The sequence below is a fragment of the Solidesulfovibrio fructosivorans JJ] genome (assembly GCF_000179555.1).
Lineage (GTDB): Bacteria > Desulfobacterota > Desulfovibrionia > Desulfovibrionales > Desulfovibrionaceae > Solidesulfovibrio > Solidesulfovibrio fructosivorans.
In genome coordinates, this window is record NZ_AECZ01000003.1 from 1 (window position 1) to 115,343 (window position 115,343).

General features: G+C 64.2%; 94 protein-coding genes, 1 pseudogene and 1 riboswitch. Of the genes and pseudogenes, 52 read left to right on the forward strand and 43 right to left on the reverse strand.

Annotation, left to right across the window (positions count from 1 at the left end):
- The first annotated feature begins 128 nt into the window (after positions 1-128).
- From hisS to DESFRDRAFT_RS02910, 6 genes are all read left to right on the forward strand, one after another.
- Positions 129-1,394 carry a histidine--tRNA ligase gene (gene hisS, locus DESFRDRAFT_RS02885; protein ID WP_005990940.1) on the forward strand — a complete coding sequence of 422 codons (1,266 nt, stop codon included), beginning with the start codon at positions 129-131 and terminating at the stop codon, positions 1,392-1,394.
- 141 nt (positions 1,395-1,535) lie between these two features.
- Positions 1,536-3,341, forward strand: coding sequence for an aspartate--tRNA ligase (gene aspS, locus DESFRDRAFT_RS02890; protein ID WP_005990941.1), 1,806 nt, complete (start codon positions 1,536-1,538; stop codon positions 3,339-3,341).
- 4 nt (positions 3,342-3,345) lie between these two features.
- Complete coding sequence (def, locus tag DESFRDRAFT_RS02895) at positions 3,346-3,879, forward strand: peptide deformylase (protein ID WP_005990942.1); 534 nt, start codon at positions 3,346-3,348, stop codon at positions 3,877-3,879.
- A gap of 8 nt (positions 3,880-3,887) precedes the next feature.
- On the forward strand, positions 3,888-4,853 hold the full coding sequence (gene fmt / locus DESFRDRAFT_RS02900) for a methionyl-tRNA formyltransferase (protein WP_005990943.1): 966 nt from the start codon (positions 3,888-3,890) through the stop codon (positions 4,851-4,853).
- A gap of 19 nt (positions 4,854-4,872) precedes the next feature.
- On the forward strand, positions 4,873-5,718 hold the full coding sequence (locus DESFRDRAFT_RS02905) for a DUF116 domain-containing protein (RefSeq protein ID WP_005990944.1): 846 nt from the start codon (positions 4,873-4,875) through the stop codon (positions 5,716-5,718).
- Positions 5,715-7,070, forward strand: coding sequence for an RsmB/NOP family class I SAM-dependent RNA methyltransferase (locus DESFRDRAFT_RS02910; RefSeq protein WP_005990945.1), 1,356 nt, complete (start codon positions 5,715-5,717; stop codon positions 7,068-7,070). The genes DESFRDRAFT_RS02905 and DESFRDRAFT_RS02910 overlap by 4 nt, the downstream gene beginning before the upstream one ends.
- A gap of 183 nt (positions 7,071-7,253) precedes the next feature.
- Here the strand turns inward: DESFRDRAFT_RS02910 and DESFRDRAFT_RS02915 are convergent, their stop codons facing one another.
- The 5 genes from DESFRDRAFT_RS02915 to holA all read right to left on the reverse strand — a co-directional run bounded on the left by DESFRDRAFT_RS02915 (position 7,254) and on the right by holA (position 14,316).
- Positions 7,254-9,293, reverse strand: coding sequence for a methyl-accepting chemotaxis protein (locus DESFRDRAFT_RS02915; RefSeq protein ID WP_005990946.1), 2,040 nt, complete (start codon positions 9,291-9,293; stop codon positions 7,254-7,256).
- A gap of 245 nt (positions 9,294-9,538) precedes the next feature.
- Positions 9,539-11,998, reverse strand: coding sequence for an endopeptidase La (gene lon / locus DESFRDRAFT_RS02920; protein ID WP_005990947.1), 2,460 nt, complete (start codon positions 11,996-11,998; stop codon positions 9,539-9,541).
- 138 nt (positions 11,999-12,136) lie between these two features.
- A complete protein-coding gene (locus DESFRDRAFT_RS02925) occupies positions 12,137-12,412 on the reverse strand; it encodes an acylphosphatase (RefSeq protein WP_005990948.1) in 276 nt (91 codons plus the stop codon).
- Between the two features lie 17 nt (positions 12,413-12,429).
- A complete protein-coding gene (gene radC, locus DESFRDRAFT_RS02930; RefSeq protein WP_005990950.1) occupies positions 12,430-13,116 on the reverse strand; it encodes a RadC family protein in 687 nt (228 codons plus the stop codon).
- Positions 13,117-13,203: 87 nt separating this feature from the next.
- Positions 13,204-14,316: a DNA polymerase III subunit delta gene (holA, locus tag DESFRDRAFT_RS02935; RefSeq protein WP_233489545.1), complete on the reverse strand. Its 1,113-nt coding sequence runs from the start codon at positions 14,314-14,316 to the stop codon at positions 13,204-13,206.
- Positions 14,306-14,441: riboswitch (cyclic di-AMP (ydaO/yuaA leader) on the forward strand. (Overlaps the previous gene by 11 nt.)
- A 230-nt stretch (positions 14,442-14,671) precedes the next feature.
- Between holA and DESFRDRAFT_RS02940 the strand changes: the two genes are divergently transcribed.
- The 5 genes from DESFRDRAFT_RS02940 to DESFRDRAFT_RS02960 all read left to right on the forward strand — a co-directional run bounded on the left by DESFRDRAFT_RS02940 (position 14,672) and on the right by DESFRDRAFT_RS02960 (position 22,774).
- Positions 14,672-16,705: an APC family permease gene (locus DESFRDRAFT_RS02940; protein ID WP_005990953.1), complete on the forward strand. Its 2,034-nt coding sequence runs from the start codon at positions 14,672-14,674 to the stop codon at positions 16,703-16,705.
- 201 nt (positions 16,706-16,906) lie between these two features.
- Positions 16,907-17,677 carry a radical SAM protein gene (locus DESFRDRAFT_RS02945; protein WP_233489546.1) on the forward strand — a complete coding sequence of 257 codons (771 nt, stop codon included), beginning with the start codon at positions 16,907-16,909 and terminating at the stop codon, positions 17,675-17,677.
- Positions 17,601-19,592 (forward strand): ribonucleoside triphosphate reductase, encoded by a 1,992-nt coding sequence (locus DESFRDRAFT_RS02950; RefSeq protein ID WP_233489551.1) that lies wholly within the window; start codon positions 17,601-17,603, stop codon positions 19,590-19,592. Before DESFRDRAFT_RS02945 ends, DESFRDRAFT_RS02950 begins: the two co-directional genes overlap by 77 nt.
- A 180-nt stretch (positions 19,593-19,772) precedes the next feature.
- Positions 19,773-20,486 (forward strand): glycosyltransferase, encoded by a 714-nt coding sequence (locus DESFRDRAFT_RS02955; protein WP_005990957.1) that lies wholly within the window; start codon positions 19,773-19,775, stop codon positions 20,484-20,486.
- A gap of 56 nt (positions 20,487-20,542) precedes the next feature.
- Positions 20,543-22,774, forward strand: coding sequence for a vitamin B12-dependent ribonucleotide reductase (locus DESFRDRAFT_RS02960; RefSeq protein WP_005990958.1), 2,232 nt, complete (start codon positions 20,543-20,545; stop codon positions 22,772-22,774).
- Positions 22,775-22,962: 188 nt separating this feature from the next.
- Here the strand turns inward: DESFRDRAFT_RS02960 and DESFRDRAFT_RS02965 are convergent, their stop codons facing one another.
- Positions 22,963-24,075 carry a DUF342 domain-containing protein gene (locus DESFRDRAFT_RS02965; RefSeq protein ID WP_005990959.1) on the reverse strand — a complete coding sequence of 371 codons (1,113 nt, stop codon included), beginning with the start codon at positions 24,073-24,075 and terminating at the stop codon, positions 22,963-22,965.
- A gap of 239 nt (positions 24,076-24,314) precedes the next feature.
- On the opposite strand from DESFRDRAFT_RS02965, the gene DESFRDRAFT_RS02970 reads away from it, so the two are divergent.
- The 4 genes from DESFRDRAFT_RS02970 to DESFRDRAFT_RS02990 all read left to right on the forward strand — a co-directional run bounded on the left by DESFRDRAFT_RS02970 (position 24,315) and on the right by DESFRDRAFT_RS02990 (position 30,789).
- Positions 24,315-26,363 (forward strand): acyl-CoA dehydrogenase family protein, encoded by a 2,049-nt coding sequence (locus DESFRDRAFT_RS02970; protein WP_005990960.1) that lies wholly within the window; start codon positions 24,315-24,317, stop codon positions 26,361-26,363.
- A gap of 377 nt (positions 26,364-26,740) precedes the next feature.
- Complete coding sequence (locus tag DESFRDRAFT_RS02975; RefSeq protein WP_005990961.1) at positions 26,741-28,588, forward strand: hypothetical protein; 1,848 nt, start codon at positions 26,741-26,743, stop codon at positions 28,586-28,588.
- Positions 28,589-28,944: 356 nt separating this feature from the next.
- Positions 28,945-29,745 carry an electron transfer flavoprotein subunit beta gene (locus DESFRDRAFT_RS02985; protein ID WP_005990963.1) on the forward strand — a complete coding sequence of 267 codons (801 nt, stop codon included), beginning with the start codon at positions 28,945-28,947 and terminating at the stop codon, positions 29,743-29,745.
- 18 nt (positions 29,746-29,763) lie between these two features.
- On the forward strand, positions 29,764-30,789 hold the full coding sequence (locus tag DESFRDRAFT_RS02990) for an electron transfer flavoprotein subunit alpha/FixB family protein (RefSeq protein WP_005990964.1): 1,026 nt from the start codon (positions 29,764-29,766) through the stop codon (positions 30,787-30,789).
- A gap of 124 nt (positions 30,790-30,913) precedes the next feature.
- Here DESFRDRAFT_RS02990 and DESFRDRAFT_RS02995 read toward each other — a convergent pair whose 3' ends face one another.
- Positions 30,914-31,222 (reverse strand): hypothetical protein, encoded by a 309-nt coding sequence (locus DESFRDRAFT_RS02995; protein ID WP_005990965.1) that lies wholly within the window; start codon positions 31,220-31,222, stop codon positions 30,914-30,916.
- Between the two features lie 175 nt (positions 31,223-31,397).
- Between DESFRDRAFT_RS02995 and DESFRDRAFT_RS03000 the strand changes: the two genes are divergently transcribed.
- The 3 genes from DESFRDRAFT_RS03000 to DESFRDRAFT_RS03010 all read left to right on the forward strand — a co-directional run bounded on the left by DESFRDRAFT_RS03000 (position 31,398) and on the right by DESFRDRAFT_RS03010 (position 32,881).
- A complete protein-coding gene (locus tag DESFRDRAFT_RS03000; protein ID WP_005990968.1) occupies positions 31,398-32,297 on the forward strand; it encodes a LysR family transcriptional regulator in 900 nt (299 codons plus the stop codon).
- Between the two features lie 31 nt (positions 32,298-32,328).
- Complete coding sequence (locus tag DESFRDRAFT_RS03005; protein WP_144004889.1) at positions 32,329-32,556, forward strand: hypothetical protein; 228 nt, start codon at positions 32,329-32,331, stop codon at positions 32,554-32,556.
- Positions 32,557-32,629: 73 nt separating this feature from the next.
- Positions 32,630-32,881, forward strand: coding sequence for a helix-turn-helix domain-containing protein (locus tag DESFRDRAFT_RS03010; protein WP_005990972.1), 252 nt, complete (start codon positions 32,630-32,632; stop codon positions 32,879-32,881).
- Positions 32,882-33,057: 176 nt separating this feature from the next.
- Here the strand turns inward: DESFRDRAFT_RS03010 and DESFRDRAFT_RS03015 are convergent, their stop codons facing one another.
- From DESFRDRAFT_RS03015 to DESFRDRAFT_RS03030, 5 genes are all read right to left on the reverse strand, one after another.
- Positions 33,058-34,680 (reverse strand): alkaline phosphatase family protein, encoded by a 1,623-nt coding sequence (locus tag DESFRDRAFT_RS03015; protein ID WP_005990974.1) that lies wholly within the window; start codon positions 34,678-34,680, stop codon positions 33,058-33,060.
- Entirely contained in the window at positions 34,677-36,137 is a 1,461-nt protein-coding gene (locus DESFRDRAFT_RS03020; protein ID WP_005990976.1) for a flippase, read from the reverse strand. The genes DESFRDRAFT_RS03015 and DESFRDRAFT_RS03020 overlap by 4 nt, the downstream gene beginning before the upstream one ends.
- Positions 36,138-36,230: 93 nt before the next feature.
- Positions 36,231-36,413, reverse strand: a complete 183-nt coding sequence (locus tag DESFRDRAFT_RS21750; RefSeq protein ID WP_144004890.1) for a hypothetical protein — start codon at positions 36,411-36,413, stop codon at positions 36,231-36,233.
- Positions 36,414-36,556: 143 nt separating this feature from the next.
- Positions 36,557-38,497 (reverse strand): hypothetical protein, encoded by a 1,941-nt coding sequence (locus DESFRDRAFT_RS03025; RefSeq protein ID WP_005990978.1) that lies wholly within the window; start codon positions 38,495-38,497, stop codon positions 36,557-36,559.
- An 8-nt stretch (positions 38,498-38,505) separates the two neighbouring features.
- A complete protein-coding gene (locus DESFRDRAFT_RS03030) occupies positions 38,506-39,525 on the reverse strand; it encodes an efflux RND transporter periplasmic adaptor subunit (protein WP_005990980.1) in 1,020 nt (339 codons plus the stop codon).
- 156 nt (positions 39,526-39,681) lie between these two features.
- Here DESFRDRAFT_RS03030 and DESFRDRAFT_RS03035 point away from each other — a divergent pair, with 156 nt between their 5' ends.
- Together DESFRDRAFT_RS03035 and DESFRDRAFT_RS03040 are read left to right on the forward strand one after the other, a co-directional pair.
- Entirely contained in the window at positions 39,682-40,548 is an 867-nt protein-coding gene (locus DESFRDRAFT_RS03035; protein WP_005990983.1) for a polysaccharide biosynthesis/export family protein, read from the forward strand.
- Positions 40,549-42,744, forward strand: a complete 2,196-nt coding sequence (locus DESFRDRAFT_RS03040; RefSeq protein ID WP_005990986.1) for a GumC family protein — start codon at positions 40,549-40,551, stop codon at positions 42,742-42,744.
- Between the two features lie 12 nt (positions 42,745-42,756).
- On the opposite strand, the gene DESFRDRAFT_RS03045 is transcribed toward DESFRDRAFT_RS03040, so the two are convergent.
- From DESFRDRAFT_RS03045 to DESFRDRAFT_RS03055, 3 genes are all read right to left on the reverse strand, one after another.
- On the reverse strand, positions 42,757-43,044 hold the full coding sequence (locus tag DESFRDRAFT_RS03045) for a hypothetical protein (RefSeq protein ID WP_005990988.1): 288 nt from the start codon (positions 43,042-43,044) through the stop codon (positions 42,757-42,759).
- A 160-nt stretch (positions 43,045-43,204) separates the two neighbouring features.
- The gene (locus DESFRDRAFT_RS03050) at positions 43,205-43,675 is read right to left on the reverse strand and encodes a hypothetical protein (RefSeq protein ID WP_005990990.1); all 471 of its coding nucleotides are present in this window, start codon (positions 43,673-43,675) and stop codon (positions 43,205-43,207) included.
- Between the two features lie 57 nt (positions 43,676-43,732).
- A complete protein-coding gene (locus DESFRDRAFT_RS03055; protein WP_005990992.1) occupies positions 43,733-44,674 on the reverse strand; it encodes an NAD-dependent epimerase/dehydratase family protein in 942 nt (313 codons plus the stop codon).
- Positions 44,675-44,794: 120 nt separating this feature from the next.
- On the opposite strand from DESFRDRAFT_RS03055, the gene DESFRDRAFT_RS03060 reads away from it, so the two are divergent.
- The 16 genes from DESFRDRAFT_RS03060 (at position 44,795) to asnB (DESFRDRAFT_RS03135) (ending at position 64,424) form a co-directional block, all read left to right on the forward strand.
- Positions 44,795-45,739, forward strand: coding sequence for a lysophospholipid acyltransferase family protein (locus DESFRDRAFT_RS03060; protein WP_005990994.1), 945 nt, complete (start codon positions 44,795-44,797; stop codon positions 45,737-45,739).
- Positions 45,740-45,829: 90 nt separating this feature from the next.
- On the forward strand, positions 45,830-47,491 hold the full coding sequence (locus DESFRDRAFT_RS03065) for an ArnT family glycosyltransferase (protein WP_005990995.1): 1,662 nt from the start codon (positions 45,830-45,832) through the stop codon (positions 47,489-47,491).
- A complete protein-coding gene (locus DESFRDRAFT_RS03070; protein WP_005990997.1) occupies positions 47,488-47,931 on the forward strand; it encodes a hypothetical protein in 444 nt (147 codons plus the stop codon). Before DESFRDRAFT_RS03065 ends, DESFRDRAFT_RS03070 begins: the two co-directional genes overlap by 4 nt.
- Positions 47,928-48,455, forward strand: a complete 528-nt coding sequence (locus DESFRDRAFT_RS03075) for a hypothetical protein (RefSeq protein WP_005991000.1) — start codon at positions 47,928-47,930, stop codon at positions 48,453-48,455. The genes DESFRDRAFT_RS03070 and DESFRDRAFT_RS03075 overlap by 4 nt, the downstream gene beginning before the upstream one ends.
- Before the next feature lie 125 nt (positions 48,456-48,580).
- Positions 48,581-49,867, forward strand: a complete 1,287-nt coding sequence (locus DESFRDRAFT_RS03080; protein WP_005991002.1) for an aminotransferase class I/II-fold pyridoxal phosphate-dependent enzyme — start codon at positions 48,581-48,583, stop codon at positions 49,865-49,867.
- Between the two features lie 136 nt (positions 49,868-50,003).
- Positions 50,004-51,185 (forward strand): ABC transporter permease, encoded by a 1,182-nt coding sequence (locus DESFRDRAFT_RS03085; RefSeq protein WP_005991004.1) that lies wholly within the window; start codon positions 50,004-50,006, stop codon positions 51,183-51,185.
- Positions 51,178-51,882 carry an ABC transporter ATP-binding protein gene (locus tag DESFRDRAFT_RS03090; protein WP_043793666.1) on the forward strand — a complete coding sequence of 235 codons (705 nt, stop codon included), beginning with the start codon at positions 51,178-51,180 and terminating at the stop codon, positions 51,880-51,882. The genes DESFRDRAFT_RS03085 and DESFRDRAFT_RS03090 overlap by 8 nt, the downstream gene beginning before the upstream one ends.
- Before the next feature lie 21 nt (positions 51,883-51,903).
- Positions 51,904-53,574, forward strand: coding sequence for a TolC family protein (locus tag DESFRDRAFT_RS03095; protein WP_005991008.1), 1,671 nt, complete (start codon positions 51,904-51,906; stop codon positions 53,572-53,574).
- Positions 53,575-54,525: an HlyD family secretion protein gene (locus DESFRDRAFT_RS03100; protein WP_005991010.1), complete on the forward strand. Its 951-nt coding sequence runs from the start codon at positions 53,575-53,577 to the stop codon at positions 54,523-54,525.
- Positions 54,526-54,536: 11 nt separating this feature from the next.
- Positions 54,537-55,679: a hypothetical protein gene (locus tag DESFRDRAFT_RS03105; RefSeq protein ID WP_005991012.1), complete on the forward strand. Its 1,143-nt coding sequence runs from the start codon at positions 54,537-54,539 to the stop codon at positions 55,677-55,679.
- Positions 55,663-57,354, forward strand: coding sequence for a hypothetical protein (locus DESFRDRAFT_RS03110; protein WP_005991014.1), 1,692 nt, complete (start codon positions 55,663-55,665; stop codon positions 57,352-57,354). The genes DESFRDRAFT_RS03105 and DESFRDRAFT_RS03110 overlap by 17 nt, the downstream gene beginning before the upstream one ends.
- 18 nt (positions 57,355-57,372) lie before the next feature.
- Positions 57,373-58,338: a glycosyltransferase family 2 protein gene (locus tag DESFRDRAFT_RS03115; RefSeq protein ID WP_005991016.1), complete on the forward strand. Its 966-nt coding sequence runs from the start codon at positions 57,373-57,375 to the stop codon at positions 58,336-58,338.
- A gap of 140 nt (positions 58,339-58,478) precedes the next feature.
- Entirely contained in the window at positions 58,479-60,356 is a 1,878-nt protein-coding gene (gene asnB / locus DESFRDRAFT_RS03120; RefSeq protein WP_005991018.1) for an asparagine synthase (glutamine-hydrolyzing), read from the forward strand.
- Complete coding sequence (locus tag DESFRDRAFT_RS03125) at positions 60,343-61,161, forward strand: class I SAM-dependent methyltransferase (RefSeq protein WP_005991021.1); 819 nt, start codon at positions 60,343-60,345, stop codon at positions 61,159-61,161. Before asnB (DESFRDRAFT_RS03120) ends, DESFRDRAFT_RS03125 begins: the two co-directional genes overlap by 14 nt.
- A gap of 272 nt (positions 61,162-61,433) precedes the next feature.
- A complete protein-coding gene (locus tag DESFRDRAFT_RS03130) occupies positions 61,434-62,507 on the forward strand; it encodes a glycosyltransferase family 4 protein (RefSeq protein WP_233489547.1) in 1,074 nt (357 codons plus the stop codon).
- 9 nt (positions 62,508-62,516) lie between these two features.
- Entirely contained in the window at positions 62,517-64,424 is a 1,908-nt protein-coding gene (gene asnB, locus DESFRDRAFT_RS03135; protein ID WP_005991025.1) for an asparagine synthase (glutamine-hydrolyzing), read from the forward strand.
- 527 nt (positions 64,425-64,951) lie between these two features.
- On the opposite strand, the gene DESFRDRAFT_RS03140 is transcribed toward asnB (DESFRDRAFT_RS03135), so the two are convergent.
- On the reverse strand, positions 64,952-65,710 hold the full coding sequence (locus tag DESFRDRAFT_RS03140) for a hypothetical protein (protein WP_005991027.1): 759 nt from the start codon (positions 65,708-65,710) through the stop codon (positions 64,952-64,954).
- Positions 65,711-65,831: 121 nt separating this feature from the next.
- On the opposite strand from DESFRDRAFT_RS03140, the gene DESFRDRAFT_RS03145 reads away from it, so the two are divergent.
- Positions 65,832-66,905: a sensor domain-containing diguanylate cyclase gene (locus DESFRDRAFT_RS03145; protein ID WP_005991029.1), complete on the forward strand. Its 1,074-nt coding sequence runs from the start codon at positions 65,832-65,834 to the stop codon at positions 66,903-66,905.
- On the opposite strand, the gene DESFRDRAFT_RS03150 is transcribed toward DESFRDRAFT_RS03145, so the two are convergent.
- Together DESFRDRAFT_RS03150 and DESFRDRAFT_RS03155 are read right to left on the reverse strand one after the other, a co-directional pair.
- On the reverse strand, positions 66,855-68,291 hold the full coding sequence (locus tag DESFRDRAFT_RS03150) for an SLC13 family permease (RefSeq protein WP_005991031.1): 1,437 nt from the start codon (positions 68,289-68,291) through the stop codon (positions 66,855-66,857). The genes DESFRDRAFT_RS03145 and DESFRDRAFT_RS03150 overlap by 51 nt on opposite strands.
- Positions 68,276-68,656, reverse strand: coding sequence for a helix-turn-helix transcriptional regulator (locus DESFRDRAFT_RS03155; RefSeq protein ID WP_005991033.1), 381 nt, complete (start codon positions 68,654-68,656; stop codon positions 68,276-68,278). The genes DESFRDRAFT_RS03150 and DESFRDRAFT_RS03155 overlap by 16 nt, the downstream gene beginning before the upstream one ends.
- Positions 68,657-68,867: 211 nt before the next feature.
- Between DESFRDRAFT_RS03155 and DESFRDRAFT_RS03160 the strand changes: the two genes are divergently transcribed.
- Positions 68,868-71,576, forward strand: a complete 2,709-nt coding sequence (locus tag DESFRDRAFT_RS03160; RefSeq protein WP_144004892.1) for a PEP/pyruvate-binding domain-containing protein — start codon at positions 68,868-68,870, stop codon at positions 71,574-71,576.
- Here DESFRDRAFT_RS03160 and DESFRDRAFT_RS03165 read toward each other — a convergent pair.
- Positions 71,521-72,717, reverse strand: a complete 1,197-nt coding sequence (locus DESFRDRAFT_RS03165; protein WP_005991037.1) for an NAD(P)/FAD-dependent oxidoreductase — start codon at positions 72,715-72,717, stop codon at positions 71,521-71,523. The genes DESFRDRAFT_RS03160 and DESFRDRAFT_RS03165 overlap by 56 nt on opposite strands.
- Before the next feature lie 236 nt (positions 72,718-72,953).
- On the opposite strand from DESFRDRAFT_RS03165, the gene DESFRDRAFT_RS21760 reads away from it, so the two are divergent.
- The 9 genes from DESFRDRAFT_RS21760 (at position 72,954) to DESFRDRAFT_RS03205 (ending at position 83,220) form a co-directional block, all read left to right on the forward strand.
- On the forward strand, positions 72,954-73,136 hold the full coding sequence (locus tag DESFRDRAFT_RS21760; protein WP_144004893.1) for a hypothetical protein: 183 nt from the start codon (positions 72,954-72,956) through the stop codon (positions 73,134-73,136).
- Positions 73,137-73,253: 117 nt separating this feature from the next.
- Positions 73,254-74,261, forward strand: coding sequence for an AraC family transcriptional regulator (locus DESFRDRAFT_RS20585; protein WP_005991038.1), 1,008 nt, complete (start codon positions 73,254-73,256; stop codon positions 74,259-74,261).
- Between the two features lie 225 nt (positions 74,262-74,486).
- Positions 74,487-75,278: a porin family protein gene (locus tag DESFRDRAFT_RS03175; RefSeq protein WP_005991039.1), complete on the forward strand. Its 792-nt coding sequence runs from the start codon at positions 74,487-74,489 to the stop codon at positions 75,276-75,278.
- Positions 75,279-75,415: 137 nt separating this feature from the next.
- Positions 75,416-76,183 carry a DUF2092 domain-containing protein gene (locus tag DESFRDRAFT_RS03180; RefSeq protein ID WP_005991041.1) on the forward strand — a complete coding sequence of 256 codons (768 nt, stop codon included), beginning with the start codon at positions 75,416-75,418 and terminating at the stop codon, positions 76,181-76,183.
- A gap of 12 nt (positions 76,184-76,195) precedes the next feature.
- Positions 76,196-76,921, forward strand: a complete 726-nt coding sequence (locus tag DESFRDRAFT_RS03185) for a hypothetical protein (RefSeq protein WP_005991043.1) — start codon at positions 76,196-76,198, stop codon at positions 76,919-76,921.
- Positions 76,922-77,033: 112 nt separating this feature from the next.
- Positions 77,034-79,529, forward strand: a complete 2,496-nt coding sequence (locus DESFRDRAFT_RS03190; RefSeq protein ID WP_005991045.1) for an arylsulfatase — start codon at positions 77,034-77,036, stop codon at positions 79,527-79,529.
- A gap of 190 nt (positions 79,530-79,719) precedes the next feature.
- Entirely contained in the window at positions 79,720-80,493 is a 774-nt protein-coding gene (locus DESFRDRAFT_RS03195) for a hypothetical protein (protein ID WP_144004894.1), read from the forward strand.
- A gap of 122 nt (positions 80,494-80,615) precedes the next feature.
- Positions 80,616-82,151, forward strand: a complete 1,536-nt coding sequence (locus tag DESFRDRAFT_RS03200) for a DUF1254 domain-containing protein (protein WP_005991049.1) — start codon at positions 80,616-80,618, stop codon at positions 82,149-82,151.
- Positions 82,152-82,158: 7 nt separating this feature from the next.
- Positions 82,159-83,220 carry an MlaD family protein gene (locus tag DESFRDRAFT_RS03205; RefSeq protein WP_005991051.1) on the forward strand — a complete coding sequence of 354 codons (1,062 nt, stop codon included), beginning with the start codon at positions 82,159-82,161 and terminating at the stop codon, positions 83,218-83,220.
- 191 nt (positions 83,221-83,411) lie between these two features.
- Here the strand turns inward: DESFRDRAFT_RS03205 and DESFRDRAFT_RS03210 are convergent, their stop codons facing one another.
- The 7 genes and pseudogenes from DESFRDRAFT_RS03210 to DESFRDRAFT_RS03235 form a co-directional block, all read right to left on the reverse strand.
- Positions 83,412-85,685: a tetratricopeptide repeat protein gene (locus tag DESFRDRAFT_RS03210; protein ID WP_005991053.1), complete on the reverse strand. Its 2,274-nt coding sequence runs from the start codon at positions 85,683-85,685 to the stop codon at positions 83,412-83,414.
- Between the two features lie 30 nt (positions 85,686-85,715).
- A complete protein-coding gene (locus DESFRDRAFT_RS03215; protein WP_005991055.1) occupies positions 85,716-86,243 on the reverse strand; it encodes a QcrA and Rieske domain-containing protein in 528 nt (175 codons plus the stop codon).
- The gene (locus DESFRDRAFT_RS03220) at positions 86,240-87,532 is read right to left on the reverse strand and encodes a cytochrome b N-terminal domain-containing protein (RefSeq protein ID WP_005991058.1); all 1,293 of its coding nucleotides are present in this window, start codon (positions 87,530-87,532) and stop codon (positions 86,240-86,242) included. Before DESFRDRAFT_RS03220 ends, DESFRDRAFT_RS03215 begins: the two co-directional genes overlap by 4 nt.
- Before the next feature lie 117 nt (positions 87,533-87,649).
- Complete coding sequence (locus tag DESFRDRAFT_RS03225; protein WP_005991062.1) at positions 87,650-88,645, reverse strand: HAD family hydrolase; 996 nt, start codon at positions 88,643-88,645, stop codon at positions 87,650-87,652.
- Positions 88,646-88,792: 147 nt separating this feature from the next.
- Entirely contained in the window at positions 88,793-90,403 is a 1,611-nt protein-coding gene (locus DESFRDRAFT_RS03230) for an arylsulfatase (protein ID WP_233489548.1), read from the reverse strand.
- 222 nt (positions 90,404-90,625) lie between these two features.
- Positions 90,626-90,772 carry a hypothetical protein gene (locus DESFRDRAFT_RS22480; protein ID WP_158306959.1) on the reverse strand — a complete coding sequence of 49 codons (147 nt, stop codon included), beginning with the start codon at positions 90,770-90,772 and terminating at the stop codon, positions 90,626-90,628.
- Between the two features lie 179 nt (positions 90,773-90,951).
- Positions 90,952-91,247, reverse strand: a pseudogene (locus DESFRDRAFT_RS03235) (transposase); the annotation flags it as partial.
- Positions 91,248-91,515: 268 nt separating this feature from the next.
- On the opposite strand from DESFRDRAFT_RS03235, the gene DESFRDRAFT_RS03240 reads away from it, so the two are divergent.
- Positions 91,516-91,800 (forward strand): RNA recognition motif domain-containing protein, encoded by a 285-nt coding sequence (locus DESFRDRAFT_RS03240; protein WP_005991065.1) that lies wholly within the window; start codon positions 91,516-91,518, stop codon positions 91,798-91,800.
- Positions 91,801-91,986: 186 nt separating this feature from the next.
- On the opposite strand, the gene DESFRDRAFT_RS03245 is transcribed toward DESFRDRAFT_RS03240, so the two are convergent.
- Positions 91,987-92,310: a nucleotidyltransferase domain-containing protein gene (locus DESFRDRAFT_RS03245; protein WP_005991066.1), complete on the reverse strand. Its 324-nt coding sequence runs from the start codon at positions 92,308-92,310 to the stop codon at positions 91,987-91,989.
- Entirely contained in the window at positions 92,310-92,735 is a 426-nt protein-coding gene (locus DESFRDRAFT_RS03250; RefSeq protein ID WP_005991067.1) for a nucleotidyltransferase substrate binding protein, read from the reverse strand. The genes DESFRDRAFT_RS03245 and DESFRDRAFT_RS03250 overlap by 1 nt, the downstream gene beginning before the upstream one ends.
- A gap of 300 nt (positions 92,736-93,035) precedes the next feature.
- Here DESFRDRAFT_RS03250 and DESFRDRAFT_RS03255 point away from each other — a divergent pair, with 300 nt between their 5' ends.
- Entirely contained in the window at positions 93,036-96,137 is a 3,102-nt protein-coding gene (locus DESFRDRAFT_RS03255; RefSeq protein ID WP_043793668.1) for a DEAD/DEAH box helicase, read from the forward strand.
- 1 nt (position 96,138) lies between these two features.
- Entirely contained in the window at positions 96,139-97,011 is an 873-nt protein-coding gene (locus DESFRDRAFT_RS03260; protein WP_005991070.1) for an SWIM zinc finger family protein, read from the forward strand.
- A gap of 226 nt (positions 97,012-97,237) precedes the next feature.
- On the opposite strand, the gene DESFRDRAFT_RS21765 is transcribed toward DESFRDRAFT_RS03260, so the two are convergent.
- The 15 genes from DESFRDRAFT_RS21765 to DESFRDRAFT_RS21770 form a co-directional block, all read right to left on the reverse strand.
- Positions 97,238-97,519 carry a hypothetical protein gene (locus DESFRDRAFT_RS21765; RefSeq protein WP_144004895.1) on the reverse strand — a complete coding sequence of 94 codons (282 nt, stop codon included), beginning with the start codon at positions 97,517-97,519 and terminating at the stop codon, positions 97,238-97,240.
- A 9-nt stretch (positions 97,520-97,528) separates the two neighbouring features.
- On the reverse strand, positions 97,529-98,359 hold the full coding sequence (locus DESFRDRAFT_RS03265; protein WP_005991071.1) for a phosphodiesterase: 831 nt from the start codon (positions 98,357-98,359) through the stop codon (positions 97,529-97,531).
- Positions 98,353-100,281, reverse strand: coding sequence for an ATP-binding cassette domain-containing protein (locus DESFRDRAFT_RS22635; protein ID WP_005991072.1), 1,929 nt, complete (start codon positions 100,279-100,281; stop codon positions 98,353-98,355). The genes DESFRDRAFT_RS03265 and DESFRDRAFT_RS22635 overlap by 7 nt, the downstream gene beginning before the upstream one ends.
- Positions 100,278-101,099, reverse strand: coding sequence for an ABC transporter permease (locus tag DESFRDRAFT_RS03275; RefSeq protein WP_005991073.1), 822 nt, complete (start codon positions 101,097-101,099; stop codon positions 100,278-100,280). Before DESFRDRAFT_RS03275 ends, DESFRDRAFT_RS22635 begins: the two co-directional genes overlap by 4 nt.
- A 61-nt stretch (positions 101,100-101,160) precedes the next feature.
- The gene (locus DESFRDRAFT_RS03280; protein WP_005991074.1) at positions 101,161-102,168 is read right to left on the reverse strand and encodes an ABC transporter substrate-binding protein; all 1,008 of its coding nucleotides are present in this window, start codon (positions 102,166-102,168) and stop codon (positions 101,161-101,163) included.
- A gap of 25 nt (positions 102,169-102,193) precedes the next feature.
- Positions 102,194-103,240, reverse strand: a complete 1,047-nt coding sequence (locus DESFRDRAFT_RS03285; RefSeq protein ID WP_005991075.1) for a LacI family DNA-binding transcriptional regulator — start codon at positions 103,238-103,240, stop codon at positions 102,194-102,196.
- A 969-nt stretch (positions 103,241-104,209) separates the two neighbouring features.
- Complete coding sequence (locus DESFRDRAFT_RS03290; protein WP_005991076.1) at positions 104,210-105,904, reverse strand: FAD-dependent oxidoreductase; 1,695 nt, start codon at positions 105,902-105,904, stop codon at positions 104,210-104,212.
- Positions 105,905-106,433: 529 nt separating this feature from the next.
- A complete protein-coding gene (locus DESFRDRAFT_RS21005) occupies positions 106,434-106,784 on the reverse strand; it encodes a DsrE family protein (protein ID WP_081458397.1) in 351 nt (116 codons plus the stop codon).
- A 305-nt stretch (positions 106,785-107,089) separates the two neighbouring features.
- Positions 107,090-107,842, reverse strand: coding sequence for an N-acyl homoserine lactonase family protein (locus DESFRDRAFT_RS03295; protein WP_005991077.1), 753 nt, complete (start codon positions 107,840-107,842; stop codon positions 107,090-107,092).
- Positions 107,843-108,007: 165 nt separating this feature from the next.
- Positions 108,008-108,376, reverse strand: coding sequence for a CGGC domain-containing protein (locus DESFRDRAFT_RS21010; protein ID WP_005991078.1), 369 nt, complete (start codon positions 108,374-108,376; stop codon positions 108,008-108,010).
- A gap of 48 nt (positions 108,377-108,424) precedes the next feature.
- Positions 108,425-109,156 carry a DUF364 domain-containing protein gene (locus DESFRDRAFT_RS03300; protein WP_005991080.1) on the reverse strand — a complete coding sequence of 244 codons (732 nt, stop codon included), beginning with the start codon at positions 109,154-109,156 and terminating at the stop codon, positions 108,425-108,427.
- Positions 109,157-109,202: 46 nt separating this feature from the next.
- Positions 109,203-109,931, reverse strand: a complete 729-nt coding sequence (locus DESFRDRAFT_RS03305) for a Rossmann-like domain-containing protein (RefSeq protein WP_005991082.1) — start codon at positions 109,929-109,931, stop codon at positions 109,203-109,205.
- 60 nt (positions 109,932-109,991) lie between these two features.
- On the reverse strand, positions 109,992-110,435 hold the full coding sequence (locus DESFRDRAFT_RS03310; protein WP_005991084.1) for a CGGC domain-containing protein: 444 nt from the start codon (positions 110,433-110,435) through the stop codon (positions 109,992-109,994).
- 73 nt (positions 110,436-110,508) lie between these two features.
- Entirely contained in the window at positions 110,509-111,042 is a 534-nt protein-coding gene (locus DESFRDRAFT_RS21605) for a DUF5320 domain-containing protein (protein ID WP_336884663.1), read from the reverse strand.
- Positions 111,043-111,281: 239 nt separating this feature from the next.
- Complete coding sequence (locus DESFRDRAFT_RS21770; RefSeq protein ID WP_005991088.1) at positions 111,282-111,989, reverse strand: DUF134 domain-containing protein; 708 nt, start codon at positions 111,987-111,989, stop codon at positions 111,282-111,284.
- Between the two features lie 606 nt (positions 111,990-112,595).
- Here DESFRDRAFT_RS21770 and DESFRDRAFT_RS03320 point away from each other — a divergent pair.
- A complete protein-coding gene (locus DESFRDRAFT_RS03320; protein WP_005991090.1) occupies positions 112,596-114,062 on the forward strand; it encodes an aldehyde dehydrogenase family protein in 1,467 nt (488 codons plus the stop codon).
- A complete protein-coding gene (locus DESFRDRAFT_RS03325) occupies positions 114,059-115,222 on the forward strand; it encodes a radical SAM protein (protein ID WP_043793672.1) in 1,164 nt (387 codons plus the stop codon). The genes DESFRDRAFT_RS03320 and DESFRDRAFT_RS03325 overlap by 4 nt, the downstream gene beginning before the upstream one ends.
- Positions 115,223-115,343 lie beyond the last annotated feature (121 nt).

Consider the following 115,343-nt stretch of genomic DNA (forward strand, 5'->3'; position numbering starts at 1 on the left):
TCCCCCTCTCGAATCATCCTCACATCTCCTGCCCTCCCTCCACGCTTTTGACATCCCGGCACGACTCGTCTAATTTCACTCCTCTTTTTTAACGACGCGGCCTCGCGCTTATCCCGGACCAGCTTCCCATGGAAAAGATACAGAAAATAAAAGGGTTCGCGGACCTTTTTCCGCCAGACTCCACGGTCTTCGCCTTTATCGAAAAGACGGCGCGGGCCGTTTTTTCCCGTTACGGCTACAAGGAACTGCGCGTGCCGGTCCTGGAGCGCACCGAACTTTTTGCCCGGGGCATCGGCGAGGAAACCGACGTCGTGCAAAAAGAGATGTATACCTTTCCGGACCGCAAGGGCCGCTCGCTCACGCTGCGCCCCGAGGCCACGGCCGGGGTCATGCGGGCGCTGGTCGAGGACGGCCGCGCCAATGAGGGGCTGGTCAAATATTTCGCCTACGGGCCGATGTTTCGCTACGAGCGGCCGCAGAAGGGCCGCATGCGCCAGTTCCACCAGATCGACGTGGAGGCCGTCGGGTCCCCGGAGCCGCTCCTCGACGCCGAGGTCCTGCTCATGCTCGACCAGTACCTGCGCGCCCTGGGCCTTGCCGACCTGACCGTGGAGCTCAATTCCCTGGGCTGCCGCCAGTGCCGGCCGGCCTATCTCGACGTGCTGCGCGAGTTCCTTAAGGGCATGCACAAGGAGCAGCTCTGCGAGGACTGCATGCGCAGAAAGCTCACCAATCCCCTTCGCGTCCTTGACTGCAAGGTGCCCCAGTGCAAGGAATTCACCGCCGACGCGCCCAAGATCACCGACCACCTGTGCCCGGAGTGCGCCGCGCATTTCGCCACGGTCACGGGCATGCTCGACGCCGCCGGCCTGCGCTACACGCTCAATCCCCGGCTGGTGCGCGGCCTCGACTATTACGTGCGCACCACCTTCGAGATCGTCTCCGGCGACATCGGCTCCCAGTCGTCGGTTGCCGGCGGCGGCCGTTATGACGGGCTGGTTTCCGCCATCGGCGGGCCGGATGTGCCCGGTGTGGGATTCGCCTGCGGCATGGAGCGGCTGGCGCTTTTGATCGACAAGGTGAACGAGCCGGCTCCGGATTTTTATCTGGCCGTGCTCGACGCCTCGGGGCTCGACCGGGGGCTGCTCCTGGCCCAGGACCTGCGCCGGGCCGGATTTTCCGGCGAAGCGCCCTACGCCGCGCGCAGCGTCAAAAGCCAGATGCGGGCCGCGGACAAATCCGGGGCGCGGTTTTGCCTGGTGCTCGGCACGGACGAACTGGCCGCCGGCACTGTGGTGGTGAAGAACATGACCGCCGGGGGACAGGAGACCATCAACCGGGACATGCTCGTCGCCCACCTGCGCGCCCGTCTCGAAGAGGCCAAGGACGAGTAGGCAGGGCCCGGATTTTTTTCCGGAGCGGGAACGTATTTTTCGCGATTTGACGGATTATCGATATAAAATTTTTGAAAAGGGGCGTGGGGAAAGACTTTTCCGAAAAGTTTTTCCCTACATCCTTGAAAAAAGGATGACTCCATGAGCGAGACGCTTGTCCTCGACAGGCTGGACGACTGGCGGCGCAGCCACGATTGCGGGGCGCTGCGGGCGTCCGACGTCGGCAGCGAAGTGTGCCTGATGGGCTGGGCCCAGTTCCGCCGCGACCACGGCGGCCTGATTTTCATCGACCTGCGCGACCGGGGCGGGCTGACCCAGGTCGTTTTCTGCCCCGAGGGCAGCGCCGAGGCCCTGGAGCGCGCCCACGTGCTGCGCACCGAATACGTGCTGGCCGTCAAGGGCCGGGTGCGCCCGCGTCCCGAGGGCATGGCCAACCCCGGCATGCCCACCGGCGAGATCGAGGTGGAGATCACCGAGTTCAAGCTCCTAAACACCGCCGCCACCCCGCCGTTTCCCATCGAGGACCGCATCGACGCCTCGGAGCTGTTGCGCCTCAAATACCGCTACCTGGACCTGCGCCGGCCCAAGCTGGCCGGCAATCTGATCCTGCGCCACCATGCCGTGCAAAGCATCCGCCGCTACCTGGACGGCCTGGGCTTCCTGGAGGTCGAAACGCCCGTTTTGACCCGGTCCACGCCCGAGGGCGCGCGCGACTTCCTGGTGCCGAGCCGCATCAACAACGGCTCGTTTTACGCCCTGCCCCAGTCGCCCCAGCTTTTCAAGCAGCTGCTCATGATGTCCGGCTTCGACCGCTATTACCAGGTGGTCAAATGCTTCCGCGACGAGGACTTGCGCGCCGACCGCCAGCCCGAGTTCACCCAGGTGGACATCGAGATGAGCTTCGTCGACGAGGAGCAGATCATGGGCATGGCCGAGAACATGGTGCGCACCATGTTCAAGGAAGCCATGGACATCGCCCTGCCCGACGTTTTTCCCCGCATGACCTACGCCGACGCCATCCGCGACTACGGCCTGGACAAGCCCGACGTGCGCTTCGGCCTCAAGCTCGTGGACGTGACCGAGGTGGTGCGCGGCAGCCAGTTCCAGGTGTTCGCCAAGGCCGAGCTGGTCAAGGGCATCCGCGTGGCCGGCGGCGCGGCGCTCTCCCGCAAGGAGATCGACGACCTGACCGAGTTCGTGAAGATTTACGGGGCCAAGGGCCTGGCCTGGATCAAGATCAAGGAAGGGGAATGGCAGTCGCCGTTCGCCAAGTTCCTCTCCGACGAGGAGCGCGCCGGGCTGGCCGAGGCCTTCGGCCTCGAAGTCGGCGATATCGTGTTCTTCCAGGCCGGCGCGGCGGAAATGGTCAACACGGCCCTGGGCTATCTGCGCATCCAGCTGGGTGAACGCTTTTCGCTCATTCCGGAAGGCTCCTTCGCCCCGGTCTGGGTGACGGATTTTCCGCTTTTGGAATACGATCCCGAGGCCAAACGCTTCGCCGCCAAGCACCATCCCTTCACCGCGCCCCAGTCCGGGCATCTGGAAAAGCTGGCCGAGGCCCCGGGCCAGGCCCTGTCCCGGGCTTATGACCTCGTGCTCAACGGCAACGAGATCGGCGGCGGCTCCATCCGCATCCACGACCGGGCCACCCAGAAGGCCATGTTCGCGGCGCTCGGCATCGAGGACCAGGAGGCCGAGGACAAATTCGGCTTTTTGCTCAAGGCCCTGGAGTTCGGCGCGCCGCCCCACGGCGGCATTGCCTTTGGCCTCGACCGTCTTATCATGATCCTTGCCGGCGCCAAATCCATCCGTGACGTCATCGCCTTCCCCAAGACCCAGAAGGCCATGTGCCTGCTGACCGACGCGCCGGCCGGAGTGTCGGCGGGGCAACTGCGTGAACTCGGCATCAAGCTGCGGTCGCGGGACAAGGACAAAGACAAAGCTTAGGACCATGCTCTTGGAAATACTCAAATACCCGCATCCGATCCTGGCCGCCAAGTCGGAGCCGGTGCCCGGGGTCACGCCCGAAATTCGCCAACTGGCGGACGACATGGCCGAGACCATGTACGCCAACCAGGGCGTCGGACTGGCTGCGCCCCAGGTCGGACGCTCCATCCGGCTGGTGGTCATCGACCTGTCCGGGCCGGACAAGCGCGAAGAGCGCATCAACCTGGTCAACCCGGTCATCACCAAGGCGGAAGGCGAACAGGAGGACGACGAGGGCTGCCTGTCGGTGCGGGACTACCGCGCCAACGTCAAGCGGGCGGCCACGGTGACCGTTTGCGCCACCGATCTCGACGGAAACCCTTTTTGCCTTGAGGCCGACGGCCTTTTGGCCGTATGTCTCCAACACGAGATCGATCATCTCGACGGCGTGCTTTTTATCGACCACATCAGTCGGCTCAAGCGCGCCATGTACGACAAGCGGGTGAAACGATGGGCCAAGCAGAAGCTCCAGCAGCAGACGGACCGGAAAGACTCGTAGCCGTTTTCATGGGCACGCCGCAGTTTGCGGCCACGGTCCTGGAGCATCTGCTGGAAAGCGACGACGTGCGCGTGGCCGCCGTCTACACCCAGCCCGACCGTCCCTGCGGCCGGGGCAAGAAGTGCCATGTCGGCCCGGTCAAGGAGCTGGCCCTGGAAAAGGGGCTGCCCATCCACCAGCCCGAGTCCTTCAGGGACCCGGCGGCGGTGGACATCCTGGCCGCCTACAAGCCGGACATCCTGGTCGTCGCCGCCTACGGCATGATCCTGCCTCAGGCCGTGCTCGACATCCCCCGGCTCATGCCCATAAACGTCCATGCCTCGCTGCTGCCGGCCTGGCGCGGCGCGGCCCCCATCGAGCGGGCCATCGCCGCCGGCGATCAGCTCACGGGCGTGACCATCATGCGCATGGTGGCGGCGCTCGACGCCGGCCCCATGATCATGCAGCGGGCCCTGGCCATCGGCGCGGGCGATACCGCCGGGGAACTTCGGGCCGAACTGGCCGACCTCGGCGGCCGGGTGCTTGCGCACTGCCTCAAACGGCTGCGCGTCGGCGGGGTGCCCATGGTCGAGCAGGACCCGGACAAGGTCACCTACGCCAAGAAGATCGACAAGGCCGAGGCGTTTATCGACTGGTCGCGCCCGGCCCGGGAAGTCCATAACCTGATCCGGGCCATGACGCCCCATCCCGGCGCTTTTTTCTTCTGGCGTCCCGCCCCGGACAAACCGGCCCTGCGCATCATCGCCCATCCGGGCAAGGTGGGCTGCCCGCTGCCGCCCGGGGCCAAGCCCGGCGACATCCTGGGCGTCATGGACTGCCATCTGGGCGTGGCCTGCGCCGATGCCGTCTATCTCATCCCCACAGTGGTCCCGGCCGGAAAACGGCCCATGGATGCCCAGGCTTTTTCCTGCGGCTACCTCGGCAAGTGCGAGGACGACGCCATGGCCGTATGCGGCCCGCCTGAGGCGTCCTGACGGGGAAAACGGAGCGTTGGTGGAACGAAACGAACCCTCGAGAAAGCGCCTTTTCATCGGGCTTCTGTGCGGCACGGGGTTGGCCGTGTGCGTGCTTTTGGCCCTTGTCTGGGCCGTGCCCTACGTGGGCCTGGCCAATATCCATCCCCTGGCCCCCTTGTTGATGGGCGTGGTTTTCGCCGCCGCCATCGTGGTCGTGTTGTGGGCCACGGTGGGGCTCGCCCTAAGCGTCGCCCTGGGCCGGTCGTTTCTCGGCTCGGACCATCTGCGCGGTGTCATGGCCAAGGTGTTTTTGCCGCTGATGACCATTTTCGCCCGGCTGTTGCACATTTCCAAAAGCCGGGTGCGCAGCTCGTTCATCAAGGTCAACAACGAGCTCGTGGCCGCCGAGCACAAACGCTACGACCCCTCGGAAGTCCTCGTGCTCCTGCCCCACTGCCTCCAGTCCAGCCGCTGCCTGCGCCGGCTGACCTACGACATCAACAACTGCAAGCGTTGCGGCCAGTGCCCGGTGGACGGGCTGCTCACCCTGTCCGAGGCCTACGGCGTGCATATCGCCATCGCCACCGGCGGCACCATCGCCCGGCGCATCGTGGTCCAGAAGCGGCCGCGCCTGATTCTGGCCGTGGCCTGCGAGCGGGATCTCAGTAGCGGCATCCAGGACACCTATCCCATCCCGGTCTACGGCGTGCTCAACGAGCGCCCCAACGGCCCCTGTCTGGATACCCAGGTGCCCCTGCCGCATCTGGAATCGGCCTTGCGCTTTTTCCTGGTCAACGGCGAGGCGAAAAGCCCCGTTTTCGACCGGTTTACCGGACGGGCGCCCCTTGGCGCGCCCATTTCCGCCATGGGCGGGTCGCATTGAGCCCTACCGGAAACTCCGCGCCGCCGCCGGCCCGCAAGCTGGCCCTGGCCGTTTTGGCCAAGGTGCTGCCCCAGCCGTCCCGGCGCAAGGGGCCGGGAACCGGGCAGGACGTCCAAGCGGCCCTGGACGCCGCCCTGCTCGCCGCGCCGGGGCTCGATCCCCGCGATCGGGGGCTGGCCACCGAACTCGTCTACGGCTATCTGCGCCTGCGCGGGCGGATGGCTTTTCTTTGCGCGCGGTTCCTCAAACGGCCGGACGCCGTGCCCGCGCCTGTGCGCCGCATCCTCGAACTGGCTGCCTACGAGATCCTTTTTTGCTCCAAGGTCCCGGCCTACGCCTCGGTGGACTGGGCGGTTTCGGCCGTGCGGGCCAAGGCGGGCAAGGGGCTTTCGGGCATGGCCAACGCGGTGCTGCGGCGCATTGCCGCCGACCCCGCCGCCTTCGAGGACCCGGACTTTTATTGCCGGGACCGTTGCAACGAAGCGGAATACCTGAGCCGCTTCTATTCCTGCCCGGAATGGATCGTGGCCATGTGGCTGCGCGATTTCGGCCCCGAGGAAACACGGGCCTACCTGACCGCCCAGCTCGAACCCGCGCCGCTCGGACTTCGGGTCAACCGGTCGCGCGACGGGGCGCGGGCTCTTTTCGACGCCCTGGCCGCCGCGCCCGGGGTGCTGGCCGCCGATTTCCCCACCCTGGCCTTTCCGGCCGGGACCGACCTGCCCGGTGCGGCCGGCCTGGATTTGATGGCCGCCCTGGCCGACGGGCGGCTGTCGCGGCAATCCGCCGCTGCCCAGCGCATTCTCTACGATTTGCGCCTCGACGACTGGCCCGAACCGATCTTCGACGCCTGCGCCGGCCGAGGCGGCAAGACGCTTCTTTTGGCCGAGGCGGGCAAAAAGGTCATCGCCGGGGACATGCACGCCGGACGCCTCTCGGGACTCGGCCGCGAGGCGGCGCGCCTGGGCGTCTCGCCGCTGGGCGTGCTGCGGGGCTCGGCCACGCGGCTGCCCCTCGCCCCGGGCCGCATCGGCACCATCCTCCTCGACGCGCCCTGCTCGGGCCTCGGCGTGCTGGCCAGACGCCCGGACTCCAAATGGCGTCGCCGGCCCGAGGACGTGGCCGGGCTCACCCGGCTGCAACGGGCCATGCTGGAAGCGGCCTACGCCGCCCTGGCCCCGGGAGGACGCATCGTCTACGTCACCTGCACCGCCCACCCGGCCGAAAACGAAGGCAATATCGACCGCCTCGGCGCGCGCCACCACGACCTGACCCTCGAAACCGAAATCCCCGCCACCCCCTCGCCCACCCTCGGTGAAACCTTTTACGGTGCCGTGTTAAGGAAGGGGTGAGGAGATAAGAAAGTGCGAGAGGGGGACCCTTTTTGAAAAAAGGGTCCCCCTCTCGCGCTCTCCCCTCCCCAAAACTTTTTACGGTTACAGGAGTGGCAACGTCAACATGCTGTAATCGTTAAAAGTCTTTTGAAAGGGGGTCCGGGGGGAAACTTTTCTTCAGAAAAGTTTCCCCCCGGCCTCTTAGTCGCCGGCGGCTTCGCGCTGCATGGATTCGATCAACTCCACCAGGGCGGTCGCCTGTTCGGCCAGTTCGCTGACGGCCTTTTCCGCCTCGGTCATGGACTGGCTCGTTTCGGACGAGATGGCGTTGACCTCGACGATGGAGCGGTTGATTTCCTCGGTGGCCGAGGACTGTTCCTCGGTGGCCGTGGCGATGGCCCGTACTTGGTCCGCGACGGACTCCACCAGGGAGACGATGGCGGTGAGCGCCTCGCCCGATTCCTGGGCCTTGGTCGTGGCCTCGGCGGTTTCCGCCACGGCGCGCTCCATGTTGTCCACATTGGTGCGCGTGCCTTGCTGGATGCCGTGGATGGCCTCGCTGACTTCCCTGGTGGCGCTCATCGTCTTTTCCGCGAGCTTTCGCACTTCGTCGGCCACCACGGCGAAGCCGCGCCCGGCCTCGCCGGCTCGGGCCGCTTCGATGGCGGCGTTTAAGGCCAGCAGGTTGGTCTGGTCGGCGATGTCGTTGATCACCCCGACAATGGCCCCGATGCTCTGGGCCTGTGCGCCGAGTTGCCCCATATCGCGTTTGAGGGTCAGCGTCTGGTCCCGTACCGCCGCGATGCGGTCCACGGCCTCGGAAACGATTGCCGCGCCGCCCTCGGCTTTTCCCTTGGTCTGGTCGGCCGTCGACGCGGCCTGGGCGGCGTTTTGGGCCACTTCGATGACCGTGGCGTTCATCTCCTCCATGGCCGTGGCCGTCTCCCCCACGCGTTGGGACTGGACGTCCGAGCCTTGGCGGGACTGTTCGATGCGGCCGCGCAGGGCGTCCGTGGCGCGTTCCACAATCGTCACGACCTCGCCCAGGCGCGCCGCCGCATGGAGAATGCCCTCGCGCCGGGCCGTTTCGCCCTTGTGCCGCGCTTTTTCGGCGGCGGCCTGGGCGGACCGGGCCTTGTCCGATTCCTCCCTGGCCGTTTGCGTGGCGGCTTCGGCCTCGCCGATCTTGGCCCGAAGCGTGACCACCATGCTGTGGAGCGCCTTGGACAGATCGCCCACCTCGTCGTTTTGGGCGACGGTCAGTTCCGCGTCGAGCTTTCCGCCCGCCACCGCCCCGGAAAAAGCGGCCAGGGCAAGGATGGGCCGGGTGAAGCGCCGGGAAAAGAAAAATCCCAACCCGGCCAGCACGAGCACCACGACGCCGGCCGAAAGACCGGCGGACCGGTTGACCGCGCCCAGGGCGGCCGCCAATTCGTCCATCTCCTTGCCCACGAACCCTATGCCCGCGGGTTTGCCGTCCGCGTCCTTAAGGGGCCAGTAGACGGAGACGAAGGGTTTGCCGAATAGCGTCAGTTCGCGGAAGACCGGTTTGCCCTCCCCGAGGATCTCCCGGTTGACCTGGGCGTCGGAGATGGTGGTGCCGATGACCCGGTGGCCGCCGTCCATGATGGTCGAGGAGATGCGGGTCGTCCCGGAGAAGATGGTGGCTTCGACGCCGAGCGTCTTTCGCATGTGGTCGACCCAGGTATTGTCCGCCGCCGGTTCCGCCACCACGCCGACGTTGCCGACGAGGGCGCCGTCCTTGCGGACCGGGGCCGTGGCCACAAGGGGCAGGCGCTTTTCGCCCACAGGCGCGAATCCGATCGTTTCCTCACCGCTCCGCAGCGTTGCGCCGCGCTTGGCCAGGGCTTCGGGCAGGCCCTCGGCGGCCCCGGCGGCGGCCAGCACAGTGCCGGCGGCATTGGTAAAAAGGACGGCCTTGACCTGTCCGGCAGCGACGAGGTCCCGGGCCAGCCGGGAAAGCAGGGAAACGTCGCCGCCGCTTATGCCGGCGATGACGTTCGGCCGCACGGCCTGGGTCTTGGCCAGGGTCCGCAATTGGGTGCGCAGGGTCTGGATGCTGTCCGCGCCGACGTTTTTGAATGCTTCGATGGTCTGGTCGTATTCCTTGGTGAAGCCGCGTTCGAAGGCGATGCGCCCGGAGACGAACACGGCGATGCTGGCGATGATGACGGAGGAAACGACGAGGACGACGATTTTCGGGGTGATGCCGATGCGCATGGCCTACCTCCCCTGGCAGGGTTGAAGACGCGCGGCGAAACGTCGCGTTTTTTCCGAAAGGGCATACCTTGCGCCCTTCCACGAACCGATGAGGAATCAAGAAAATAAATATTGTAAAAGTTTAGTTGGGTCAATAGGTTATGCCAAATAAATACTTTCACTGGCGTACGGAAGGCCAGGCGGGCGGGACAAAAAAAGCCGGAGCCCGAAGGCTCCGGCCGTATTCGGTCGTTTGGCGGCAAGCGTTACTTGGCCGCGTCCGTTTTCTTTTGCTCCGGTACGGTGCAGGCCAGCGGCCAGACCTCGTCGATGCGCTCCACCGGGAGGACCTTGATCTTGCTGCGCAGGTCGCGCGGGATGTCGCGCAGGTCCTTCATGTTCTGGGCCGGCAGGATGACCCGCTTCATGCCGGCGGCGACCGCCGCCAGGACCTTCTCCTTGATGCCGCCGACGGGCAGCACCCGGCCGCGCAGCGTGATCTCGCCGGTCATGGCCACGTCGTTGCACACCGGCGTGTTGGTCAAGACCGAGATCAGCGCCGTCACCAGCGTGACGCCGGCCGACGGGCCGTCCTTGGGCGTGGCCCCGGCCGGGACGTGGATGTGGATGTCGTTTTTCTCGAACACCTCGGGGTCGATGCCCAGGTCCTTGGCCCTGGATTTGGCGTAGGTCAGGGCCGCCTGGGCCGATTCCTTCATCACGTCGCCGAGCTTGCCCGTGAGCTGCAATGCGCCCTTGCCCGGCAGCGTTGCCGCCTCGATGTGCAGGATCGCCCCGCCGACCGGCGTCCAGGCAAGGCCCACGGCCACGCCCGGCGGCAGCTCCATCTCGCGTTCGTCGTCCATGAACCGCGCCGGGCCGAGCAGCTTGTCCAGCGAGGCGACGGTCACCCGGAAGGGCGGGTTTTCGCCCTCGGCCTTCTTGCGGGCGAGCTTTCTGGCCACGGACCCGATTTCGCGTTCGAGGTTGCGAAGCCCGGCCTCGCGGGTGTAGTCGCGGATGACCCGGGCCACCACCTTGTCCGAGATGGTCATGTCGCCCGGCTCCAGGCCGTTTTCCTTGATCTGGCGCGGCAGGATGTAGCGCCTGGCGATCTTGACCTTCTCCTGCTCGGTGTAGCCCGGCAGCTGGATCAGCTCCATGCGGTCGAGCAGCGGTCCCGGAATGGTGTCCAGGATGTTGGCCGTGCAGATGAACATCACCTTGGACAGGTCGAAGGGGACGTTTAAGTAATGGTCCTGGAAGGTGTTGTTCTGTTCCGGGTCCAGCACCTCGAGCAGCGCCGAGGAGGGATCGCCCCTGAAATCGGAACCCACCTTGTCGATTTCGTCGAGCATGATGACCGGGTTTCGCGTGCCGGCCTGCTTGATGCTCTGGATCACGCGGCCGGGCATGGAGCCGATGTACGTGCGCCTGTGGCCGCGAATCTCGGCCTCGTCGCGCATGCCGCCCAGGGACATGCGCACGAACTTGCGTCCGAGCGCCCGGGCGATGGACCGGCCAAGGGAGGTCTTGCCGACGCCGGGGGGGCCGACGAAGCACAGGATGGGCCCCTTCATGGCCGGATTGAGCTTGCGCACGGACAGGTACTCCAGGATGCGCTCCTTGACCTTTTCCAGGTCGAAGTGGTCCTCGTCCAGGATGTGCTTGGCTTCCTTGATGTCGAGGCGGTCCTTGGACATCTTTTTCCAGGGCAGGTCCACCAGCCAGTCGAGGTAGGTGCGGATGACCCCGGATTCCGAGGAATCGGGGTGCATGGAGGCGAGCCGCTTGAACTGCTTGTCCGCCTCCTTTTTCACCTCCTTGGGCATGCCGGCCTTGTCCAGGGCGCCTTTGAGCTCCTCGAGCTCGTCGGACTCCTCGCCGCCCTCGCCGAGTTCGCGGCGGATGGCCTTCATCTGCTCGCGCAGGAAGAAGTCCTTCTGGGCCTTGTCCATGCCTTCCTTGGCCATGTTCTGGATCTTGGCCTGCATGGCCGCCACCTCGGCCTCCTTGACGAGCTGCTCGTTGACCAGCCGCAGGCGTTCGATGGGGTCTTCGCATTCGAGCAGGCGCTGGGCCTCCTCCACCCGCATGCGCAGGTTGGAGGCCACGAGGTCGGCCAGGCGGCCGGGCTCGTTGACGCTGTTGAGCACCGCCATGATGTCGGCCGCGGGCATGCCCCTAAGCGACAGGATCTTTTCGCTTTGTTCCCTGGCGGCCCGCATCATGGCCTCCTGCTCCAGGGTCACTTCCTTGGTGTCGCGCTCGCCGAGCACCTCCACCTTGGCCAGGTGGTAGGGATCGGAGGAGACGAATTCCGTCACCTTGGCCCGGGTGAGCCCCTGGACCAGCACCTTGAGCCGGCCGTCGGGCATCTTGAGCATGCGCATGATCATGCCCACCGTACCCACGCGGTAGAGGTCGTCCTCGCCCGGCTCGTCCACCTTCTCGTCCTTCTGGGTCAGGATGAGGATATAGCGGGAGCCGTTTATGGCCGCGTCCACGGCCTGGATGGACTTCTCCCGGCCGACGAACAGCGGCAGGATCATGTAGTTGAAGACCACGATGTCGCGCACGGGCAGAACCGGCAGCTCGGCCGGAATGTCGGGCAGGTTCTTCTCTTCGGACTCGCTGGCGACCGGGGCCTCGTTGCCGTCGGCCGCGTCGCCTTCAGGCTGGGACGGGGTCACGGTGGTCTTGGTCGGATCGAATTCGTTGTCCATGATGTGCCTTGCTCCTATGTGATCTTCCGGCGCGGAGGCCGCCGGAAGGGGTGACGCTTGGGGGAAAAGCCGGCCGGCGCGGGGGCGTTCGGTCGCCGCGCCAACCATGCGTTTCGGGAAAAAACGTGTCGCGCCGGCCTAGCCTCGGATCTCGAAGCCGTCGTAGGCCTTGTCGTAGTCGATCATCTCGGCCGCGACCGACTCCACCCGGGACAGGGGCGAGCCGCCGGGCAGGCGTTCCTTGAAGGCGGCAAGCGCGGGCGCTTCGCCCTGGGCCAAAAGCTCCACCTGGCCGTCGCGCAGGTTGCGCACCCAGCCGGAGAGCCCGAGGCTCTTGGCCTGGTCGAACACCCAGGCCCGAAAATACACGCCCTGAACCTTGCCGGACACGGTGGCATGCAGACTTGGCGTCATGATTTCCTCCTTGGCCGTCAGATCATGCCTTCGGCCTGGAAACTGAAAAACCGGTTCTCCGTCACCACCAGATGGTCGAGCAGCCGCAGGTCGATTTCCCGTGCCGCGCTTTTTATGCGCCGGGTAAACTCCACATCCTCGGTCGAAGGCCTGGGATCGCCGCTTGGATGGTTGTGCACGAGGATCATGCCGCTGGCCTTGTGGCGCAGGGCCACGCCGAGGACTTCGCGGGGGTAGACCGCCGCCTGGTCCACAGTGCCCTTGCTCACCTGCTCCCAGCCGATCAGCCGGTTTTTGGTGTCCACAAGCGCCATCCAGAACTCCTCGCGTTCTTTGGCTCCGATCCGGGCCCGGGCCATGTCGGCCACGATATCGGGCGCGTTGAGCACTATTCTGTCGCGCGCCGGCTGTTCGTGAAACCGGGCCCAGGCCTCGCGCCACAAGGTGACGAATTCTTCGGCCCCGGGCCCGAACCCCGGCACGTCGCGCAATTCCTCCATCCGGGCCAAAAGCGTGCCGCGCAGGCTGCCGAAGCGGGAAAGCAGTTCCTTGGCCAGCGGTTTGTTGTCGCGGCGCACGTTGACGTAGCCAAGGACGAGCTCCAGCACCTCATAGTCCGCCAGGGCCCGCGGATCGCTCATGAGGCGGTCCTTGAGGCGCCGACGGTGACCCAGATAGTGCGGCGTTTCCTTCTTAGTAAGCATAGTGTGCGGCCTGGGCAAGGCGTTTTGACGATTTGGGGGGACGTTTCACGGCACGGACGGCGGGAAAGGCGGGGCGAAGACGGCCGGTCATGACGAAAGCGGACGTGTTTGCCTGGCATTGCCGCCAAAAAGGCGGAAAAGTTCGGCCGTGAGGTATTCCATGGCCTGGTCCGGCCGTCTGGCCCCGGATTTGATGCCGGATTCGGCGGCAAAGGCCGCCTCGAAAATGCGGGTCAGGCCGGCCGCGCCCAGCCGCCGGGCCATGGCCTGCTTTTTTTGCATGACAAAGGACGGCAGGCGCACGTCGCCGGCCTCGCCCGCCGCGATGCGCCACATGATCCTGGCCTCGTAGAGGAGCAGGCCCAGGAAGGGAAAGACCATGTCCTCGCCGGCAAGCTGCTTTTCCCCGATCTCGCGCCACACGGCGGCCGGGTCGCGGCCGCTTGCCAGGGCGTCGAGGAAGGCGAAGCCGTCCATGCCCTCGTGGCCGCCGACAAGGGCCGCGTCGTCCATGGTCAGGACCGAGCGGTCGCCGAGGGTGAGTTCCAGCTTGGCCAGCTCGTTGTCGGCCCGGGCGAGGTCCAGCGGCAGCGCGGCGGCGAGCGCCTCGGCCACCCCCGGCTCGAAGGCCAGTTTCCGGCCCCCGGCCCAGTCGGCGAGCAGCGGCCCCATGTCCCGGCGGGTGAGTCCCGGCGAGACGAAAAGCCAGCCCCGCTTTTCCGCCACCTTGAAATACGGCTGGGTCGCAAGCCCCTTGGGATACTTCGGCCCTTTGCGGTCAAACGCCCCCTCCAGGCAGAAAAACGGCCAGACCGCGTCGTTGAAGCCGCGCAGCGCCGCGGCCAGCTTGGGCCAGAACTCCGCCGGACAGGCCTCGGCCCGGCGCAGGACCAAGGCCCGGCGGCCGGAAAAAAGGCTGGCCACGGTGAGCGCGCTCCAGAACGGATCGCCAAGCTCCTCGTCGCCCCAGAAGACGGCTTTGTCGAAGCCGGAGCCTTGTTCGGCCAGCAGGCGGTCGACGCGGTCGCGGATGATCTCCGGATCGGGACAGGCCAGGAAGGAAAAGCCGGGACGGTTCATGGGCGAAGAGTAGCCGAGGCCCGGCCGGGGGGCAACGGGCTTGGCCCCGGGAGGGGCCCGGGAAAAGGAACTTTCCGCCCCGTTGACGCGGACGGGCCGTGGCGTTACCAAGCCAGCCACGTCGAGTCCCGCCCCAAGGCGGGAGCGGGGGACCCATATTCCCGGGGCGCATCGCCGCAAGGCGTAGGGCAACCTCTTCGGCCCGAGCCCGTCAGCTAACCTCGTAGACGTCGAAGGGGGACCCCCGCCACCACATTGCGCGCGTCGGGTTCCCGCAACCGGTCGTCCGGAGGGATGCCCATGCCGCCGCGCCAGTCCGCCCGCCAGGTCCGTTGGGCCTTGCCGCGCTCCCTTGCGCGTTCCGCTTTGCGCTTCCTTCCGGCCGTGGCGTCGGCGCTGGGAGCCTAGGTCCCCGATCCAGGGACCGTCCGCAGCGGTTTCCTTCCCTTTCCCTGCCATCGCGCAAGGATTTCCCATGTCCATGCAAAAACAGGCCTCGCTGGCCAGTCGCGTCCGTCGCGCCGTCATCGGCGATTCCATCAACCTGGCCGACCAGTCGATTTTCCACAAACTGTCGCTGATCGCCTTTTTCGCCTGGGTGGGGCTCGGCGCGGACGGATTGTCCTCGTCGTGCTACGGCCCGGCCGAGGCCTATCTGGCCCTTGGCAAGCACACCTTCCTGGCCGTGTTCGTGGCCCTTGGCACGGCGCTGACCATCGGCGTCATAAGCGCCGCCTACTCCCAGATCATCGAGCTTTTTCCCACCGGGGGCGGCGGCTACATCGTGGCGAGCCGGCTCCTTTCCCCGTCGGTCGGCATGGTTTCGGGCTGCGCCCTTCTGATCGACTATGTGCTGACCATCACCTTGTCCGTCGCCAGCGGCGCGGACGCGGTCTTCAGCTTCCTGCCCGCCGCCTGGCTGCCCTACCGCCTGGAGGCGGCGGTCGTCGGCGTCGTCTTGCTGATTGTCTTGAACCTGCGCGGGGTCAAGGAATCGGTCATGGCCCTGGTGCCCATCTTCATGCTCTTCGTGGTCACCCACGCCGTGGCCCTCGGCTACGGCATCTTTTCCCACGCCGGGGCCATGCCGGCCGTGGCCGCGCGCGTCGCCCGGGACGTGGCCGTGGCCGACAGGGAACTGGGGCTTATGGGCATGTTTCTCCTGGTGCTCCACGCCTACAGCATGGGCGCGGGCACCTATACCGGCATCGAGGCCGTGTCCAACGGCCTGCCCATCCTGCGTGAGCCCCGGGAGCGGACCGGCAAGCGGACCATGCTCTACATGGCCCTGTCCCTGGCCCTGACCGTGGTCGGCATCATCGTGTGCTATCTGCTCTTCGAGGTGCGGCCGGAAGAAGGCAAGACGCTCAACGCCGTGCTGTTCGGGGCCGTGACCGCCGGCTGGGGCCCGACGCTCGGCGGCGGCTTCGTGCTCGTGACCCTCGTCTCCGAGGCGCTGCTCCTGTTCGTCGCCGCCCAGGCCGGTTTTGTCGACGGACCGCGGGTGCTGTCCAACATGGCCATCGACCGCTGGCTGCCGGCCCGGTTCGCGCTGCTTTCCGACCGGCTCGTCACCCAGAACGGCATTTTGCTCATGGGCGCGGGCGCGCTTGTCCTCATGCTCGTCTCCCACGGCTCGGTGGACCTGCTCATCGTGCTCTACAGCATCAACGTCTTCATCACCTTCGTCCTGTCCCAGCTCGGCATGGTGCGCCACTGGTGGCGGGCGCGCGGCCAGCGCGCCCCCTGGAAAAAGGGGCTTTGCCTAAACGGCCTGGGGCTTTTGCTCACGGCCTTCATCCTGGTCATGGTCACCTGGGTGAAGTTTTTCGAGGGCGGCTGGGTGACGCTTCTCATCACGGGCCTGCTGGCCGCCGCCGCCTGGGGCATCCGCCGCCACTACAACCGGGTGGGGGCCAAAATCCGCAAGCTCGACGTGCTGCGCGCCGTGGTGGACCCGGAAAACCCCTACACCCCGCCCATCCCGGACAATCCCGCCCCCGTGGCCGCGCCGGACCCGCGCGCCCCGACGGCCGTCATCTTCGTCAACGGCTTCAACGGGCTCGGCATCCACACCCTGCTCTCCGTGGTCCGGCTTTTCGGCAAGGACATCGCCAACTTCGTCTTCGTGCAGATCGGCGTGGTGGACGCGGCGGTGTTCAGGGGCGCGGAGGAGCTGGCGCGGCTCAAGGCCGGCATGGAGCGCGACCTGCAAACCTATGTCGGGCTCATGCGGGATCGGGGCTACCACGCCGAGGCCCATTGGGCCGTGGGCACGGACATCGTGCAGGAGATTCTCGATCTGGCCCCGCCGCTTCGCGAACGCTATCCCAAGGCCATCTTCTTCGGCGGCCAGATCGTCTTCGAAAAGGAGACCTTTCTCACCCGGCTGCTCCACAACTACGTGGTCTTCACGCTCCAGCGCCAACTCTACCGGCTGGGGCTGCCGTTTATGATCATGCCCGTCATGCTCGACCGGCCCGACGGCGGACCGGTCATGGCCGCCTGAAAAAAAACGCCGGGGATCGTCCGGCATGGCGGGGCGTTGGCGTTTCCCCCAGGGGGCTGGGGAAAACTTGCGCTTGCAATCGGGCCTGTGCGGAGTATGACGGATAACGATTTTCGGGGGTGTCAGGGGAGCCTTTGGCTCGGGTTGTTGGGGAGCGCCCGGGCTGTCGTTTCATCTCTACCTTACTGGTATTGCTATAAAATGAAGGTTTCTCAAGCCTGGGGGCTCGTGCGCGGCATTGAGCCCATGTCCCTGTGTGATTGGCCGGGGCGCCTTAGCGCCGTGTTTTTTTTCGGCGGCTGCAACCTGCGCTGTCCGTACTGCCACAACGCCGGCCTCGCCTGGGGCGGCGCGGGCAAGACGCCGCTTGCCGCCGCCTCGGTGCGCCGCTTCGCCGCTTCCCACGCCAAATGGCTCGACGGCTTCGTCGTCACCGGCGGCGAACCGACCCTGGCGCCCGGTCTGGCCGATTTCGCCGCCGAGCTGGCCGCCTGCGGCCCGGCCGTCAAGATCGATTCCAACGGCATGCGGCCGGACGTTCTGGCCGAGGTGCTCGGCCGGCTGCCCGAGGCGCGCTTTTCCGTGGACGTCAAGGCGCCTTACGCCAAGTACGGGCTGGTCACGGGAGGGGCCGTGACCCCGGAAGAGGCGGCCGACCGCCTCGGCGAGGTCTTTTCCCTGGCGTTGCGGCATCCGGACCGCTTCGCCTTTCGCACCACCCGCGTTCCGGAACTGACAGAGGACGACGTCAGGGAAATTAGGGAGGCCCTGCCGTCGGGTTTCACACTCACCGTGCAAGCTTTTCGCAAGCCGAGCTTCAAAAGGGAGGAGGAGGGGCATGCCCAAGCAGATTCGAAAGCGCGACGGATGTCTGGAAACGTGGTCGACCCAACGCATCGCCCAGGCGATTTTAAAGGCCCTCAAGGCCAGCGGCATCCAGGACCCGCTGCTGTCCACGCGGCTTGCCCATAAGGTCGAGGCCAAGCTCGAGGGCGTCGACGTTCCCGAACAGGAGGCCGTGCAGGACGCGGTGGAACAGGTGCTCATGGAGTCGCGGCTTTTCGCCGTGGCCCGCCGCTACATCGTGTACCGCGAAAAGCGGCGCGAACTGCGCGAGCAAAAGGCCGCCTACCTTGACATCTCCGACGTCATCGACAACTACATTTCCAAGACCGACTGGCGGGTGGCGGAAAACGCCAACATGACGCACTCCTTTCAAGGGCTCATGCTGCACCTCTCGGGCACGGTCCAGGCCCGCTACGCCCTCGGCAAGTATCCCCAGGAAGCGCGCGAGGCCCACGACCACGGCTATTTCCACATCCACGACCTGTCGTTCGGCCTGGCCGGCTACTGCGCCGGCTGGAGCCTTCGCGACCTGCTCCTCGAGGGCTTCAACCTGCCCGGGCGCTCCTGCGCCGGTCCGGCCAGGCATTTCGACGCGGCCCTCGGCCAGATGGTCAATTTTCTGGGCACGCTGCAAAACGAGTGGGCCGGGGCCCAGGCCTTCAACAACGTAGACACCTACCTCGCCCCCTTTATCCGCGAGGACGGCCTTTCTTACCGCGAAGTGCGGCAAGCCATGCAGAAGTTCGTCTTCAACCTCAACACCACCTCGCGTTGGGGCGGGCAGAGCCCTTTTACCAACCTGACCTTCGATCTGGCCCCGCCCAAGCATCTGGCCAAGGAGGCGGTCATCGTCGGCGGCGAGATGCGCGACGCCACCTACGGCGATTTCCGGCCGGAGATGGAGATGATCAACCGGGCCTTCCTGGAGGTCATGGCCGAGGGCGACTACCACGGCCGGATTTTTTCGTTTCCCATCCCTACCTATAACATCACGGCCGATTTCCCCTGGGATTCCGACATCGGCACCCTGCTTTTGGAGCTGACCGCCAAGTACGGCGCGCCCTATTTCCAGAATTTCATCAACTCCGACCTCTCGCCCGAGGACGTGCGCTCCATGTGCTGCCGGTTGCAGATGGACCTGCGGGAGCTGCGCAACAAGGTGGGCGGGCTTTTCGGCGCCGGCGACCTGACCGGGTCCGTCGGCGTGGTGACGCTGAACCTGCCCAAGCTGGCGTTTCTGGCCCAGGGCGAGGAGGATTTCCTGGACCTTGTCGCCGAGTATGCCGAGCTGGCCAGGGACGCGCTGGAATTCAAGCGCAAGATGATCAGCGACAACCTGGAGCGGGGGCTTTTCCCCTGGACGCGGCGCTACCTCAAAAACGGCTTCAAGGGCCATTTCTCCACCATCGGACTGGTCGGCGGCCACGAGGCCTGCATGAACCTCCTCGGCAAGGGTATCGAGACGGACGCCGGGTTGCGGCTCATGACCCGGGTGCTGGGGCACCTGCGCCAGCTGACGTCGCGGTTCCAGGAGGAGACCGGGAACCTCTACAACCTGGAGGCCACCCCGGCCGAGGGCACGAGCTATCGCCTGGCCAAGATCGACAAGGCGCTTTATTGCGACATCAAGGCCTCGGGCAACGGCACGCCGTATTACACCAACTCCACCACGCTGCCCGTCGGGCTCTCGCGCGACGTCTTCTACGCCCTGGAGCACCAGAACAAGCTCCAGCCGCTCTATACCGGCGGCACGGTGTTCCACACCTACCTCGGCGAGGCCGTGGCCGACACCGAGGCGCTCAAGTCCTTTATCGTCAAGGCCTTCACCATGACGAAGATTCCGTACCTGTCGATCACGCCGACGTTCTCGGTGTGCAAGACCCACGGCTACATCAAGGGCGAGCATTTCGAGTGCCCGGAGTGCGGCGCGCCGTCGGAAGTGTTCACGCGCATCGTGGGCTACTACCGGCCGGTGTCCATGTGGAACAAGGGCAAGCAGGCGGAGTACGCCGAGCGGCTGACCTACGGGGAAGTCTGCTAGTCGTTTTTCTTGTGACGTGGTCTTGGGCAGGGCTTGGCCCTGCCCGAGACCCGTCATGATCGGATGATCTTGATTGGTGTGCGCATCTGCTTCGCCGGGGCTTTTGGAATTTGGCGGCCTTTATAGAAATCGTGCTGGAGCAAATGGTATAAAATTAGTTGGTGGACATCATTATACGCCATGATTTTCAAGCATTGCATAGTCACGCGTTTCAATGCCCACATCGATACAAGATGTTATGACTTTCGCCTGAGCGACACATGGCTTGCTGAACGCTTTGAGCTCTTCAACACCTTCTGCCTTCCTTCTGTCGTGGGCCAGCAATGCCAGGATTTTGTCTGGCTTGTCTTGTTCGATGCAGAAACCCCTGAAAAATTTCGTCGTATCATCGCGTTTCTTCAAAAATATAAGAAATTCATACCTCTTTATTGCAAGGAATTTCCGACGATCCTGCCGCAAGTCAAAGAGCGCATCGTAACAATGTTTCCCGAGGCGGATTATTATCTGACGACAAGATTGGATAATGATGACGCCTTGTCCCGGAAATTCGTCGCCATAATCCATGACGTGGTCGAAAAAGTTCTCTCCTCAGGCAAACAAGTTCCTCCGGAACTTTTCATCAATTTCCCCAACGGGCTACAGTACTGCAACGGTTCCTGCTATGATTTCTACGATCCGACCAATGCCTTCGTCAGTCTGCTCGAACGCAACAAACCGCCTCATACCGTTTTCTGGGTCGAGCACCCGTCCATTTACGACAAGGCCCCGGTCGCGCAGATCGAAACGAAGCCTATTTTCTTGCAAAATATCCACGACATGAACCTGTACAACTACATTCGCGGCGATGTGATGGAAGACAAGGACATCCTCGCCGATTTCGACCTGCAATTGTAAAAAACGTCCCGCGCGACCGCGCTTTTTTTGACCTTGAACCCGAGGATTCGCCGCCTATGACAACCCTGCCCATGCCCGCCGATCTGCCCGAACCCGCCATCAATCCCAACGCCCAGGTGGTCCTGGCCAAGCGCTACCTGCAAAAAGGCCCGGACGGCGAGCCGACCGAGGACGCCAGGAGCCTTTTCTGGCGCGTGGCCACGGCCATAGCCGCCATGGAGGCGCACTACGACAAGTCGCCCTTCACCCCCGAGGCCCTGGCCCGGGCCTTCTACGACCTCATGACGGGCATGCGCTTTCTGCCCAATTCCCCGACGCTCATGAATGCCGGCGCGCCCCTCGGGCAGCTCGCCGCCTGCTTTGTGCTGCCGGTCGGCGACTCCATGGAGGAAATCTTCGACGCCGTGAAATTCGCGGCGCTCATCCACAAGTCCGGCGGCGGCACCGGCTTTTCCTTTTCCCGGCTGCGCCCGAAAAAAAGCCGCGTCGGCTCGACCGGCGGCGTGGCCTCCGGCCCGGTCTCGTTCATGCGCATCTTCAATACCGCGACCGAGCAGGTCAAACAGGGCGGCACGAGGCGCGGGGCCAACATGGGCATACTGCGCATCGACCACCCCGACATCCTGGAATTCATCACCTGCAAGGAGCGCGAAAACGAGCTCCAGAATTTCAACATCTCCGTGGCCCTGACCGAACGCTTCATGCAGGCCGTGGAAAAAGGCGAGGACTACGACCTGGTCGATCCCCGCGACAAGCGCGTGGTCGGCAGCCAGAACGCGGCCGAGGTCTTTTCGCTTCTCGTGCGCAAGGCCTGGGAATCCGGCGACCCCGGCATCGTCTTTATCGACCGCATCAACCGCGACAATCCCACCCCGGCCCTTGGCGAAATCGAGTCGACCAACCCCTGCGGCGAACAGCCGCTGCTGCCCTACGAGGCCTGCAACCTCGGCTCCATCAACCTCTCCGTCTTTTTCGACCCCGAGGCCGAGGACGGCATCGACTGGAAGGGGCTGACCGAGACCGTGCATCTGGCCGTGCGCTTCCTCGACAACGTCATCGACGCCTCGCGCTATCCCCTGGACCAGATCACCGAGATGGTCCGCGCCAACCGCAAGATCGGGCTCGGCATCATGGGATTCGCCGACCTGCTCTACCTCCTGCGCATCCCCTACGACAGCACCGAGGCCCTGTCCCTGGCCGAAAAGGTCATGGAGACCATCCAGGGCGAGGCGCGCTCCGCCTCCAAGACCCTGGCCGCCGAACGCGGCCCCTTCCCGGCCTACGCCGAGTCCGTCTTCGGCAAGCGCAACCTCGGCCCCTACCGCAACGCCACCACCACGACCATCGCCCCGACCGGCACCCTGTCCATCATCGCCGGCTGCTCGTCGGGCATCGAGCCGCTTTTCGCCCTGGCCTTTTCCCGCCACGTCATGGACGGCGAAAAGCTCGTGGAGGCCAACCCCCATTTCGTGGCCGCCATGCAGGAGGCCGGGGCCTATTCCGAAAGCCTCATGGAGGAGGTCACCCGCAAGGGCTCCATCGCCCATATCGGCATGCTGCCCGAAGAGCTGCGCGACGTCTTCGTCACGGCCATGGACATCGAGCCGGTCTGGCACCTCAAGATGCAGGCCGCCTTCCAGAAATACACGGACAACGCCGTGTCCAAGACCGTCAACCTGCCGAACAAGGCGACCAAGGAAGACATCCGGGAAATCTACTGGCTGGCCTACGAGCTGGGCTGCAAGGGCGTGACCGTCTACCGCGACGGCTGCAAGGCGGGTCAGGTGCTGTGCACGGGCGAGGGCGGCCAGGCCGAGACGGGCAAGCCACAGAGCAAGGTGCGCGTGCGCCCGGACATCGTCTTCGGCTTCACCCAGAAGGTCAAAACCGGGCTCGGCGAACTCTACCTCACCGTCAACGAGGTCGAAGGCAAGCCCTTCGAGGTCTTCGCCACCATCGGCAAGTCCGGCCGCTCGGTCACGGCCAAGGCCGAGGCCATCGGCCGGCTGGTGTCCCTGGCCCTGCGCTCGGGCGTGGACGTGGCCGACATCGTGGGCCAGCTCAAGGGCATCGGCGGCGAAAATCCGGTCTTCCAGAAAAAGGGCCTGCTGCTCTCCATCCCGGACGCCGTGTCCTGGGTGCTGGAAAACCGCTACCTGCAAGGCGCGCCTATCCACGACGACACCGGCAACCTGACCCACCCCACCTGCCCGGACTGCGGCGGCGAGCTGACCTTCGAGGAAGGCTGCCACGTCTGCAAAGCCTGCGGCTATACCAAGTGCGGATGAGTTAAGTTATTTGGGATAAAGCGATGCGAGAGGGGGACCCTTTTTGAAAAAAGGGTCCCCCTCTCGCGTTCTCCCCTCCAAAAAACTTCTAACGATGATAAGTTGTTACCGTTAAAAGTCTTTGGGAGGGGGGCCCGGGGGGAACCCTTTCTGTAGAAAGGGTTCCCCCCGGCTCTTTTCTTCCCGTCTTACTTGCGCAACGCCGGGTGCTCCATGACGATTTCGCCGTCCTGGTAGCGGAACACCACGTCGTGGGTGTCTTCGGGCACGGTCAGAAACGCCTCGCCGATGTTGATTTCGACATTGGCTCCGACACGTCCCGGCACGATCACCCGGCAGTCGGCGAACCGGCGCAGGGCGTCGGGACCCGACCACAACTGCCAGAGCTGGGCCTTGCAGACGCTCAGGAGTCTTTCGTAGCGGGTGAGTTCCGACGCGTAGGCTTCGACCCGTTCGCTGCCCCGCTGCATCTCGAAGCGGCAGGCCTCGATTTCCATGTGCGCCTCGGCCATGCGGGCCTTGAGGCGCTGGTCCTTGTGGATGCGTTCGGGATCGTAGCCCACGAGCAGCCGCGTCTGGCTTTGGCCGGTGCCGCCGAGTTGTTCGCCCACGTAGACCGCGTCGCCGCAATAGGCCTCGCCGCCGATCAACCGGGCCTTTACGGCCAGCTTTTCCCCGGCGAAAAGCCGGCAATGCATGCTCGATCCGTCGATGAGGATGTTGCCCGCGGCATGGAGCGCCGCGTTTTCGCAGAATTTGGCCCGCAGGCTCTTGCCGGCCCGCAGCGACGCCTTGCTGCCGCCCATGATGCCGGACTGGCAGGAGATGTTGCCCATGGCCTGGATCCGGGCCGCCTCCACCGCGCCGCGCACGGTGATGTTGCGTCCCATGACCAGAAAGCCGGAGCGCACCGAGCCGCCGACGAGCACGTCGCCGATGGCCACGATGTTGCCGGTGTGGAAATCGATGTCGTGCCCGATCGAAAGCGTGTCGTGGACGGTGATCTTGCCGTCGGCGCAGGCCACGTGCCCGTTGACCGAGGCGATGAGCCTTCTCGGGTTTTCCGGGTCCACCCGGCAGCCCTCGCCGTGGGAAAAAGCGGGCTGGTCCGCCACCACCTCCCCGGGGAGGGGGGTGTGGTCCGGACTGATATCCTCCCACTCGGCCAGGGCCTGCGCCACCACCACGTTTTGCACGTAGCCCAGGTCGTACTGATCCACGGATCCGTCGTCGCGCCATTTGGGCCGCAGCCGACGATGTTCGTAGTCGGGATCGAAATAGTATTTCAGGCGATACGGCATGGGGGGAGTCCGCCGGTTTGCAAGGTGCCCTTATTGAGATACGTACCTAAGGGGCTGGGGTAATACAAGCCCTGTCGCGGAGTTGGGGAGGGTAAAATCCTCGCCGGATGAAAACGGGGCTGTCACCTGGCACGCCGTCGTCCATTTATTGACGCTTTGGGCCGAATATTTTAATGTCTCATACTTTTGCAAAATCCATGCGCCCTGGCGCGTCCAAACCTCGAACTAAGGCGAATCCTATGGAAACTCTTCGCACGCTTCCGGGCGACGACGTCCGGCAAATCATGTGGCGCTTCGCCGACCGCTTCGACCTCCAGATGGCCGTCCAATCCGCCCGCTCCGTGGCCAGGGGAGTGGTCGCCCGGCTCGTGGCCGAAGGCGCGCGCCATTCCCACGAATGGACCGAACAGAAAGCCCAGCTCCTTGCCGCCTTTGACGAAGCCGGCATCACCGCCGTGTTCATGGACCCCCATCAGGGCGGTTTCATCGAAGGCCCCAAGAACATGGCCCTGGCCCTGGTCGCCTTCGAGCTGGCCTGGGTCGACGCCGGCGCGGCCACCTGCTCCCTGGCCGGCAACCTGGCCCTGTCGCCCATCCACGAGCGCGGCACCGACGAACAGCGCGACCACTACATGAGCCTGGCCGCCCCCACGCCCGGCCAGACCACCTGGCGCGGCGCCTTCGCCCTGACCGAGCCCCTGCCCTACGTCGGCGTGGACACGGGCGTGCTCGTTGGCAAGGTCCGCGTGGACTCCTGGGAAGAGGGGGGGGAACCCATGCTCCTGGTGGACAAGCGCGGCCGCTTCATCACCGGCATGGACTTCGCCAATTTCGCCACCGTGGCCGTGGATACCGCCGACCCGCGCATCAAGACCTCCTGCATGGTCATCCTCGAGGAGACCGACCCGGGGCTCTTTGACCGCGGCGCGCCCACCCTCAAGATGGTCCACCAGCTGTCCTCCACCCGCGATCCGGTCTTCAGCATGAAGGTGCCGGCCAGCCGCATCATCGGCGGCTACACGGTCAAGGACGGTTGCATCGTCCCCAACTATTCCCACTCCGAGATCATTGCCGCCGTGTTCCACCGCACCCGCGTGCCCGTGGCGCTCATGACCACGGCCAAGCTGCTCTCCGCCGTGGAGCCGGTCATCCGCTACCAGCGCGGCCGCTTCCGTGGCGGCGACGCCTGCGCCGAGGGCACGCCCAAGTACGAGCTGGGCATCCAGCAGAAGCAGGACGCCCCCATCCGTCTGGCCGAGGTCTGGGCGGCCGGCGAAGCCGGCGCGTCCCTCGGGTTCGGCACGGCCCGGCTCTTCGACAATCTCGACCCGACCGAAAAGGCCAAGGACAAGGCCCTGGCCGACGCGGGCGTCACCGGCATGCGCGCCCAGTTGACAGCGCTCAAAAAGGTCCTGCCCCAGTCCGTCGAATACGTGAATCTGCTTTTCACCCCCGAGGACTCCCGCGACGCCGACCGGTTCGCCGCCCTCGACGCCGACCCGGTGGTCAAATACCAGGCCCTCGAAGCCGAGGCCGGCGTCCTGTGCCCGGCCTGCAAGCTCTGGAACACCGGCGGCGGGGCCACCGTCATGCGCGAGGCCGTGGCCATGATGGGCGGCTACGGCATTACCGAGGACTGCCCGGGCTTCCTGTTCCACAAATGGAGCGACGGCCAGCTCGAGGCCACCTACGAAGGCCCCGAATGCGTGCAGCGCCGCCAGCTCTCCATCACCATGGCCAGCGACATCTTCGCCGTCTACCTCGACAACTACATCGCCGAGATGGACCGCGTGGCCGCGACCAATCCCGAGACCGGCGCGGCGACCGTGGCCGCCGGCTTCAAGCTCTGGAAGCACTCCCTGCAAGTCCTGGCCAAGGGCAAGGACGCCGACGGCAAGAAGCTCTACCACAGCAACCGCCAGGCCGTGACCTTCCCCCTGGCCGACGCGCTGTGCCCGCTTCTGGCCAGCCGCCTGTTCATTCTCGATATCCTGGAACTGGCCGCCAAGGGCCCGGAAAATCCGGTCGTGGCCGAGGGCCTCGACGGCTACGTCTCCTTTTTCAGCGACCTGTCCAAATTGCAGGCCGCCAAGGCCGCCGGCGAGGCCGCCCGCGTGTGCGCGAACCTCGTGTGCGGCTACGCCCCCGAGGGCGCGGACCTGGCCGCGTTCGCCGCCCTGCGCGCCGCCGTGGACATCTCCATGGCCGGAGCCGGAGCCGCCCGCGAACGCGCCGGCCAGGCCATCACCCAGGTGATGATCCCGGAAGCGCTCGATTATCCGCTGTAACTGGGGGGTGGGGCTCCGCCCCAGACCCCGCCAGGGCGCTGCCCTGGACCCGCCGGGGGGCTTGATGCCCCCCGGGCCCCCCTTTACCGGGTCGGGATGATGGATGACAGTGCGGTTGGGACAGGCGGACGGCGGGGACGCCGAACGTTTGTCGCCGCAATCGGCCCGGCGGCACGCGGCGCTGCGCGCCCCGACGCCGGACGCGATTGCGGCGACAAGGTGCGCCAGCGGCGAAGCGCCGCATTGGAAGCCAATTTGGTTAGGCTACAACCCCTGTAAAGTTTTTTGGGGAGGGTGGGGGTCCGGGGGAGGGAACCCCTTTTTTTCAAAAAAGGGGTTCCCTCCCCCGGCTCCTCGCTCAACGGAGGACATGACGTATGGAACGGCAGGTCATGGAGACGGACATCGTCTGTGTTGGGTTTGGCCCGGCCATGGGTGGATTTCTGACCACGCTGGCCCGGGGCATCGTCAACGAGGACGGCTCGCCGGTCATGGAGAGCGAGCTTATGCCCGGCATGCCGCCCCAGGTCATCTGTTACGAGCGGGCCGACGACGTGGGTGTGGGCGTTTCCGGCGTGGTGTCCAAGGCGCGCGGCATCCGGGCCAGCTTCCCGGACATGAAGCCCTCCGATGTGCCCATGTGCGCGCCGATCACCGACGAGAAGGTCGTCTATTTGCTCGATCCCGTGGGCGCCAGCCGCCGGCCGCTTCTTATGCGGATGAAGGACAAGGTGATAAAGGCCCTGGGCAAGCGGCTGCCGGGCTATGCCGACATGGCCGTGGAGCTGCCCTATATCCCGGAGTTTTTACAAAAGCACGGCGGCATGACCTTTTCCATCGGCCAGTTCAACCAGTGGGTGGGCGGCAACGTCATGGCCACCGGCGCGGCCCAGATCTGGCCGTCCTCGCCCGTGGCCGAGCCCCTGGTCGAAAACCGGCAGGTGGTCGGCGTGCGCCTGGCCGACCAGGGCGTGGACAAGGCCGGCAAGCCCGAGGCCGCCTACATGCCGGGCATGGACGTGCGGGCCAAGCTCACCGTCGTCGGCGACGGCCCCGTCGGGCCGGTCGGACGCGCCCTCGACAACCTCCACGGCCTCCCCGCCGGCCATCACCACCGCGACTACGCCGTGGGCATGAAGATGGTTATCGACCTGCCCGGCCATTGTCCCTGGAAGGAAGGCACGGTCATCCACACCATCGGCTTCCCCGAGCCCGAGATTTTCGGCTTCCTCTACGTGCTGCCCGGCCGCGTCGCGGCCATGGGCATCTTCGTGCCCTCCTGGTTCGACAATCCGGTGCGCACGGCCTACCGCTACCTCCAGCACTGGATGCAGCACCCCTACATCTGGAAGAACATCAAAGGCGGCGAGCTGCGTTCCTGGGGGGCCAAGACCCTGCAGGAGGCCGGCAAATCCGGCGAACCCTACCTCGTCGGCAACGGCTACGCCCGCATCGGCGAGGGCTCCGGCACCACCAACGTCCTGACCGGCTCCGGCGTGGACGAGGCCTGGACCTCGGGCGTGCTTCTGGGCGAGGCCGTGGTGCACCTGCTGGAACAGGGACTGCCCTTTACCGCCGAGAACCTGGAAAAGACCTACGTGGCCAGGCGCCGGGCCTCCTGGCTCGAAGAGGAAGCCAGGATCGCCGCGCGCTCCCGCGAGGGCTTCGCCGCTGGATTCCTGCCCGGGCTCATCGGCATGGGCCTGTGCGGCCTGACCAAGGGCGCGCTGTGCTGGCCGGCCGCATCCAAGCCCACCTGGAAACGCATTCCGAGCATCGAGGAATACTACCGGGGCCGCATCTCCTGCGAGGATATCGCCACCATTCGCCGCGAAGCCACGGCCAAGGGCCGGCCCCTGCACGATGCGCTCATGGACCGCGTGGGCTGGCCGGCCATCGTTTGCGACGGCAAACTGCTCGTCTCGCACCAGGATGCGCTGCTTTTAGGCGGCAAGGTCCAGGCCGCGCCCGGCTACGCCGACCACGTGACCTTCGAAAACCCGGATGTCTGCCGCGCCTGCTGCGAGAAGACCTGCATCGAGGCCTGCTCCGGACAGGCCATCACCACCAATCCCGACGACGGCGTGCCGCTGTTCGATAGGGAAAAATGCGTGCACTGCGGGGCCTGCCTGTGGAACTGCTCCAAGCCGTCCCTGGCCGATCCCGAACGCACCAACGTGGTCTTCAAGGCCGCCGCCGGCGGTTTGCACTCGGCCGAGAACTGAGTCGGCAGGAGAGGCTCCGCCTCTCCTGCACCTCACCGCCGGGGGGCTTGATGCCCCCCGGTCCCCCCTTTACACTTTGCCGGGCGGGACCATGGCAGGGGTGCGGGAGCCCGGATATTTGTCACCGCAATCGGCCCGGCGGCACGAGGGGCAAAGCCCCTCGACGCCGGACGCGATTGCGGCGACAACCGCGCCAGCGGCGAAGCGCCGCATGAAATGGCAAAAGATAGAGCGTTGGGTCATATTTTTTAAGAGTTTTTTTGGAGGGTGGGGGTCCGGGGGCGGGGACCTTTTTTTGCAAAAAAAGGTCCCCGCCCCCGGTTCCATCCCTTCCTCCCCCCTCAAAAGGAGTGCCTATGTTCCATATCGTGGTATGCGGCGGGATTGTGCCTGATCCGCTGCAGACGCTGGAGCCGGTCAAGGGTCCGACCGGCTGGGGTTTGAAAAACGAATTGATGTTGCCTTCGATCCTGGATCCCTGGGCGGCTTGTTCCTTGTATGAGGCGGCCCAGCTGGCCAAGACGCAGGCTGGCAGCAAGGTCTGGCTGGTCTCTCTTGGTCAAAAGGCCAAGTTGCAGCAGGTGATGATGACCGTGGCCCAGAAAGCGCCATTCGAGCTGGTGGTGGCCGATGGCCCGGCCGGCGGCTTCATGGATTCTTCCGAGGTGGCGAATGCCCTGGCCGTGGCCATCGAGGGCATTGCCGGGCTGGACAAGTCCAAGCTGCTCGTTTTCGGCGGCTGGATGTCGGCTTCGCGCGGCTCCGGTTCGACGCTCCAGATCCTGGGCGAGAAGCTCGGCATCGTGGACCAGTTCCAGGGCGTGGACAAGCTGACGGTCGGCGCGGACGGCTCGCTCGAGATCATGGAGCGCGTCGAGGGCGGGGCCTATCAGGTTTCGACCTGCGCCGGCGCTCCGGCGGTTCTCGGTTGGGCCACGGGCGAGCTGCCCGAGCCGCCCAACAATCCGCAGGTGGGCATGGCCAACATGCGCCTTGTCATGCCGGCCCTGCAAAAGGCCAAGCCGGCCGCTCTGGACGCCGCCGCCATCGACTACCAGTCGGTCGCCGTCCCGGCCCAGAAGCGCGACACCCGCGTGGTCAAGGACACGCCTGTCGAGGACATCGCCAAGGAAATCATCGCCTGGATCGAGAGCTAAGGGCTGGAGGCACGATTTATGGATACCGTTCTTTTTTGCGCGCATACCGAGGCTGACGGCAGCCTGTCCGTCGCCTCCCTGGAAGCCCTGACCGCAGCCAAGACCCTGGCCGAGGGGCTGGGCGCGCCCTATGCGGTCGGGCTTTTCGGCGCGGATGTGGCCGCCGCCGCGAGCGTCGTGGCCGGCTGCGGCGCGACCGCCATCCACGGCGTGTCCGGCGAGGCCTTCGGCGTTTCCCGCTACGCCACCGACGCCGCCGCCATGGAGGCCCTGGCCAAGGCGGCTTCCGCCACCATCATCGTGGCCACGGACGATTCCCGCGCCTCCCGGGCCATGCCCGGCGTGGCCGCGCGCCTTGGCGGGCGCATCGACGCCCACGTGACTGGCCTGGCCGTCAAGGACGGCAAGCCGGTGGCCACGCGCGGCTATTACCGCCAGCGCATGCAGGCGGAGCTGACCCGCGCCGCCCGGCCCTGGTGCCTGACCGTTTCCGCCGGCTGTTTCGCCGCCTACGACGGCGCGCCGGGCGAGGCGTCCGTCACGGCGGTCGAGGTCCCGGTCACCGAGGCCATGACCCGCACGACGCTCAAGGCCGTCATCGCCCCCTCGGCCGACGAGCAGACCATCCGCCCCGACGCCAAGCTCCTTTTCGTGGCCGGCGCGGGCTGGACCAAGAAGCAGGCCGACGGCGCGTCCCATGTGGCCGATGCCGGCGAACTGATCCTCGGGTTCCTCGGCCGGTCCAAGGCGTCGCTCGGCAGCAGCAAGTCCCTGGTGGATATGGGCGGCGACGGCGAGGCCGTGCTGCCGTTTCTCACCCACCTGCATCAGGTCGGGCAGACCGGAGCTACGCCGCGCCATCCCAAGGGGCTGGCCACCTGCTGCCACGGCGAGGAGCCGCATGTGGTCGGCTGGCGGTTTGTCGGCGAACGCCGGGCCGTCAACCTCGACCCCTCCTGCGGCTGGGCGCAGGGCAAGGCCGACGTGCTCTACGTGGCCGACGCCTTCGCCGTCATGAAGAAGATCAATGAGTTGTTAGGGTAAGAGAGGGGAAAAACCGGGGGAGGGGACCCTTTTTTGAAAAAAAGGGTCCCCTCCCCCGGACCCCCACCCTCCCCAAAAACTTTCGATAGGGGGATATCCTTCCGCAAGGGAGGGTATCCTTTTTTTATTGGGGAGATTGGGCGGTACGCAGGCCGCAGGCGCGCTCGCAGCGGTTGCGCATGGTGTCGGCGGGAAGGTTCAGGTGCGCGGCCACACAGGCCTGGCATAGGGTGGCCGGTTGGGGCAGGCCCGCTTTTTTGGCGTTTTCCACCACCATGGCGAAGACCGCTTCGGCCAGATCGGCCCGGGCCGGAGCGAAGTCGGAGGTCCGCGTGTACAGGGCCGGGCTGCCCTGGCTGCGGTCCTGGATGACGACGAAAAGAAGCAGCCCCAGAAGGGCCGAGGCGAGCACGATGGTCTTGACAAGGCGCATGATGTTTCCCCCACATTTTGGCCTCGGCCCGTCCTTTACGGCGGGCCGGGCGTGTGCCATAGGCCAGAAAAGCTACGGACTGGTTGTAGCCCGCCTGCGGGGACGCGATCCAATCGCAATGTCGGAAGAAGTCCTTCCGAATCCCTGAAGGGAAAACGACGCCGGGAGGGGCGTTGTGGAATACTACCATCTACGGACCTTCGTGGCCGTGGCCGAGGAAGAGCACCTGACCCGGGCGGCCGAGCGCTTAAACGCCAGCCTGCCCGCGGTGAGCGCCCATGTGCGCGGCCTTGAGGAGGAACTCGGGGTGCCGCTTTTCACGCGTACGCCAAAGGGCATGCGCCTGACGGGCGAGGGACAGGCGCTTTTGACCGAGGCCAAACAGGCCCTCGCTGGTCTGGACGCCGTTCGGGCCAGGGCCGGCAGCCTGCGCCGGGACGTCACGGGCGTGGTCCGCATCGGCCTCAACAACGAGGCCGGGCGCATGCGCGTGCCCGAAATGCTGGCTGTTCTTTCCCGCCGCCATCCCGGGGTGGAAGTGCATCTGACCGATTCGAGTTCGGCGAACATTCTCGATAACGTGCGTCAGGGAAAGCTCGATCTGGGCTTTATCTATGACAATATCATCGAGCAGGGGCGCGATGTCGTGACCGTGCCCTTGGAGAACGTGGACATGGCCGTGGTCGGTCCCACCTCCTGGGCGGACCGGGTTTGTCTGGCGGACTGGGAAACGTTGGCCGGGTTGCCCTGGGTCTGGTTTTCCCAGCGCTGTCCGTTTCAATATTTGCTGGAGGCTTGCTTCTCCTGCCGTGATCTGCCGCTCAACAAGGTCATGGTGGGGGACAGCGACGCCACGTTGCGGACTATGGTCGCGGCCGGCATCGGGCTGACGCTGCTGCGCCGCGACGATGCCCTGGAGGCCGAAGCGGCCGGGGAAGTGTGCCTGTGGCAGCGGGAAGGGCTTACCCTGGGTTTGTCCCTGATTTATCGGCGGGAGAAGGCCGAGGATCGGGTGGTCGCGGCGGTGGTCGCGGCGGTGTCGGAAGTCTGGGGTTTGCCCGGGCATCGGCGGTAACGCGAAGTTTGTTTTTTTGCGGGAGATGGAAGTGATGCGTGAGGCGGCGGTGACGCCTGATCGGGATTATTTTTTCTGGCGGGTCGCGGGCGGCATGGTTGTGCTGGTGCTGGCCCTGTCGATTCTGGTCCTGGCCCAGTCGGGCTACCAGGACGAGGGCACATTGCCCAACGAGTCTCTTACGGGAAGCTCGCTTGTCCGTGCCGACGGCAACCCACAAACATTGGCGGCTCCGGAGCGGGAAAAGGCCCGGCCTTGATCCGGCGGCCGCGTGCCGTATGCGCCCGCGTCTCGCGGGCGGTATCCGTTCTGGGCGAGGCCGGGGAGTAACGATGCGCGATCAGGAAACGGATGGAGATTTGCCGCGCGAGGTGGCCTGGCTTTGCCGCGAAGGCGAGTCGCCCATCCGGGCGTGGCGGGAACATCTGGGCGTCACGCCGGAAGAGTTGGCCCGGCGTCTGGACATCTCGCCGGCCGCCGTGGCCCAGTTCGAAGCCCGCTCGGCCCGGCCCCGGGCGGCGACGCTCAAAAAAATCGGCGCGGTCCTCGGCATCTCCTGGGAGCTCTTGCGCCGGGATCGTTAAGAGACCGGGGGGAACCCTTTCTGTAGAAAGGGTTCCCCCCGGACCCCCCTCCCAAAGACTTTTAACGGTGACAGTCTGATATCGTTAAAAGTTTTTTGGAGGGGAGAGCGCGAGAGGGGGACCTTTTTTTCAAAAAAGGTCCCCCTCTCGCACATCCTTTTTCCTTCTCTTCCTACCTACATATACCCCAAATCCGAGAGCTCGTCCGCGATCTGGTCCGCCTGCGCGCCGTCGGTGCCGGCCGCGCCTGTCGTGCTGGCGGTGGCCGTGGTGGTTTGCGGCGGCCGGGCGGCCAGGGTTTCGGCCGTGAAGGCTCCGGCCAGCACGTGGCCGTCCATGTTTTCCGGCACGGCCTCGTCCAGGGCGTAGAGCAGCGTCGGCGTCACGTCGGCCATGGCCGCGTCGGCAAGCTCCACCCCGGCGGCCACGCCCGGGCCGCGCAGGGCGAACACCCCGTACTGTTCGTGGCGGCCGCTCCATTTGTGCGTCGCGAAAAGCCCGGTCGGCGCGCCCTGCTCGTAGAGCGCGATCTCGTGGGGCACCAGCACCTGGTAGCCGGGCGCGCACAGGGTGATGACGTCCGGCGCGTCGGTGACGGCCGGGCCGTTGTAGAGTTCTTCCCGGGCGTAGACGGCGGCGAAGGGATGGGCCCCGGTTTGCGGGTCCACGATGGCGAGCAGGCCTTCCTTGAGCCGCCGCGTCAACTCCGCCCGGTCGGCTTCGCCCACCAGCTTGGGGTTGAAGAAGATCCCCCCGGCGATGCCTTCCGACACGCAGGTCGTCTTGTCCCAGTCCACGATGGCGGAAAAGAGGTTGTTGATGCGGGCGAAGGCCTTGGACTTGGCCTTGCGCCGGGCTTCCAGCACGGATTCGGGCAGGATCGCCTTGGCCAGGGCCACGAGCGTCTTTTTGAGCCCCGACGGCGCGTGCCGGCCGCCCGCCAGGGCGGACAGCTCGCCGGAGAGCGTCAGGAAGCCGTTGTCCATGAGCCAGCGGTTGAGAAAGATGGCGCGCCTAAGCGGCCCGGCGCCGTGGTCGGAGACCAGGGCCACGGCCGTATCCGGCGGGCAGGCGTCGAGGATGCGCCCGAGCGCCGCGTCCAGGCGTTCGTACACGGCCTCGATGGCCTGGCCCAGGGCGGCGTGGTCGGGATGGGACGGGTCGCGGTAGCCCCAGAAGAAGTGCTGCACCCGGTCGGATTCCATAAAGATCGAGCAGAAGTAGTCGAGGGGCTTTTGGGCCATGAGCCACAGGGTCAGCTCGCAGCGGGCGTCCACGCCCGCAAGCAGGTTTTGCAGGTAGCGCTCCGGGTCCGGGTCCATGTTGGGCGAGTCCCGGCAGGGGCCGAAGCGGGCTTCGATTTCCTGGCGCAACTCGGGGGGATGCACGTAATCCTCGGCGTAGGACGGGGTGAACATGCCCGAGATCACGAGGCCGCTTATGGGGTCGGGCGGCCAGGTCACGGGCACGTTGACGGCCCCGGCCGGCCGGCCCCTGTCCGAGAGCACGGCCCAGATGGGCGCGGCCCGGCGCATGGCCGCCGAGACGAAGCGCACCTCGTGGCTGGCCGGGTCCAGGGTCAGGGCGTCGAAAATGCCGTGGCGGCCGGGCGTGCATCCGGTGGCGAAGCTCGTCCAGGCCACGGGGGTGACCGGCGGCACGGTGGAACAAAGGGGCGCGTGCACGCCGGCTTCGAGGAATTTTTCCAGCACCGGCATGCGGCCGGCCGCGATCATGGGTTTGACAATGTCGAAGGTGGCGCCGTCCCAGCCGACGACCACCACGCGGGATGCTTTCATACGTTTTCTCCGGGGGTCTCCGCGCCTTGCGGGCGCGGGCGCATGACGGAGCGCAGTTCCAGAAGGTCGCGGCGGCCGAAGGCCTTGAGCCCGGCCAAGACGGCCACGTACACCAGCGCGCCGACCGGCGCGCCGACAAAGGGCATGTTGCGCAGGAGCGCGCAGGCCCCGAGGCAGGCCCCGCCGGCGCACAGCACCCGCAAAAGCGGACCCGTGGCGTGGGACCGGAAGCCGTGGCGGGCGGCGAAGCGCGTGGAAAAGGCCAGAAGCCAGAGGTACGAGCCGAGGGCCACCACCGCCGAGCCGAGCGCGCCGTAGCGGGGCACGGCGTAGATGTTGCCGGCGACATTGAGAGCCAAAGCCGCCGCCGCGTAATAGAGGGCATAGCGCTGGCGGCCGATGGCCACGAGCACGTTGTTGACCAGCATGTCCAGGGCCAGGGGGGCCATGGCCAGGGAAAGGATGCGCAGGATTATGACCGATCCGACGTACTTGGGGCCGAAGATCAGGATGCAGGCTGGCTCGGCGTAAAAGGCCAGCAGAATCGAGGGCAGGACCATGGCGTGCAGGGTGTGGCGGAAGATGAGCCGAAACAGGCGTCTGGCGGCCAAAGGATCGACCGGGGCCAGCCGGGCCAGGGCCGGAAACACGGCCAGCATCAGCGCCTGGGGCAGGATCTCGAGCTTGAGGATGAATTCGTGCGGGGCCTGGAAATCGGCCACGGCCGCGAGGTCGGCCAGCCAGGTCAGGGCCAGGGTGTTGGCCCGAAACAGGTTCTGGTGGAAAAAGACGCCGAGCCCCACCACCGACGAGGCTCCGAGCATGCGCCACAGCGCGGCCCGGTCGAAAGAAAACGAGGGGCGGCAGAGATACCTGCCCGAGACGTACCAGACGAGCAGCATGTGCAGGGCGGCGGCGGCGAAAAGCCCGGCCAGAACGCCCGTGTAGCCGAGCCCCAGCCACAGGGCCAGCCCGACCAGGGTCAGGGAGGCCAGCCCGGAAACGATGGACAGCGGCGGCTCGTAGCCCATGCGCTCGTAGGCCTGGAACACGGCGCAGCCGAGAAGGCTCAAGGAGCGGCAGGCCTCGACGCCGAAGGCCAGGGCCAGGCCGATGGCGGCCGGTCCTTTATAGCCGGAAAAATAGCCGATGGCCGCCAGGACCATCCCGGCCACGACGAGCAGGCCCAGGCGCAGGGTCAGCGCCTGTCCCACGGCCGCCGGGGCGCAGCCCCGGTCCATGGCCATGTCGCGGATCATGATCTGCTGGATGCCGAAATAGGTGACCGCGACCACGGCCCCGGCCAGGGCCATGATCGAGGCGTATCGGCCGAAATCGTCGAGGGACAGGACCCGGGCCACGGCCAGCAGCACGAAAAAGCCGCTGGCGATCTGGACCAGCCGGGAAACGGCCAGGGAAAGGAAGTTGCGGGCCAGCGACCGTGGCGGCGGCGTCACGCTGTGGCGCTCCTTGGCTGACGGTTGGCGGGCTGCTGCCAAATCCCCCCTGGCTGGGGTGGCGTAAAAAGTCCAAAGCCTCGCGCAGGTCGGCTACGCTGCGGCCCTGAACTTTTTTTGCGCCTTGCCGGCGGGAATTCGCATCAGCCCGCGGAAAAGGTCTTTTGCAACAGGCTGCCTGCGGCACGATGTCGCCTCGTCGGTCGCGATCCGGGACGACGGATCGGTGGAAAAGCCGCGGCCAAGGCGCGGGCGAACATTTTCAATGCCTGCCATGAAATAGCACGGCCCACGGGGGGCGTAAACAGTCGGGACAGATACGCCCGGTGGGGGTTAGGCGCGGGACGCGTCAAAAGAAAGGCCGTCTTCCGTCCGGTGGAGACGGCTCGGCGCGGGCAACGAGGCGCGCGCCGGCGCAATCAGTACGGCTCCCGGGCGCAGGGCAGCGTGGCGGCCAGGGCGGCCAGCCGGGCGCGGGGCAAATGGTACAGGGCGAAACTGGCGTTTTTGGCCGCGAGATACGGGGCCAGATCGGCCGGGACGCCGGATTTGGGCAGGTCCAGGGCCACGAACACCTTGCCGCCCTGCGGTCCCTCGAGCATCTGGCCGGGCAGGCGCACCCGCCAGCGTTCACCCAGCGTCAGGCCCAGAAACGACCATTTCCAGGGGTCGGCCGAGCATATGCCGACATCCTTGGCCCCGGCCGCGACCAGGGCGGTCCGGATGGCGTCGATGTCGCAGTCGATGGCCCGGTAGCGGCCGTGGTTGCGCACGTAGTCGGGGTAATCCATGTCCATGGCGGCATAGACCGGGCGCAGGCAGGCAAAGGACAGCTGGAGCACGAGAAAGGCCATGGCCAGGGCCTTTGCGGCCGGCAGCGGGCGTTTCATCCAGCCTGATCGGGCAAGACGCGGCAGGGCGCTTTCGGACAGGGCGGCATAGAGCGGCAGGGACAGGGTGAAGGGGTAGAAATAGGACAGCCCCTTGCCCGCCACCCAGGGGGTGTCCCGCAGCGTGAAAAGGGCGAAAGCGGCGAGCGATGCGGCGGCAAAGGCCACGGCCGCCAGCGGCGCGTCATGGTCGCGGTCGGCAAGGGCCCGCGCGATGCCGGCAAGGAACAGCGCGGCCAGAAGCAGGGCGAACAGTGTGACCACGATGGGATGGATGTGGAGAAACGACAGGCCGGGCAGTTTGGAAAAGCCGTCCCCGGCGAGGGTGACGCCGAAAATGCCGGCGGGGATGTTCTTGAACAGCCAGGTGAAGTAGGCCTCGCTCCACAGTTCCGGCGCGATGGTGGTGAAATGGATCTGGGCCAGCATGTGGGCGTAGAGAAAGCGCAGGGGCCAGGTGGCGGCCAGGCCCACGGCGAATCCGGCCGCCTGGACGAGTCCCTGGCGGCGGGTGAGGCGTCCGGACAGGCCCAAAAGGCCGAGGAACGCCGCGACCGCGCCGACGACCATGGGGAAGATTTCGGTATAGTTGACGAAGCAGGCCAGATACGAAAGCCCGAGCAGGCCGGCGCGGCGGGCGATGTCCGGGGCGCGTTCCGGCGGCGGCAGGGAAATGGCCCAGGCGAGCAGCACGGTCAGCGGCAGGGCGTTGATCTGGGAGAAGGCCCGGATGTCGAGCACGAACTGGCCGTAGAACCCCGTGGTCATGACCAGGGCGGTCAGGGCCGCCAGAAAGGGCGAAAAGCCCATGGCCGCGAGAAAGGCCAGCAACGCGGCGTAGAGCAGGACGAAACTCGTCATGGTAAACGGGTATTGAAAATCCACGATGCCCATGCCGGCCAGCTTGGCGCCGTAGGCCAGCATGGCCCCGCACGTCCAGCGGATGCTCAACATGGAGCGCGGCGGGCCGAGCATGGGGTCGTCGGCCTCCACCTCCTCGGGGGAATGGGTGAAGGCCCAGGCCCGGGGGTGGGCGTCGAAATACTTGGCCAGGAACATGTAGATAAACGAGTCGCTGGCGTTGCCGCGAAAGACGGCATAGCCCTTGTTGCCGGCGGCAAGCGGCGCGGTGAGCAACCCCAGGCACAGGACCGCGCCGGTGAGCCCGGCGACAAGCCTTTTGCCGCGCACGGCGGCCAGACGCGCGAGCACGTTCCGGCGCGCGAGGACCAGACAGGCCAGCGAGACGAGCAGAAGCCCGCCGGTGACGGGGACCATGGCCGCGCCCACCGTGCCCTCCCGCATGAGCCAGCAGGTGAGCCCGACGCTGACCAGGGCGTATCCGGCGGCCGGGGCCATGGCCAAAACGGCCGGCAGGCCCACGCCACGGGCCAAGACGGCCATGGGCCCGAGCCCGACGCCGGCGAACACGGCGCAATTGACGACAATGGCGAAAACGGCTTGCAGCATGAGACGGATTATTTGGCGTCGCCCGGCAGGGTGACCGTGACGTCGCAGCGCATGCCTTCCTTGATGCGCAAGTCGTGGTTGGGCAGGGTGATTTCCACTCTGTAGAAGGAAGGCTGTTGCAGCATGGCCGGCTGGGCCACGAAGTCGACCTTGCTGATGGTGGAGTGGAAGGTCTGGCCGGGCAGGGTATGGAAGACGATGGACACGGGGTCGCCGACCTTGAGTTTCTGGGCGGCGATTTCGTGCACCGAGGCCCGGACGATGATGGGGTCGAGGCGGCCGATGGAAATGAGCGAGGCCTGCTTGGTGAAGGCCATGCCCGGGACGAGGCGGAAGTTGGTCCACAGCACGTAGCCGGCGGCCGGAGCGCGGATGTAGCCGATGCGCGGCAGGTGGTGGACGTCCTGGTTCTTGCCGTATTTGGACTTGGCGATGATGACGGCGTTGTCGTAGCTCTGCTTGGCCAGGTCCAGCTTTTCCCGCAGGTAGTCGCGCCGCAGGAGCAGGGCCTCGATGTCGCGGATGCCCATGCGCACTTCGATGGGGGCGGCGGAGTTTTCGGCGGCCATGTTCTCCAGGTCCGCCTGCTTCTGGCGCGTGGCGGTCAGCTGGCTTTCCACGTAGGCCAGCGCGTGCTCGACGTCGTCGAGTTCGGCCCGGGACAGGGCCTGCTTTTCGGCCATGAGGTTTTCCAGCGGCATCTCGTAGGTGATGAGGATCTGATCCTCGTCCACCTTGTCCCCCACCTTGAGCGGGGCCGAAAGGATGCGCAGGCGGCTCATGTCCGAGCCCATTTCGGTGGCGGATTTCGACTCTTTTCTTTCGTCGGGCAATTCGTAGACATTGGCCTGGATGCCGGTGCCCTGTTTGGCCGCCTTGGCGGCGTTGGTGCTAAACGGCCAGGTGATCTCGTATTTGATGGGGCAATAGCTTTTGCCGAGAAAGGTCAGGGTCGCGGCCGCGGCCGGGCCGGGCAGGCACAGGGACAAGACGGCCAGCAGGGCCCAGAAAATGCGTATGGGTTTCATGATATGCCTGGGTGCGAAATTAAGGATTGACGGCCCACGGCCGCTGGGTCGCCTGATACCGCACAACCGCCCGGACCACAATGTGGGCGCAAGCCTTGCGCGAGCGCCTGAAATCCCTTACCAGGAAAGCAGGTTAAGAGCCAGTCAGGGAAATCCATGCCGCGAGTCCCCGCTTTTTTTTCCGGTTATCGCCGCGTCTTCGCGGTGATGGCCTGCCTGTGCCTGGTCGCGGCCCTGGCGGGTTGTACCTCGCATTCCACGCCGCCGCCGCTCAAGGGCACCTCCAAAAATCATCCCGCGGGCCAGCCCCAGCGGCGGTCCACCCTCGGCTACGGCGACGAAGTGTCCATCGAGGTGTGGCGCAACGACGACCTCAAAACCACCGCCCGGGTGGACGCCGCCGGCGACATCAACCTGCCCCTGGTGGGCGAGGTGCCGGCCGGCGGGCGCACCGTGTCCGAATTGCGTGTCGCCCTGGCCAAGGCCTACGCCAAATATATCGTCGATCCCCAGGTGATGGTGAACGTCGCCACCCTGCGCAGCCAGACCGCCATGGTGCTCGGCGAGGTCAAAAGCCAGGGCGTGGTCACCGTGGACCATGACATGAGCCTGTTCGAGGCCGTGGCCCGGGCCGGCGGCTTCACGGACAACGCCGGGAACTCCACGGTGGTGCTGTTGCGGCCCGAAGGGGAGAAGCCCCATGCCTATATCCTCGATATGCGCCTGGGCGCCAAGCTCGGCGAGGGCGTGGCCGGGTTCGACCGCTATCTGGAGGGCGGCGACATCCTCTATGTTCCCAAAAGCAACTGGGCCAGCGTGGAGCAGTTCATGAGCCGCATGACCTCGGTGCTCAACACCCTGGTCAACGCGGAACGCTTCGTCATCTTCATACCGCAGCTGCGCGACGCGATGGACGATCTTTTCAAGGGGCCGAAGGATCAGACAACCGTGGTCACCCAATCCCAACCCGTGGCCGGAGAGGTGTTGAGCAACCGCCAGGGCGGGGTCATTTCGGTGGATTAGATGGAATTGCGCGCGCTTTTGCGCTTGCTCTGGCGACGCCGCAAACTCATGGCCTGGGTGTTTGGCGTCGTGTGCGGCGGGCTGGCCCTGCTCACCCTGATGGCGGAAACCCAGTACGTCTCCTCGGCCAAGGTCTACCTGTACCACTCCTCGACCAAGGCTTCCCTGCTCTCGCGCATCTCCCTCGATTCCCCCATGGCCGGAAGCGCGTCGCTGACCGACACCGAACGCTCCACCTACGAGGATCTGGCCACGACCGTCCCGGTGCTGCGGCCCGTCATCCGGGAGCTGCACCTGGCGCGCAAACGCAAGTCACTGCAACTTGTCGAGTTCATTCCTTTCGTGCGTTACCTGTTCGACCATTTCGCCCCGGATCTGGGGCGGCGGGCCATGACGTACGAGGAGCTGACCAACAAGTCGCTGGTCCACCTCATCTTTCCCCGGCCCTATATCAAGGCGGCCATGGTGGAGGATTCCGACATCCTGGAATTTTCCTCCTCGGCCGATTCCCTGGAACTGTCCATCGCCCTGGCCAACGCCGCCGCCCGGTCCTTCGTCGCCCGCGAGACGGCCATGCGCCAGGACGAATGCCGGCTTTTGGCCGAGGCCGTGGACAAGGAGCTGCCCAGGGCCCGGGCCGCCTTCAATCAGGCCCTCGACGAGCAGCGCGACCTGCGCCGGCGGGAGAAGATCGTGGACCTGTCCACCGCGGGCGAACAGCTCGTCACCCGCTATTACACCCTGACCTCCGACCGCGACGCCAACCGCCTGAGCCTCATCAAGGCCCGGGGCATGCTGGCCAACGTCAAGGCCCAGCTGGCCAAGCGGCCGGAATATCGCAAGACCTCGCAGTCCCTCCAGCGCTCGGGCCTGATCGACTCGGTCAAGCTGACCCTGCGCGACCTTTATATGGACCTGGCCTCGGCCAGGACGCGCATGACCGCCGAGCACCCGGCGGTCAAGGAAATCGAGAACAAGATCGCCGAGGCCAAGCGCATCATCAAGGGCGAGGCGCAAAAGGTGTTCGGCTCGGAAACCGTGTCCACGGACCCGACATACAGCTATCTGAGCGAGCGCGGGGCCGAATACACGGCCCAGGTGGCCGGCTACGAAAGCCAGGACGAGGCCTACGGGACCCTGCTCGCCGCCCTGGAGAAGGAAGCCGAGGCCCATCCGGCCAAGCTCGCGGCCGACGCCCTGGTGGCGGTCAAGGTGGATGCGCGGCAGACGTTCGTCAACAACCTCAACCTGCTGGCGTCCACGGCCGCCGCCGGCGAGGGGCTCGACCTGTCCCTGGCCCATATGGTCGAGCCGGCGACGATTCCGGGCAAGATCGACGACTACAAGCGGCCCAAGCTGTCGTTGATGCTGGCCGTCGGCGTGCTTCTCGGCGGATTTCTGGCCGTTGTCGCCGCATTGGTCGCGGCCTACGTCGACGAGGCGGTTTCCGGGACGGCGGGGGCGCGGGAGGCTGGAACGACGCCTCTTGGCTGCGTGCCCCGACGCGACAGGGCCGCCCGGGGGCAGGCCCTGCGGCGGCTACGCGAGGCCCTTTGCCCCGCCGGCGACGACGGGGCGCGTCTTCTGGTTGTGGCCGCTGCCGATGAGGCGGTGACCGCCGCCGAGACGTATGGCCTGGTGCTCGATTTGGGCCGGACCGTGGCCCGAAGCGGCCGGACGACCCTGGTCGTCGACGCCGACCTGCGCCGGCCCGGCCTTGCCGTCGCGGCCGGACTGCCCGCTGGCCCGGGCCTGGCCGAGGCGCTGGAGGGCGAGACGCCGCTTGCCTCGGTGCTCGTGCCCGGCGACGAGCCCTCGCTTTGGATTTTGCCGGCCGCGACGGCCCCCGTGGCGGGGGATGCGGCCGATCGCCTCATGGACGGGCCGGCGTTGCGGCGGGTTCTGGCGGAACTGGCCGGCCGTTTCGACCGGGTGCTCGTCTGCGCCGCGCCGTGCTCCCGTTCCGGCGACGCCTTGACGCTTTCCCGGCTGGCCGGGGGGATGGTGCTGGTGGCCGGGCTGTACCGCACGCCCGGACCGGTCCTGGCCCGGGCCGCGTCCGAGGCGTTGGCCGCGACCGGCCGCGCGCCGTACGCCCTGCTCGACGGCGCGCCCGACGACGATCTGACCCCGCGCGAACAGTGGCTGGCCATCCGCCGCCGCCTGCGGCGCGCCAAGGCCGCGCCGGCCGTCTGACGCGGACGCTTCCTACAAATCCTTCACATCCACGCCGCGCTCGGCCAGGATTCTGGCGCGCAGGCGCTCCAAACGCGCGGTCAGATAGGCCAGCTCGTAGGTCTCAGGCAGTTCCTGGAAATCGGCCATGTCCGGGTCGAAGCTCTCCAGGTCGATGACCACCCGCTCGGCCACCAGACGCACGTAGTCGGCGTAGCTGGGGAAATCCAACGGGTGTCCGGGCGCGCGCAGGCTGCGGGCGAAAGCCAGGGCCTCGGCATAAGCTTTGCTGTCGAAAATGCCGGCATCGGGATTGGTCATGGCGTTTTCCCTTTAGGTTTGGAAGAGGGGGAAGAGGGTGCGAGAGGGGAAACCCTTTGAAAAGGGTTCTCCCCTCTCGCGCTCTCCCCTTCCTAAATTTCTTAACGGGTTGCAGCGGCAACCTGCATGAAGAAGGCCGGGAGAGAGGGCTTGGGGAACCTTAGTAACCCGGCCAGGCCGGATAGCCCGGGCCGAAGAAGGGCCGGGGCTGGGCGCCGTCCTCGACCGGAGCGCTCCGGGATGGAGAGGCGGCGGACTTCTTCCCCGTCTTGCCCGACTTGGCCGGGGCGGCCTTGGCCGCGACAAGCCCGTCCACCTTGGCGCTGAGCGCGCGGACCTCGCCGGAAAGCCGCTCCAGGGCCTTGGCCGCGTCGCGGCCGCGAAGGGCGTCGACCTTGGCCGAAAGGGCGGCTACCGCCTCGCCGACGGCCTTGACCTGTCCGGCCAGTCCCGTGACGTCGACCGCCGGCGCGGCCGGCGGCAGGGCCTTGACGCTCACTGCCACGGCGCGGACCTCCTGGCGCAGCCGTTCGTTGGCGAACCCCAGCCAGATCACGCCGGCAAGGATAAGCACCAGCGCCGCCACGCCAGCGGTGGCCACTCGTCCCCAGGGATACGTCTGGGCATCCATATGTCCGTCGCCTCCCTCCCCGTCCGGCTTCGGCCGGGCCTCCGCTTCAGGCGCGGCCTACAGCTTGGGCAGGGTCTTCATGGTGCGGATGTTGTACCAGCGGTCCTCGTCGGCCAGCCGTCCGTCCCGGAAGGCCTCGGCCACGTCGCGGATGCCGTCGGCCACGCCGTACTTGGGCGTAAATCCCGTGGCCAGCAGCTTGTCGGAATTCTGGCGATAGGAACGGGGGTCGTTGGACGGCTTGATCTCGATCTCGGCCGGAGCCACCTCCACGATCTTCTTGGCCAGATCGAGGATGGAGATGTTTTCGAAGCCCGCGTTGTAGATGCCGGTGTATTTGCCGCCGGCGGCCAGGAAATGCAGGAACACCCGCACGATGTCCTTCATGTGGATGTTGGGCCGGGTCTGGTCGCCGCCAAGGACGGTGATGTGCTTTTTGGCCAGGGCCTGCATGGTGAGCAGGTTGACGGCCACGTCCAGGCGCATGCGCGGAGAGTAGCCGCACACCGTGGCCGGGCGCACGATGGTCAGGGCGAACTTGTCGGCGTAGCTTAAAAGCACCCGTTCGCTGACCATCTTGGTCTTGTTGTAGTCCGAGATGGGCACGCAGGGCAGGTCCTCGGTCACTTCCGGCTCGTCCTTGACGCCGTAGACCGAGCCCGAGGAGGCGTGCAGGAACTGCTTGACCCCGCAGGCCACGGCCTTCTCGGCCAGCTTCATGGTGGCCAGGCAGTTGACCTCCCAGGTCAGTTTGGAATCCAGGTCGCCGCAGGGGTCGTTGGCCACGTTGGCCAGGTTGATCACGGCGTCCACGCCGGCCATGGGCACCGCGTCGATGTCCCGCGTGTCGCCGCTGATGGCGGTGAGGCGGGGATGTTCGGGGATGTGGCGGCCGAACCAGCCGATGTCGTAGGCCGTGACGTCGTGCCCCAGGGCGAGGAGTTCCGGAACGAGCACGCTGCCGATATAACCGAATCCGCCGGTGACGAGTATGCGCATGAAAGCTTCCTTTTGGCTGTGTGATAATGACGGCGAAGCGTCTGGCCGGGCCATACACCATTTGCGAAACGCGCGCCAGACATGCTACCCGCCACCATCGCGCAAGCAAAGGACGGGAATATGCGGGCGATCCGGGACGCGTTGGTCTGGTGCTACTGGCATCCTTTCAAGCGGTTGGTCTGGACCCTGCCGGATGGCGCGGCCCATGCCCTGGCCAGGGGGCTCGGCCGGGCGCTCGGCCGGGTGCCCAACGCCAGGCTTGCCGGCATGGCCGAGGCGGCGCGCTACGTCCCGGGCGTGCCCGACGATCCCGGGGCGCGCCTTTCCCTTGCCCGCAAGGCCCTGGTGGAATTTTGCCAGACCGACCTCGAGGCGCTTCTTTTTCCGCGTCTGACCCCGGAGCGCACCGCCGCCCTGGTCGCCATCGCCGGCCGCGACCGCCTCGACGCCGCCCTGGCCATGGGGCGCGGGGCCATGCTCGCCTTCGGCCATTTCGGCGCCAACCAGATGATCATGCCTGCCATCGGCCACGCCGGCTACCGCATGTGGCAGCTTTCGGCCCCGGCCACGGTTTTAAACGAAAAGCTGCCCGAGGGGCGGAGCCGGGCGGTGCGCCGCACGCGCGAGATGCGCTGGGCCCACGAGTTGTCCCTGCCCGTGACCCACGTGAGCGTCTTCGGCAGCCTGCGGGAGGCCTTCACCTGTCTGCGCGGCGGCAATGTCCTTGGCGTGGCCGTGGACGGCGGCGGCGGGGAAAAACGCGTCGCCGTGCCCTTTCTCGGCCGTACGGCCGCCTTTTCCCTGGGACCGATGCAGCTTGCCGGCAAGACGGGCTGCGCGGTGCTGCCCTGCTTCATGGAGCGGGCGGCGGATGGCCGGATGACGCTTCGCATCGAGGAGCCGCTGCCCGCGGTCGGGCCCCGGCACGAGGACGCCGAGGCGGCGACGGCCCTGTTCGCCGAGCGCCTGTCCCGGGCCGTGATCGCGAGTCCCAGCCATTACCTCTATTTCCTGGCTTTCCGGCTGCACATGGCGGCAAGCGGCCAGGACCCCTTTTTCGTTTGAGGGCGCGCGACGGGAACGCCTGATGAAAATCCCTGGGAAGCGGATACGAGGCTGGACAACGCCGGCCGCCTCCATTACCCAGGGCGGGCCATGCCAATATCCACGACGACCGCCGGCACGCATCCGGCCGCGCCGCCGCAGCCCGGATCCCCGGGTTTTTTTGCCCGCCTGGACTGGGGCCTTGTCGTCGTTTTGCTCGCGGCCGCCTTTTTGCTGTTCTACAATCTGGGCCAGCGGCCCTTCTGGCAGGACGAGGCCGAAACGGCCTGCCTGGCCAGAAACGTCTTGCACTCCGGCCTGCCCTACGCCTCCGACGGGGTCAATGTCGTGTCCCAGGAGGAGGCCCGTGAGTTCGACAAGACCGGCGGCTACCTGTGGCGCTGGTCCCCCTGGATTCAGATCTACATGCAGGCGGCGGGCATGGCCGTCGGCGGCATGGACACCGCCCCGGCCCGTTTCCCCTTCGCCCTGGCCGCGCTTCTGGCCATCTTCTGGACCTACCGGCTGGTGCGCCGCCACTTCGGCGACCGGTCGTGGGCCTTGCTGGCCGCCATTTTGCTCACCAGCTGCGTGCCTTTCTTGCTGATCGGCCGGCAGGCCCGCTACTACGCCCCGGGCACGCTTTTCGTGCTGTGGGCCCTGGACGCCTTCTTTTCCGACTGGCAGCGGCGCTGGGGGCCGTTTTGGGCCATTTTCGCCTCCATGGTCCTGCTTTTTCACGCCAACTATCTGCTCTTTTTGAGCTTCGCCCCAACGGCCCTGGCCGCCGCCGCCCTGGTCTATCCCGAGCGCATGGCCTGGAAGCGGCTGGGCCTTTTGACCCTGCTCACCACGGTCGTGGCCGTGGTGCCGGGAATCCTGCTCTACCGCATCGGCCGGCAAAGCGGCATGTTCGACATCCTGCTCGTGCCGGAAAACCTGATGCTCTACTTTGCCGACCTGTGCATGTTCTGTATCCCGCTGCCCGTATCGGCGGCCCTGGTCTGGCGCTGGCGGGGCTTTTTCACCAGGCTCAGGCGCCCCGACGATCCCGGCGAGACGTTCGTGCTTTTTTCCGCCGTGCTGATCGTCATGAGCCTGCTTTTTCTCGGCATCGTGCCCCAGCGCTTTTTCCGCTACATCGCCCATCTGCTGCCCCTTTGCGCCATCCTGCTCGCCTGGTGCGTGCGCCGGCTGTGGGGCTTTTCCCGGCCCGCCTCGGTGATGCTTTTCATCCTGCTGGCGTTTACCAACTGGCTGGCCGTCTACCCCATGGAGCGGCTCAAGATCGTCAACCGCCCCTGGCAAAACGATTTTCGCCAGCTCACCTCGCTCAATTTTCCCTTGAAGCTCCTCGTCACCGAGCTCGTCTGCGGCTATCCCGACGTCAACACGAGCATCGTGGAATTTTTCAAGACCCACGCCAAGCCCGGACAGACGGTGCTGGCCGAGTACGGCGATTTGCCGCTGATGTTTTACGTGCCGGGGCTCAGGGTCCTGGGGGGGCTGCAAGGGCCGGTGCCGCCGGGCACGGTGCCGGACTGGGTGCTTCGACGCCGGGTGGTGCGGGTCAACCGCGACCGCTTTCTTTTCGGCGCCCGGGAATATACCGACGGCATGGACCTTTCGGGCCGCTACGAACGCGTGCCCCTGTCCCTTCCCGACGAGACCTTCGGCAACCGCACCGACGACCCCAACCACCACTATTTCATGCCGGTGGAGCCCCCGAACAAGTCGCTGGAAATCTGGCGGCTCAAGGAGCCTCGGTCGTGAAGCGCGTATTGACCCGGGAGAACGTGGTGCGGCTGCTTTTGCTCGTGGCCCTTGGCGGCACCCTTTACAAAGGTTTCATGAAGACGCCCGAGGCGGCCTCCTGGCTGCGGCCCCGGGATTTCTTCAACGGGCTGGTCAATGACGGCGAGAACACCGCCATCATGAAGGAGCGCCACCGCGACGTGCTCGAGGCCACGGATAAGGCCGTGCGCGTGCGCCTGTCCGAGCTGCGCTCCGGCGTGTACAAGCCGGCCAAGGGCTCCCTGGTCGACGAGGAATCGCTCACCCGGGCCATCCGCAAGGACCAGGCCACCCGCGAACGGGCCGTGGACGACGAGGTGCGGGCCTGGGAAAAGCTTGAGCGGGCCAGACGCCTGGAAGCCGCGCACTGGCGCATGGGCCTTGGCTGCGCCGAAGCCGGGGAGGGCGGCAAGCCGTGAGTCGTACCGGACGCAACCTCAAGCGGTCGCTTCTCGCCGTGCTGGCCGTGATCGTTCTCGGCGTGGGCGCGCTTGTCTGGTTCGGGGCCTGGTATTACCCGGCCCTCGGGCTTGCCGGCATTCCCAAGGACGACTACCGCCGGGCCATGGACATCGCCGTGCGGGGCATGACCGCCTCGGAGGGGTTGGCCTTCGAGGATTGGGATTTCATGAAATTCCGGCAGGTGGAGCGCGGCGGCGAGGCCTACGCCTGGGGCGCGGCGCGCTGCCGGGCCAGGGACGGCTCCACCTCCTTTTATTGGGTCTATCTGGAATGGAGCAAGAAGCGCGGCCAGTGGCTGCGCAATTTCAGCGAGGAACTGGCCACGCCGGACGACGAGATCTATTTCACCCGGACCTCCCCCGGCCAGTTCGGCCGGGCCCGGCTGGCCCTGGGCAAAATCCTCGGCCAGCTTGCCGCCCATGTCCGGGAAGCCCGCGGCTTCGGCCATAATCCCCAAGACTTGCCAAGCCCCGGCCTTTGACGTATTGGCCGTTTCTCCGGTCATATGCCGGAATGCGGCCTGGCCAAAAGGCCGCCGGGCGGCGTCACTCTCCCCCCAGGCTTTTACCGTCCGCTTGCAAACCACACGAGGAAGAAACAATCGCCATGACACTGCGCCAACGTTGCGACCACTTCAATGCCTTGCATTCGAGCATATCCGCCCAGGGGATCAATCCCTATTTCAGGCCCATATCCAAGACTTGGGGCACCGAGGTCGAAGTGGACGGCAAGCGTCTGGTCATGATCGGTTCCAACGACTACCTGGGGCTTAGCCATGACCCCCGGGTCATGGACGCCTCGGCCCGGGCCGTCTACGATTGGGGCACCGGCCCCGGCGGTTCCCGCTTTTTGAGCGGCAACATGGTGCTGCACCATGCCCTGGAGGAAAGGCTGGCCGCCTTTGTCGGCAAACGCCACGCCGTGGTCCACGTCACGGGATTTAGCACCAACATGGGGGCGCTCGGCGTCCTGGTCACCCCGGCCGATACCGTCATCTGCGACCGGGAAAACCACGCCAGTATTTTCGAAGGCATCAAGAACACCCGCGCCCGGCTGGTCACCTTCGCCCACAACGACGCGGCCCAGGCGCGAAAGCGCGTGGAGGACGCCAAGGCCGCCCGGCCCGACGGCGACGTGTTCCTGGTCACCGAGGGCGTGTTCAGCATGTCCGGCGAGCTGGCCGTCCTCGACGAGCTGGCCGCCATCAAAGCCGACCATCCCGACATCGTCTTTTATCTCGACGACGCCCACGGCCTCGGCGTGTTCGGCCGGGGAGGGCGCGGCGCGGCGGACCATTTCGACATCACCGACAAGGTCGATTTCATCATGGGCACCTTCAGCAAGTCCATGGCGTCCATCGGCGGGTTCATCGCCGGCGACGACGAGGATATGCTGCGGTTTTTGCGCTACCAGTCGCGCACCCAGATTTTTTCCGCCGCCCTGCCGGCCGCCAACACCGTGGCCGTGCTCACCTGCCTGGACATTTTGGAGCGTGAGCCCGAGCGGGTGGACCGCCTCCACGCGGTCACCCTGCGCATGCGTCAGGCCTACAAGGATATCGGCCTACGCATCGGCGCCTCGGCCTCGCCGATCATTCCCATCATCATCGGCTCCGACGAAAAGGCCTTCCAATTTTCGCGCGCCCTGTTCGAGGCCGGCGTCTTCGCCCTGCCGGCCGTCTATCCGGCCGTGCCGCGCGGCCAGGCGCTGATCCGGACCGCCTACATGAGCACCCACCAGGACCGGCAGCTCGATTTCGTGCTTTCGGTCCTCGACCGTCTGGCCCGGGAGTTCGGCGTGCGCGAGTGCGACATGGCCGAGGATATGGATGCGGTGTGCCCGGATGGGGACGTCGCCGAGGCCTCGGGCCGCTCGAGGCTCTCGTACTTGTAAAGCGCCCCTGCCTCCGGTATAGGCGCGGGAGCTCCTTATTCTGGGACGCCTCCCGGTACACAGCATGGCTATTGGAAAACGAAAGAAGATAACCGTCGCGGAACTCGACCGCATTCGGCGTCGCGGCGCCGGCCCTATGCGGTATTACGACCTCGTGCGCGTCAGCGTGCGCGAGGTCGTGCGCAAGCGCCGACGCTACATCGGCGTTATGGCGTCCATTGCCCTTGGCATGGCGGGGTTTATCGTCATCATCACCATGGGCAACGACCTCAAGAAAAATTTCAACAACGACCTCGACTTGCTCGGCGGCGCGACCATCATCAACGTGATGTTCGAGCAGCAGCCGCTGGAGCGCCAGGAATGGTTTCGCGACCGGACCCTGGACGCCCTGGCCCGCATTCCGGGCGTTTCCGACATCACCAAGGTGGCGCTGAAAACCAATGCGCTGACCACTTGGCACGACAGGATTTTCGGCTTCAACCTGGTCGGTTGCGAAGCCAATTATTGGAAGGTCTTTTCCTTCAACGCCGCCGAAGGCCGTCTTTTCGACGAGCGGGACATCGAGGAAGGGGCGCGCGTGTGCGTGGTGGGCGTGGACCTGGCCCGCCAGATGTTCGGCGCGGGCAAGGACGCCATCGGCAAGATCCTGTCCATCGACGACAACCTCTATACCGTCGTCGGCATTCTCGGCGGCGTGCGCGCCGGCGACCGCAGCCAGTTCGTGTTTCTGCCCATCTCCACGGCCATGGCCCGGGTGGTGAACATCTCCATGCCCTACAGCGCCTACGTGCGTTGCGCCACATGGGACGACGTGGCCCCGGTGTCCAAGGCCATCCCCGGCGTGGTCAAGGCCAATCAGATCGACCGGGGGCTGCGGGTCAACGTGGCCTGGGAGCCCCTCAAGCAGGTGCAGCGCATCTTCTGGTGGGTGGAGCTTTTCATCTACAGCTCCATTGTGGCCACCATGATTCTCGGCGGCTTCGGCATCTGGAACATCATGATGGCCACGGTCACGAGCCGCACACGTGAAATCGGCCTCAAAAAGGCCATGGGCGCCCTGGATACCGACATCCTTTACCAGTTTCTTTTCGAGGCCCTGTGCGTCACCCTGACCTCGTCCGTGGTGGGTGTGGTCCTCGGCCGGGTGGGCATCGAATACATGAGCCGGATGCTCGGCTCCAGGCCGCCGGAAGGATTGTTTTTCGTCTGCTTGTTGCTGGGGCTTGTCTTCGCCGCCGTCCTCGGCATCGGCGCCGGCCTTTATCCCTCCATCCGGGCCAGCCGGATGCAGGTCGTGGATGCCATGCGCTATGAGTAATCAATACGATCATACCGACGACAACGCGCTTGTCATCGACATCAACGGGCTGACCAAGACCTACAGCACCGGGCTCGAACCGATTTCGGTGCTCAAGGACGTCAATCTGCACGTGCGGCGTGGGGAAATGGTCGCGGTCATGGGGCCGTCCGGTTCGGGCAAATCCACCCTGCTTTTCTGCCTGGGGCTTTTTCAGCCCCCGTCCACGGGATCCTACAAGGTGGCCGGGGTGGAGGTCTTGACCCTGTCCCGCGACCAGCAGGCCATTTTTCGCCGGGAGATGCTCGGATTTGTTTTTCAGACTTGTGACCTGCTTGAAAACTCCACCGTGTACGAGAATCTGGAACTGCCGCTGATCTACGCCGGCGTGCGCCGCAGGGAGCGGCCCGAACGGATTCGCGAGGCGCTTTCCATGGTCAACCTCGAACACCGCATCCACCAGCCGTCCAACCGGCTGTCCGGCGGTGAGCGGCAGCGGGTGTCCATCGCCAGGGCCCTGGTCAACGAACCGGAGTTTATTTTGGCGGATGAGCCCACCGGCCAGCTTGACCGGGAAAACAGCCTGCGTGTATTGGAGTATTTTACAAAGATTACGGAAGAAGCCCGCACGGCCATGGTCGTGGTCACCCACGACGCGATGACGGCCGAGCATTGCACACGCACGTGCGTCCTGACGGACGGCCGCCTCAACGGTTGAACGCTCGACGGGGAGGAGCGCATGACCAGGGAATTTACCAACGGACATCGGATCGATGCGTCGCAGGGGGGCGTTGTCCGCCGTTTTCGGGCGGGACGCGCGACGGTGCGGGCCATGGCCGTGGCGCTGTGTCTGGCACTGATATTCGCCTGCCTGCCGGCCTGGGCCGGCTCGTCCCGGTATACCAAGGACAAGGGCGTCCCCGCTGCGGCTCCGGCCGCGTCGTCTGTTTCGGCGCCCGCGCCGAAGGCCGCCGCCAAGGCGTCCGGGGAAGAGCCGGCGCCGAGTTTCGCCAAAGCCGCCGGGGGACTCGCCCTGGGCTCGACCACGTTGCGTTCGCCCGCCGACTTCCAGGAATGCGTGCGCGTGGCCCTGAGCCAGTCGCCGCTTTTGACCAAAAGTTCCATCGAGATCGAATCCAGGCGCCTGGACGTGGGGGATGCCTACTCCCAGTACATTCCCACTATCATCATGAGCACGACCTTCTACCTGCGCCTGCCGGAGTATAAAAATACGGCCGCGCCCACGGCTTGGTCGTCGGTCATGCAGAACGCCTCGTCCAACCCCACCCAAAACCTTTCCAATTCCATCTCGGCGGCCAACGCCGTCTACTCGGGCAACTCCAACAACCGTAACCGCAAGACCTACGACCTGAACTTCTCCACAGGAGCCTGGAACCCGCTTTTGACCGCTTTCGAGGTCCAGGCGAAAAAAGAGATGGTCAACATCGCCGTTCTGTCCCACCTCAAAGTCATCGACGAGGGGCTCAAACGGCTCGGCACCACCTTTTTGCAGCTCGGCATGGTCGAAAAAATGTTGAAGCTGTCCAAGGAACGGGAAGATCTGGCCGTCAAAAACCTCGAGTACGTGAAAACCAAGGCCGGCCTCGGCCAGGGCGCCCAGCTCGATGTGCGCATCGCCGAAACGCGCATCAACATGGCCAAGGCCGAAGCGGAAAAAATGCGGACCACCCGCAGCGTGCTCCAGGACGAGATGAAGTTCATTATGGGCATCCCCTTTGTCCAGAAAATCAATCTCGACCTCACCAACGCCCCGGGCCAGGTTCTTGAGGACTTCAACCCGGCCTCGGTCACCGATGAGCGGCTGCGCAAGCATTCCTTCAAACTGCGCATCCACGATTACGAACTTTCGTTGCAGCGGAAAAACATCGCCCTGTCCTATATTCACTTTTTGCCGACCTTCTCTTTCGGCTTCACCTCGGTGTCCACGCTCAACAACACCTCCTACAAGGAGGACACCTCGGCGCTGCCGTTCATGTATCCTAACCTGTCGTTCAATTTCCCCTTCGACTGGTGGACTAAAAGCCGCGACGTGAGCCGGCAATACAAGAAGCTGGCTCAAAAAAACGTCGAGGGGCGCAATCTGGAATTCACCCTCATGAGCGAGTTCCAGCAGGCCCTGGCCAAGCTGCGTTCGGCCAATTCCGACGTCAAATTCGCCAACTCCACGATGGAGTTGCAAAAGCTGACCACACAGCAGGCCCAGTTCCGGTTTGAATCCGGCCAGGCCGAATACGACGCCATCGTCAAGGCCATGGCCGACTACCTGGACAGCCGGCAGACCTTGATCACGAAGGAATACCAGCGCGACGTCGACATGCTCGAGGTCCGGTCCATCTCCGGCGACTTCCAGGACCGCTACATCAACGCCACTGTCATGGAGAACATCTAAATGCGGCAGCTTGTCACGCTTTTGGCCGCCATCTGCCTGCTGGCCGCAAGCACGGCCGGCATGGCCCAGGACAAGGCTCCGGACGGGAAGCAGCCCGCCAAGCAGGAGACGCCCGACTCGTTTCGGCCCGCGACGATCAATTTTTCCGGCAAGCTCTACAGCCCGGTCAAATTGTCTGTGTTTTTGCCCTATAACGCAAAGATAACGGCCCTTTCCGGGAAGATCGGCCAGCAGGTCAAACGCGACGACATCCTGGCCCGTTACGAGATCCCCCTTGAAACGCGCATGGACGAGAAGACCAAGCTCTCACCGGCCAACATCAAGGAAATCGAGTACAAGATAGCCATGGCCGACAAGGAGATTGATCGCCTTTCCGCCAAGGCCAAGGAACTCCAGGCCATGAGTCAGCGCAACATGGCCTCCCAGCAGTCCCTGACCATGAACTCCAAGGAGATCGAGGTCTACCGCAAGGAAAAGACCTCCCTGGCCGAGCAGTTGACCCTGGCCCGCGAGCTCCTGTCCGATCACGTGGAGCTGGCCGAGGACCGCTTCGGCAAGGCCGCGGGTGTGGGCAAGATGCCCAAGGACGGCATCATCAAGGCCCCGACCGACGGCTATGTCATGTGGATGAATCCGGAGCTGCGCCTCGGGGTCAAGCTGGCCAAGGACGCCGAGCTGTTCCAGGTCGGCAAGCTCAACCCCATGATCATCCGGGCCCAGGTCCATGAGATCGAGGCCCAGAAGCTCAAGGAAGGCGAGGCGGCCACCGTCACCTTCGACTCCATGCCGGGCAAGACGTATTCCGCCACGGTGTCGCGCATCCCCTGGGCGCCCATTCCCTCTACCCTGCAGCAGCCCTCGTATTACGACGTTGAGTTGACCATTCCCAACCCGACGCTGGAACTCAAGGAAGGCCTCAAGGGGCAGATCACCATTCAGCCCGACAAATAAGTCTGTATAACATGCCTGATTCCGATCTCGTCGTTTCGCGCGCGGCCGGTCCGGCCGACATGGACGCCTTTATTCGTTATGCCTGGGAAATCTATCGCGACGACCCCCTTTGGGTGCCGCCGCTGATTCCCATGCAGGAGGAATTCCTGGACCCGGCCAGGGGCCCCTTTTTCGAGTTCGGCCAGGCCGAATATTTTCTGGCCCGCCGGAACGGTCGGGTGGTTGGCCGTATTTCCGCTCATGTCAGCGGCCTCTACGAGAAATACCACGACAACGAGACCGGGTTTTTCGGTTTTTTCGAATGCGAGAACAACCGTGAAACCGCCCATGCCCTGTTCGATGCCGCCGCCGGCTGGGTACGGGCGAAGGGCAAGGTGCGTCTTCACGGGCCGCTGTCGTTCGCCATCTATGACGAGGTCGGCCTGCTCGTGGACGGGTTCGATACCCCGCCGGCCATGATGCAGACCCACAACCCCCGCTACTACGAGGATCTCGTCACCTCCTGGGGGTTCACCAAGACCTTCGACTGGTACGCCTACAGAATCAGCCGCAAGCCGATGCACGACGCGGAAAAGCTGGCAAAATTGCGCGACAGCATCTTAAAGCGCCAGAAGTGCACGATCCAACCCATCCCGCGCAAGGAGTTCGCCAAGCGCGGCCCCCAGATCAAAGAGCTTTTCAACGACATCTGGAGCAAGAACTGGGGCCATATTCCGCTGACCGACCGCCAGTACCAGGACCTCTTCGTCACGCTCCAGCCGTTGGTGCGGCCGGACCTCGAGACCATGATCGTCGACGACGAAGACAACATCGTGGCCTTCTCCGTGGTGTCGCCGGACATGAACCGGCCGGTCAAACGCTTCAACGGCAAGTTCGGCTGGTGGCAGAAACTGCAACTGGTCTGGGACTGCCGGGTGAAGCCGCTGACCCACTGCCGGGCCGTCATCATGGGCGTGGCCCGCTCCCATCAGTGGAAGCGGCTGCACCACGCCATCATACTCAACATCGTGGTCAATTTTCTCCAGAACCACCCCAAGATGGAATATTGCGACTGTTCGCTCATCCCGGAATCCCTGGAGCAGTGGAACAAGACGCTCATGGATTACGGCGGCGAGCGCTACAAGGTCTTCCGCCTTTATGACCGGGACATCTGATGCGCCGGCCCGCCGTGCGGACTGGTTCGTCGTCTCTTTTCTGACCCTTGTCGTTTTTGCCGTGGCCCATCGCCACGGCTTGGCCTCGCCCTTTATCGTCAACGACGACACGCGTCAGCAGCTTTTCTGGATGGCCCGCTGGCTCGACCCCGCCCTTTATCCGTCCGACCTGCTGACGCGCTACGCCGCCGCTTATGTGCCGGCCGGGATCAAGGCGCTCTATTTCCTGGCCGCCAAGGGTCTGGGGGTGGGGCCGCTCGTCTTTTCCAAGTGGCTGACCGGCGGTCTGCTGCTGGTTTTGGCCCTGGCTTTTTTCGGCCTTGGCGCAACCCTTGAGGGCCGCGTCCTGGGCTATGCCTGCGCCGCCATGGCCTGGCTCATGCCGTTTTTCCTGAAGAACATCTCCGGCGGCCTGTCGCGGGGATTCGCCGCGCCGCTTCTCGCGCTGTTTCTGCTGGCCTGGATGCGCCGTTCGGGCCTTGGCATGGCCGTTATCCTCCTGCTCCAAGCGGTTTTCATTCCCTATATCGCCGCGCTTTGCGCCGGGTGCGCCTGTTTGGACGCGGTGTTCGCCCGCATCCAGGGCCGGCCCGACGCGCCGTTTCCGGTGCGCCCCTGGCATGGTCTGGCCCTTTTCGCCGCGGCCGGCATTGTCTGGTCCTTCGACCATACCCTGACGACCTCGGGGTTCGGTCCCCTGGTCGGGCATGCGGCGCTTGCCGCCGGGCCCGAATTTTCCGCCGCCGGCAGGCTGGAGCTCTATCCCCTGCCCAATCCCTTTTTCGATCTGGTCTATTGGCCCTTCGAGAGCATCGGCCTGTTTCTCGACATCGGCCTTGTCGCCGGTATCGTAAGCCTTGTCGTCCTGTTGCCCATCGTCATCATCGGCGCCCGGCGCGCCCCCTGGCCGGCCCTTCTGGCCAAGTGCCGCCCGGTCGGCGCGCTGCTTGTCGGTTCGCTGCTCTTGTACATTTTGGCCCGGATCGTGGCGCTGAAGCTCTTCGTGCCGGACCGCTACATTTCCTACACCATCAATGTGGTCTACGCCCTGGGCCTGGCCGTGGTCTTGCGCTATGCCTTGGCCGACATTTTAAAGCGCCCGCTGTCTCGGGTGTTGCTCCTGCTCGTTGCGGCCGCGCTCGGGGCCTGGCGGCTGACCGACGTCGGGCTTTACGACTATCGGGCCGACGCGCCGCTTTATGCCGCCGTGCGGGAGCTGCCCAAGGACGCGCTTGTCGCCGGCAATCCCGAACTCCTCGACGACGTGCTCACCTTCGGCCGGCGCGACGTCCTGGCTTCGTATGAACTGGCCCACCCCTGGAGCGTGGGCTACTGGGAGCGGTACTATCCGCGCCTGGCCCATCAGGCGGCGGCCTATTACGCCAAGGATGCCGGCACGGTGCTCGAATTCGCCAAGGCCTACGGCGTCACGCACATGGTGGTGCGCGACGCGGACTTGACCGGCGCGGCCATCGCCAGGGGACCGCTTTTCGCGCCCTTTGACGCCCGTATTCGGGAACTGGCCGCCAAACCCGGCAAGTTCGTCCTTCTCGACGCGGCCAAATTCCCCTATACCAGCCCCGAACCCGGCGTGCGTCTGGTGGATTTGCGGCCGCTCGTGGCTGCGGCGGACGCGGCGCGCCTCGACGCCGGAAACCCCTCATCCGGAAACTGAACACAACTGGCGGGAATCATGCCGGAGTCGCTTTCGATCATCATTCCGCTTTACAATGAGCAGGATAACATCGCGCCGCTCTACGAAAAGCTCGACGCCGTGCTGCCCACACTCGGCCATCCCTACGAGATCATCCTGGTCAACGACGGGTCCGTCGATGAGACCCGCGAACGCCTGGACGCGCTGGCCTGCCGCGACGACCGCGTGCGCGTGGTGCATCTGCGCCGCAATTTCGGCCAGACCGCGGCCATGATGGCCGGCATCGACTTGGCCCGGGGCGATATCCTCATTCCCATGGATGGGGATCTGCAAAACGACCCCGTCGACATCCCGCGCTTGCTGGCCAAGCTGGCCGAGGGCTACGATGTGGTCTCCGGCTGGCGCAAGGACCGCAAGGACAACCCCATCAAGCGCAATTTCCCCAGCCGGGTGGCCAACTGCCTCATTTCGGCCATTTCCGGGGTGCGCCTGCACGACTACGGCTGTTCGCTCAAGGCCTACCGTCGCCAGATCATAAAGGGCGTCAAGCTCTACGGCGAGATGCACCGGTTCATCCCCATCCACGCCGCCTGGCAGGGCGCGCGCGTGGCCGAGGTCGGCGTCACCCACCATCCGCGCATCCACGGCGAGTCCAAATACGGCATCGAGCGTACCGTGAAGGTCATTTTGGACCTCATGACCGTCAAGTTCCTGGACAAGTACGCGCAAAAGCCCATGTATCTCTTTGGAGGCTTCGGGCTGGTCAGCATGCTGATGTCGGTGCTGTCGTTCCTGTTCATGCTCTATTGCAAGTTTTTCCTGGGAAAGAGCTTTATCGAGACGCCCTTGCCCCAGGTGGTGGTCATGTTCATGCTGATCGGCATCATGGCCATCTTCATGGGGCTTATCGCCGAGATCCTCATGCGCACCTACCATGAGTCCCAGGACAAGCCGACCTACATCGTGGACTGCACGCGCAATTGCACGTGCAAGAGGGAGCCGTAGGGCAAAGTGGAGGCGGAGAGGCCTCCGGCGGCCGGGGGAAACTTTTTGAAAAAAGTGTCCCCCGGACCCCCTTCAAAAACTTTTCAAGGGGTGGGGGCTTGCATTGGTGAAGCGGCATTTGAGGGTAAAAGAGTAGGCGTATGTGCGGCATCTGCGGCTTCGTCGGACAAGGGGATGCGGCGGCGCTGTCCCGCATGAACGCCACCCTCGCCCGGCGCGGCCCGGACGGCGAGGGGACCTATGCCGACGCTTCGGCCGGGGTGCGCCTGGGCCATCGCCGGCTCGCCATCATCGACATCGCCGGCGGAGCCCAACCCATGGGCACTTCCGACGGCGACTTGGTCGTGGTCTACAACGGCGAGATCTACAACCACGCCGCCTTGCGCGAGGAGCTTGTCGCACGGGGCCACCGCTTCGTTTCGGACCACTGCGACACCGAAGTGCTGCTCCACGGCTGGCGGGAGTGGGGCGAGGACCTGCCGAAGCGGCTTAACGGCATGTGGGCCTTTGCCCTCTACGACAAGCCGCGCGGCCTGCTCTTCTGCTCCCGCGACCGGTTCGGCAAAAAGCCCTTCTTCTACGCCGCGCGTCCCGGTTTTTTCGCCTTCGCCTCGGAATTGACCGCCCTGGTCGCCCACCCCGCTCTGGCCGGCGCGTCCATCTCCCGGACCGCGCTGCGCAAATATTTCGCCTACGGCTTCATGCCCGCCCCAAACGCCCTCTACGCCGGCACGCACAAGCTTCCCGGCGGCGAAAACCTCCTTGTCGACGTGCGCGACGGCTGCGTGCGCCGCAAGCGCTGGTGGGCCTTTTGCCTGGAACCGACGGACGTTCTTCCGGCCGATCCCGAACGGGAATGGGGTGAGCGCATCGTTTCGCTTCTCGACGCGGCCGTTTCCCGCCGTCTCATGTCCGACGTGCCCTTGGGCGTGTTTCTCTCCGGCGGGGTGGATTCCTCGGCTGTAACCGCCCTGGCCGCCCGGCATGCGCCCGACATCGCCGCCTTTTCCATCGGCTTCGACGACCCGTCCTTCGACGAATCGGACAAGGCCGTGCAGGCGGCCTCCTTTTGCAACGTCGCGCACCATCTGACGCGTCTGACCCTTGCCGACGCGCTGGCGCTTTTGCCGGAAATCGTCGGCCGGCTCGACGAGCCCATGGGCGACGTGTCGCTTTTGCCCACCGCGCTCTTGTGCCGGGAGACGCGCAAACAGGTCACGGTGGCCGTCGGCGGCGACGGCGCGGACGAGCTTTTCGCCGGTTACGACCCTTTCCGGGCCCTGCGCGCCGCCGAACTCTATTCCCGCATCGCTCCAAAGCCGCTGCACAAGGCCCTGGCCCTGCTTGCCGCCCGCCTGCCCGTGGGCCACGGCTACATGGCCGCGTCCTTTCGCATAAACCGCTTTCTGCGGGGACTCTCGTATCCGCCGCGCCTGTGGAACCCGACTTGGCTCGGTCCGTGCGACCCGGCCGGAATCGCGGAGCTCTTTCGTGAGCCCGTCGATCCCGAGGAGCTCTACAGCGAGGCCGTGGCTGTCTACGAGGACTGCCCGTCCACGGACATGGTGGACAAGACCCTGGAATTCTATACGCGCCTGTATTTGCAGGACGACATCCTGGTCAAAACCGACCGGGCCGGCATGATGCATTCCCTGGAGGTGCGCGCGCCGTTTCTGGACATCGAACTGGTGGATTTCGTGCGCACCATTCCCAGCCGCTACAAGTTCCGCCACGGCACCACCAAGTATATTCTGAAAAAATCCCTGGAACGGCTCTTGCCGCGCGACATCATCTATCGCAAAAAACAGGGCTTCGGCGTGCCCATCGGCCGTTGGCTGGCCGATGGCGCGCTTGCCATGGGCGCGGCGTCGCCGGTCGAGACGGGCCTCGATGCCGGCTTTATCGAGGCAAGCCTGCGCGAACACCGGGACGGCCGGGCCGATCATCGTCTTTTTCTCTGGAATCTCTGGGTGCTGCGGCACATGGACCTGGGCGGAGGGGCCCTTGGAACGCGATAAGATCGAATACGTCACCCTGCGGGTCATCCGCCGCTTCTTTTTTGGCGAGTCGAGCCTGCATCTGCTCGGCCGCTACCTGCCGCATTACCGCGTCAACACGGGCCTGACCGACCCTTGGGCCATTGCCGAATCCTACGCCGCCGATCTGGCCAAGGTCGGCGTTTCCGTGGCCGGAAAAAGGGTGCTGGAGATCGGCAGCGGCGCGTCCAACGGCCCCGGCTATGCCCTGGTGGCCATGGGCGCGGCCCGGGTGGTGTGCCACGAGCCCTACGTCCGCTTCGACGTGGGCCTGGACGCCAAGAATCTGGCCGCCATGACCACCCGCTTCCCCAAAGTCAAATTCAACGTCGTGCACCGCCTCAAAACCCTGGATACCGTGCCCGACCATTGCGTGGATATCGTGGTGTCCAATTCCGTGCTCGAACACGTGGCCGACCCGCCCGCGCTTTTCGCCGACCTCGGCCGCGTGCTGGCCCCGGGCGGCGTCATGCTGCACCGCGTGGACTACCGCGATCACTTCTTCAAATACCCCTTCCACTTCCTCATGTTCTCCAGGTTCGCCTGGAAACATTTCCTCAACCCCGGCGACCTGCCCCGCTGGCGGCTCGACGATCACCTCAGCGCCCTGGCCGTGGCCGGCTTCGACACGCAGCTTCTTGCCAGCGAGTCCGACCCCGAAGCCTTCGCCAAGATCGCCGGCCGCCTGCACCCCGATTTCCAGCACCGCGACCCCGACATACTCGCCGTCACAAAGGCGGTGATGGTGAGTCGTGTTGCCTCCGGCGGCCAGGGGGAAACTTTTTGAAAAAAGTTTCCCCCTGGACCCCCTTCAAAAACTTTTAACGGGGCAGTCAGCCTTACCTCCTGGACAGGATTGCAGGGAAAGGGAAAATATTCGGTATGGAAGCATCCCCGTTGAAAGTTTTTGGGAGGGGAGAGCGCGAGAGGGGAAACCCTTTTTCCCAAAAAGGGGTCCCCTCTCGCATGTCCCAGTCTCCCTTCTCACCTCTTCGCCTCCTCCTCCTCAATTACGAGTACCCGCCACTTGGCGGCGGGGCGGGGAATGCCACGGCGAACATGGCCCGGGAGTTGGCGGCGCTCGGGCATGTGGTGCGGGTGGTCACGGCGGCGTATGGGGATTTGCCCAAACGGGAGGTCGTGGACGGCTACGAGGTCTGGCGGCTGCCGGCCTTGCGGCGCCATGCGGATCATTGTTCGCCTTTGGAGATGTTGTCGTTCACGGCGAGCGCCATGCTTGCCTTGCCGGCCATGGCCAGGGAATTCCGGCCCGATGCCTGCGTGGCCTTTTTCGGCATCCCCTGCGGCCCGGCGGCCTGGGCGCTGCGGGTGCTTCGCGGCGTGCCCTATATCGTTTCGCTTCGCGGCGGCGACGTGCCGGGGTTCCAGCCCTACGATCTGGCGGCCTACCATAAGCTGACGGGGCCGTTTATCCGTTTTTTATGGAAGCGCGCGGCCCATGTGGTGGCCAACAGCCGGGGGTTGGCCGATCTGGCCCGCAAATCGGCCGGGCAGATTCCCATCCGCATGATCCCCAACGGCGTGGACGCGGCGCGTTTTTGCCCGGATGCGGCGGCAACGCGCGAAGGGCCGGTGCGGCTGCTGTTCGTCGGCCGTCTGGTGCGTCAAAAGGGGCTGGACGTGCTGCTCGACGCCCTGGCCAGGCTGCCGGAGAGCGCCTGTTTCGAGGCGACCATCGTCGGCGACGGGCCGCTTCGGGGGGAGCTTGCCGACCGGACGGCGCGCCTGGGGCTTAAGGATCGGGTGCGCTTTGCCGGCTGGGTGTCCCGGGCGGACATGCCGGACGAGTTGCGCCGGGCCGACGCCTTCGTCTTTCCTTCGCGCGACGAGGGCATGCCCAACGCGGTGCTGGAGGCCATGGCCTCGGGGCTGGCCGTGGCGGCCACGCGCATCGCCGGCAACGAGGAACTGGTCCTGGACGGTGAAACCGGCTTTCTCGTGCCGCCGGACGATGCCGCCTCCCTGGCCGGGGTTCTGGTGAAGCTCGTGGCCGACCGCACCCTGTGCAGCCGGCTGGGCCGGGCCGGCCGGGAAAGGGCCGAACGGGAATACTCCTGGCGCGTGGTGGCCGGGGCCTACGCCGACCTGTGCCGGTCGGTTGGAACGAAGTAGGGCGGGCCTATGTGCGGCATCTGCGGATTCGTGGCCACGCGGGGCGGCCGGGCGGAGCTGACCGAGCGCCTGGACCGCATGTGCGCGGCCATCGCCCACCGGGGGCCGGACGGGCAGGGCGTCTACGCCGACGCCTTTGCCGACGGCGGCGGCGTGTGGCTCGGGCATCGCCGGCTGGCCGTCATCGACCTTGTCACCGGGGACCAGCCGCTGTTCAACGAAACGCGTTCCCTGGCTATCGTCTTTAACGGCGAGATCTACAATTTCAAGGAATTGCGGGAAGAGCTGATCGCCAAGGGCCACGTCTTCACTACCCGAAGCGACACCGAGGCCATCATCCACCTCTACGAGGAGATGGGGCCGGCCTGCGCCACGCGGCTTCGCGGCATGTTCGCCTTGGCCATATGGGACGCCGGCCGCCGCGAGCTGTTCCTGGCCCGCGATCCCTTCGGCAAAAAGCCGCTTTATTACACGGAAACGGACGGCGGCATCGTTTTCGGCTCCGAGATCAAGGCGCTGTTCGCCGTTCCCGGCGTCTCCGCCCGTCTGGACGCCTCGGCCGTGGCCCATTACCTGACGCTCCAGCACGTGCCCGAGCCGGCCACGGGCTTTGCCGGCATCAAGAGCCTGCCCGCCGGGCATACGCTGTCCTGGCGTGACGGCCAGACGTGCCTGACGCGGTATTTCCGGCTCGACTATCTGCCCAAGCTGACCGGCTCCGAGGACGCCCTGGCCGAAGAGCTGCGTCAGCGCGTCACCGAGGCCGTGCGCCTGCGCCTGGTCGCCGACGTGCCGCTTGGTGCGCACCTTTCCGGCGGCGTGGATTCCGGCATCATCACCGCCGTCATGGCCGGGCTCACCGACCGGCCCGTGCGCACCTTTTCCATCGGCTTCGCCGAGGAAGCCTTCAGCGAGACTGCCAAGGCCCGGGCCGTGGCCGGGCGTTTCGGCACCGAACACACCGAATTCACGCTTCGCTTCGACGATGCCCGGGCAGTCATGGAAGACGTCGCGGCCGCCACGGACATGCCCTTTGCCGACCCGTCCGCCCTGGCCGCCTGGCACCTGTGCAAACTGACGCGGCAGCATGTCACCGTGGCCTTAAATGGCGACGGCGGCGACGAGATGTTCGCCGGCTACCAGCGCTACTGGCTCGATCCCTTGGCCGACGTGTACGCCCGCCTGCCCAACGCCGTGACGCGAAGCCTCGTGCCCTGGCTGGCGAATCTGATCCCGAGCCGGGGCGACGTGCCCGTGGAAGCGGACTGGCGCGCCGGCATCGCCCGTCTGGCCCAGGCCGCGCGCATCCCCCGCACGGCCAGCCTCGTGCGCTGGGGTTCCTACTTCTCCCCCTGGGACCGCCACGCCCTGCTGCGCCCGGAATTCGAACGCGCCTCGCGCCCGGCCGATACCGTCGCCCTCTACGAGGCCTTTTACGCTGCGGCCAACGCCGAAGCGCCCCTCGACCACAACCTCTTCGCGGACGTGAGCGTCTACCTGCCCGGCGACCTGCTGGTCAAAGCCGACCGCATGGCCATGGCCCACGCGCTGGAAGGCCGCTCCCCCTTTCTCGACAGCGAACTGGCCTCCTTCGCCGCCCGCCTGCCCGTGCGCTGCAAACTGCGCGGCCGCAACGGCAAGTATCTGCTGCGCAAGGCCTTCGCCCACCTGCTTCCCACCGGCATCGCCAGCCAGCCCAAACGCGGCTTCGGCCTGCCCCTCGCCGGCTGGTTCAAAGGTCCCCTTCGCGAGTTCGCCCGCGATCTCCTCACCAATAGCCGCCTTACCCGCAACATCGCCCGCCCCGAAGCCGTGGCCGCGCTGCTCGACGCCCACGAGCGCGGCCAGGCCGACCACGGTAAACGCCTCTACGCCCTCGTCATGCTGGAGCTGTGGCTGCGACGCTATTTGGCGTAGTTGCTGCGGGCGGGTGTACGCCCCCCCCCGGGGAGGCTCTGCCTCCCCGGACCCCTCCGCCGGGCGCTGCCCGGACCCGCCGGGAGGCCACGGGCCCCCGGACCCCCCGCCCGGTGTGCTTTGGCGGGGTGGGGAGGGGATGGTTTGCCGTAAGGCGGTTGGGTGAAGATGGCTGCGGAATTTGTCGGGACGGTGCATGTCGCTTCGCGACAAGCTCGTCCCAAGCAAATTCCGCAGCCACCACGCCGTCGCCCCAAGGGGGCGACATTCAGAGAACCGGTTGTTTCTTAAAATGCGGCGCTTCGCCGCTGGCGCGGTTGTTGCCGCAATCGTGTCCGGCGTCGAGGCGCGAAGCGCCTCGTGTCGCCGGGCCGATTGCGGCAACAAGATCAACCCGACCCGCACCGTCCCCCGCTCCTCCACCCACCATCCCAACCCGGTAACGGGAGGTCCGGAGGGCATAAGCCCTCCGGCGGGGTGCAGGGGCGGAGCCCCTGCCGGGGCCTGGGGCAGCGCCCCAGTATGCCCTACGCCTGCAGCGCCGCTTCGGCTGCGTCCGGGGCTTGGCGGTAGAGGCTGTCGGCGAGGTTGGCCAGGGTATCCTTGACGTCGTCGAGGGGGGGCGGGGTCGGCAGTTCCGGGGCTTCGAGGGCTTCGAGGTCGAGGGGGGTATAGGAGAGCGAGGCGTTGAGGCTGCAGACGTCGCCGGTGAAGCCGCAGGCGGATTCCTGTTCCTGGCGCGCCGGGTCGAGGGACTTGGTGAATTGGAGCATATCCGAGGGGCATTGGCTGGTGTTGACGGCCTCGATCTCGGCGTTGATTTCGCGTGCGGTATCGATCAGGTGGTCGTAGCCGGGGATGCGCCGCATGCGTCTGGGGTCGCGGGGATCCGGGGCGTAACCGCCTTCGTTGTAGTGTTCGAGTTCCCGGCGCAGGTCGTCGTAGGCGGCGAGCACGGCCTTGCGGTAGCGGCCGGCGGCGGTCAGGGCCAGGGGGTGGCGCGGGTGCACCTCGACGCTGTCCTTGTCAGGGATGGCCAGCAGTTTTTGGGGGGCGAATCCGAGCTCTTCCAGGAACCGGTCGGCTTCCGGGCTGTCGCACAGCAGGGAGCGGAACGCCAGCCAGCGGGAGAGGGCGAGTCGGCCTTGTCGGGCGACTTTTCCCCGCAAACCGACGAAGGCTTCCAGGCGTTCGTCCAGGCGGCAGCGGCGGGAGAAGAAGTTGTCCGCCATCTCCGTGAGCAATTCACGCTTGAGGTCGTCGGCGTAGTCGGTTCCAACCGCCATGGCGTTCTCCATGATTTGAGGGTCATTTTGCTCGTACCCTTTGCCAAATGCCTTGGCAAGGGTCGATGGGTCATGACAAAGCCGTTGCTTTGGGCTAGCGTAGTCGTAAGGAGTGTGCTCCATGGCCAACGACTCCCTCAGTGCCGACGCCCTTGCCGCGGAAAACGCGGTGTTGCAGCGCCGCATCGCCGAACTCGAGCGGTTGCATGAGGAGTGTTTGCTCACGGAGCAGGCCTTGCGCCAGGGCGAGGAACGCTATCGCCGGCTGCTCGAAAGCGTGACGGATTACGTTTACACGGTTCAGGTCGCGAACGGCCGGGCCGTCTCCACCGTGCACGGACCGAACTGTGTGGCCGTTACCGGCTACACCGCCCAGGAATACCAGGATAATCCGCTGTTGTGGCTAACCATGGTCCCGGACGAGGACCGGCCGGCGGTTCTGGAGCATGCCCGCCAGGTGCTGGAAGGCGATCCCACCCCCATCGAACACCGCATCATCCATAAGGACGGCACGGTCCGGTACGTGCGCAACACGCCGGTCGTGCACCGCGACGCCTCGGGCGCGCTTGTCGCCTATGACGGCATCATCAACGACATCACCGAGCGGCGGCGTGCCGAGGCGCTCATCACCCGCATGTCGCTGCACGACGGCCTGACCGGGTTGCCCAACCGGGTGCTTTTCATGGACCGGCTGCGCCAGACCCTGCGTCTGGCCGAGCGGTCCCACGAGCGGGCGGCGGTCTATTTCATCGATCTGGACCGTTTCAAAGGCGTCAACGACGCCTTTGGCCACGAGACCGGGGACAAGGTGTTGCAGGAGACGGCCAGGCGGCTGGCCGGGTGCGTGCGGCGCAGCGACACCGTGGCGCGGCTTGGCGGGGACGAGTTCGTGGCCCTGACGCCGGCGGTGGGGGACGCCGACCATGCCGGGGTCATAGCCGCCAAGATGGTGGCGGTCCTTCGCAAGCCGTTTTCGGTGTCGGGCCATGACTGCCAGCTTGGCGGCAGCGTCGGCGTGGCGCTTTACCCCGAGGACGGCGTGCGTGCCGGGGAGCTGGTGCGCCGGGCCGACGCCGCCATGTATGCCGCGAAAAACGCCGGGCGCAACGCCTGGCGTATGGCCCAGGATGCGGTTCCCGGGCCTTCAGCCGATCCAGCCGAGCAGCCGCCACCACAGGAAGTCGAGGGGCCATAGGGCGACGATGGTGATGGCCGCCGTGATCAGGCACAGCCGCACGACGTCCTTGGCCTCGAGGCCTCCGGACTGGATGGCCACGACCAGCGGCGGGGCCTGGTAGGGCAGGATGACGGTGGAAAACCCGAGCACCTGGGTCATGGCCACGGCCAGCGGCGGCCAGTGGGTGGCCCCGGCCAGGGGCGACAGCAGGGACGTCATGACCGGCGGCACGCCGGGCAGGGTCACCACCATGCCGACCAGCGTGGACAGGCCCGAGAGGATGCCGAAGGTCTGGCCCGGGGCGTTCGGCGCAAGGGGCAGAAAGGACAGGGCCCAGGCGGCGACCTGCCGGCCCAGGCCGCTGCGGTCCGCGATGACCCCCATGCTGACGATGCCGGCGACATAGACGATCGGTTCGAATTTCAAGGCGGAAAACGGGTTTTTCCCCATCAGTCCGCTTCCCGGAAAAAGGCACCAGACAGCCACCAGCATGCCGACCCAGGCGGCCGGGATGCCGTGCCAGCCGTCCGTGGCCCAAAGTCCCACCGCGATGGCGAGCACGATGCCCAGATGGATTTCCCGGGGCGAGGCCTTGGTCGCGGGGCGCTGGACGTCGCTTTGGGGCAGGCGCGGGGTGTCGCGGTAGAGGCGGATGAGCAAGGGGAGGAGGATAAGGGCCTTGCACAGCCCGAGGACCGGGAAGTGGAGCAGGAAGTACTGGCCGTAACTGGGCGGGGTGCCGAGCGCCGCCTCCACGGTGCCGATGAAGACGGTGTTGGGGATATTGGCCGGCAGCACGGCAAAGGCCGGCAGGTAGGTCCCGAAAACGCCGGCCAGGATGACGCCCCGTCGGCCCTTGCTGCCGAAGGGATAGCCGAGCTGGTCGGCCAGGGCGGTTAATATCGGCAGCACCAGCATGACCCGGCCCATGGCCGAGGGCATGGCGAAGGTAAGCGCCATGCCGAACAGCGACACGGCGACCACGGCCTTGGGGAAGGACCGCCCGATGAACGGGGTCAGCCGGGAGGCCAGCCGGTCGCCGAGGCCGGTATGTTGTATGGCCAGGCCGATGACCGCGCCGGCCAGGACCAGCCAGGTGGCGGAGGAGGAAAACCCGGCAAAGACGTCGGCGGCCGGGGCCACCTTGCCCATCATGCAAAGGGAGAAGAAGACCAGGGCGGTCAGCCATTCCGGCAGCCAGCCCGTGGTCCACAGGCCGATGGCCAGCACGACGACGATGGCGGCCTTGGCCAGGGAGGAATCGCCGGCCGAGGTTTCGGCAAGCAGGACGATCCCGGCCACAATGATCGCGATCAGGGACAACAACTGGCGCGGCCGCAAGGACAGCAAGGCCCCGGAATCCTCCGGCCCCTTCGCCAGCGGAGCGGTTACTGCTTTTCGCATGTTGCGTCTCCTTTTACGCGCTCTCCGGCCAAAACGGCGTCCGCGTCCTCGAGAAAGGCGGCCAAAAGCCGCGCCCGGTAGGCGATGTCACCGCGCCAGAATTTCAGGCGCTCCCAGCCGCGTTCGGTCAGTTGATAGGTCTTTTTGGCCGGTCCCCGCTCGCTGACGTCCCACGCCCCGACGACTTCGCCGTCGGCCTCGAGGGTGGCCAGGGTGCGGTAGACCGCTCCGGAATCCACGCCCCGCACCGGGAGCAGGCCCTGCATGCGGCCGCGCAGGGCCGCGCCGTGACCCGGCCCGTGGGCCAGGGCCAGGAGCAGGAAGGCGTGCAGATGGCGGTAGCCCTTGGTTTTTTCCGTAGCCATGGTACTCTCCGTGATGTTTTTTACATCTTACTGTAAACTACACCTAGATGTAAACTATATTTCTCGGAGAAAGTTTTTGAAGGGGGTCCAGGGGCGGGAACCTTTTTGCGAAAAGGGTTCCCCCGTGCCGCCGGAGGCCTTTTCCTTGCCCCTTGCCAGGGCCGCGTTGCCATCCTTGTTCCAAAACGGTACATGGTTAGTGAAGCGAAAAATGCCAATCCGGCCGGGCATCCGGCTATGCGGGGGCGACGTGTTCGGCACGATAAAGCGCGTACTGGCGGGGCTTTTTTCCGGTGGGGAGCCGGAGGACGCTTCGGCTGAGTCCGGGGAAGCGATCCAGGCCGAATTCAAGCGCCGCTACCACCACTTCAAGCTGCTTTTAACGGCCAACAAGAAGGCCCTGGAGATCATGTCCGAGATGGAGGAGGCGCTGCATGGCCGGCGCACTTTCGGCATGTCGTTTATCCGGGCGCATTCCACGGCCGTCTCGGTCAACGTCTACAAGATGGTGGAGCATTTAAACGCCATCGCCCCGGACACGTACGCGGTCCTGTACGCGCGTCTCAAGGATATCCAGCGGGGCATCGGCGAATGCCTCCAGCAAAACGCGCCCGAGGGATCGGAGGCGCTGGTGGTGCCTTTTGCCAAGGCCGGCCGCCACATGGCCGATGCGGTCGGCGGCAAGGTGGCCGGGCTCGGCGAGATCGTGCGCCGCACGGGGCTGCCCGTGCCGCCGGGTTTCGCGGTCACGGCCCGGGCCTACCACCGGCTCATGGAGGAAAACGACCTCGTGGACGAGGTCAATCGGCTGCTCCAGACCGCCGGCCCCGACGACCAGGCCAACCTGCTGATCCTCAGTTCCCGCATCCGCAACGCCATTACCGAGGCCAAGGTGCCGGACGACGTGGCCCGGGCCATCAAGGGGGCCTACAAGGAACTGTGCGCGCCCTTCGGCCGGGAGTTGCCGGTGTCGCTGCGCAGCTCCGCCTTGGGCGAGGACGAGGCCGGGCAGACGTTTGCCGGCCAGTTTTCCTCCAAGCTCAACGTGTCCGGCGAGGACATCCTCACTTCCTACAAGGAGGTCCTGGCCAGCAAGTACAGCCCGCAGGCCATGACCTACCGCTTAAGTCGCGGCATCCCGGACGAGGATGTGGCCATGTGCGTGGGCGTCATGGCCATGGTCGACGCCGCCTCCGGCGGGGTGATCTATTCCCGCAACCCGCTGGACATCCGCGACAACGCCATACACATCCACAGCGCCTTCGGCCTGCCCAAGTCGGTGGTGGACGGGTCGGTGGCGACCGACGAGTTCGTGATTTCCCGCGACGAGCCGCCGCGCCTTGTCGCGCGCCATATCCGGGACAAGGACCAGGTGTTCGTGTGCCTGCCCGGGGAAGGCGTGTGCCGTACCGAAACCGCCGGTGAGCGTGCCGGAGAGCCGAGCATCAGCGATGCCCAGGCCCTGGAGCTGGGCCGGGCGGCGGTGGCCCTTGAAACCATGTACGGCGCGCCGGTGGATGTGGAATGGGCCTTGGACACGGCCGGCAAGATCCAGTTTCTCCAGTGCCGGGAGCTGGTGCAGCTGCCGGGCGGCGGGGACGGCGACGCGCCCCGGCGGGTGCATGGCGAGACGCTGGCCGCCGGCGGGGCGACGGCCAGTCCCGGCGTGGGGTCGGGGCCGGTTTTCGTGGTGCGCCGTGAGGCCGACCTGCTGCGGTTTCCGCGCGGGGGGGTGCTGGTCAGCATCGAAGCGCCGCCACGTTATGCCTCCATCATCGACCGGGTGGCGGCCATCGTCACGGAGAAGGGCGGCGCGGCCGGCCATCTGGCCAACGTGGCCCGGGAATTTCGCGTGCCGGCGCTCATGGGCCTTGCCGGCGCGACGCGGCTTCTGGTCCCGGAGGCCGTGGTCACGGTGGACGCCGATGGCCGGGCCGTTTATCCGGGCCTGGTGCGGGAGCTGGTCGAAGCGGCGGCCGTCGCCCGGGAGCCCGCTCCGGAACGCGTCACCCCCATGCACGCCATCCTGCGCCGGGTGATGGACCGCATCACCCCGCTGTACCTCATCGATCCCAACGTGCCGGCGTTCGCCCCGGAAAACTGCCGCACGCTCCACGACGTGACCCGGTTTTGCCACGAGAAATCCGTGACCGAGATGTTCGCCTTCGGCCAGGAGTTCCATTTCTCCAAGCGGGCGGCCAAGCAGCTCAAGTACAAGGGCACGGCCATGAAGTGGTGGTTCCTCAACCTCGACGATGGGTTCACCCATGACGTCACGGGCAAGTACGTCAAGCTCGAGGAGATCTGCTGCATTCCGGTCGGCGCGCTGTGGGACGGCATCGTGGCCGTGCCGTGGGAGGGGCCGCCGCCGGTGGACGGCCGGGGCCTTTTGTCCATCATCGCCCAGGCCTCGACCAACCCGCAGCTGGAGACGGCCACGCATTCGTCCTTCGCCGAGCGAAACTATTTCATGATTTCGAGCAATTATATGTGCCTCAGCTCGCGCTTCGGCTTCCACTTCTGCACGGTGGAGGCGCTTGTGGGCGAGCGGCCCCAGGAGAACTACGTCAGCTTTCAGTTCAAGGGCGGGGCGGCGGAATATTCGCGGCGCCGGCGTCGGGCCGAGTTCGTGGCCGAGATCCTGGAAGTGCGGGGCTTTGCCGTGGAGGTCAACGAGGACGCGTCCTTCGCCAGGCTCGGCGGCGGGGCCGTGCCGGAGATGCTGACGGCGCTTATGGTCGTCGGCTACATGCTCATGCACACCCGCCAGCTCGACATGATCATGCACAACGAGCCGCTGGTGCAAAGCTACAAGCGGAAGATCCTGGCCGACCTGGAGACGGTGGTCGGATTGCCGGGCCATGTCATGCCGGCCTGCCAGATTTCCGAGGCGGACGCGGAGGCCCAAACGAGCGTATGAAGCGCCGGTCGATCCAATCCTTGAGCGCCATGCACCACCGGCCTTCGAGGACCAGCGGCCCCTGGCGCAGGATCGCCCGGCCGTCGCCGCAATTGAGCAGCGCCAGATAATCCGTGCCGGTCCGGCGAAAGGGAGTCAAATTCCGGCCGGTGAGGCGGGCCAGCAGGTTGGCGCACAGGACCGGCCCCTGGCGCACGGCGTAGACCCCGGCCCGGGGAAGCGGCTTCGGCGCGAAATGGACGCAGTCGCCGCCGCCGAAGATGTCGGGATAAAGCGGGCTTTGTAAAAAGGCGTTGACCGAGAGCCCTCCGTCCGGGGACAGGGTCAAGCCGCTTCGGGCGAAAACGCCGGGCGGGCGCGTACCCGTGGCCACGAGCAGCATGTCGCAGGAAAGCGACCCGCCGCCGACAAGCATCACCCGTCCCCCGTCGAACCGCTCCACCCGGTCGCAAAGGACCTTGGCCCCCCGGTACGTGAGGGAGGCATGGGCCAGCCGCCGCGCCCGCGCCGGCCAGCCCGGCAGCAGCCCGCGCCCGGCCACCACTGTCACCAGCGGTTTGGTGACGCCCAGGCCGGCAAGGAGCCCGAGCGCGTTGCCCGCCACCTCGAAGGCCGAGGCCCCGCCTCCGGCCACCACCACCCGCACCGCCTCCCCGGCTTCCACCCGGGATTCGATGGCGCATCTGGCCGCAAGCAGGTTTTCGATGGGCTTGACCGTGCGGACGCCCTCGCCCGCGACGGGAAACGGCGCGTCGACCACGCTGCCGAGGCCGAAACTCGCCACGTCGTAGGCAAGTTCCCGGCCGTCCTCCAGAACAAGCCCTTTTCCCTCCGGATCGATGCCGGTCACGCGGCCCTGGACAAAGACATGCCCGAACGCGCCGTTCGCCCGTGCGGGGGGAAAGCGGGAGGCACCGCGCGTATGGCGAGCGCCTGCCGACAACATCGCCTCGATATCGAAGCGCAGGTCCTCCAGGGCATAACGACCGGAAAGCATGCCCGGGCCCATGCCGGAATAGGCGAGGAACGGACCGGGCGCGACGCAGACGACGTCGATGCCGGCATCGTCAAAGACACCAAGCCGGGACAGGGTGAAGAGGTGGGCGTGGCCGCCGCCGGCCAAGACGAGTCGTTTGCGCATGCCGCAGCATACGCTATGGGGTGAAAAGCGGGAAGACGTAAAGAGGTGAGGTGGGAGTCTTTTGGGAAAGGGGGGGGCGGTCCCATATTCCGCAAGAGAGGGGCCTGTAACGAAATCTGTGTAAATCTCCACTAAGGGGCGAACGCCCCAGGAGGTTTACACAGATTTCGTTACAGGCCCGGCTGCATTGTCTTCCGCGGTTCAAGCCAAGGTTGTGATCGGGGGGCTGTTCGGCCATGTCTGCTGACTGGCATCAGGCGGTTGTGTCAGTCGTGCCCCCTGCCGTTCTCCCGTTTCCCGATCCTGGCGATCTGCTCGCTTCCATCAAGTTTCTTCCTGCGTCTGGCGAATGGATGTATTTCCGGGAATGTTTTTTGGGCAACGCATCTTTTCCTTTTGATGATTTGTTTTTTATGTGATCGTGTTTTTGTATGTCTCGCCCGGTCCCCGTGAAACCGGCTGGCGTGCGCAGTGATCCCTGACGCGGTTCTGTTGGTCCATTGTTCCACAAAAAACATAGCGCCTGAATCAACATTATGCCTGACGGAAACAATCTTCTCGATGTTGACAGTATTTATATTCCCCTATCTCCCTATCGCTATTTTGAAACAAACAGCCCTGACGACGTGAATGCCGCGTTATCTGAAAATTTTCGGAATGGGCATATCGACGTGGTTAACAAGAAAAAATTCAAAATGATCTACAACCATGTGAAGATTGGGCATGTTTCCTTCAATGCCGCGGCGTCGTCAGCCGGCTTTCATATCCATGCCGCCATCGACATCAAGAGTTTCGTACTGATCTTTGTGACGCATGGGCGACTGGAAGCCCGCATAAAAGGAAAGACATCCCTTTGCATTCCGGACAAACTCGCCAGCCTTCTCGATTTCGATCAGCCTTCCGTTATTGCCGTCGAGCCTTTTTATAACAATATGACGGTCCGTTTCGCCCGCGTGGCTGTCGAACGAATGCTGGAAAAACTCACCGGCAAACCTTTGCGACACGCGCTTCGTTTCGCCAATCAAATCGATTTGTCGCAACCCGGCCCCAAGCGCTTGTTGGCCATCATCAACCAAGTGGCCGCCTTGTACGAACACGATACCGCGCTCGCCCAGGAACCTCTGCTCGTCGGCCAATACGAACAGCTCCTTTTGACGGCCCTTTTGACCTGCCTGGAGCACAATGCCCGGGGGGCTCTGCTGGCGCCGCCGTTGCCGGCCCCACCCAAGGTGGTCGCCCTGGTGGAAAACTTCCTTGAAGCCAATGCCGACAAACCGCTCAATCTCGGCGATTTGGCCGACCTCACAAACATGAGCGCCCGTTCCATCCAGCTGGCCTTCAAAAAGCATCGCGGCTATAGCCCGTCGCGGTTTCTGCGGGAATGCCGCTTATCCCGGGCTCGGGATTTGTTGCGTTGCGCCGCGCCGGGCACAAGCGTGCTGTCCGTTTCCCTGGCCTGCGGTTTCGCCTCCCAGAGCCTGTTCAGCCGCCTTTACCGCGAGCGGTTCGGCGAAAAGCCTTCCGAATCCGTGGCAAGAACCTGACGCCGCGCCATTTCCTTGCATTGGGACCCGCTATCCACGATGGCGGGTCTTTCGTTTTTTTAGCAAAACTTGCGTCTTCGAATAAGACATCAGCCGTGAAAAGTGCTACCGATCGGTTTAATTCTGCAATCTCTTCGTCCCGGGGAAATCCCTTTGCGTCACGGCCCGATGTTCGCGATGTCGCAATAATCTCTTTTCATCGCCGAAAAAATGCCGGAGCCAGGAATGCGTAAAATAGTACTCTTCCCCCTGTTTATCGCCATCTGCATCATGCTTGCCGCCGTTCCCGCCGAAGTCCGTGCAACGGAAACGAAAACACAAGGCGACTTTCGTTGGACCGTCGTTCCCTATGCCTGGCTGACGGGCCTTTCCGGCACCATCGGCGCGAAAGGCTACGACACCACGGTCGACGCCTCCTTCGCCGACCTTTCAAAGTACCTGAACATGGCCGCCATGGTGCACCTCGAGGGCCTCTACAGGGATCGCGTGGGGCTTTTTACCGATTTCAACTATTCGCTGCTTGGCGACCAGGCCTCGGGCAAGCGCGTCTCCCTCGACGGCAAGACCAGCCTGCTGCTCATCGACATCGCCGCCTTTTACCGCCTGGGGAGCGTCCCCCTGGGCCGGACGGGCAACGCCTCCCTGGACTTCGATCTCCTGGCCGGGGCGCGCATCTGGAGTCTGGCGCTCAAGCTCGACGGCGACCGGGCCCGGGGCGGGCGCGACATCTTCCAGTCGAAGACCTGGGTCGATCCCATCGTCGGGGCCAGGGCCGAAATTCATTTCGCCAGGGACTGGCTTTTGAACCTGCGCGGCGGCATCGGCGGCTTCTCCATCAGCTCGGCCATCACCTGGGACGTCACGGCCGCCCTGGGCTACACGTTCTGGAAACACGGCACGGTGCTCCTCGGCTACCGGGCCGTGGGCGTCAACCACGATGAGGGCAGCGGCAAAAGCGCCTTCAAGTTCGATGCGACCCTAAGCGGTCCCATTCTGGGGTTGGCCTTCACGTTTTAGTCCACAGACCCCCCGGGCTCCGGCCCGACCCATCACCACCCGGCGGGGGAGGTCTTTCGCGCCCCCGCAAACCCGCCGGCCGCCCAGGGGCGTGTTTCCCGGGCCAGGCATGGCGGCTGAGGATGAGGAATCCGCCCATGCGCAAACACGCTCTTTTGGTGGCGACGGCCTTGCTGTGCCTCGCGTTTTTGTCCGGGCCGGCCGGGGCCGCGACGACCATCGACCCCAAGGCCGACGCCCTGCTGCGCGCCGTGGCCGCCCACATGCAGTCCCTAAGCGCCTTTTCGGTCACGGAAAAAAGCCTGGTGGACAGGGTCTTCCCCAACGGACAGAAGGTGGCCTTTTTCCACAAGACGGCCATCAAGGTCGCGCGTCCGGACAAACTGCGCGCCGAGGCCGTCGGCGACGACATCTCCGGCGTCTGGAACCAAAACGGCACGGCCTTCCAGGTCTACGACGCCACCTCCAAGGCCTACGTCGCCTTCGACGTGCCGCCGCGACTGGCCGCCGCCCTGGACATGGCCATGGCGCGGTTGCGTCTGGTCGGACCCATGATCGATCTGCTGGCCGACGATCCCTACAAGAGCATGATGGATGGGGTGCTCGAAGCCGTCTATGTCGGCGAGAGCGAGGTCGGCGGCAAACCCTGCCATCATCTGGCCTTGCGCCAGCTCACCCGCGATTTCGAGTTGTGGGTCGACGCCGGCAAGACCCCCTGGCCGTTGCGCCTGGCCGTCACGGACAAGACGCTGCACGGCAATCCCCGCACCCTGGTCGAATATGCCGACTGGAAGGCGGTTTCCCACTTTCCGGCCAAGACGTTCGCATTCACGCCGCCGTCCGACGCCGTGCGGGTCAAACTCGCCGCTCCCGCCCCCGCCCCCGCGGCCGGGCCCAAGCCCTGACGGAGGCGCGCCATGGCAATGCTCCTTTCGCGTAAAATCATGCGGCTGGCGGGCCTTCTCGGGCTGGCGGCCGGTCTGGTCCTGGTTTTTGCACCGTCCGCCCCGTGCTTTCGGGGCTTCGGCGGCGGCTTTCACGGTGGTGGGTTCGGTGGTTTCCACGGCGGCGGTTTCGGCGGCTTTCATCCACCGGCCGGCGGTTTTGGCGGCGGCTTCCACCCCCCGATGCCCGGCGGCATGGAGGGCGGTTTTCATCCGCCCATGCCGGCTGGCGGTATGAACGGTGGCTTTCATCCGCCCGCCGGCGGCTTCGGCGGCATGAACGCTGGCTACCATCCGCCCGCGCCTTATGGCGGCATGCCCCCGGCCGGGGCCATGCACGTTCCGCCGCCCATGGGCCCGGCCGCGTTCGGGGCTGGTCCGCACCCCATGGGGCCGGCTCCCATGCCCGCCCCCTTCGCCCCGGCCTTCGGTCCGGTCGGCTACCATCCGCCCGCGCCCTGGTTCGGACCGCACCCCATCGCACCCGTGCCGGTCGTGAACCCTGGCGCGGTGGCGGCTGCCGCCGCCGTGACCACCGCGGCCGTGGCGGCGACCGCCGCAACGCTCTACGCCCTGCCGCCCGCGGCCGAACCGGTACTCGTCAACGGGGCGACGTACTACACCGTGGGCGGCGCCTACTACCAGCCTGTGATCCAAAACGGCGTGACGGTCTATGTCCCGGTCAACCCGCCGTTTTAGATGTTCCGGCGACGTGCGCGCCAAGCGGGCCGCGTCTGTTCGGAGGGCCTTCTGACGGCAGGCTGACGCATGCCGATCCGGCAATCATGCATCGAACCGATGGAGGAAACATATGCCACGCGTCCTCGCCATCGTCCTGACGGCGCTTGTGCTGACAGCCCTCGGGCCCTTCCCGGCAGCGGCCCAGCAAAGCGGCCCCCCGGGATCGCCAAGCGCCACCATCACCATTCCGGGCGGCCAGCTCCCGGCCCCGCCCCAGAAATTCCACGGCATCATCAAAGACACCGCGCAGCAGTCCAAACCCTACTGGCCGGCGCGCATCGTGCCGCCCAAAGGCGCGCCCAACATCCTCCTCATCATGACCGACGATTCGGGCTTCGGCGTGCCAAGCACCTTTGGCGGCGTGATCCCGACCCCGGCCCTGGACCGCATCGCCGAGGCCGGCCTGCGCTACACCAACTTCAACTCCACCTCCCTGTGCTCCCCGACCCGGGCGGCGCTGATTACCGGCCGCAACCACCACTCGGTGGGATTTGGCGTCATCGCCGAGCAGGCCACGGGCTTCCCCGGCTACGACAGTTTCATCCCCAAGGACAAGGCCACCATCGGCACGATCCTCAAGGACCACGGCTACCGCACCTCCTGGTTCGGCAAGGACCACAACACCCCGGCCTTCCAGGCCAGCCAGGACGGCCCCTTCGACCAGTGGCCCATCGGCATGGGCTTCGACTATTTCTACGGGTTCGTCGGCGGCGACGCCAACCAGTGGGAACCGAACCTCTTCCGCAACACCACCCAGATCTACCCCTTCAAGGGCAAACCCGGCTGGAACCTGACCACGGCCATGGCCGACGACGCCATCGACTACATGAACCGCATCAACGCCCTGTCCCCCGACCAGCCGTTTTTCGTCTACTACGTGCCCGGCGGCACCCACGCCCCGCATCATCCGACCCCGGAATGGATCGAGAAAATCAGCAAGATGCACCTGTTCGACCAGGGCTGGAACAAACTGCGTGAACAGATCTTCACCAACCAGAAAAAGCTCGGGGTCATTCCGGCCGACGCCAAGCTCACCCCCTGGCCGGACGACCTGCTCAAGAAGTGGGATTCGCTTAACGCCGACGAAAAGAAGCTCTTTATCCGGCAAGCCGACGTCTTCGCCGCCTACGTGGCCTACACCGACCACGAGATCGGCCGGGTCATCCAGGCCGTGGAGGACATGGGCAAGCTCGACAATACGCTCATCATCTACATCAACGGCGACAACGGCACGAGCTCGGAAGGCACCCTCGTCGGCACGCCCAACGAAGTGGCCATGTTCAACGGCATCACCGTGCCCGTCGAGGACCAGCTCAAGGCCTTCTATGACGTCTGGGGATCGGACAAGACCTATCCCCACATGGCCGTGCCCTGGGCCTGGGCCTTTGACACGCCGTTTCCCTGGACCAAGCAGATCGCCTCGCACATCGGCGGCGTGCGCCAGGGCATGGCCATCGCCTGGCCCAAGGTCATCAAGGACGCTGGCGGCATCCGCACCCAGTTCTCCCACGTCATCGACATCGTGCCGACCCTCCTCGAGGCCACCGGCATCAAAGCCCCGGAAGTGGTGGACGGCATCAAGCAAAGCCCCATCGAGGGTGTGAGCCTGTACTACACCTTCGACGCGAAAAACGCCCAAGCGCCCTCGCGGCATCACACGCAATACTTTGAAATGATGGGCGACCGGGCCATCTACCACGACGGCTGGCTGGCCAGCACCAAGGTCATGCGGCCGCCATGGGACATGGTTTCCCCGGCCAGGGACCCCATGACCTACCCCTGGGAACTCTACGACCTCACCAAGGACTGGACCCAGTTCTCGGACGTGGCGGCAAAGCATCCGGAAAAGCTCAAGCAGATGCGGGGGCTTTTCATGGACGAAGCCAGGAAGCACCAGGTGCTGCCCCTCAATACCGAGGTGGTGCAACGCCTCATCGCGCCGCGACCGAGCCTCACCGCCGGCCGCGACGTCTTCACCTGGACAAGGCCGCTTACCGGCACGCCCAACGGCGACGCCCCCTCGGTCTTGAACGCCTCCTACAACTTCAAGGCCGAAGTCGAGGTCCCCGAAGGGGGCGGCGACGGCATGCTCATCACCCAGGGCGGCCGTTTCGGCGGCTACGGCTTCTACTTGCTTAGGGGCAAGCCCGTGTTCCTGTGGAACCTGGTCGACCTCGAGCGGATCAAGTGGGAAGGCCCGGCGCTTACTCCGGGCAAGCATGTGTTGGAATTCGACTTCGCCTACGACGGCATGGGGCCGGGCACCCTGGCCTTCAACAGCTTCTCGGGCGTCGGGCGCGGCGGCACGGGCACCCTCAAGGTCGACGGCCAGGCCGTGGACACCAGAAAGATGGAACACTCCCTGCCGTTTACCCTGCAATGGGACGAGTCCCTCGACATCGGCTCGGACACCCTGACCGGCGTCAACGACGCCGATTACCAGACGCCGTTTCCCTTTAACGGCACAATCGAAAAGATCACGCTGACCGTGGACCGGCCCAAGCTCTCTCCCGAAGACGAGAAGAAGCTGGCCGCTGCCCAGCGCGCCAAAGGCACGAGCGATTAATAACCGCGTCCTGTCCCCCTCTTTCTCCGGAAAGGGGGGGACAGGACCTCTTGCGCAAAGACAGGTGATGCAAACGAGGCGGGGAATCCGACGTGGCACGGACGGGGCCTCCCGGCTCCATACAAAAGGAACGGGTTTTCCCAAAAAGGGCTTCGGTCCATTCAGGCATTTTTCTACAAAGGAGGGATTTGTGCGTATGAAAATAGTGGCGCTCATGTGCGCCATGATCCTTGCCGCGGCAACGACTTCTTCCTTTGCCGCCGGCAAAAAACAGGTTCCTGTCCCTGCGACAGCAAGGAACATGACATTCAAATCCCTGCGGGGCGTCCAATATTGTGAAATATGGATGCTTGTCGGCTCTCCGGAAACCGGAATAACCGGGCACTATTTTAACACCAGCAACCTTAACGATGGCACGAACAAAATGGACACGTGTCCACAGGCCATGTGGTCCAAGGTCGACGCCAAAGCGCTGCACGACGACTACGACACCTACACGGTCTTTAAAAATGGCCCCCGTGGCTGGACGATGGACTCGGTCACGATCCCCGTCGGTCCCGTGGATACGTTCGACGGTCTGAAGGCCCGTTGGTGGGGCAAGGGCGTTCTGCCAAAAGGTGCTGACTTCAAAAAAGGCCTGGAACCTTACAAGCCACTCAAATCGCATCGCAAGTCCGTTTTTACCTTTAAGAAGGGCGAGCCCGTGTTCATTATCGAGGATGCGCAGGGGACGCCATGGGTCATGCAGGCTTTCAGTAAAATCGTCGACCCCGCCATGTCCTACAACGCCCTTAAGACCCTTGGTGACAGAATAAAGCCTGCTTCGGGCTGGAAATACCGGGTGGCCATACCGGAGAAGGATCTCGTTGTCTCGACGCCCAAAGGCTACAATTGGATTGTCCAGGATGAGTTCGGCAATACCTATGACGCTTGCAAGGAGGGCGCCTGCAACTTCCAGCCGTAGATACGGACATGGTCGCGAGAAGGTTTGGGATGAGGCGAGTGTTGGATGGGGGAGAACCCTTGTGAAGGGATTTTCCTTTCACAGTTCCTTGTTATGCATCTTTCATGGAGAAGGAGGGCGAAATGCGATATACAACAATAGCGCTTGTGGCCGTGGCGCTGGCCCTGTCCGCCTGCGCCCGGACGAAAGGCCCGGCCGTTGTGCCGCCGCCTGCCGCACCCCCGCAGACGTATAAAATGACCACCCCCATGCCGCCGGGCGTGGCCGCGCCGGCGAGCGTGGAAACGCGCCTTGGCACCTTGCGTTTCGACTCCGGCTTCCCGGATGCGGCGACCGTGGCCAAGCTCTACGACAACCTGGATTTCCAGCGCGCCGTGCAGGCCTATCTGCTGGGGCTGCCGGCCGTGAACCAGGCCTCCAACCGCAACGCCATAGCGACGCTCGGCCCGAAAAACGCCACCGTGCCCATTTTCGAGCAGCTCGTGAATTCGCGTTCGATTTTCCTGACCGCCAACGACAACACCGTCTACAGCTGGACCTGGGTTGACCTCAAAGACGGGCCGCTGGTGCTCGAAGTGCCGCCCAAGGTCCTCGGGCTCATCGACGACATGTGGTACAGGTGGGTGGGGGATGTCGGCATCACCGGCCCGGACCACGGCAAGGGCGGCAAGTACCTGCTTTTGCCTCCCGGTTACAAAGGCGCCGTGCCCAAGGGCTACCACGTGGTCCATGCGCCGACCTACAGCCTGTGGATTCCCTGGCGCAGCTTCCTCGTCGCCGGTGATCCCAAGCCCGGTGTGGATCTCGTCAAGAAGTTCACCAGGATCTATCCCCTGGGACACAAGGGACCGGCTCCCGAAATGCATTTCGTGGACCTGTCGAACAAGGACTTCAACACCGTGGCCCCGGCCGATTACAGCTTCTGGGGACTCCTGAACCAAGTGGTGCAGGAGGAGCCGACCGCGTCCCTCGATCCGGTGACGCTGGGCTATTTCGCCTCCATCGGCATCGAAAAGGGCAAGCCGTTCGCGCCCGACGCCCGCCTGCGCAAGATCCTGACCGAGGCCGTGGCCGTGGCCGACGGCACGGCCCGGGCGGTGGCCTACAAGATGCGCCAGAAAGCGGGCTACTATTACGCTAACAGCGCCTGGCGGGTGCCCTTCGTCGGCGGCTACAAATTCGAGAGCCAGCCCGGGGTCGACAACCTCGACGGGGCCATCATGTTCTTCTTCGTGGCTACGGGCGTGACTCCGGCCATGGAGGTGCAGATGGTCGGCCGGGGCTCCCAGTACGCCTGGGCCCTGCTCGACGCCAATGGCAAGCCCCTCGACGGCGGCAAAAACTATACGCTGCACCTGCCGCCGAACATCCCGGTCAAGGATTTCTGGTCCGTCATCGTCTACAGCAACCAGACCCGCTCCATGCTCCAGACCGACCAGGAATTTCCGAGCGTCAGCAGCCAGACCAAGGGGCTCGCCGTCAATGCGGACGGGTCTGTGGACGTGTACTTCGGGCCGAAGCCTCCGGCGGGCAAGGAGAAGAACTGGGTCCAGACCATCCCAGGCCAGGGCTGGAACGTGATCCTGCGGCTTTACGGCCCGCTCGAACCGTGGTTCGCGCACAAGTGGCGGCCCGGGGAGATCGTGCCCATGCCGTAAGCGCGGCATGAAACCGGCCGGCGGCGTTTCCCAGCGTCGCCGGCCGCCGCTTTTCACCATGAGCGCCAAAGCCAACAAAACCCTGATCGGCCTGTTCGTGCTCGGAGCCCTGGCCCTGGGGCTCGGGGCCATCGTCGCCCTGGGCTCGGGCACGCTTTTCACGCCGAAACTCCGCTGCATCATGTTTTTCCCCAATTCCGTCAGCGGACTCGAGGTCGGCGCACCGGTTCTTTTTCGCGGCGTCCCCCTGGGCACGGTCAAGGGAATCCGCATCCTGGCCGATCCGGAGCACCTGAAGTTTTACATCCCCGTGGTGGTGGAAATCCTGGGCGGCCGCGTCGAACTGAGCGGCCCGGGGCCCAAACGGACGGTTGAAACACTCCTGCAGGCGCGCGACACCTCGCCCGCCGATCTGCTGCGGCTGTTGATCCGAAAGGGCCTGCGCGCCCAGCTCGTCACCCAGAGCTTCGTGACCGGGCAACTGGCCATCGCCCTGGACCTCATGCCCGACACCCCGGAACGGCTGGTCGGCAAGTCCGATCTGGTCGAGATCCCCACCGTGCCGTCCATGTTCGAAAAGCTGACCAAGACCCTGGAGAAGCTCCCGCTCCAGGAACTCGTCGACCGGCTTATCGGCGCGGTCACGGGCATCGAGGCCCTGGTCAACTCGCCCCAGGTCAAGCGGATGCCGGCCAAGATCGACACCGCGCTCACCAGCGCCACGACCATGCTGGAAGCCGTCAAAAGCCAGGTGAACCCGCTGGCGCACATGCTGGAAATAACCTTGGACGCCTACAGCGGCCTGGCCCGGAATGTCGACCGCCGCGCCGACGGACTGGCGGCGGCGGCCATCTCCGCCATGGGCTCCTTCGACGCAACCCTCAAGGATGCCCGGGGGGCGCTCGGCAATTTCCAGAAGATCGTCAACGCCAACTCGCCCACCGTCACGGACCTCAACCGGGCCTTGTCGGAAATCGCGCGCGCCGCCCGGTCCATCCGCGAACTGGCCGACTTCCTCGAACGCCACCCCGAGGCCCTCATCCAGGGTAAGGGAGGAGCCCGCAAATGATGCGTCCCCCCTTGGCGGCGACATCCGCTCCGACGTGAACCGGGAAGGCCACTCGGCATGCGAGGCGGCATGGACACCAACCGGACTCTCTTTACCGTAACTTCGCCGCCAACCTGTCCAACCAATCCGTACCACCTCAGTCCGAACGCAGGACGCCATTGTTCATGCAAAATAGCAACAGTGGGACGAGGCTAATTCCCCAGGCGACGTAAGAGTTGCTTTGCGCCCTGGTGGTTCGGGAACTCATGCAGGAGACGCTCGGCCAGCTCCCTGGCCTTGTCCGTCCGCCCCGTGCGCAGGTAAAGCCCGGCCAGGGCGGCAAATGCCTGTTGATCCCCGGGAGCGAGCTCCAGGGCCCGCGAAAACGCCCGCGCCGCCCGCTCGGGCTCCCCAAGCACCAGCAGCACCTGGCCCAGGTTGTAGGAGGCGCGGCCGTAGTCCATGCCCATCGCGGCGCTTTCCAGATAATGCTCCGCTTCCTTGTACTTGCGCATCTCGGCCAGTAGCAGTCCCAACGAATACGACACTTCGTAAAGCTCGGGGCGTTGCAGCAGGACTTCCTTCAAGAGCCGTTCGGCTTCCTCGTTTTTCCCCTGCCCGTTCAAAAGGACGGCCAGATTGACCTTGGCCGGGTAGAACTGGGAATCGATGGCAATGGCTTTTTCGTATTCGCGGATGGCCGTCGGCACATCGTGCCGGTTGGCGGCCAGGTTGCCGAGATTGTAGCGCTCCGGGGCCAGGTCGGCGTTGTAGCGCATGGCTTGCCGGTAGTCGCCAAGGGCCTTGCGAAAGGCCTCCCGGTCGTCCGGGCGCAGACGGTCTTCCGGCAGGGCGGAGAGCATCATGGCCGCTTCCATGCGCACCGCCTTGACCGGGTCGTAGAGCTTGGGCGCGATGCGCCTGAGCCTTGTGTCGGGATCGAAGTATTCCAGGCTGCGGATGGCGGTGTAGCGGATCAGGGCGTCCGGGTCGTCGAGCCCCTTGGCCAGACAGGCGTGGCTGGCCGGGTTGGGATAGGCGCGCAAGAGCCCCAGGGCCGTGGCCCGGACGATGGCCGGCAACAGCGGGTCCTCGGCCAGACGGATCAGGCCCGCCTCGGCCTCCGGCTTCCGGGCGCGACCGGCGGCGAAGACCGTCCCGTACTGGGGCTTTCGCGTCTCGCCGTACCATTTCGTGCAGGCCTCGATATTCCAGGCGAGGCTCTTGTCCGCATGGCAGCCCTTGGCCATGCAGGCGTTGGGCGTGTCGATGCTGGCGCTTAAGTCCGGACGGGGCACGCGCAGGCTGTGGTCCGGGCGGTAGTCGATGCCCATGTAATAGCGGCCGGGCATGTGGCACTTGACGCACAGGTGCCCGTCGCTTGGCTTTCCCTCATGCACTTCCTTATGAAAATGATGCTCCTTGGTGTCGTAGACGGCGGCCCGGTGGCATTGGGTGCACACGGCGTTGCCTTCCTTGTGAAGCTTGCCGCTATGCACGTCGTGACAATCGCTGCACCGAATGCCGCGCTGGTGCATCTTGCTTTGGGCAAAGGAGCCGTACACATAGTCCTCGCCGAGGATCTGGCCGTCGGGATAATAGACCCCTTCGTTTAAAAGCTCCGGCACCATGAGGTCGAGCAGCTCGCCCTGGACATGGCGGTTGTCGCCGAGCTGGAAGCGCCGGGAATGGCAGGGCGCGCACAGCCGTATTTGCGCGTCGGCGGTGACGTTTCCCGTGCGCACGGTGAGGCCGGAATTGTCGGTCCGGCTTCGGGCCAGAGGCGGCATAGCGGCCCAGGCCAGGTGTTTGGAGCCCGGGCCATGGCAGGCCTCGCAGCCCACGGTGATCTCGGACCAGGTGGTATGGTAGTCGCCGGTTTCGGGATCGTAGCCCTTGGTCACGTTGGTCGAGTGGCACTCGGCGCACATGGCGTTCCAGGTCTGCCCGCCGCCGGTCCAGTGCAGCCAGTCGCCCGGCGGGACCGCGTCATAGGGCGGCAGGCGGTACCAGGTCTTTTTGTCCACGTCCCAGGCGATGTTGAGGCATTGGAGCCGGCCGCCGGGAAAGGGCACGAGGTACTGCTGCAAGGGGCGCGCGCCAAAGGTGTAGGCGATCCGGAACTGCCCGGGCTTGCCGTCCGGGCCTTCGGTTTCGACGTAATAGCGGCCGTCCTTGCGGAAAAAACGCGAGACCACGTGGCTGTAGGGATCGGTGAAGCTGACGTTGCCGAAATCGCCGAGCACCGTGCCCTCGCCGGCTTCGGCCATGGCCAGGCGGTGGTCGGAGCCGAGCCATTTCTTGTATTGCGTCTCATGGCACTTCTGGCATTTCGCGCTGCCGACGAAGGCGGCCGGCGTGTCCTTGGGCGGGGGCTTTCCCGGGCCGAAGACGAGCAGATAGAGAACCGGCGAGGCCAGGATGATCCCGGCGGCGAAAAGGGCCGCCCGTTCCCAGGGTTTGGTGTTGTCCGTGGCCTGCGTCATGGCATGCTGTCGTCCCGGGTTGGCACGGCGTCAGATCCGGGCGGCCTGATCCGGTTCGAAGCGGTCCCGGCGGCGCGGGGCGGCCACGTCCACCTTGACCAGGCCGTTTTCGATGCGCACCGGGTAACAGTCCAGGGGCCTCGGGGCCGGGGCGCTTAGGACCTCGCCGGCCAGACTGAAGCTCGAACCGTGGCAGGGGCACTGGAAGCGGCTTTTTTCCGCGTCCCAATGGATCGAGCAGCCCAGGTGCGTGCAGGTGCGCGACAGGGCCAGAAAACCGCCGTCGGGCAGGCGGGCCAGGAAGAACTGGCCGCTTGGGATGGCGGTCACCGTATCCGGCGAAAAGGCGTCGACGGCCCCGGCGGTAACGATGCGCGCCCCGGCGGCCTTGGCGCTTCGCGCCTTGCGGGCAAGCAGAAACGAGACGCCGATCCAGCAGAATTCCGCCACGGCGGCGAGTCCGATCACGGCCCACAGCCAGCCGAAGAACCGGCGGCGGCCGGGTTCGGCCTGGGCGTTATCCATGGCCTTCGCCGCCTCCTTTCTGTTCCGCTTCATGGTGTCGACGCGCCTCCTTGCGCCAGGGGCCAGACAAGGCGCATCTCCGGGCCGCGAAACCAGACGCCGACGACCGTGCACACGACAAGTCCGGCCAGGGCCAGGCACAGACAGGCCATCACGGCTTCGGCCCGGGGCGCGCCCCATGTTTTGACCAGCAACCGATACGCGCCCGCGAAGACGGCGAGCACGAGGAACGTGGGCAAAAGGCCCCGGGTGATCCAGGCGCTGCCGGACGGCCCGGCGGCGACCGGCAGGAAATTGTCCAGCAGGATGACCCCGGTGGTGAGCAGCAGGCCGGCCGCGAACATCCCGGCGGCCAGACGCCGGCCGCGCGGCGAGCCGAACCAGTCCCCGGGCGGCAGGGCGCTGCCGGGCCAAAAGGGCACGGCCAGCAAGGCCGCCGCGCCGAGAAGCGGCCAGATACAGACGGCGAAAACCGGATCGAGATGGAGCAGGAGCTCCTGGAAGCCCTGGAAATACCACGGCGCCTTGGCCGGATTGGGGCTCAGCGCGGGATTTGCCTGGGCCAGAAGCGGCGCGTCCCAGACCATGGCGACAAGGAGCACGAAAGCAATCAGCGACAGGCCCACGGCCGCCTCCCGCGCAAGCAGATGCGGCACGGTCGGCAGGCGCGGACCGCCCTCCTCCCCGGAGCGGACAAGCCCCCCGGCCCGGCGGACCAGCCAGAAGTGCCAGAAGGAAAAGGCGATCAGCAGACCGGGCACGGCCGCCACGTGGAGCACGAAGAAATTGGCCAGGGTCGGTTGACCGATGTCCGTGCCGCCCCGGAACAGTTCCAGCAGCCACTGCCCGCCAAGGGGCACGTAGCTAAGCATGCTGGTGCAGATGGTCACGGCCCAGTAGGCGAGCTGGTCCCAGGGGAGCAGGTAGCCGGTGAAGTTCGCGGCCAGGACCAGGGCCAAAAGCGCAAGGCCGATGATCCAGTTGAGCCGCCGTCCCGGGCCGAACGCGCCGGTCGCCGCCACGCGGAAAAGGTGCAGCAGGGCCACGGCCACCAGCAGGTTGGCGCTGGCGTGGTGGATGTTGCGGACAAAGGGACCGAAGGGGACTTCCCGGGTGATGACCAGGATCGAACCGTAGGCCGCGTCGGTTTCGGGGCGGTAGGCCAGCAGCAGCAGAAGGCCCGTGACGAAAAGCAGCCCGGCAAGTGTCACGGCCATGCCGCCAAGGCCGAAACTCAGCCTGAAACGCAGCGTCGCGGCGGGCACGCTTGGCGGATGCAGGTGCAGGATCAGGTCCGTGACGGATTTCCGGGAAGACGCCATGCGGCAAAAAACCTCTTGGGCGACCGGACGGTAAAGGTGCACTGCGGACGCCAAGCCCGGCGACGCCGGACGTGGCCAGGGGAAATCGTGGACCCTGCGCGTTCCTCCGGCCTTGCCCTATTTTTTCACGGAAGGATAGATGACGTTCCAATCGTCCTTCATGTCCACGATGTTCCAGCCCCGGGCCGTGGCTTCCTTCAAGGCTTTTTCCGTGCCCTTGTCGTAGGCGTATTCGCGGGCGGCGTCGGTGTGGTGCACCAGCATGGCCAGCCGCGCCCCCTTTTGGCCCACGGTGGTCCATTCCAGCATCTGGATGTCGCCGTCGGAGTTGCCGAAGGCGGCGACGGGACGACGGCCGATATGTGCGTTGATGCCCACGGGCTTGCCTTCCCTGTCGTCGACAAAGGCGATCTTGGGCAGGCGCATGAGAACCGGGCCGTCCGGGGTCATCTCGTATTGCGTCTGGAAACTGCTGCCCACCACCTGTTCGGGCGGCACGCCGTAAACCCTTTCCGTCCAGGGCCGCATGAATTCGATGCCCCCGCCGGAGACGATGAAGGTCTTGAAACCGTTGGCGCGAAGATAGCCAAGCAGTTCCAGCATGGGCTGGTAGACCATCTCCGTGAAAAGCATCCCGGTCTGGGGATGGCGGGCGGTGGCGATCCAGTCTTGCACCTCCCGCGCGAAGTCCGCCGTGGACATGCCGGTCTGGGCGGCCAGGGCCAGGGCGACAAGCGCTTGGTCGCCGCCGGAAAAGGCGCCCTTGAGGTCCCCCTTGAGCACCGAGGCAAACGGTTCCCGGGTTTGCCACTCGGGATGCTGCGGGGCCATGGCCTTCACCCGGTCGAGAATAAAAAACACTTGGAAATAGAGCGGCTTTTCGGCCCAGAGCGTGCCGTCGTTGTCAAAGGTGGCGATGCGTTCGGGCACGGGCACGAAATCCGGCGAACCTTCGCGGGTCACCTTGTGCACGAAATCGAGGATGGCCGTCTTGTTCGGGCCGTCGTTCCACGAGGGCAGCGGATCGCCCGGCTGCGCCAGGGACAGTTGGGCACAGGCGAGAAGCAGGGCCAGGACAAGCGCCGTCAGTGCGGTTCTGTGCAGTTTCAGCATAAGGACTCCCCGGTCGAGGGTTGCAGCGTGACGCCCAGGCCGTCGCGGCGTCATGAAAAGCCCGCCCCCAGGGCGAAACGGTTTCCCGGGGGCAGGCTTTTTTTACACGGTTACGCTGGCAATGGTGCTGCAAGCGCGGCGCCTGGCCTAGTTGCCGGTCGGCATGGGCAGGCTGACGCCCTCTTTCTTGAGCGCTTCGCGAACGAACTGAAAGTTCTGATACCGCGAAAGCGTGATGGGGCCTGTGTACACTTCACTTTGCATCTTGCGGGGCGGGTACTTGACGTAGGTCTTCATGAGGTCGCCGACCGCCTGGTTGAAGGTCACGAGCGTCCAGGTGTGTTCGGTGTAGTTGTTCATGAAGATGTCGTAGCGTTCCTGGGGGTCCTGCCAGAGGTCGAAGACCTGGGGCACGGTGGCGACGTACTTGCTCGCGCCCTTCCAGCCGAGGTTGCTGTCCACGGCCAAGCCGCCGGTCTGGGCGCCGTCGTCGCCGCGCAGGTTGAACACGGCCTTGTAATGGCCCACGCGCGCCGCGCCGGGGGTGAGTTCTTCCTCGGTGAAGTAGAACCAGGTGGTGCGATCGGACTTGCCGGTGCCGAACAGCACGGGCGACATGTCGTGGCTGTCGAAGATGATGGGCTGGCCCTCACGGTCCTTTTCCGGGAGCGTGAGGCCGGCCAGATGGGCGAAGGTGGCCATGAGGTCCAGGCCGCCGAGGATGTCGTTGTTTCTGACGTGCTCCTTGATCTTGCCGGGCATCCAGGCAATGGCCGGCACGCGGTTGCCGCCTTCGCGCACCGTGCCCTTGGTGCCCCTAAAAGGCGTGTAGCCGGCGTCGGGGTACACGTCCTGCCAGGCGCCGTTATCCGTGGTGAAAAAGACCAGGGTGTTCTTGTCCAGGCCAAGCTCGCGCAGCTTGTCCATGAGGCGCCCGACGCGGGTGTCGAGTTCCACCATGGAGTCGGCGTACTTGCTCTTGGACAGGGACTTGTGCTCGAATTCCGGGGCCGGAAGATTCGGCTGGTGCACCTTCATGAAGTTGACGTTGATGAAAAAGGGCTTCTTGGACTTGGCCGCCTCTTCCAGGAATTCCAAGCCCGCCTTTTCCACGTACTTGTCGAGGAAAGGAATGCCCACCACACCCTTTTCCGGCGTATCGACATACTCGCCGTTGACCGCCCAGTCCTGGGTGACCTTTCCCCCGGCATCGCCCGACAGCGCGCCCTTGGTCACCTTCTGGAACATCTCGCGCAGCTTGGGGTCCATGTCCGGGAACCACTTGGGGTCGCCGTAGGTGTAGGCATTGAGGTGGTACAGCAGGGCGTACTTCATGTGGTCGTAGCCCTGGGCGTTGGGCAGGGCGTAATCGGCCTCGCCCAGGTGCCATTTGCCGGTGAAGTAGGTGTCGTAGCCGGCCTGCTTGAGGACCGAAGCCAGGGTCCATTCCGCCTTCGGCAGGCCGCCGCCCTGGCCCTGGAAGGCCACGGTGGTCATGCCGCTGCGGTTGGGGATGCGGCCGGTCTGCATGGCGGCGCGGCCGGGGGTGCAGCTCGGCTGGCCGTAGAACGAGAACATGGTCATGCCCTCGTCCGCCATCCGGTCAAAGTTGGGCGTGGGCATGCCGCGCCCCGCGCCGCCGCCGTACACGCCAAGGTCGCCGAAGCCCACGTCATCGGCAACGATAAGCAAAATGTTCGGTTTGTCCGCCGCCCGGGAAACTCCCGGAAAACACAACAGGGCCGCGAATACGCTCATTGCCAGCCGTCTCGTCCATCTCCGCATTACGTCATGCCTCCATTTTTCGTTAGCACGGCGCCCAGAGTATGCATGGGCGATGATCCAGCCTTTGTATCGCTTTTTGAAGAACTCCCGCGCTCCCATTGCCCGTTGCGCCCGGGAAGGCCTCCCGTGGAGCGCGGGGCCAAAGCCGCCCGCGGGAAATTCGAAAATGCGCGCATGTCGAGCCCGCCGGGCAGGTTATTGCCCGAAGACCGGATTCTTGATCAGCGATTCGATGACCGGCGTGTGGCCGATTTTGACGTTCCTTCCGACAAAAAGGCCCACCGGCACGTCCCACCGGTTCCCTTCGGTTGCCTGATGATCGTAGGTTATGGTGGGATTCATTCCAATTTGCCATGCCTTGGGCGGATTGAACACAAGAAAAAAAACAGAATGCCCTGATTGATGTCAGGCGTCCTATCCCCTTGGCTGCTCGATCCGATTTTCCAGAAGTAATTCGGGAAAACGCCCACGGTCAGCAGCTTGTTCTGATGGCCTGCCCAGGGCTTTCCCCTTCACGGCATTTTGGCCATCTCACGGCGGCGAGAGGTCCTGATTACTTTTTCCCGAGCGCCTCCCGGAGAACCTCGGCCTTCATCTGGGCTTCGGCGTACATGCCCTTGAGTCGGCGGTTTTCCTCCCCAAGCTCTTTCATCCGGGCCATGAGGGAGGCGTTCATGCCGCCGTATTTCGCCCGCCACTTGTAGAACGTGGCGCTGCTCATACCGTGTTCGAGGCAAAGTTCTGCTACGGCAATGCCATTTCCGGCCTGTTTCAGGATGCTTAGGATCTGGCTATCGGAGTAGAGAGACGTCTTCATGTAAAAATTTCCTCGTCCGGGGTTCCGAGAAAATACTACTTTTTAGAGCGAGCTTTTTTCGGGGGGGGTGCCCTCCCACCCGGATGGACATGCAACAACAAGATGGTCTCCACTTTTATTTTCGGGCCAGCCCTTTACATTTGCCGCGATGGGCGTATCTGTTTCGAGTTCAGTCTATTTTAATAAGCATGGATTTTTTGGATCTTGGGCGATCTGATGTACAGTTCCAATTGATACGAAAAGAAGTGCTAAAAAACAGGAGCGACCCATGTCCAAGAAACTCTATGTCGGTAATTTGTCTTTCAATTCCAGCGAAGACGACATCCGCACCCAGTTCTCCAACTTCGGCGAAGTCATCAGTGTCAATCTCATTACTGATCGTGAAACAGGCCGCCTGCGCGGTTTTGGTTTCGTAGAGATGGACGATGAAGGCGCCCGGGCGGCCATCGCCGGCATGGACGGCCAGGAGTTTGGCGGCCGCAATCTGAAAGTGAACGAAGCCGAGGACAAGCCCCGCTCCGGCGGCAGCAACCGTAGCGGCAGCCGCTGGTAGTCGCCGAAGACTCGGGTCGGACAACCTAACGACGAAGGGCCAGGACATGTTCCTGGCCCTTTTTGCGTGGCGGGGATGGGTGCTTGCGGCGCATGGCCGCCTGGTCGGAATCCTGGTGGCGGGAGGCCCGGGGCAAAACGTAGTTGAGCCCTTCCCTTTCGGGGTGAGGTGGTCCGGGTGGTCACGTCAGCCAACGCAGCTATCAAGGTGGCGGGCATAGAACACAACGCCAACACGTTCAATGTGGTCGCGTAACTGGACGTGGTTCAGTCGACTGAAAACTGAAAGGTCGATACTATAGGGCAGATCAAGCTCCTCAAGATCATCAAGAATTCGGTTCGTTTCTTTCTGGGAAATTTCATTTCCGTAAAGGGTCAAGTCGATATCCGAACCCGGCTTGTGCGTCCCCTTGGCACGTGAACCATAAAGCACCACCTTTTCAACCTCGGGGTGCCTTGCGAAAACCGAGTTGATTTTTTCTATTGTTTGCTCACTGAGCCCGAATTGCATCACTCGTTTCCAGATTGTTCGTAGAGACTGCTGAATTTTTTTGACATCTTCAGAAAAGCCGGATGATGTTCCCCCAGAATTCTCTTGACGATGTCTTGAGCTGTCCCCTGATTGTAGGTGTGCGAGGAGAGATTTCTGTCCCGGATCATCGTCATCCATGTTTCGCCATCTTCAATCAGTCCATTCTTGAACGCCTCGCGAACAGCCCCTCTCGAACCAACGATGTCCCTGACACCCTGGTACTCAAGGTAATCCTTCAAGACATTCCAGGCGAGTTCATGCGTGAATTCGAATGACTGGATCACTCCCTGCTCTTCCAGCATCGAGAGGGCTCGCTTTTGGGCCAGTTCTACGGCGTCGGAAAGTGTCTGGAGCGCCTTTACGTAGTTTTCAAACCGCTGTTTCCAGCGAATATCTTCCGGCATCCCTTATCTCCCTGATCTCACCGAGAATTCCGCGCCGGGGTTTGACATATCGGCACATTCCACGAATGGCCGGGCAGAATCGCTCTCTGAATATTCCTCGGCGACCGAGGCCACGCGAACTGAGATGGAGGGCATGGCGAACATTACACCTAGCCCCCGGATATCCTGTCGATCACCCGTTTACAAGGGCCTGTGATCGGAGCTTGTAAAAGCTTTCAAGGTGCCGCTTCTTGTAGCTGCTTGCGAGAGTCAATGCATCCTGCTACCCCTGCCGCCAAATGCCATGCAGGGTCAAGGCTTATGATTATCCTTCATGCCGCCCACTCCGATGTCGGGTTGCTCCTCTGGGGGGAAGCGCCTTTTGATGCCGCCGCCAGCCCCAGCCCTTTGAAGGGGAAAAAATCTCCTCCACGTCCGTCGCCCAGTGCCGTCCGCGCAGAATCACTTGATGCGCTGCTGAAAAAAAGATTTCCCTTGGCCAAGGCTGCAGCATTGCCAATTGATGCCGCAGTTTGGCTGCCCTCCCATGCGAAAGCCCCCCTTCCCTCAAGCCATCTTCTTGGAGATACGGAAGCACCCACATCGGCCACGACCTTGACCCCGTGGTTGGTCCCTGCGTTGCTTCTGGAGAGTGATGCGCTTTTGGCCATTCTTGCAGTCTGTTGGCGGAAAAGGACACTCGCCAGCGGCGTCGTCGTGGGTGACGATCTCGCCTACTGGGCGGAGATGCTTCGATTCGCGGGGGCGCTGGTGGCCAAACAGCAATTTCTTCCCGGCATTCGTACTGTCGGCGGCGAACTGCATGCCGTGTGGGAGCCTGCGCTCGACGCCGGGGATCAAGGGCGCTTGGTGACGTTCGCGGGGCGGATGCCGCCTTCGGCTCGCGCCCTGGCCGATCCCAGCCAAAAACAATCGCCATCGATACCGGCGCAGCAAGTCCTGCGGTCATTCCTCGTCGAAGCGGTTGATGCCCTGGTTCGATCAGCCATTGCGGCGGAAAGGAAATCCGACCGACGCTCACGGCAATCGCTTGCACCGGAAAGCGTCCATGATGCCTGGATGGCCGCATTACGTGCTCCAGAAGGGCTGATCGAGTGGGCAAGAAAGGATGTCTCCGCGCTCCACAAGGACATCATGCGCTGGAAGCGGCCTGTCACTGTGACGGCAGCTTCTCCGGTGCGCCTGTGTTTCAGGCTGGAAGAACCAAGCGAGGAGGCACCACCAGGGAAAGAGACCTGGAAGGTATCGTATTTTTTGCAACCGCATAGCGACCGCAGTTTACTGGTCCCCTTGGCTGAACTCTGGAAGACAAAAGCAGCAAAGCGTGAAGCACTTAAGCCCCTTGGCCCCAATCCCAAGGAATACGTGCTGCTGTCCCTGGGGCAAGCGTCCGTCCTCTCCGCGCCTATTGCCGCCAGTCTGAAAGGGCCGGCCCCAACCGGGTTTCCCTGCGACACCAAGGCTGCCCACGAGTTCCTGACATTGACAGCCCCCGCGCTCGAACAAGCCGGTTTCGGCGTCATGCTCCCGGCCTGGTGGACCCGCACAGGGACGAAACTGCGCCCTGTCGTCCGGGCGCATGTAGCGAGTCCGCAATTTACTACGTCAGGCGGCTTGTCCCTGGACGCCATTGCGGAATTTCAGTGGGAAGTCTCACTCGGGGAAACCCGCAAGAGTCTTAAGGAACTCACGGCCCTGGCCAAACTCAAGGCACCATTGGTCCAGGTTCGGGGGCAATGGGTCGAGGTCAATGCCGAAGCGATCGCCTCCGCCGTGGCCTATTGGAAGAAAAAGGCGAACGAAGCGGCTTCGGTGCGCGAGATCATCCACATGGCGCTTGGAGGCCAGGAAACGCATCATGGGTTTGCTTTTGGCGGCATCGAGGCGACCGGTTGGATCAAAGACCTCCTGGAACAGCTTGAAGGACGGACGAACTACCAGGAGTTTTCCCCTCCAGGGGCACTCGCCGCCAGGCTGCGCCCCTATCAACTTCGCGGATTCTCCTGGCTGTCTTTTTTACGGCACTGGGGTCTCGGAGCCTGCCTTGCCGACGACATGGGACTCGGCAAAACCATGCAGACCTTGGCGCTGCTCCTTTCGCTGCGGGAGGGCGGCGAGAAGAAACCCAGTCTGCTGATCTGCCCGACTTCCGTGGTCAACAACTGGGTCCAGGAAGCGGCCCAATTCGCTCCCGGGTTGCCGGTCATGGTGCATCATGGACTGGGCCGGAAAAAAGATGCAACTTTTCAAAAAACAGCATCCGGGCATGCCTTGGTCATTACGAGCTATGGGCTTTTGCAGCGTGACGTATCCTTTTTTCAAAAAATCACCTGGGCCGGAGTGATTCTGGACGAGGCGCAAAACATCAAGAATCCTGAGACGAAACAAGCCAAGGCGGCCCGGGGTATCCCGGCGGATTTTCGAATCGCCCTGACCGGTACGCCTGTCGAGAACAATGTCGGCGATCTGTGGTCGATCATGGAGTTTCTCAACCCGGGATTTCTGGGAACTCAGGCGGAGTTTCGCCGACGATTTTTCGTTCCTATCCAGACCGGTCGCGATCCCGAGGCCCCGGAAAAGCTCAAGCGTTTGACCGGCCCCTTCATCCTGCGTCGCGTCAAGACAGACAAGACCGTCATCGCCGACCTGCCCGACAAGGTGGAACGCAAGGAACGCTGCCATCTGACGAAGGAACAGGCCTCTCTGTACGCCGCCGTACTCAAGGATTTGGAAAAGACCCTGGCCGAAGCCGAAGGCATAAAGCGCAAGGGGATCATCCTGGCCACTCTGTCCAAGCTCAAGCAGGTGTGCAACCACCCGGCCCAATTCCTCGGCGACAATTCGGCCATCGCCGATCGGTCCGGCAAACTCTCCCGCCTGACGGAAATGCTCGAGGAAGTGGTCGAAGCCGGCGACAGGGCACTGGTCTTTACCCAGTTCAAAGAGATGGGGGACCTCCTCAAAACCCACCTCCAGGAAACGTTTGGCCAGGAACTCCTCTTCCTGCACGGCGGCGTGACGAAAAACCTTCGAGACAAGATGGTCGAGCGTTTCCAGTCGTCCGCCGGGGCACCGCCGATATTTATCCTGTCGCTAAAGGCTGGCGGGACGGGGCTCAACCTGACCAATGCCAACCACGTCTTCCACTATGACCGCTGGTGGAATCCGGCAGTGGAAAATCAGGCCACGGACCGGGCCTTTCGCATCGGACAACACAAAAACGTCCTGGTACACAAATTCCTGTGCGTCGGAACCTTGGAAGACAAAATAGACGCCATGATCGAACAGAAGCAGAGTTTGGCCAATGCCGTGGTGGGCACTGGCGAAGCATGGCTTACGGAGCTGTCCAACGCCGAGCTCAAAGACCTCTTTGCGCTTCGCAAGGAAGCGCTTGGAGCATAGTATGTCTCCGTATTACGGATATTTCCCCCCATCCAAGCCCAAGACGGCAAAGGGCGGCATCAAGGCGCAAAGCAAACGTGGTCCTTTCGGCGAAAGCTGGTGGGCCAAGCGGTGGATCGAGGTTCTCTCCGGATTCAACCTTGGGGCCAGACTGGCCCGGGGGCGCAGTTATGCTCGGAGCGGGCAGGTCCTCGCCGTGGAAATCGGCGTTGGTGCCATTTCCGCCATGGTGCAGGGCTCTCGATCGAAGCCCTATGTCGTTACCATACGCGTCAAAACACTGTCTCCAGCGGAATGGTCCAAGGTCGCCACCGTTCTTTCTCACGAGACAGGCCATGTCGCTGCCCTGCTCGCGGGGCAAATGCCGCAGGCCCTGGAGGACGTTTTCAAAAAGGCCAAGGTGTCGCTTTTCCCCTCCCGTTACGAAGACTTGATAACGGAGTGCTCCTGCCCGGACTGGTCAAATCCCTGCAAACATATCGCCGCCGTGTATTTTCTCGTGGCCGAAGAATTCGACCGAGATCCGTTTTTGCTTTTTAAGCTCAGGGGGATGACGCGGGCGGGTCTGATTGAGATGCTACAGGATGTACAGGTGGAAGATGATGCGCCTCAGGCCGAGGCGCATGCGCAAAAGTCAGGCAGCGCGAGTAGTGCACGTGAACCGCTGCCCGTCGATTGCGGCGCGTTCTGGGGCCAAGAAGCACACGAGGACGTGACGCTGGGGGAAATATCCGTGCCGGCGGTTAAAGCGTCGTTAGTCTGCCGCCTGGGTGCATTTCCATTTTGGCGGGGTCAGGAGGAATTTTTGCCGGCACTTGAGACGTTGTATGAGGCGGCATCAAAAAGGGGGCTGGCGGCAATCCTTGAGGAGTAAGGGAGAGCTGACCCCCTAGAAAATCGAAAATGGTCCCCCGATTGCTTGAATCAAATTCAAGCGGCCTTTTCCGGATGCTCATGCTGGCCCGCGTCTGCGCCCCCTTGTGCCGCTCCTACAGGGGGGCCAACAAAACCCGTTGGCGCAGTGTTGGCTGGGGAAAAAAAGAAGGGGTTATCCCCTTGGGGGTGTTTTTCGTTGTTGCAGCGCGGTAACGGCGACCGGCCTAAGTGAGGTCGCCCGGGAAGCCGATCTTGCGGATGTTTTTCAGGATCAGCCTTTCCAGGCCCGCGCGGGAGCGATCATCGACGAACCAGCGGCGGCACCGGTAGGCCATGCCGATAAACGGGCTAAACTTGATCCAGGTGATACCCCGCAGGGCGAGAACAAGATGCCAATGGCGCGCTGCGTGGCCGGGACAGGCATCAACAGGGACGGAACGGGCAAGGCCCCGGGGATGGGCCTGATCGGGATCGGGCCGTCGGCCCCCCCCCCGGGGCCGGGACAAGGCCCCGTCTTAGCGCGTCACCCCGTAAAACGGGAACGGTCCGGGAAAGCTGTGGCCGCAGCCCGGGATCAGACCGAAATGGGTGACGAGGCCGGCCGGATCGCGGTCAGGGCAAGCCAGGTAATGCAGGGCCAGGCCGCCGGGTTCCAGCATGAACCGGGACGGCGCGTCCGGGGTCAGGTCCAGGGCCAGTTGCAGGCTTGTGGAGGGGGCGATGCAGGCCAGGGTTCCACCGAACGCGCGCACGACAGGTCGGTGCATGTGGCCGCAGCACAGGCGCGCCACATTGGGGAAGCGGCCGAGCAGGTCTTGCAAGGGCGCGGCCCGGGTGAAGCCGTCGGCATCCATGTTGCCGATGCCCACCGTGAAGGGCGGATGGTGCATGAAAAGCAGTGTCGGCCTGCCTTCGGCCAGAACCTGCTCCAGCCAGTCCAGGTCCTGGGGGGTCAAGCCGCCGCCGTGCTGCCCGGGCCTGGTGGAGTCCAGCCCGACCAAGCGCAGGGGCAGGGTATCGTCCACATAGCGCACCGGCGCGTCGGGATGCGCGGCCTGAAGGGAGCTCTGCGGGGCAAAGGCGGCGCGCAAGCGGGCCCGGTTGTCGTGGTTGCCGGGGATCGGCAGGAATCGGGCCTTCAAGCGGCCCAGCAGGGAGGCGGCCTGGGCGTACTCGCCGTCCAGGCCATGGTCCGCGATGTCGCCCGAGACAAGCACGACATCCGGGGCCGGGACAAGGGCGTTGAGATAGGCCACGGCATTGGCCAGGGCCTGGGTGGACGGGGCCTGGCCATAGGCCAGGCCGTTCTCCGCCACGTGCAGGTCGGAGAGCTGGGCGATCAGCATGCGGACGCTCCGGGAAGGAGGGAGAGCGCTCGGGGCGGCACGGTAAAGGAAATGGTTTCCCCCGGGGTAAACTCCCGGCCAGCCGAGGCGTCCAGGGTGCAGACGGATCCGTCCTGGAGCGTGACCTTCAGCCGATTCCTATCGCCCAGAAAGCTGGCGGACAGGATTTCCGCCCGGATCTGGCCGTCGCCGTTGGCCATGATTTCCGCTGCCTCGGGCCGGAAAAGCAGGGTGAGGGAGGCCGCCGTTGCCCGGTTGGCCCCCTCAAGCGAGCGGCGCGGGAGGCAATGCCCGCCAGGCAAAAGGATGCCGTCCTCGTGCACGGCGCACCGCAGCCTGTTCACGGTGCCGATGAAATCCGCCACAAAGGGGTCCGCCGGGTGGCAATAGATGTCCCGGGGCGAGCCCTGTTGGGCCACCGCGCCATTGTTCATGACCACCACCACGTCGCCCAGGGCCATGGCCTCGCCCTGGTCATGGGTCACGTACACGGCCGTGATGCCCAGGCGCGTGAGCAGGGTGTGGATTTCCTCGCGCAGGCTGTGGCGGAGCTTGGCGTCCAGGGCGGTGAGGGGTTCGTCCAGCAGCAGGACGCGGGGCCGCACCGCAATGGCCCGGGCCAGGGCCACCCGCTGGCGCTGGCCGCCGGAAAGCTGTTCGATGCGCCGGTCCGCCAGATGGCCGATCCGCATCATGGCGAGCATTTCCCTGACCCGCTCGGCCCGCTTGGGCGCGGCATCCCCACGGACGCGCAGGCCGTATTCGATATTGCGAGACACGCTCAGGTTGGGAAACAGGGCGTAGTTCTGGAAGACCATGCCCACGTTGCGCGCCTCGATGGGCACCCCGGTGACATCGGTATCCCCGAAAAGGACCTTGCCGCCGCTGTCCGGCGTTTCCAGTCCCGCGATGAGGCGCAGGGCGGTTGTCTTGCCACAGCCGGAGGGCCCCAATAGCACCACGGTCTGCCCGGCTTCGATGGTCAGGTCCAAGGGTTTGAGCCCTGTCGTGCCGTCCGGAAAGGTTTTGGCGCAGGAGCGCAGGCGCACGGGGACGCCACGCGCTTCGGGCATGGGGGAAGAGAGGGGCATGGCCTGTGCCTCCTTGCCGTCCTGGGCGGGCTCTTTGGCCGCCACGGTGGCGATGGTTCGCGATCCCAGCCATTGCATGGCGGTGAGAAGCGGGATGATGAGGGCAAAAAAGTAAATGGTGTAGGCGGAGCCGATTTCCAGCCGCATGGAGGCATAGCTGTTGGCGAGTCCCACCGGCAGGGTTTTGGTCAGGGGCGTGTGCAGCATCCAGGTGAGGTTGAATTCCCCCACCGACAGGGTGAAGACCATCAGCGCGCCGGAGAGGATGCCCGGCCGGGCATTGGGCACGATAACGGTCATAAAGCGCGTCAGAAACCCCGCGCCCAGGCTGGCGGCGCCTTCTTCCAGCGTGCGCAGGTCCACCATGGCCATGACCGCGGCCACGGACCGGACCATAAACGGCAGGCAGAAGACGACGTGGCCGGCCAGGATGAACAGCCAGCTCATGCGAAACCAGGTGAACCCGCCGTAATTGAGCAAGAGGCCCAAAGCGATGGCCAGGCCCGGAACGGCCAGGGGCAGCACCAGCAACTCTTCCAGCATGGCGGTCCAGCGGCTTTTCAGGCGCACCATGCAATACGCGGCCGGAATGCCGACAACCAGGCAGCAGCCCAGACAGACCAGGGCGATAAGGAGGCTTCTCCAGATGGTATCGCTGTAAAGGCTCCAGACCTGGCACACCCAGCGCAGGGTCAGGCCGCTGGAAACGCCCTTGAAGGCGTTGGCCGACAGGCCCGTGAGCACGGACTGCCCCACCGGTATGATGAGAAAGGCGCCGCAGGCCAGGGTCAGGCCCAGTTGCGCGGCCCAGAGGAAAGTCGGTTTTTTCATCCCGCGGCCCCGATGGAGTCCTCGCGGGCCACGCTTCGCGCCGCGAACAGGGTGGCCCAGGTGATTGCGCCCAGAATCAGGGACAGGCAGGCCGCCATGCCGATGTTGGCCGACAGCGTGAACTCCGTATAAATGGTGATGGGCAGCACATCGATGTCGGTGGCCAGGGTGAAGGCGGTGCCGAACGCGCCCATGGACGTGGCGAAGCAGATGGCGCCGGAGGAGATGAAGGCCGGGGTCAGGGCGGGGATGATGACATCCCGCGTCACGCGCCAGGGCGAGGCGCCCAGGGACCGGGCGGCCTCTTCCAGTTCCCGGTCGATTTTTTCCGCGGCGGCCATGACCGCCGTCACCACCCGGGGAATGGAAAAATACACGTAGCCCAAGAACAGGCCGGTCATGGAATAGGCCAGCACGACCTTGTGGCCAAAGACCATGGTGGTGAGTTGTCCCAGAAGCCCCTGGCGTCCGGTCCAGAGGATGACCATGAAGCCCACGACCACACCCGGGAAGGCCAGGGGAAACGTCAGCATGGAAACCAGCAGGCGCTTGCCGGGAAAGGTGTTGCGGGCCAGAAACACCCCCACCACGCCGGAGAGGGCCAGGGAGAACAGGGTGACCACGGCGGACAGGGCCACGGTGTAGCACAGGCTGGTGAGATAGCGCGGCCTGGTCAGGGCGTCGATGTAAAGCCGCAGCCCGCCCTGGGAGCCGGTCTCCAGAACCAGACGGGCCATGGGGAGCAGGAAAAAGGCGAAAAGCACCGCGCCCAGGGGCAAGCCCATGGCCACAATCCAATGACGGTTGGAGCGAAACATATGCCGATCCCTTGCGGGAGCGGGGCTTTGCCCCCGCTCCCGCTGGATGAAGGGAAAAAACCTATTGCACTTCCGCGCGGAACCGATCGCGGAAAGCGGCCTGCACCGCGCCCATCTTGGCATAGTCGATGGGGGTCGCGCGGGCGTATTCGGACTCGGGCAGGAATTTGGCCGCCACCTCCTTGCTCATGGCCGAGGGGCGGACGGGCTTGAGATAGGCATTGGCCCACACGGCCTGCCCCTTGTCGCTCATGACGAAATCCAGGATTTTCTTGGCCAGTTCCGGATGGGGGGCGTTTTTCACCAGGCTCATGACATAGGGGACGATGATGGTGCCTTCCTGGGGAATGACGAACTCCACATTGGCCTTGTCCTTGTACTTGGCCCGGTAGGCATTGAAGTCGTAGTCCAGCAGGATGGGAATCTCGCCGGAGAGCACCCGGGCATACGAGGTCTGCTTGGGCACGATGGGCTCGTTGGCCTGCAGCTTTTTCATGAAGGCGAGACCCGGAGCGAAGTTCTCCAGCGTTCCGCCCATGGCCTTGTTGGCGGCGCACACGGACGCATAGCCCACGAAGGCCGAGGTGGGGTCGAGGTAGCCGATCATGCCCTTGTAGCGGGGATCGAGCAGGTCGTTCCAGGAACGGGGAACGGGCTTTCCCTCCAAGGCGTCCTTGTTGACGAAAAAGCCGATGGTGCCGGAGTGGATGGCGAACCAGAAACCGTCGGGGTCCTTGAGGCCTTTGGGGATCGCATCCCAGTGAGCGGGCTTGTAGGGGGCGACGACGCCTTTCTTTTTGGCCTCGATGCCGAAGGACACGCCGTAATAGACCACGTCCGCCACGGGATTGTTTTTTTCCGCGATGAGCTGGGACAGGCTCTGGCCGGAATTCTTGTTGTCCTGGGGGATGTGGATGCCCAGTTCCCGCTCGATGGTTTTAAGCTGGGTCCCCCAGTCCGCCCATTCGGGCGGACAGTTGTAACAGATGGCCGTATCCGTAGCGTGGGCGGGGCCCGCCCCGAACATGACGGCCATGGCCAAGGTCAATAGCCAGACAAGATGACGCATAATGCTCTCCAAAGGGGGCGGGAGGTCATGGTACCGGGAATCCCCGTTCGCCGAACCCCGCGGACATTCGGCGAATGGGAGCGGTGGACTCCCTGACAACCAACTCGTGCTCCAAAATAAGGTGGCGGGGCCCGGCATCGCCGCCCTCCAGGGCGTCCAAGGCCACCTTGGCGGCCAGCCGGCCCATTTCGTAGACGGGCTGGCGAATGGTGGTGAGCCTGGGCGTGACATAGGAGGCAAAGGTCACGTCATCGAATCCCACCACGGAAACATCTTGCGGCACGGTCAGGCCGAAGGCGCGCAACGCGCCCATGGCGCCGATGGCCATCAAATCGTTGGAAGCGAAAATGGCAGTGGGCGGAGCTGCCCGGTTCATGAGCCGGGACACGGCCTCGCGGCAGTGCTCCAGGCCGAAGGGGGCTTGCACCACCAGGGACGGATCGTGGTCCAGACCGCGCTGCCTCAGGCAGCGGCGATAGCCTTCATACCGGTGCCGGCTGCGGTCGGATGCCGCGAAACTTCCGGCCAGCATGGCGAGGCGTTCATGGCCCAGGTCCAGCAAGTGGGCTGTGGCGTCATACCCGCCTTTTTCGTTGTCGATGCCCACGCTCGAGACCGGCGCGTCCGCGAGCGTGCTGTAGAGGAAGACCGACGGGATATCGAGGGCAGGCGTTTCCCGGGCCATGATCGCCAGGGGATCGGAGACCGTCATGACCAGCGCGTCCACCTGCCGTTCCAGAAGATGGCGGATGAGCCGGCCTTCGGCGGCCGGATCGTAGTCGGCATTGGCCAGGAGCACCTGGTAGCCGCGCCGGGTGGCCTCGTCCTGCAGCCCCCTGGTAGAATCGGCGAACACCGTGTTCGTGATGGTGGGGATCACCAGGCCAAGGGTCTTGGTGCGCTGCGTGGAAAGGACCTTGGCCGCGTAGTTGAACCGGTAGCCGCATGCCTTCATGGCCGCCCGGATCCTTTCTGCGGTCGCCTGGCGCACTTTTTCCGGCGTGTTGAGGTAGCGGGAAACACTCGCGATCGATACGCTCGCCAGCGCGGCCACATCTCGGATGGTTGCCATGTCGTGTAACCTGTTACAGCAAAAGGGTGTCGGGAGAGCGAGGGGTACGGCGGATGCCGCGAACGCTCTCGCCCGGGCACGATGTAACCGGTTCTATTTTTGCTTCGCATGCCAAACCCGTGACGATCCGGTCAGGTTTTGGCGTGGGGGAGCGGGGGGGCTTGGGATGGCGCCTGGCGGGCGGCTGGACCGGGGCCGTGGTGCTCACGCCGGCAGTTTCCGCGCCTTCACCCGCACCTGGGCGCAATCAAGTAGTCCATGATGCCCGGCCCCAAAGCCGTAACACCCCGGCTTCGGAGGCGGCCGCCATTTTTTCAACCATGCGCAGGGAATGTCCAAATGCCCAAACAGGGACAGGTGTCTCGCTGGGGCGTCAGTCGGCCAAGGGGCATTTCTCTCGCTGTAAAAAAGAAAGGCCCCGACTGTAGAAGCCAGGGCCAGTAAGGTTATAGTCGAGATTTTTTATAGGTTATTGGGAATGACTCAGCATCAAGCGTAGGGCTGGTGTTTACCACACGTGCAGTTTGCCAGCTTTTCTTTATCGATGCTGGCCTATTTATGCCCTACATCAAAAAACTGTTCCTCGTCTGACTGGCCCATCGGCATCACCTCCGTTAAGGTTACAACCAACCTTTCCAAAGGACTCGCTTACTATATAGGCCTGGGCCATGCCCGTGTCTAGTGCTTTTTTGAGGAAGGGAAAAAGTCCCGGGACCGGGTCCGGTCCGGAGAATTGGGAGCGGCAGAAGACCGATGGGGTCTGCCCTTGGCTCATTGGCTGCCGCCTCTGGTGGCGGTGAGTGATTTGCCAGGAAAGTATCCTGAACTGGGGGCTGGTCACGGGGGGAGCGGCAAGGAACGCGATGCCGCACTGGGATCAGGCGTCCCCATTGGCCGGAACGCCTTGGCCGAGAGTGGAGAACCCTTTGAAAGGGTTCTCCACTCTCGCACGCTCTTTTCAAAAGGATATTATTGTTCAAGGCCGAACGGCCAAGCCACCAGTCCGCCTTCCAGCACCGTCACGTTGTCGTAACCGTTGGCTTCGAGCACCCGCTGGGCCTCGTAGCCGCGCATGGACACCTTGCAGTAGGTGATGACCGGGGCCTGCTTGTCCGCCGGGAGTTCGCCGAGGCGCTTGCGCAGCTGTCCCAGGGGAATGAGCGTCTCGCCGCGCCCAAGGCGCATTTCCTCGAACTCCTTGGGACCGCGCACGTCGAGCAGGTAGGGATGCTCCCCGTTGTCGATGCGGGATTTGGCCACGATGCTCGACTGGCCCCGCATGAGCCCGCGCATCTTGTTTTGCAGGATGTGCGCCGTGGCGATGGCGTGGTCGATGGCCAGGGAAAACGGCGGGGCGTAGGGCAGGTCGGCCATGGCCACGTCGTCCACGGTCAGCCCGCCGAGGATGGCCATGGCCATTTCCGCTGCCTGCCGGTTGACGTTGCCCAGGCCCACGCAAGCGAACCCCAGGATACGGCCGGTTTTGGCGTCGGCGATGAGCTTGGACACCACCGGCTTGGCCCCCATGAAGCCGGGCTTGTCCGGGCTGGCGTTTATGGCCGTCACCACGTCGAAGCCGGCTTGTTTGGCCCGGAACTCGGACAGGCCGGTGGAGGCGGCGGTGAAGTCGAAAATCTTGCAGATGCCGCTGCCGATGGTGCCGGGGAAGGTGGCCGTGTCGCCAAGGACCGCGTTCTCGCCGGCCACCCGGCCTTCCAGGTTGGCCAGATCGCCGAAGGGGGCGAGCATGGGCTCGCCGGTCAGGCGGTTTTTCACTTCCACGCAGTCGCCGGCGGCATAGACGTCCGGATCGGAGGTGCGCATGCGCTCGTCCGTGATGATGCCGCCGGTGGGACCGAGCGCCAGGCCCGCCGCCTTGGCCAGCCCCGTGTTGGGAGCCACGCCGATGGCCATGATGACCAGCGTGCAGGGCAGTTCCCGGCCGTCGGCCAGGGTGACGCCGGTGACCTTGCCGTCCTGGCCGTTAATGGAGGAAATCCCCACGCCGGTGATGATCTTCGCGCCCTTGGATGTGGCGTGGTTCTGCACCAAAAGCGCCAATTCCGGGTCCAGGAAGCTCAGGGTCTGGGGCAGGGCCTCGACCACGGTCGCGTCCATGCCGGCTGCAACCAGCGCTTCGCAGGTCTCCATGCCGATAAGCCCGCCGCCGATGATGACGGTCTTCTCGTCTTTGTTGGTGGCGGCCAGCTCACGCAGCCGGTCGGCGTCCTCGAGGCTGGTCAGGGTGGTGACCCCGGCCAGTTCGCGGCCCGGGATGGGCGGCACCTTGGGCACGGACCCGGTGCACAAAATCAGCTTGTCATAGGGCAGGAGCCCCGTCTCGCCGGTATCCACGCGCTTCCAGGCCACGGTCTTGGCCTCCCGGTCGATGCCCGTGACCTCAGTCGAGACTTTGGCGATGATGCCCTTAGCCCCGGCGAAAAATGCTGAATCGCGCACCACGCCGGCCGGGGTGGCGAGCAGCATGTCGCGGTCCTTGACCTCACCGGCCACGTAATAAGGATAGCCGCAGGAGGCCATGGACAGCGCGGATGCTTTTTGCAGCAGGGTGACTTCCGCAGTCTCATCCAGGCGCTTGGCTCGGGAGGCCGCCTTTGGACCGGCGGCGGTGCCACCGATGACGACAATGCGTTTGGTGCTCATACGAATTTGCTCCTTTAGGATTTCGTAACTCATGCCTGAAAACCTTCTTGCTTGTTGACCGCACTGGATATGCACCACGCGCAGCTGTCGGGCATTGATTACAATCAACGCGGGAGAAAAAATGGGAAAATAAGGAAGGATGCGTCCGAACGAGGCTCACGGCCGGTGGTGGCCCAACATTTTTCCCCTCCAGTTGGGAATAGTGTTGGGAACAAAAAAGGGCTCACAGCCCTATCAGAGGATTAATCTAAAGGATGTTGCCGGGGTAGTGATCGTCTGATCCCATCCCCAGTTTCAGCCTCTTCACCCCGTGCCCAGCCCTAGTCCCCACCAGTTCAGCCGCAATTGATCACTTTCTGAAATGAAAAAGGACCCCGCTCGAGGGCAAGGTCCCAGTATGTTCACGTAGTCCTGCCGCCGTCCCTGAGAGGTCTGTGGCGCATCAGCCAACATATCGCCAACGGACAGCCAACAGGCTGCCAAAGCGTCTGTGGCGCGGTTGCCAACGGTTATGTTGGCGAGACTTAACCTAAAAATTGAAAATTTTCGCCTCTGCCGCCATATCGATCAGATGAGGCCCGCCATCTAACTGCATGTTTGAATGGAAAGTGGCCTCGTCCAAAGATCGATTATTTGCACATGGAGTACAGATGCCAACCTTTACTTCATTTTCAACCAAATAAGGCAGATAATCTTGCGGACAATCTCCTGTCGTGGTTTTCTGAGTCAAATCACGGCTGGAAACTGCCCATTCAACACCACCATCAATGAAAAACATATCCACATGGTGCCCCTTGCCATGAGCTATCTTTGCAAACTGAAAACACCGTGTCGCTGACTCATTATCATTTTTACTCAAAACGAACAAAAAGTTGGCCATATCATCCTCCTTCGTTCATCAGTCCAAACCTGTAGTGAAAACGACTTTGACGCGCCTGACACTGCTTCGAGTGTCCAATCAAGCATTTACTGGCAGACAAACCTGAACATGGAGTCAATCTCGTCAAGCACTTTGCCCGATCGGTCGGCCAGGGCAGTGGCCTGGGCAATTTCCTCTACGGCGGCGTTGACATGTCCCATATTGCGTTTTGCTTCCTCTTGGAAGCCTAAGATGGTTTAAGCATGACCAGGGGGCCGGGGCATGGGCGCAATGTTATCGGAAAAGGCGGAGCAGGCCTGCGGCGATCATTTAAGGCCGATAGGAGCGCCTGAGGCAAACGACGGCTCATGAAGCGGGAGAACGATGTCCGCCGCGTCCCGAATTCGCCGCAAAATGTCGTAGGCGGCGTAGGTATTGACGCAGGTGCCCGGCGGGATGACTTCCATTTCCCGGGCCGTCACAGACGTCGGCGGAAACAGGTTTTCGCGGATGACGCAAAAGCCGGTGATGACGGCTAATCCAGCCGGAGTGTCCACAAACACGGACATGCCGCCTTCCGTATGGGCCGGGGTATGTACCATGCGCAGACCGGGAACAATTTCGGTGTCTTCGGTTAAGGACACCATCTGCCCGGCTTCCGCCACGTCTTCGATGTATTCCTCGTTATAGCGGTAATCCAGGGGGTGCGGGTTCCGTGCGTGCGCCAGCTCCCTTTCGTGGACATAAAACAGGGCGTTCTCGCACAAGCTGTCATTTTCACAATGATCGTTGTGAAGATGGGTGTGCACTACCACATCAACGTCGGCGGGCGTCAGGCCGAAACGGGCCAGTCCCGCAGCAAAGCCATGGATCGCCCCCCCGATGGCCGCCTCTCGGGCTTCGGAAACCACGGGACGCATTTCCCCGGTATCCACCAGGATACGCGTATCCCCTCCTTCCAGATACCAACCGTAGATGGGAATGGTATACGGCTTCCCGTACTCGAATTGGTACGTCATCATTCCCTTGTCGAATTCCTTGGTTCCCAACACGATGGGATGGATCACAAACGTGCTCACGACATCCTCCAAATTCCGGCATCCCTCTCGCCTGTTCGATTTGTCTTCCGCGAACTTTGCACTCATTTTCAGGAAACCGGATTCGCCGGCACATTCAAACTGTCCCGTGCACCGATGACAGTGCTCTAAATCATGCTTGGCTTAGGCATCAATTTCAGGAACAACTTATTTCGGCCTGTATTCATGAGGAAGATGCGCGGTCCCTTTTACGCAAGGGATACCGGCTTCACGGGCGATTCGAGACAACAAGCTATCGCTGTCCGCACAAAACCCGTTTCCATTGACCCATTTTCCTTCTTCCTTGTGCGCGAACGTGCAGGTGCACCAGTGCAGAATTTCCGCTCCCTTGGCTTTCAGGACCTTTGCCAATGCCACGGCGCGGTCGCCAGGGCAGCGGCATGTCATGACGCCGACAAGTTCAGGATGGTCGGTCCCCGCAAAACCTTGGGAACCACTGGCAAGACAGGAAAGGCAGCCGGTGAGGGGGCACGTGGTTTCATTTTTCTCGCACCGGATCAATCCGATTTTGGTCATGGCCGAACTCCTTGTAATCAACGGCGATTGTCGGGCGTTGTTTCCAACCTATTGTCCGTTCTTGAAAATGGTCAGCCGTTTGACGCCCTGTATCTGCCTGTAGTTTCCCCCCTGGCTGACGCAGCGAAGCACCTTGTCAGGTTCAGAAACCACGGTTCCGCACAAGGCATCCACCCTGTGATCGAACAGCAGCGGCGTGAACGGCACCGAATCGCCCAGCATGAGCACGAATGCGTCGGGTCGGCACAGGCGGATGAGCCCGTCAAACGTATGGTTGGTGATGGAGGTGCCGGTAATGGCCACGACATCGGCCTGTGGCAGGAACTCTTCAGCCTGTTCGGGGCCGAAATCGCCTTCGTGGGGATTGTTTTCCAGAACCCAGAGGTTGGCGGCCTGTTGTCGGACCTTGGGAAGGAAGGGAAAATGGCCGATGACCGCCACGTTTTTTTCGGTCCCCTTTTCCAGGAGGATGTCTCCGGCATTGCGCTCCACCATGACGGACTCGTCCACGGGCAGGAGGGAATTGATGGTGGCCATGCCAATGGCCGCTTCCAGCAGGCTTTGCGAATGCACCAGGGAGACAAGTTCCTCGGCGGTTTTTTCCAGAAGGAAACCTGGTTCCGCCACAAGGGGCGGTTCTTGGCGCAAGGCATCCTTGGGCAGCGTCGCGGCCAGCCCGCAACGCCGGGTGACCACTGCGGTATGGAATACGCCCTGGCGAATATCCATGACCGGACAATCGTAGTCGAGCACGCGTGTGAGTTCTTCAAGCAATGTCATGAACGTTCCTTGTGCTTGGTTGTTTCCGGAAGGAAGGAGCAAAAGCTCAAAGGGCCTTGGCGCAAAACCGTTCCCAACCCATAAGTTCCGCCGCGCCGGCGATGGTCGTGCCGTAAAAGATGATCGGGCGGTCATCGAGAAACGCACCCACGGTATCGTTGGCCAGGGTGGATCCCGTAACCACGAGCAGATCGGCCCGAGCCAGGGCCTCGTCCTTCCGGTCCGGCCCGAGGATCTCGGTGTCGTATTGGACCGTGCCGATGTTGTCCGGGTCGAGATCAAGCACCTTCAGGGCAAACCGTTCGCTCAGAGCCTGGATGATCTTGGGCTGGAATCCGACCTGCGTGATACGGACGTCGCCAAAACGCTCGCTGATGTAGTGGCTGAATTTCGCGGCGCATTCATTGGGTTCCTTGTCGCGGCAATGGATGGTGCGGTCGCACAGCCCCAGTCCCCGAACCGTGGCGTTGACCGAAGCCACGAACACCGCCCGGCGGAAGTTGTTTTCCAGCGGCATCGCGGCGACATCGGCCAGGGTTCTGGAAAAATCCCCGAAGCGGTCGGTGAAAGCCTGTCCCTTGGCACCCCGGAACTCGGCTTCCATGAGCCGTTCCTTGCCTTTTTGCAGGGGGAAATCCTCGCCTTCGGGATCGCCTATGGCCTCATGGACGGTCAGCGTTCTGGCCGTGACCGTGATGGGTTCACGAAGCAGATCGTGTTCCTCCCACAAGGCCAGGGCCTTGCGCCGGACAAGTTCAAGCGTTCCAGGTTGCATGGCATCACTCCTTTGGTGTGTACAGGGAGGCAACATTCAATGTTCAAGTTCAATACGTTTTCAGTCGTATGCGGCCATGACGTCCGGAGCCTCCTGCAGGAGGGCTTCGGCTGCCGCAGCCATGTTGCTGTCCGCCCAAAACGGCAGTTTCCGATGCGCATTGAAATAATTGAGAGGGATGGGATGTGTCCCGACCACCACGGGAAGGTTGTATTGGGATTCGATAAACGTCTTGAAATGGCTCAGGTGGGGGCATGGCGGGTAGCCGACGACCAATCCGGTGGCCAGATGGACAACCGTCGCGCCGTTTTTGATAAATTCCGCCGGAACATATTCTACATTTCCCCCGGGGCAGCCGCCACAGGAGGCGAAACCGACAATGGATGCGCTTTGCTCCGCCGCGTAGCGGGCGAATCCGCCCCGGCGTTCCCGCAGAGCCCGAAAACACTTGCCGGCCCCGCAATTTCCGTACCGGGCGCAAATGATGATACCGATGCTGACCATGTGTTTTCCCTCTCGACGGAACTCCCGTCACCCGGAACGGGTGGCGGGAGTCTCGCGTCATGGCCGTACGCCGTCAGCCCTGCGTGGTTTCATCGCCCATCTTGGCCAGGCGTGCCTTGATGGCCGCCAGGGAGCTTTCCATGGCCGTGGCCTGCTGCCGCAGAAATTGCCGTTCCATCTCCGGCGTGGCCGCGCCGGAGACGGGCCCGACCGGTGCGGCGCCCATGAAATTCGAACGCCAAGCACCGCGAAAGCCACCCCGGTAGAAGCCGCCGCGACATCCCCGGCCAAAGCCGCCCTGGCCGAAGCCGAGCCGTTGTCCGCCCCACCCCGGAGCACTGGCAAACCCGGGAGTATTCGCCCCCGAGCAATAGCCCATAGAGCGTCCCGTCCCGGACCCCATTCCGTTAGGTCCTGTTCCATCACCGCGTGGCATGATGCATCTCCTTTCGGTTAGAGGGTTATGGCCTCGCCATGGCCGCCCCGCAGGCGGGGCAACGCATGGTGGCGCAGGCGACTCCCGGCGTATGCGGCGCTGTCTGGCCGCATTGCGGGCAGACGCATACGTCCGTTCCTGGCTGCGACCCGCTCGAAACGCCAGGCGCATTACCCGATCGGCCAGCCTGACCCAGGCCGCGTCCCTGGCCTTGGCCGCATCGGCCACCGCCGCCCCGGCCGCCACCCTGGCCGCCTTGTCCCTGTCCTTTGCCTTGACCCTGACCGCATCGGCCCTGGCCACCTCTTCCACCTTGCGTCGCGCAACCTTGCCGCATAAAAATATCCTCCAGTTAAAAGGGGATTCCCTTTGCTCGCGTCTGTTTTTCCCGCCACGAAGGCGCAGGGTGCCTATTGCCCATCATAAGGCCCCGATTCGTTGTTGGTTGCATCGGCAGCCAGTCGTCCCACCGCTTCTCCGGCCGTTTCCTCCATGGACAAGGGCACGTGCTCAATGAAATCCAGGCCGGCCCGGGATACTGCGTTGAGAAATCCAGGATGGGGAGGACTGGCCAGCAGCGCATTGGCCCCGGCGTCGCGCAGGTTGTGCAGAAGGTGCATCACGGCACCCCTTCCGCGACCGGTCTGCCGGGTATTTTCCAGGTACTGAAAGGACATGTCCGCCAAATTCACCAACGTGAATCCAGTGGCCCGGTCGAAGCGGGGAGCGACCAAGGAATCCAGCGTCGGCCCTTGGCTTGGCACAGCCACGACATACCCTCCACCGACAGGCTGGGCCTCCTGAAGACTTGCCGCATCCTGAGGTTGCGCTACTTCATAATGGCCACCCTCGATGCGCAGCGCCGCGCCTCCAACCAAGGCCCGGGCGACACTCGTCCTGGCCTCAGCCAGCACCCGGCCAAACGTATGCCGGGAAACCCCCATGCCCACGGCGGCTGCCTCGGTGGTCAGCCCTTCCAGGTCAGCCAGACGCAACGCCTCCAGGCCCTCTATGGAAAGCCGGATTTCCACGAGTTCGCACAGGGGAATGCCTTGTGGCTTAAAATAGGTTGCCTTGGGGATACCGGCCACCCACCGGCGCAGACGAGGGCGTGGCATACAGGACTCCTTTGTTTTGCTCAAAAGAGCAAATAACGCCTCGCTGGCCCGAGTCAAGCCTGTTGGCGTTTTTTCTCTCATTTGAGCAAAATTACCCCCCCCGCCTGGCCGATCGATTGACGAAAGGCCATGCGTATGAATCAGGATAAAAAGCGGAAAAGCCCTTTCTGCCGCGTACCCCCCTCGGGCCTGTAGAGATCGCGCGGGCTGTTCCTGATCTTTTCCCCGCGCCAAAGCTCAGTATCGCCGTCACCGATGCGCGGTCCATCCATGTTGAAGGTTCCCGGCATAGGTCCTCTTTTTGCCACGGCAATTGTGGCGGCGGTGCCCGACATGCCGGATACATGGTTGCATTCAACCGGAAGCCGTCAAAAATCTCTTGCCGTCGGAGCGCGCCATACATGTCCAAACCGGAGGGGGTGAGCCAGCGCGCTTGAGTGTGCAGGATGTGTGTATCCTCATGTGTACCCCTTCAATAGTTACCTAAAAGGAAGTATTGAACAAAAAAGTTAGTACAAAACAAAAAAGTTAGTACTTGACGGAAAATAAGCAACGCCTATTTCTGCCCACAGGTAAAGCATTACCCGCTTCGCTAAGGAGTCAGAAATGGACCAAGAAAAACAACGAGAGCAACCGCTCGCCGAAGTGGAAAAAGATTTTGGATTCGTCCCCAACCTGAAGGAAGAGATGGACCAGAACCGTCATGGCCTGTCGTTTCTCGGAGAAAACCAAATAAACGAACAACTTCACTCATTCGACCCCAGCAACGACGAGCTTGTCGGCAGCGTCGCGATTACTCCGTTGGAATCCATTGGCGAAATTGTTGCCAGAGCACATTCCGCCGCCACCAGTTGGAAAAACATCGGCATAACCAGGAGAATGGAAATGGTTATGCAAGCTTTTGCCGGAATGGAGCCTCATATGACTACGCTGGCTGAGTTGATCAGCCGAGAGATGGGCAAGGACATCCGCCGAGCCAATGGGGAAGTTTCCGGTACGGCGTATAGTGGCGTGTACATTGCCCAGGCGACAAATGAGGCCCTCGGGCCACGACGCCTAAGCGCTGAAACCCGTGTGGAATATAAGCCTCTTGGCGTGGCTGCGGTCATCTCTCCGTGGAACTATCCGCTGGCAATGGCCAATAACCTCATCGTCCCTGCACTGGTGGCTGGCAATACCGTGGTGTTCAAGCCCTCCGAGGAAACACCGCTTGTGGCAAAGGACTATGTCGATATTCTCAACAGAAATTTGCCCGAGGGAGTGTTAGAAGTTGTCTTTGGTGATGCGAAGCAGGGCAAGGCGCTTGTCGAAAGCGACGTAAATCTGGTCGCCTTCACGGGTTCAATGGCTGCGGGCAAGGACATCATGGCCAGGTCTGCCAGCGGGTTGAAACGTCTTATAATGGAGTTAGGCGGTAACGACCCTATGATTGTACTGAACGATGCCGACATCAATTCAGCAGCCCGATTCGCTGTTGCCAGTAGTTTTGAAAACGCGGGACAGATGTGCACCTCAACGGAACGCATCTATGTGGATGCAGGCATTGCAGATGTATTTGAATCCCGTGTCGTCGAGATAGCCCGGACATACAGGGTGGGGCCATGGAACGAACCGGGAGTCAACATTGGCCCCCTTGTGAACGCACGGCAGCATGCCAAGGTGCTGAAACACATCCAAGACGCCGAAGATAAAGGCGCAAGGATGCTTTTGGGAGGATCAGACCAACCTAAAAGATATATCCACCCCACGGTTATCGCGGACATGTCTCCCGAGATGCTCCTGGAGCGGGAGGAAACATTCGGTCCCGTGGTGGCCATGAGTAGGTTTAAAAATGTCGAGGATGCCATTGAACGTGCCAATGCAACCGATTACGGTTTGGGAGCCGTTGTCTTCGGAAAGGCGGAGGCAAATCGTGTCGCGGATCAGGTAGAAGCGGGAATGGTCGGTATTAATCAAGGTGTCGGAGGAATGGGCGACGCCCCCTGGGTGGGGGCAAAGCAAAGCGGATTCGGCTTTCATGGATCTGCGGATGGACATCGCCTTTTTGCGCAGACAAGGGTGGTGAACAGTTGAGTCCACAAACTTCAGAAACAGAAAGATACGCAGGATTTGAGCAGGGGCCTATCCGCCCTCCCAGTGAGGCGGAAAGCCTTCTTATTCGGGTCTCACGGAATTGTCCGTGGAATCAGTGCTCATTCTGTGGCTTCTACAAGGGAAAAAAATTCTCGATGCGTCCAGTGGACCACATCCTGCGCGATATTGATACTGTCTACGATTACGTGCAGAAGTTATTGAGATTCACCAACGAGGACGGGCACATCCAATTCGACCGGTTCCATGCATTTGAAAAAGAACCGAGTTACGACAGCCAGGCTTTCCATGCCGCTTACAACTTCGTGATCAACGGCATGCAGTCCATCTTCATGCAGGATGGCAACAGCTTCATTCTCAAGCCTGATGATTTGGTGCGGGTTTTGGAGCATATCCGGGCCTGCTTCCCGGGCGTGGACCGCGTCACGACCTATGCCCGGTCAAAATCCGTGGTCAAGGTCAGTGACGAGGACATGCTCCGCATTGCCCAGGCAGGCCTCAATCGAGTCCATATCGGCATGGAATCTGGTTCAGATAACGTGCTGAAGGCAGTCAAAAAGGGTGTGGATAAGGCTACCCAGATTGCTGCGGGGCAAAAAGTCAAGCGAGCTGGGATGGAGCTTTCAGAATATTGGATGCCGGGCCTTGGCGGGCGTGCATTGTCATGGGAAAACGCCCATGAAACAGCGGACGCGTTGAATCAGATTAATCCCGATTTCATCCGCTTGCGCACCCTGGGCCTAGCCGAAAGCGCCCCCATTACGGCGCAATATCAGGCGGGTGTGTTTGACAAGATGGGTGAGGTGGAAACCGCTCGTGAATTATTGCTTATGCTTGAGTCATTAAACGGAATCCACTCGGCGGTGAGAAGCGACCACGTCCTGAACCTGTTTCAGGAGGTTAATGGCAAGCTCCCCGACGACCTTGAGGCAATGACTGGGACAATTAAGACCTTTCTCGATCTCCCGCCTGAAGAACAGATGCTGTTCAGCATCGGACGCCGAACGCACCGCATGGCCCGCCTGGAAGATCTGGGCAACAATGAAAGACGGGGATACGCTAAACAAATGCTGATAGAGCTTGGGGTGAATGCTGACAACTGGGACGCGGTAGTCGATGCAATCATGAGGCGATTCATCTGACGAGGACTCCTGGATATCATCCGCGTAGCTCAGGTGCCGATTGAACAAAATCCAAGAAACCATGAAACACCTCTACGAACAGAAGCCAACGCCGACTTTTTAAAAAAGTCGGCGTTGGCGT

Coding starts and splice junctions, on each gene's coding strand:
- DESFRDRAFT_RS03255 (WP_043793668.1), top strand. CDS start 93,036: ATGATTATCCTTCATGCCGCCCACTCCGATGTCGGGTTGCTCCTCTGG.
- DESFRDRAFT_RS03010 (WP_005990972.1), top strand. CDS start 32,630: ATGCGCGATCAGGAAACGGATGGAGATTTGCCGCGCGAGGTGGCCTGG.
- DESFRDRAFT_RS03050 (WP_005990990.1), bottom strand. CDS start 43,675: ATGGATGCCCAGACGTATCCCTGGGGACGAGTGGCCACCGCTGGCGTG.
- asnB (WP_005991018.1), top strand. CDS start 58,479: ATGTGCGGCATCTGCGGCTTCGTCGGACAAGGGGATGCGGCGGCGCTG.
- DESFRDRAFT_RS03155 (WP_005991033.1), bottom strand. CDS start 68,656: ATGGCTACGGAAAAAACCAAGGGCTACCGCCATCTGCACGCCTTCCTG.
- hisS (WP_005990940.1), top strand. CDS start 129: ATGGAAAAGATACAGAAAATAAAAGGGTTCGCGGACCTTTTTCCGCCA.
- radC (WP_005990950.1), bottom strand. CDS start 13,116: ATGCTTACTAAGAAGGAAACGCCGCACTATCTGGGTCACCGTCGGCGC.
- DESFRDRAFT_RS03160 (WP_144004892.1), top strand. CDS start 68,868: ATGCCAATCCGGCCGGGCATCCGGCTATGCGGGGGCGACGTGTTCGGC.
- DESFRDRAFT_RS03035 (WP_005990983.1), top strand. CDS start 39,682: ATGCCGCGAGTCCCCGCTTTTTTTTCCGGTTATCGCCGCGTCTTCGCG.
- DESFRDRAFT_RS03230 (WP_233489548.1), bottom strand. CDS start 90,403: ATGAGCGTATTCGCGGCCCTGTTGTGTTTTCCGGGAGTTTCCCGGGCG.
- DESFRDRAFT_RS03210 (WP_005991053.1), bottom strand. CDS start 85,685: ATGACGCAGGCCACGGACAACACCAAACCCTGGGAACGGGCGGCCCTT.
- DESFRDRAFT_RS03030 (WP_005990980.1), bottom strand. CDS start 39,525: ATGAAACCCATACGCATTTTCTGGGCCCTGCTGGCCGTCTTGTCCCTG.
- DESFRDRAFT_RS03285 (WP_005991075.1), bottom strand. CDS start 103,240: ATGGCAACCATCCGAGATGTGGCCGCGCTGGCGAGCGTATCGATCGCG.
- asnB (WP_005991025.1), top strand. CDS start 62,517: ATGTGCGGCATCTGCGGATTCGTGGCCACGCGGGGCGGCCGGGCGGAG.
- DESFRDRAFT_RS03145 (WP_005991029.1), top strand. CDS start 65,832: ATGGCCAACGACTCCCTCAGTGCCGACGCCCTTGCCGCGGAAAACGCG.
- DESFRDRAFT_RS03100 (WP_005991010.1), top strand. CDS start 53,575: ATGCGGCAGCTTGTCACGCTTTTGGCCGCCATCTGCCTGCTGGCCGCA.
- DESFRDRAFT_RS03205 (WP_005991051.1), top strand. CDS start 82,159: ATGAAACCGGCCGGCGGCGTTTCCCAGCGTCGCCGGCCGCCGCTTTTC.
- DESFRDRAFT_RS03220 (WP_005991058.1), bottom strand. CDS start 87,532: ATGGCGTCTTCCCGGAAATCCGTCACGGACCTGATCCTGCACCTGCAT.
- DESFRDRAFT_RS21605 (WP_336884663.1), bottom strand. CDS start 111,042: ATGCGCCTGGCGTTTCGAGCGGGTCGCAGCCAGGAACGGACGTATGCG.
- DESFRDRAFT_RS20585 (WP_005991038.1), top strand. CDS start 73,254: ATGCCTGACGGAAACAATCTTCTCGATGTTGACAGTATTTATATTCCC.
- DESFRDRAFT_RS03015 (WP_005990974.1), bottom strand. CDS start 34,680: ATGAAAGCATCCCGCGTGGTGGTCGTCGGCTGGGACGGCGCCACCTTC.
- DESFRDRAFT_RS03140 (WP_005991027.1), bottom strand. CDS start 65,710: ATGGCGGTTGGAACCGACTACGCCGACGACCTCAAGCGTGAATTGCTC.
- DESFRDRAFT_RS03240 (WP_005991065.1), top strand. CDS start 91,516: ATGTCCAAGAAACTCTATGTCGGTAATTTGTCTTTCAATTCCAGCGAA.
- DESFRDRAFT_RS03025 (WP_005990978.1), bottom strand. CDS start 38,497: ATGCTGCAAGCCGTTTTCGCCATTGTCGTCAATTGCGCCGTGTTCGCC.
- DESFRDRAFT_RS03290 (WP_005991076.1), bottom strand. CDS start 105,904: ATGAGCACCAAACGCATTGTCGTCATCGGTGGCACCGCCGCCGGTCCA.
- DESFRDRAFT_RS02960 (WP_005990958.1), top strand. CDS start 20,543: ATGACAACCCTGCCCATGCCCGCCGATCTGCCCGAACCCGCCATCAAT.
- DESFRDRAFT_RS02915 (WP_005990946.1), bottom strand. CDS start 9,293: ATGCGCATCGGCATCACCCCGAAAATCGTCGTCCTCGTCGTTTCCTCC.
- DESFRDRAFT_RS21750 (WP_144004890.1), bottom strand. CDS start 36,413: ATGGCAGGCATTGAAAATGTTCGCCCGCGCCTTGGCCGCGGCTTTTCC.
- DESFRDRAFT_RS03090 (WP_043793666.1), top strand. CDS start 51,178: ATGAGTAATCAATACGATCATACCGACGACAACGCGCTTGTCATCGAC.
- DESFRDRAFT_RS02975 (WP_005990961.1), top strand. CDS start 26,741: ATGGAACGGCAGGTCATGGAGACGGACATCGTCTGTGTTGGGTTTGGC.
- DESFRDRAFT_RS03165 (WP_005991037.1), bottom strand. CDS start 72,717: ATGCGCAAACGACTCGTCTTGGCCGGCGGCGGCCACGCCCACCTCTTC.
- DESFRDRAFT_RS02985 (WP_005990963.1), top strand. CDS start 28,945: ATGTTCCATATCGTGGTATGCGGCGGGATTGTGCCTGATCCGCTGCAG.
- DESFRDRAFT_RS02995 (WP_005990965.1), bottom strand. CDS start 31,222: ATGCGCCTTGTCAAGACCATCGTGCTCGCCTCGGCCCTTCTGGGGCTG.
- DESFRDRAFT_RS03320 (WP_005991090.1), top strand. CDS start 112,596: ATGGACCAAGAAAAACAACGAGAGCAACCGCTCGCCGAAGTGGAAAAA.
- fmt (WP_005990943.1), top strand. CDS start 3,888: ATGGGCACGCCGCAGTTTGCGGCCACGGTCCTGGAGCATCTGCTGGAA.
- lon (WP_005990947.1), bottom strand. CDS start 11,998: ATGGACAACGAATTCGATCCGACCAAGACCACCGTGACCCCGTCCCAG.
- DESFRDRAFT_RS03265 (WP_005991071.1), bottom strand. CDS start 98,359: ATGCTGATCGCCCAGCTCTCCGACCTGCACGTGGCGGAGAACGGCCTG.
- DESFRDRAFT_RS03225 (WP_005991062.1), bottom strand. CDS start 88,645: ATGCTGAAACTGCACAGAACCGCACTGACGGCGCTTGTCCTGGCCCTG.
- DESFRDRAFT_RS03190 (WP_005991045.1), top strand. CDS start 77,034: ATGCCACGCGTCCTCGCCATCGTCCTGACGGCGCTTGTGCTGACAGCC.
- DESFRDRAFT_RS03045 (WP_005990988.1), bottom strand. CDS start 43,044: ATGACCAATCCCGATGCCGGCATTTTCGACAGCAAAGCTTATGCCGAG.
- DESFRDRAFT_RS03105 (WP_005991012.1), top strand. CDS start 54,537: ATGCCTGATTCCGATCTCGTCGTTTCGCGCGCGGCCGGTCCGGCCGAC.
- DESFRDRAFT_RS03215 (WP_005991055.1), bottom strand. CDS start 86,243: ATGAAGCGGAACAGAAAGGAGGCGGCGAAGGCCATGGATAACGCCCAG.
- DESFRDRAFT_RS03130 (WP_233489547.1), top strand. CDS start 61,434: ATGGCCCGGGAGTTGGCGGCGCTCGGGCATGTGGTGCGGGTGGTCACG.
- DESFRDRAFT_RS03245 (WP_005991066.1), bottom strand. CDS start 92,310: ATGCAATTCGGGCTCAGTGAGCAAACAATAGAAAAAATCAACTCGGTT.
- DESFRDRAFT_RS21770 (WP_005991088.1), bottom strand. CDS start 111,989: ATGCCACGCCCTCGTCTGCGCCGGTGGGTGGCCGGTATCCCCAAGGCA.
- DESFRDRAFT_RS03065 (WP_005990995.1), top strand. CDS start 45,830: ATGCCAATATCCACGACGACCGCCGGCACGCATCCGGCCGCGCCGCCG.
- DESFRDRAFT_RS03310 (WP_005991084.1), bottom strand. CDS start 110,435: ATGGTCAGCATCGGTATCATCATTTGCGCCCGGTACGGAAATTGCGGG.
- DESFRDRAFT_RS03060 (WP_005990994.1), top strand. CDS start 44,795: ATGCGGGCGATCCGGGACGCGTTGGTCTGGTGCTACTGGCATCCTTTC.
- DESFRDRAFT_RS21010 (WP_005991078.1), bottom strand. CDS start 108,376: ATGACCAAAATCGGATTGATCCGGTGCGAGAAAAATGAAACCACGTGC.
- DESFRDRAFT_RS21760 (WP_144004893.1), top strand. CDS start 72,954: ATGTCTGCTGACTGGCATCAGGCGGTTGTGTCAGTCGTGCCCCCTGCC.
- DESFRDRAFT_RS03055 (WP_005990992.1), bottom strand. CDS start 44,674: ATGCGCATACTCGTCACCGGCGGATTCGGTTATATCGGCAGCGTGCTC.
- DESFRDRAFT_RS02925 (WP_005990948.1), bottom strand. CDS start 12,412: ATGACGCCAAGTCTGCATGCCACCGTGTCCGGCAAGGTTCAGGGCGTG.
- DESFRDRAFT_RS03305 (WP_005991082.1), bottom strand. CDS start 109,931: ATGCAACCTGGAACGCTTGAACTTGTCCGGCGCAAGGCCCTGGCCTTG.
- DESFRDRAFT_RS03115 (WP_005991016.1), top strand. CDS start 57,373: ATGCCGGAGTCGCTTTCGATCATCATTCCGCTTTACAATGAGCAGGAT.
- DESFRDRAFT_RS22635 (WP_005991072.1), bottom strand. CDS start 100,281: ATGAAAAAACCGACTTTCCTCTGGGCCGCGCAACTGGGCCTGACCCTG.
- DESFRDRAFT_RS03180 (WP_005991041.1), top strand. CDS start 75,416: ATGCGCAAACACGCTCTTTTGGTGGCGACGGCCTTGCTGTGCCTCGCG.
- DESFRDRAFT_RS03150 (WP_005991031.1), bottom strand. CDS start 68,291: ATGCGAAAAGCAGTAACCGCTCCGCTGGCGAAGGGGCCGGAGGATTCC.
- DESFRDRAFT_RS03085 (WP_005991004.1), top strand. CDS start 50,004: ATGCGGTATTACGACCTCGTGCGCGTCAGCGTGCGCGAGGTCGTGCGC.
- DESFRDRAFT_RS03185 (WP_005991043.1), top strand. CDS start 76,196: ATGGCAATGCTCCTTTCGCGTAAAATCATGCGGCTGGCGGGCCTTCTC.
- DESFRDRAFT_RS02990 (WP_005990964.1), top strand. CDS start 29,764: ATGGATACCGTTCTTTTTTGCGCGCATACCGAGGCTGACGGCAGCCTG.
- def (WP_005990942.1), top strand. CDS start 3,346: ATGCTCTTGGAAATACTCAAATACCCGCATCCGATCCTGGCCGCCAAG.
- DESFRDRAFT_RS03175 (WP_005991039.1), top strand. CDS start 74,487: ATGCGTAAAATAGTACTCTTCCCCCTGTTTATCGCCATCTGCATCATG.
- DESFRDRAFT_RS03080 (WP_005991002.1), top strand. CDS start 48,581: ATGACACTGCGCCAACGTTGCGACCACTTCAATGCCTTGCATTCGAGC.
- DESFRDRAFT_RS03260 (WP_005991070.1), top strand. CDS start 96,139: ATGTCTCCGTATTACGGATATTTCCCCCCATCCAAGCCCAAGACGGCA.
- DESFRDRAFT_RS03095 (WP_005991008.1), top strand. CDS start 51,904: ATGACCAGGGAATTTACCAACGGACATCGGATCGATGCGTCGCAGGGG.
- DESFRDRAFT_RS03110 (WP_005991014.1), top strand. CDS start 55,663: ATGACCGGGACATCTGATGCGCCGGCCCGCCGTGCGGACTGGTTCGTC.
- DESFRDRAFT_RS02955 (WP_005990957.1), top strand. CDS start 19,773: ATGATTTTCAAGCATTGCATAGTCACGCGTTTCAATGCCCACATCGAT.
- DESFRDRAFT_RS22480 (WP_158306959.1), bottom strand. CDS start 90,772: ATGAATCCCACCATAACCTACGATCATCAGGCAACCGAAGGGAACCGG.
- DESFRDRAFT_RS03300 (WP_005991080.1), bottom strand. CDS start 109,156: ATGACATTGCTTGAAGAACTCACACGCGTGCTCGACTACGATTGTCCG.
- DESFRDRAFT_RS02940 (WP_005990953.1), top strand. CDS start 14,672: ATGTCCATGCAAAAACAGGCCTCGCTGGCCAGTCGCGTCCGTCGCGCC.
- DESFRDRAFT_RS21005 (WP_081458397.1), bottom strand. CDS start 106,784: ATGGCCAACTTTTTGTTCGTTTTGAGTAAAAATGATAATGAGTCAGCG.
- DESFRDRAFT_RS02945 (WP_233489546.1), top strand. CDS start 16,907: ATGAAGGTTTCTCAAGCCTGGGGGCTCGTGCGCGGCATTGAGCCCATG.
- DESFRDRAFT_RS03200 (WP_005991049.1), top strand. CDS start 80,616: ATGCGATATACAACAATAGCGCTTGTGGCCGTGGCGCTGGCCCTGTCC.
- DESFRDRAFT_RS02965 (WP_005990959.1), bottom strand. CDS start 24,075: ATGCCGTATCGCCTGAAATACTATTTCGATCCCGACTACGAACATCGT.
- DESFRDRAFT_RS03040 (WP_005990986.1), top strand. CDS start 40,549: ATGGAATTGCGCGCGCTTTTGCGCTTGCTCTGGCGACGCCGCAAACTC.
- DESFRDRAFT_RS03280 (WP_005991074.1), bottom strand. CDS start 102,168: ATGCGTCATCTTGTCTGGCTATTGACCTTGGCCATGGCCGTCATGTTC.
- DESFRDRAFT_RS02970 (WP_005990960.1), top strand. CDS start 24,315: ATGGAAACTCTTCGCACGCTTCCGGGCGACGACGTCCGGCAAATCATG.
- aspS (WP_005990941.1), top strand. CDS start 1,536: ATGAGCGAGACGCTTGTCCTCGACAGGCTGGACGACTGGCGGCGCAGC.
- DESFRDRAFT_RS03275 (WP_005991073.1), bottom strand. CDS start 101,099: ATGTTTCGCTCCAACCGTCATTGGATTGTGGCCATGGGCTTGCCCCTG.
- DESFRDRAFT_RS03250 (WP_005991067.1), bottom strand. CDS start 92,735: ATGCCGGAAGATATTCGCTGGAAACAGCGGTTTGAAAACTACGTAAAG.